The 115,343-nt window shown below is 61.8% G+C and carries 102 protein-coding genes and 5 pseudogenes (2 of these 107 cut by a window edge); 40 read left to right on the forward strand and 67 right to left on the reverse strand.

The window, feature by feature from the left end; all coding sequences use genetic code 11:
- The 4 genes from OW521_RS00815 to OW521_RS00830 all read right to left on the reverse strand — a co-directional run.
- On the reverse strand, positions 1-648 hold the beginning of the coding sequence (locus OW521_RS00815; RefSeq protein WP_268022107.1) for a hydantoinase B/oxoprolinase family protein. 1,677 nt of this gene lie to the left of the window's left edge; the window shows 648 of its 2,325 coding nt (coding positions 1-648); the start codon lies at positions 646-648; the stop codon falls past the left edge of the window.
- 62 nt (positions 649-710) lie between these two features.
- Positions 711-2,837 (reverse strand): hydantoinase/oxoprolinase family protein, encoded by a 2,127-nt coding sequence (locus OW521_RS00820; protein ID WP_268022109.1) that lies wholly within the window; start codon positions 2,835-2,837, stop codon positions 711-713.
- 14 nt (positions 2,838-2,851) lie between these two features.
- Positions 2,852-3,295: an acetone carboxylase subunit gamma gene (locus OW521_RS00825; RefSeq protein WP_268022111.1), complete on the reverse strand. Its 444-nt coding sequence runs from the start codon at positions 3,293-3,295 to the stop codon at positions 2,852-2,854.
- Between the two features lie 53 nt (positions 3,296-3,348).
- Positions 3,349-5,277, reverse strand: coding sequence for a hydantoinase/oxoprolinase family protein (locus OW521_RS00830; RefSeq protein WP_268022113.1), 1,929 nt, complete (start codon positions 5,275-5,277; stop codon positions 3,349-3,351).
- A 615-nt stretch (positions 5,278-5,892) separates the two neighbouring features.
- Here OW521_RS00830 and OW521_RS00835 point away from each other — a divergent pair.
- From OW521_RS00835 to OW521_RS00845, 3 genes are all read left to right on the forward strand, one after another.
- Positions 5,893-6,294: a hypothetical protein gene (locus OW521_RS00835; protein WP_268022115.1), complete on the forward strand. Its 402-nt coding sequence runs from the start codon at positions 5,893-5,895 to the stop codon at positions 6,292-6,294.
- A gap of 30 nt (positions 6,295-6,324) precedes the next feature.
- On the forward strand, positions 6,325-7,371 hold the full coding sequence (gene mgrA, locus OW521_RS00840; protein WP_268022116.1) for an L-glyceraldehyde 3-phosphate reductase: 1,047 nt from the start codon (positions 6,325-6,327) through the stop codon (positions 7,369-7,371).
- Between the two features lie 352 nt (positions 7,372-7,723).
- Positions 7,724-8,644 carry a hypothetical protein gene (locus OW521_RS00845; protein ID WP_268022118.1) on the forward strand — a complete coding sequence of 307 codons (921 nt, stop codon included), beginning with the start codon at positions 7,724-7,726 and terminating at the stop codon, positions 8,642-8,644.
- A 368-nt stretch (positions 8,645-9,012) separates the two neighbouring features.
- Here the strand turns inward: OW521_RS00845 and OW521_RS00850 are convergent.
- The 8 genes and pseudogenes from OW521_RS00850 to OW521_RS00890 all read right to left on the reverse strand — a co-directional run.
- A pseudogene (locus tag OW521_RS00850) lies at positions 9,013-9,102 on the reverse strand (NAD(P)-dependent oxidoreductase); the annotation flags it as partial.
- Positions 9,103-9,829: 727 nt separating this feature from the next.
- Positions 9,830-10,048, reverse strand: coding sequence for a hypothetical protein (locus OW521_RS00855; protein ID WP_268022119.1), 219 nt, complete (start codon positions 10,046-10,048; stop codon positions 9,830-9,832).
- A gap of 599 nt (positions 10,049-10,647) precedes the next feature.
- A complete protein-coding gene (locus tag OW521_RS00860; RefSeq protein ID WP_268022120.1) occupies positions 10,648-11,364 on the reverse strand; it encodes an SDR family NAD(P)-dependent oxidoreductase in 717 nt (238 codons plus the stop codon).
- 16 nt (positions 11,365-11,380) lie between these two features.
- Entirely contained in the window at positions 11,381-12,148 is a 768-nt protein-coding gene (locus tag OW521_RS00865) for an SDR family NAD(P)-dependent oxidoreductase (protein WP_268022122.1), read from the reverse strand.
- Entirely contained in the window at positions 12,138-13,526 is a 1,389-nt protein-coding gene (locus OW521_RS00870) for an MFS transporter (RefSeq protein WP_268022124.1), read from the reverse strand. Before OW521_RS00870 ends, OW521_RS00865 begins: the two co-directional genes overlap by 11 nt.
- Positions 13,526-14,413, reverse strand: coding sequence for a polysaccharide deacetylase family protein (locus OW521_RS00875; protein WP_268022126.1), 888 nt, complete (start codon positions 14,411-14,413; stop codon positions 13,526-13,528). Before OW521_RS00875 ends, OW521_RS00870 begins: the two co-directional genes overlap by 1 nt.
- A 60-nt stretch (positions 14,414-14,473) precedes the next feature.
- A complete protein-coding gene (locus tag OW521_RS00880; RefSeq protein WP_268026094.1) occupies positions 14,474-14,929 on the reverse strand; it encodes a hypothetical protein in 456 nt (151 codons plus the stop codon).
- A gap of 30 nt (positions 14,930-14,959) precedes the next feature.
- Positions 14,960-15,528, reverse strand: a pseudogene (locus OW521_RS00890) (asparaginase domain-containing protein); the annotation flags it as partial.
- Between the two features lie 248 nt (positions 15,529-15,776).
- Here OW521_RS00890 and OW521_RS00895 point away from each other — a divergent pair.
- Both OW521_RS00895 and OW521_RS24110 read left to right on the forward strand, forming a co-directional pair.
- Positions 15,777-16,508 carry a LacI family DNA-binding transcriptional regulator gene (locus OW521_RS00895; protein ID WP_326493996.1) on the forward strand — a complete coding sequence of 244 codons (732 nt, stop codon included), beginning with the start codon at positions 15,777-15,779 and terminating at the stop codon, positions 16,506-16,508.
- Positions 16,451-16,801, forward strand: coding sequence for a substrate-binding domain-containing protein (locus OW521_RS24110; RefSeq protein WP_326493997.1), 351 nt, complete (start codon positions 16,451-16,453; stop codon positions 16,799-16,801). The genes OW521_RS00895 and OW521_RS24110 overlap by 58 nt, the downstream gene beginning before the upstream one ends.
- Positions 16,802-17,246: 445 nt before the next feature.
- Here the strand turns inward: OW521_RS24110 and OW521_RS00900 are convergent, their stop codons facing one another.
- Positions 17,247-17,498 (reverse strand): hypothetical protein, encoded by a 252-nt coding sequence (locus OW521_RS00900; RefSeq protein WP_268022128.1) that lies wholly within the window; start codon positions 17,496-17,498, stop codon positions 17,247-17,249.
- A 290-nt stretch (positions 17,499-17,788) separates the two neighbouring features.
- On the opposite strand from OW521_RS00900, the gene OW521_RS00905 reads away from it, so the two are divergent.
- The 3 genes from OW521_RS00905 to OW521_RS00910 all read left to right on the forward strand — a co-directional run bounded on the left by OW521_RS00905 (position 17,789) and on the right by OW521_RS00910 (position 19,141).
- Positions 17,789-18,061, forward strand: a complete 273-nt coding sequence (locus tag OW521_RS00905; RefSeq protein WP_442781291.1) for an MmyB family transcriptional regulator — start codon at positions 17,789-17,791, stop codon at positions 18,059-18,061.
- On the forward strand, positions 17,991-18,377 hold the full coding sequence (locus OW521_RS24285) for an MmyB family transcriptional regulator (protein ID WP_442781200.1): 387 nt from the start codon (positions 17,991-17,993) through the stop codon (positions 18,375-18,377). Before OW521_RS00905 ends, OW521_RS24285 begins: the two co-directional genes overlap by 71 nt.
- Positions 18,378-18,994: 617 nt before the next feature.
- Positions 18,995-19,141, forward strand: coding sequence for a hypothetical protein (locus OW521_RS00910; RefSeq protein WP_268022130.1), 147 nt, complete (start codon positions 18,995-18,997; stop codon positions 19,139-19,141).
- A gap of 534 nt (positions 19,142-19,675) precedes the next feature.
- Here the strand turns inward: OW521_RS00910 and OW521_RS00915 are convergent.
- Both OW521_RS00915 and OW521_RS00920 read right to left on the reverse strand, forming a co-directional pair.
- Entirely contained in the window at positions 19,676-20,476 is an 801-nt protein-coding gene (locus OW521_RS00915; RefSeq protein WP_268022132.1) for a YoaK family protein, read from the reverse strand.
- A 207-nt stretch (positions 20,477-20,683) separates the two neighbouring features.
- Positions 20,684-20,992 carry an aldehyde dehydrogenase family protein gene (locus OW521_RS00920; protein WP_268022134.1) on the reverse strand — a complete coding sequence of 103 codons (309 nt, stop codon included), beginning with the start codon at positions 20,990-20,992 and terminating at the stop codon, positions 20,684-20,686.
- 14 nt (positions 20,993-21,006) lie between these two features.
- On the opposite strand from OW521_RS00920, the pseudogene OW521_RS00925 reads away from it, so the two are divergent.
- A pseudogene (locus tag OW521_RS00925) lies at positions 21,007-21,333 on the forward strand (TIM barrel protein); the annotation flags it as partial.
- A 28-nt stretch (positions 21,334-21,361) separates the two neighbouring features.
- Positions 21,362-22,257: pseudogene (locus tag OW521_RS00930) on the forward strand (2-hydroxy-3-oxopropionate reductase).
- 254 nt (positions 22,258-22,511) lie between these two features.
- On the opposite strand, the gene OW521_RS00935 reads toward OW521_RS00930, so the two are convergent.
- The 5 genes from OW521_RS00935 to OW521_RS00955 all read right to left on the reverse strand — a co-directional run bounded on the left by OW521_RS00935 (position 22,512) and on the right by OW521_RS00955 (position 28,113).
- Entirely contained in the window at positions 22,512-23,882 is a 1,371-nt protein-coding gene (locus tag OW521_RS00935; protein ID WP_268022136.1) for an alpha-L-fucosidase, read from the reverse strand.
- 72 nt (positions 23,883-23,954) lie between these two features.
- The gene (locus OW521_RS00940) at positions 23,955-24,833 is read right to left on the reverse strand and encodes a carbohydrate ABC transporter permease (RefSeq protein WP_268022138.1); all 879 of its coding nucleotides are present in this window, start codon (positions 24,831-24,833) and stop codon (positions 23,955-23,957) included.
- Entirely contained in the window at positions 24,823-25,764 is a 942-nt protein-coding gene (locus tag OW521_RS00945) for a carbohydrate ABC transporter permease (RefSeq protein ID WP_268022139.1), read from the reverse strand. Before OW521_RS00945 ends, OW521_RS00940 begins: the two co-directional genes overlap by 11 nt.
- A gap of 81 nt (positions 25,765-25,845) precedes the next feature.
- On the reverse strand, positions 25,846-27,105 hold the full coding sequence (locus OW521_RS00950; protein ID WP_268022140.1) for an ABC transporter substrate-binding protein: 1,260 nt from the start codon (positions 27,103-27,105) through the stop codon (positions 25,846-25,848).
- A 243-nt stretch (positions 27,106-27,348) separates the two neighbouring features.
- Positions 27,349-28,113, reverse strand: coding sequence for a FadR/GntR family transcriptional regulator (locus OW521_RS00955; RefSeq protein ID WP_268022142.1), 765 nt, complete (start codon positions 28,111-28,113; stop codon positions 27,349-27,351).
- 212 nt (positions 28,114-28,325) lie between these two features.
- On the opposite strand from OW521_RS00955, the gene OW521_RS00960 reads away from it, so the two are divergent.
- The 10 genes from OW521_RS00960 to OW521_RS01005 all read left to right on the forward strand — a co-directional run bounded on the left by OW521_RS00960 (position 28,326) and on the right by OW521_RS01005 (position 36,470).
- On the forward strand, positions 28,326-29,711 hold the full coding sequence (locus OW521_RS00960; RefSeq protein WP_268022144.1) for an L-fuconate dehydratase: 1,386 nt from the start codon (positions 28,326-28,328) through the stop codon (positions 29,709-29,711).
- Positions 29,708-30,133, forward strand: a complete 426-nt coding sequence (locus tag OW521_RS00965) for an RbsD/FucU family protein (RefSeq protein WP_268022146.1) — start codon at positions 29,708-29,710, stop codon at positions 30,131-30,133. Before OW521_RS00960 ends, OW521_RS00965 begins: the two co-directional genes overlap by 4 nt.
- 8 nt (positions 30,134-30,141) lie before the next feature.
- The gene (locus tag OW521_RS00970; protein ID WP_268022148.1) at positions 30,142-31,005 is read left to right on the forward strand and encodes an amidohydrolase family protein; all 864 of its coding nucleotides are present in this window, start codon (positions 30,142-30,144) and stop codon (positions 31,003-31,005) included.
- A 14-nt stretch (positions 31,006-31,019) separates the two neighbouring features.
- A complete protein-coding gene (locus OW521_RS00975) occupies positions 31,020-31,985 on the forward strand; it encodes an aldo/keto reductase (RefSeq protein ID WP_268022150.1) in 966 nt (321 codons plus the stop codon).
- Positions 31,986-32,022: 37 nt separating this feature from the next.
- A complete protein-coding gene (locus OW521_RS00980; protein ID WP_268022152.1) occupies positions 32,023-32,925 on the forward strand; it encodes an NAD-dependent epimerase/dehydratase family protein in 903 nt (300 codons plus the stop codon).
- Positions 32,922-33,767, forward strand: coding sequence for a fumarylacetoacetate hydrolase family protein (locus OW521_RS00985; protein ID WP_268022154.1), 846 nt, complete (start codon positions 32,922-32,924; stop codon positions 33,765-33,767). Before OW521_RS00980 ends, OW521_RS00985 begins: the two co-directional genes overlap by 4 nt.
- Positions 33,768-33,785: 18 nt before the next feature.
- Positions 33,786-34,532 (forward strand): SDR family NAD(P)-dependent oxidoreductase, encoded by a 747-nt coding sequence (locus OW521_RS00990; protein WP_268022156.1) that lies wholly within the window; start codon positions 33,786-33,788, stop codon positions 34,530-34,532.
- A 90-nt stretch (positions 34,533-34,622) separates the two neighbouring features.
- Positions 34,623-34,937, forward strand: coding sequence for an NIPSNAP family protein (locus OW521_RS00995; protein WP_268022158.1), 315 nt, complete (start codon positions 34,623-34,625; stop codon positions 34,935-34,937).
- Between the two features lie 478 nt (positions 34,938-35,415).
- On the forward strand, positions 35,416-36,048 hold the full coding sequence (locus tag OW521_RS01000) for an SDR family oxidoreductase (RefSeq protein ID WP_268022160.1): 633 nt from the start codon (positions 35,416-35,418) through the stop codon (positions 36,046-36,048).
- A complete protein-coding gene (locus OW521_RS01005; protein WP_268022162.1) occupies positions 36,045-36,470 on the forward strand; it encodes an RbsD/FucU domain-containing protein in 426 nt (141 codons plus the stop codon). The genes OW521_RS01000 and OW521_RS01005 overlap by 4 nt, the downstream gene beginning before the upstream one ends.
- Before the next feature lie 528 nt (positions 36,471-36,998).
- On the opposite strand, the gene OW521_RS01010 is transcribed toward OW521_RS01005, so the two are convergent.
- Positions 36,999-37,256, reverse strand: coding sequence for a metal-sensitive transcriptional regulator (locus tag OW521_RS01010; protein WP_268022164.1), 258 nt, complete (start codon positions 37,254-37,256; stop codon positions 36,999-37,001).
- A 119-nt stretch (positions 37,257-37,375) separates the two neighbouring features.
- Between OW521_RS01010 and OW521_RS01015 the strand changes: the two genes are divergently transcribed.
- The 6 genes from OW521_RS01015 to OW521_RS01040 all read left to right on the forward strand — a co-directional run bounded on the left by OW521_RS01015 (position 37,376) and on the right by OW521_RS01040 (position 41,436).
- Entirely contained in the window at positions 37,376-38,002 is a 627-nt protein-coding gene (locus OW521_RS01015) for a rhodanese-like domain-containing protein (RefSeq protein ID WP_268022166.1), read from the forward strand.
- Positions 37,999-38,757 (forward strand): sulfite exporter TauE/SafE family protein, encoded by a 759-nt coding sequence (locus OW521_RS01020; RefSeq protein WP_268022168.1) that lies wholly within the window; start codon positions 37,999-38,001, stop codon positions 38,755-38,757. The genes OW521_RS01015 and OW521_RS01020 overlap by 4 nt, the downstream gene beginning before the upstream one ends.
- Before the next feature lie 32 nt (positions 38,758-38,789).
- A complete protein-coding gene (locus OW521_RS01025; protein WP_268022170.1) occupies positions 38,790-39,134 on the forward strand; it encodes a rhodanese-like domain-containing protein in 345 nt (114 codons plus the stop codon).
- Positions 39,135-39,186: 52 nt separating this feature from the next.
- Positions 39,187-39,474 carry a rhodanese-like domain-containing protein gene (locus tag OW521_RS01030; RefSeq protein WP_268026096.1) on the forward strand — a complete coding sequence of 96 codons (288 nt, stop codon included), beginning with the start codon at positions 39,187-39,189 and terminating at the stop codon, positions 39,472-39,474.
- Positions 39,475-39,547: 73 nt separating this feature from the next.
- On the forward strand, positions 39,548-39,907 hold the full coding sequence (gene trxA, locus OW521_RS01035) for a thioredoxin (RefSeq protein ID WP_268022172.1): 360 nt from the start codon (positions 39,548-39,550) through the stop codon (positions 39,905-39,907).
- Positions 39,908-40,023: 116 nt separating this feature from the next.
- Positions 40,024-41,436: an MBL fold metallo-hydrolase gene (locus tag OW521_RS01040; protein WP_268022174.1), complete on the forward strand. Its 1,413-nt coding sequence runs from the start codon at positions 40,024-40,026 to the stop codon at positions 41,434-41,436.
- A 1,178-nt stretch (positions 41,437-42,614) separates the two neighbouring features.
- On the opposite strand, the gene OW521_RS01045 is transcribed toward OW521_RS01040, so the two are convergent.
- The 3 genes from OW521_RS01045 to OW521_RS01055 all read right to left on the reverse strand — a co-directional run bounded on the left by OW521_RS01045 (position 42,615) and on the right by OW521_RS01055 (position 47,042).
- Positions 42,615-43,265: an HIRAN domain-containing protein gene (locus OW521_RS01045; protein WP_268022176.1), complete on the reverse strand. Its 651-nt coding sequence runs from the start codon at positions 43,263-43,265 to the stop codon at positions 42,615-42,617.
- 98 nt (positions 43,266-43,363) lie between these two features.
- Complete coding sequence (locus OW521_RS01050) at positions 43,364-44,266, reverse strand: HipA domain-containing protein (RefSeq protein ID WP_268022178.1); 903 nt, start codon at positions 44,264-44,266, stop codon at positions 43,364-43,366.
- Positions 44,267-44,510: 244 nt separating this feature from the next.
- A complete protein-coding gene (locus OW521_RS01055; RefSeq protein ID WP_268022180.1) occupies positions 44,511-47,042 on the reverse strand; it encodes a DUF4268 domain-containing protein in 2,532 nt (843 codons plus the stop codon).
- 214 nt (positions 47,043-47,256) lie between these two features.
- On the opposite strand from OW521_RS01055, the gene OW521_RS01060 reads away from it, so the two are divergent.
- Positions 47,257-47,907, forward strand: coding sequence for a hypothetical protein (locus OW521_RS01060; RefSeq protein ID WP_268022182.1), 651 nt, complete (start codon positions 47,257-47,259; stop codon positions 47,905-47,907).
- 70 nt (positions 47,908-47,977) lie between these two features.
- Here OW521_RS01060 and OW521_RS01065 read toward each other — a convergent pair whose 3' ends face one another.
- A complete protein-coding gene (locus OW521_RS01065) occupies positions 47,978-48,226 on the reverse strand; it encodes a hypothetical protein (RefSeq protein ID WP_268022184.1) in 249 nt (82 codons plus the stop codon).
- Positions 48,227-48,241: 15 nt separating this feature from the next.
- A complete protein-coding gene (locus tag OW521_RS01070) occupies positions 48,242-48,610 on the reverse strand; it encodes a hypothetical protein (protein WP_268022186.1) in 369 nt (122 codons plus the stop codon).
- 638 nt (positions 48,611-49,248) lie between these two features.
- Between OW521_RS01070 and OW521_RS01075 the strand changes: the two genes are divergently transcribed.
- The 5 genes from OW521_RS01075 (at position 49,249) to OW521_RS01095 (ending at position 65,303) form a co-directional block, all read left to right on the forward strand.
- The gene (locus OW521_RS01075) at positions 49,249-54,654 is read left to right on the forward strand and encodes a DUF3320 domain-containing protein (protein WP_268022188.1); all 5,406 of its coding nucleotides are present in this window, start codon (positions 49,249-49,251) and stop codon (positions 54,652-54,654) included.
- Between the two features lie 1,433 nt (positions 54,655-56,087).
- Positions 56,088-59,126 carry a DEAD/DEAH box helicase gene (locus OW521_RS01080; protein WP_268022190.1) on the forward strand — a complete coding sequence of 1,013 codons (3,039 nt, stop codon included), beginning with the start codon at positions 56,088-56,090 and terminating at the stop codon, positions 59,124-59,126.
- 1,356 nt (positions 59,127-60,482) lie between these two features.
- Positions 60,483-64,091, forward strand: a complete 3,609-nt coding sequence (locus OW521_RS01085; RefSeq protein ID WP_268022192.1) for a helix-turn-helix domain-containing protein — start codon at positions 60,483-60,485, stop codon at positions 64,089-64,091.
- Complete coding sequence (locus OW521_RS01090) at positions 64,088-64,564, forward strand: hypothetical protein (RefSeq protein ID WP_268022194.1); 477 nt, start codon at positions 64,088-64,090, stop codon at positions 64,562-64,564. Before OW521_RS01085 ends, OW521_RS01090 begins: the two co-directional genes overlap by 4 nt.
- Positions 64,565-64,763: 199 nt before the next feature.
- Positions 64,764-65,303 (forward strand): hypothetical protein, encoded by a 540-nt coding sequence (locus tag OW521_RS01095; protein ID WP_268022196.1) that lies wholly within the window; start codon positions 64,764-64,766, stop codon positions 65,301-65,303.
- A 107-nt stretch (positions 65,304-65,410) separates the two neighbouring features.
- Here OW521_RS01095 and OW521_RS01100 read toward each other — a convergent pair whose 3' ends face one another.
- A complete protein-coding gene (locus tag OW521_RS01100; RefSeq protein WP_268022199.1) occupies positions 65,411-65,551 on the reverse strand; it encodes a hypothetical protein in 141 nt (46 codons plus the stop codon).
- A gap of 692 nt (positions 65,552-66,243) precedes the next feature.
- On the opposite strand from OW521_RS01100, the gene OW521_RS01105 reads away from it, so the two are divergent.
- Complete coding sequence (locus tag OW521_RS01105) at positions 66,244-67,845, forward strand: DUF6119 family protein (protein ID WP_268022201.1); 1,602 nt, start codon at positions 66,244-66,246, stop codon at positions 67,843-67,845.
- Between the two features lie 271 nt (positions 67,846-68,116).
- Here OW521_RS01105 and OW521_RS01110 read toward each other — a convergent pair whose 3' ends face one another.
- From OW521_RS01110 to OW521_RS01155, 10 genes and pseudogenes are all read right to left on the reverse strand, one after another.
- Positions 68,117-68,524 carry a GNAT family N-acetyltransferase gene (locus OW521_RS01110; protein ID WP_268022203.1) on the reverse strand — a complete coding sequence of 136 codons (408 nt, stop codon included), beginning with the start codon at positions 68,522-68,524 and terminating at the stop codon, positions 68,117-68,119.
- A 52-nt stretch (positions 68,525-68,576) separates the two neighbouring features.
- Positions 68,577-68,786, reverse strand: a complete 210-nt coding sequence (locus OW521_RS01115; protein WP_268026132.1) for a hypothetical protein — start codon at positions 68,784-68,786, stop codon at positions 68,577-68,579.
- Positions 68,787-68,798: 12 nt separating this feature from the next.
- A pseudogene (locus tag OW521_RS01120) lies at positions 68,799-69,002 on the reverse strand (LysR family transcriptional regulator); the annotation flags it as partial.
- A gap of 225 nt (positions 69,003-69,227) precedes the next feature.
- Positions 69,228-69,761, reverse strand: coding sequence for an HIRAN domain-containing protein (locus OW521_RS01125; RefSeq protein WP_268022206.1), 534 nt, complete (start codon positions 69,759-69,761; stop codon positions 69,228-69,230).
- 928 nt (positions 69,762-70,689) lie between these two features.
- Positions 70,690-70,995, reverse strand: coding sequence for a helix-turn-helix domain-containing protein (locus OW521_RS01130; RefSeq protein ID WP_268022208.1), 306 nt, complete (start codon positions 70,993-70,995; stop codon positions 70,690-70,692).
- A complete protein-coding gene (locus tag OW521_RS01135) occupies positions 70,995-71,324 on the reverse strand; it encodes a type II toxin-antitoxin system RelE/ParE family toxin (protein ID WP_268022210.1) in 330 nt (109 codons plus the stop codon). The genes OW521_RS01130 and OW521_RS01135 overlap by 1 nt, the downstream gene beginning before the upstream one ends.
- A gap of 91 nt (positions 71,325-71,415) precedes the next feature.
- The gene (locus tag OW521_RS01140; protein WP_268022212.1) at positions 71,416-71,616 is read right to left on the reverse strand and encodes a hypothetical protein; all 201 of its coding nucleotides are present in this window, start codon (positions 71,614-71,616) and stop codon (positions 71,416-71,418) included.
- Between the two features lie 136 nt (positions 71,617-71,752).
- Positions 71,753-71,881, reverse strand: coding sequence for a hypothetical protein (locus OW521_RS01145; protein ID WP_268022214.1), 129 nt, complete (start codon positions 71,879-71,881; stop codon positions 71,753-71,755).
- Positions 71,882-72,267: 386 nt separating this feature from the next.
- Positions 72,268-73,674 carry a tetratricopeptide repeat protein gene (locus OW521_RS01150; protein ID WP_268022216.1) on the reverse strand — a complete coding sequence of 469 codons (1,407 nt, stop codon included), beginning with the start codon at positions 73,672-73,674 and terminating at the stop codon, positions 72,268-72,270.
- Between the two features lies 1 nt (position 73,675).
- Positions 73,676-74,953: an ATP-binding protein gene (locus tag OW521_RS01155; protein WP_268022218.1), complete on the reverse strand. Its 1,278-nt coding sequence runs from the start codon at positions 74,951-74,953 to the stop codon at positions 73,676-73,678.
- A gap of 614 nt (positions 74,954-75,567) precedes the next feature.
- On the opposite strand from OW521_RS01155, the gene OW521_RS01160 reads away from it, so the two are divergent.
- Together OW521_RS01160 and OW521_RS01165 are read left to right on the forward strand one after the other, a co-directional pair.
- Entirely contained in the window at positions 75,568-77,412 is a 1,845-nt protein-coding gene (locus OW521_RS01160; protein WP_268022220.1) for a helix-turn-helix domain-containing protein, read from the forward strand.
- A gap of 505 nt (positions 77,413-77,917) precedes the next feature.
- Positions 77,918-78,268 (forward strand): hypothetical protein, encoded by a 351-nt coding sequence (locus OW521_RS01165; protein WP_268022222.1) that lies wholly within the window; start codon positions 77,918-77,920, stop codon positions 78,266-78,268.
- 688 nt (positions 78,269-78,956) lie between these two features.
- On the opposite strand, the gene OW521_RS01170 is transcribed toward OW521_RS01165, so the two are convergent.
- The 7 genes from OW521_RS01170 to hisD form a co-directional block, all read right to left on the reverse strand.
- Positions 78,957-79,931, reverse strand: a complete 975-nt coding sequence (locus tag OW521_RS01170) for a cytochrome b/b6 domain-containing protein (protein ID WP_268022224.1) — start codon at positions 79,929-79,931, stop codon at positions 78,957-78,959.
- 25 nt (positions 79,932-79,956) lie between these two features.
- The gene (locus OW521_RS01175; RefSeq protein ID WP_268022225.1) at positions 79,957-80,940 is read right to left on the reverse strand and encodes an electron transfer flavoprotein subunit alpha/FixB family protein; all 984 of its coding nucleotides are present in this window, start codon (positions 80,938-80,940) and stop codon (positions 79,957-79,959) included.
- Between the two features lie 31 nt (positions 80,941-80,971).
- Positions 80,972-81,742 carry an electron transfer flavoprotein subunit beta/FixA family protein gene (locus tag OW521_RS01180; protein ID WP_268022227.1) on the reverse strand — a complete coding sequence of 257 codons (771 nt, stop codon included), beginning with the start codon at positions 81,740-81,742 and terminating at the stop codon, positions 80,972-80,974.
- Between the two features lie 108 nt (positions 81,743-81,850).
- Positions 81,851-82,702: an alpha/beta fold hydrolase gene (locus OW521_RS01185; protein WP_268022229.1), complete on the reverse strand. Its 852-nt coding sequence runs from the start codon at positions 82,700-82,702 to the stop codon at positions 81,851-81,853.
- A gap of 908 nt (positions 82,703-83,610) precedes the next feature.
- Complete coding sequence (locus OW521_RS01190) at positions 83,611-84,384, reverse strand: FadR/GntR family transcriptional regulator (RefSeq protein WP_268022231.1); 774 nt, start codon at positions 84,382-84,384, stop codon at positions 83,611-83,613.
- A 175-nt stretch (positions 84,385-84,559) separates the two neighbouring features.
- Entirely contained in the window at positions 84,560-85,306 is a 747-nt protein-coding gene (locus tag OW521_RS01195) for an SDR family NAD(P)-dependent oxidoreductase (RefSeq protein ID WP_268022233.1), read from the reverse strand.
- A gap of 34 nt (positions 85,307-85,340) precedes the next feature.
- On the reverse strand, positions 85,341-86,681 hold the full coding sequence (gene hisD, locus OW521_RS01200; protein WP_268022235.1) for a histidinol dehydrogenase: 1,341 nt from the start codon (positions 86,679-86,681) through the stop codon (positions 85,341-85,343).
- A 132-nt stretch (positions 86,682-86,813) separates the two neighbouring features.
- Here hisD and OW521_RS01205 point away from each other — a divergent pair, with 132 nt between their 5' ends.
- Positions 86,814-87,815: a LacI family DNA-binding transcriptional regulator gene (locus OW521_RS01205; RefSeq protein ID WP_268022237.1), complete on the forward strand. Its 1,002-nt coding sequence runs from the start codon at positions 86,814-86,816 to the stop codon at positions 87,813-87,815.
- 300 nt (positions 87,816-88,115) lie between these two features.
- Positions 88,116-89,369: an MFS transporter gene (locus OW521_RS01210; protein WP_268022239.1), complete on the forward strand. Its 1,254-nt coding sequence runs from the start codon at positions 88,116-88,118 to the stop codon at positions 89,367-89,369.
- 55 nt (positions 89,370-89,424) lie between these two features.
- Here the strand turns inward: OW521_RS01210 and OW521_RS01215 are convergent, their stop codons facing one another.
- Positions 89,425-90,717: an acetyl-CoA hydrolase/transferase C-terminal domain-containing protein gene (locus tag OW521_RS01215; protein WP_268022241.1), complete on the reverse strand. Its 1,293-nt coding sequence runs from the start codon at positions 90,715-90,717 to the stop codon at positions 89,425-89,427.
- A gap of 114 nt (positions 90,718-90,831) precedes the next feature.
- Here OW521_RS01215 and OW521_RS01220 point away from each other — a divergent pair, with 114 nt between their 5' ends.
- Positions 90,832-91,998: an acyl-CoA dehydrogenase family protein gene (locus OW521_RS01220; protein WP_234754920.1), complete on the forward strand. Its 1,167-nt coding sequence runs from the start codon at positions 90,832-90,834 to the stop codon at positions 91,996-91,998.
- 29 nt (positions 91,999-92,027) lie between these two features.
- Positions 92,028-93,023, forward strand: a complete 996-nt coding sequence (locus tag OW521_RS01225) for a PDR/VanB family oxidoreductase (RefSeq protein WP_268022246.1) — start codon at positions 92,028-92,030, stop codon at positions 93,021-93,023.
- Positions 93,024-93,198: 175 nt separating this feature from the next.
- Here OW521_RS01225 and OW521_RS01230 read toward each other — a convergent pair whose 3' ends face one another.
- The 16 genes from OW521_RS01230 to OW521_RS01305 form a co-directional block, all read right to left on the reverse strand.
- Complete coding sequence (locus OW521_RS01230; RefSeq protein ID WP_268022248.1) at positions 93,199-94,137, reverse strand: zinc-binding dehydrogenase; 939 nt, start codon at positions 94,135-94,137, stop codon at positions 93,199-93,201.
- A gap of 85 nt (positions 94,138-94,222) precedes the next feature.
- Positions 94,223-94,684, reverse strand: coding sequence for a VOC family protein (locus OW521_RS01235; protein ID WP_268022249.1), 462 nt, complete (start codon positions 94,682-94,684; stop codon positions 94,223-94,225).
- 13 nt (positions 94,685-94,697) lie between these two features.
- Positions 94,698-95,903 (reverse strand): MFS transporter, encoded by a 1,206-nt coding sequence (locus tag OW521_RS01240; protein WP_268022250.1) that lies wholly within the window; start codon positions 95,901-95,903, stop codon positions 94,698-94,700.
- Positions 95,904-95,921: 18 nt separating this feature from the next.
- Positions 95,922-96,464 (reverse strand): HtaA domain-containing protein, encoded by a 543-nt coding sequence (locus OW521_RS01245; RefSeq protein ID WP_268022251.1) that lies wholly within the window; start codon positions 96,462-96,464, stop codon positions 95,922-95,924.
- Position 96,465: 1 nt separating this feature from the next.
- Positions 96,466-96,678, reverse strand: a complete 213-nt coding sequence (locus tag OW521_RS01250) for a ferredoxin (RefSeq protein WP_234754914.1) — start codon at positions 96,676-96,678, stop codon at positions 96,466-96,468.
- Positions 96,679-96,734: 56 nt separating this feature from the next.
- Positions 96,735-97,943, reverse strand: a complete 1,209-nt coding sequence (locus OW521_RS01255; RefSeq protein ID WP_268022254.1) for a cytochrome P450 — start codon at positions 97,941-97,943, stop codon at positions 96,735-96,737.
- 22 nt (positions 97,944-97,965) lie between these two features.
- Positions 97,966-98,745: an SDR family NAD(P)-dependent oxidoreductase gene (locus tag OW521_RS01260; protein WP_268022256.1), complete on the reverse strand. Its 780-nt coding sequence runs from the start codon at positions 98,743-98,745 to the stop codon at positions 97,966-97,968.
- On the reverse strand, positions 98,742-99,956 hold the full coding sequence (locus OW521_RS01265) for an NAD(P)/FAD-dependent oxidoreductase (RefSeq protein WP_268022258.1): 1,215 nt from the start codon (positions 99,954-99,956) through the stop codon (positions 98,742-98,744). Before OW521_RS01265 ends, OW521_RS01260 begins: the two co-directional genes overlap by 4 nt.
- 3 nt (positions 99,957-99,959) lie before the next feature.
- Positions 99,960-101,051, reverse strand: coding sequence for an ABC transporter permease (locus tag OW521_RS01270; protein ID WP_268022260.1), 1,092 nt, complete (start codon positions 101,049-101,051; stop codon positions 99,960-99,962).
- Positions 101,048-102,598 carry a sugar ABC transporter ATP-binding protein gene (locus tag OW521_RS01275; RefSeq protein WP_268022262.1) on the reverse strand — a complete coding sequence of 517 codons (1,551 nt, stop codon included), beginning with the start codon at positions 102,596-102,598 and terminating at the stop codon, positions 101,048-101,050. Before OW521_RS01275 ends, OW521_RS01270 begins: the two co-directional genes overlap by 4 nt.
- Before the next feature lie 58 nt (positions 102,599-102,656).
- A complete protein-coding gene (locus tag OW521_RS01280; protein ID WP_268022264.1) occupies positions 102,657-103,838 on the reverse strand; it encodes a sugar ABC transporter substrate-binding protein in 1,182 nt (393 codons plus the stop codon).
- Between the two features lie 364 nt (positions 103,839-104,202).
- Entirely contained in the window at positions 104,203-105,036 is an 834-nt protein-coding gene (locus OW521_RS01285) for an SDR family NAD(P)-dependent oxidoreductase (protein WP_268022266.1), read from the reverse strand.
- 15 nt (positions 105,037-105,051) lie between these two features.
- Positions 105,052-105,954 (reverse strand): HpcH/HpaI aldolase/citrate lyase family protein, encoded by a 903-nt coding sequence (locus OW521_RS01290; protein ID WP_268022268.1) that lies wholly within the window; start codon positions 105,952-105,954, stop codon positions 105,052-105,054.
- Positions 105,951-106,802 carry an alpha/beta fold hydrolase gene (locus tag OW521_RS01295; protein ID WP_268022229.1) on the reverse strand — a complete coding sequence of 284 codons (852 nt, stop codon included), beginning with the start codon at positions 106,800-106,802 and terminating at the stop codon, positions 105,951-105,953. The genes OW521_RS01290 and OW521_RS01295 overlap by 4 nt, the downstream gene beginning before the upstream one ends.
- A 94-nt stretch (positions 106,803-106,896) precedes the next feature.
- Positions 106,897-108,000 (reverse strand): Gfo/Idh/MocA family protein, encoded by a 1,104-nt coding sequence (locus OW521_RS01300; protein ID WP_268022270.1) that lies wholly within the window; start codon positions 107,998-108,000, stop codon positions 106,897-106,899.
- A complete protein-coding gene (locus OW521_RS01305) occupies positions 107,997-108,773 on the reverse strand; it encodes an enoyl-CoA hydratase/isomerase family protein (RefSeq protein ID WP_268022272.1) in 777 nt (258 codons plus the stop codon). Before OW521_RS01305 ends, OW521_RS01300 begins: the two co-directional genes overlap by 4 nt.
- 289 nt (positions 108,774-109,062) lie before the next feature.
- On the opposite strand from OW521_RS01305, the gene OW521_RS01310 reads away from it, so the two are divergent.
- Positions 109,063-110,427, forward strand: a complete 1,365-nt coding sequence (locus OW521_RS01310) for an MmgE/PrpD family protein (RefSeq protein WP_268022274.1) — start codon at positions 109,063-109,065, stop codon at positions 110,425-110,427.
- A gap of 294 nt (positions 110,428-110,721) precedes the next feature.
- Here OW521_RS01310 and OW521_RS01315 read toward each other — a convergent pair whose 3' ends face one another.
- From OW521_RS01315 to OW521_RS01340, 6 genes are all read right to left on the reverse strand, one after another.
- Positions 110,722-111,591, reverse strand: coding sequence for an SDR family NAD(P)-dependent oxidoreductase (locus tag OW521_RS01315; RefSeq protein WP_268022276.1), 870 nt, complete (start codon positions 111,589-111,591; stop codon positions 110,722-110,724).
- Positions 111,592-111,682: 91 nt separating this feature from the next.
- Positions 111,683-112,885: a CaiB/BaiF CoA transferase family protein gene (locus OW521_RS01320; protein WP_268022278.1), complete on the reverse strand. Its 1,203-nt coding sequence runs from the start codon at positions 112,883-112,885 to the stop codon at positions 111,683-111,685.
- A gap of 62 nt (positions 112,886-112,947) precedes the next feature.
- Complete coding sequence (locus tag OW521_RS01325) at positions 112,948-113,478, reverse strand: MaoC family dehydratase (RefSeq protein WP_268022280.1); 531 nt, start codon at positions 113,476-113,478, stop codon at positions 112,948-112,950.
- Complete coding sequence (locus OW521_RS01330; protein ID WP_268022282.1) at positions 113,475-114,272, reverse strand: HpcH/HpaI aldolase/citrate lyase family protein; 798 nt, start codon at positions 114,270-114,272, stop codon at positions 113,475-113,477. The genes OW521_RS01325 and OW521_RS01330 overlap by 4 nt, the downstream gene beginning before the upstream one ends.
- 57 nt (positions 114,273-114,329) lie before the next feature.
- Entirely contained in the window at positions 114,330-114,812 is a 483-nt protein-coding gene (locus OW521_RS01335; RefSeq protein ID WP_268022284.1) for a Rieske (2Fe-2S) protein, read from the reverse strand.
- Positions 114,809-115,343, reverse strand: the 3' portion of a protein-coding gene (locus tag OW521_RS01340; RefSeq protein ID WP_268022286.1) for an amidohydrolase family protein. The gene runs 479 nt beyond the window's last position; 535 of the gene's 1,014 nt are visible here — the last part of the coding sequence; its start codon lies beyond the right edge, outside the window — the gene reads right to left on this strand; it ends in the stop codon at positions 114,809-114,811. Before OW521_RS01340 ends, OW521_RS01335 begins: the two co-directional genes overlap by 4 nt.

The raw sequence follows: 115,343 nt of genomic DNA on the forward strand, positions 1-115,343 counted from the left end.
GGACATCCGCAGTCCGTCATCGAACGGGGTCTCTGAGCCCGAAGGCATTCCGCCTGGCTCGCAGGCGCCGTTCTCACCTTCATGGATCGTTGCCGCGACCCACGCGATGATCTGGCCGTCGCGCATGATCGGTGTGATCATCGATTGGTCCGTGTTGTGGACGTTTCCGTACCGGGCATCATTGTGGATGAATCCGTCGCCGGGATTGATCCCAACGGTCGGCTCGTCCTTCCAATACTTCATGATGTAGCGGATCGGGTGATGCAAGATCGCGGAGAACGCGATAACTCCGTGGCAGGACAGGTAGGTGACGTCCCCTTCGGCCGTGTAAATGGCTGTCGTCAGGTCCCCCCATTTGGCACCGGGAGCGGCACCCATGGCCTCGCACATTTCGTAGCCTTCGTCGAGGGCACCGGCAAGCCGTTTGCGGATGCGGTCGACCTGGATGGGGTCCACGCCCTTGGCAATGCACTCCTCTTCGTAGGCCGAGCGGGAGGTGATCTGGTGGCTGCGCATGATGGCCGGGTCCGGGCCGAGGAAGAGGGTGGTTTCGTCCATGAACTGGTCCACCCACTGCTGTTCCTGGGCGGTCAGCGGCTGGGCGGCGGCTCCACCGGTAGTGCTGTTTTCATTTGCTGTAAGCGTCATTGCTATTTAGCTCCTTCAATGGGAGTAGCGGGAAGGTAGGTGGAGGATCCGCAGGGCACGGATCAGTCCTTGAGGAACCACACGGCGCCTTGGGATGTCGGCTCCAGGCGCCAGGTCGGTTCGACGAGATAGGTGGTGTTTTCGGTCGTTACGATTGCCGGGCCGTGGATGACGTGCTGATGGTGCAGCGCTTCGGCATCATAGACGGGCGTATCGACGGCTCCGTCGATCTTCACGAAGTGAACCTGCCTTGTGCCGATTGCGGACGGCATGGTTCTGTCATGTCCGGAGTCGATCGAGTCAAACTTGACCACGTCACCCTCCACGTAGGACGAGACCCGCACGGTCTGTGCCCTGATCCCGGCCTCGGGAGCCTGGCTGCCAGCACCGTAGCGCTGACCGTAGATGTCGGAGAAGGTACGGATCAGGTGGAGCACATCGGCCACGCCATTCACGCGGTTGATGTCGAAGACGACGGCTGTGGTCACCAGCTGGTTACCGTAACGCAGGTCCATCTCCAGGCTGTGGCGGATGTCGACGGGGTTGTAACCCTGACGAACGAGGTCTTCCCTGCCCTTTGCTTCGAGTTCCTGGATGACACGGTTCAGTTCGCCATAGTTCTTGTAGAGGCTACGGTCCGTTGGGTTGTACAGGACGACATGTGAGCCCCGCTCGTGGATATGGAGGGGTTTCATGTTGCCGGCTCCGCAGGCTGAGAAGACCGAGGAGAACGGCGGGGCGAGAATCTTGCGTATACCTGCGTGGTCGGCGATGCCGCACGCATGCAGCGGACCGTTACCGCCATAGGCCAGCATGGTGAAGTCCTCCGGAAGATAGCCCCGGACGCGCAACTCCTTCGACATGCCGATGGCCATCTGCTCGTCGACGGCGTTCTTGACGATCTTGGCGACCTCAACAGTGTCCATGTTCAGTTCATCGGAGAGGACCTCATCAATGGCGTAGATGGAGCGCTTCTTGTTCAGCTTGATGTAGCCGTTGGCGTAGTTGTCCGGATCAAGGTATCCGAGGACCAGGTCCGCGTCGGTGACCGTCGGGCGGAGGCCGCCACGGTCGTAGCATGCCGGACCGGGGTCCGAGCCAGCTGATTCCGGCCCGATCTGCACTGAGTGGTGAATGCGGTCGTAGCTTGCTATCGATCCACCTCCTGCACCCAGGGTCAACAGGTGGATCATCGGAACGGAGACAAGCCAGCGTCCGATGGTCGGCTGGAAGTCGTAGTGCTTGACTCCTCCCTCGGGGACGAGCCCGATGTCGAAGGAGGTACCGCCCATGTCTGTGGAGATGACATTTCCCAGCCCCGTGCTGTCAGCCAGGTGCTGGGCAGCGCCTACTCCGGCGATGGGTCCGGAGTGGATGGTCTGCAGTGCGTCGGTGGAATTCGACTGTGCCATGCCGCCTGAGTTGTGGATGACAAGCATGGGTTTGTCATACCCGGAACCCCGGAGGTTGTTGGACAACTGCCCGAGTGCGTGGAACATGATTTCGTGCAGAAAGGCGTCGACAATAGTGGACGTTGCCCGCACATATTCGCCCTTTCGGCCGGACACCTGGCTTCCCAATAGAACGGGAATAGCCCCGAGTTCGTGGGCCGGATACTCGTCCAGGATGATGTCGAGGATCTGCTGCTCGTGGACGGGATTTTCTGTCGAATTGACCAAGGAGACGACGATCGCTTCTGCCCCGTTGTCCACAAGTTCGCGAACCTGCGTGCGGACGTCGTCTTCCAACAGGGACACGACAACCTTGCCGGCCGCGTTGATTCGTTCCTTGACCGAGCGGATCAGGCTGCGGGGCACGAGCGGATCCGGGCGGGTGGCATCCGGCATATTTTGCTGCTTGGAAGGGTCCAGCCCTTCGCCGTAGCCACGGCCCCGGGAGAGCGGGATGGTGTCCTCGAAACCGTGGGTCACGAGTGCGCCTACCCTCGGGCCCTTCCCTTCAATAAGTGCATTGGTGCCGAGGGTTGTTGCATAGCGGACTGAATCGACTTCCGCCAGAACGAGATCGCGGTCGAGTCCAGCGCGCGAGCAGGCGAGGTCGAGTGCTTCATTGAAGCCTTGAGCCAGGTTGTGGTGTGTTGTCAGCGCCTTCGCTTCAACGTACAGGCCGTCCCAAGCGAAAAAACAGTCGGTAAATGTACCGCCGATGTCAACGGAAATTCGTTTCATGACCAGTGGTTTCCTTAGCTGTGCGAGTGACGGGCGAACGGGGACAGACTGTTGCACGAACCAAGGGCCGGGCTGAAGTCTGCAATGGCATCTTCGCCGGGTCCGTAGTTGATGACGGTCTCCGGGTTGGTTCCACGTTTCGTCCACTGTTCGCGGAGCGAGTCGATATCCCAGAGCATGTCCACGGTCGGCGGGTGTCCCGGCGGTACATACTCCGTTTCGAGCTGCGTCCCGCAACCCGGGCAGTAAAACTCGAGAATCCTGCAGAAAGCGGGGTCCGGAGCGAAGGTGAACTCGTACCTTTCCGGATCAAGAATCGACTGATGGATTTCTCTCGGGTCCCGGTCGTAAACCAGGGTTCCCTCCTTGTAATTGCCCCGGGCGTCGCCGAGGTCATGGCTGCAGACCCGGCAGGTCCACCGCTCCGTGTCGAGATCGATGATCAGATATTCCGTCATTGGAATCCGCATGACTTGTCTCACCTGTTTTCTTAATGATGGTTGTGTGGGGGTCACTTCTGGATGGTGTCTGTAAGCAAGAGGTCACCGGAGACCGTCACGTCGAAGGTCCAGCCGTGCGGCACGCGGGCCGTGAAATAGGGGCCCTCCACGATTGCCGGACCCTCGGCCGACGCACCGGCTGTTTGGCGTTTCAGCTCGAATACCGGGACCTCATCGACCTGGTCCACGGCGGAGCGGACGTTTCGGGTAGAAGTGGCGACGGCGGGCCTCTTCGCGATTGATTCGGCTCGTCTGATCGACGCGTGCGGCAGTTCGTAGCGGGCGGTCAGGGTCAGCAAGGTGTTGTGTTCGCGGGTGCCGGGCTGGGGATCGGAATCCAAGTATGGGAACTCCGAAATCAGCTGTCCTTCGGCGTCTTCAAGCACCACGTTCCATTCGAGCCGACATTCGTCGATTTCATGGCCCTCCTGGAACATGTCCCGGGTCGCCCGGGCCAGCAGCGCCGCTTTGCTTGCCCCGAATTCTTCGGCGTCCATTCCGGCCACGTTGGCCTCGTAGGTCTGCGCAATGTCGGAGAAGCCGATTCCGAAGGCCGAGAAGACGGCAGCCATTTCGGGCACGAGCACTCGGCGGACGCCGGCGATCCGTGCCGAGCCGCAGGCGCTCATCGGGCCTGCACCTCCGAACGCGGCAACCGTTGTAGCGTCCGCATCCTCGACGTCGTTGGCAAAGGACTGCGACATGCGTTCGAAGTAGGCGGCCTCCATGCGAATCAGCGCCTCATTCAGGGTTATCCCGAGAGGGTCTGCAATGACTTCGGTGATGACCGCACGCGATCGCTCGGCGTCGAGGATGAATCCTCCGTCGAGGTAGGTGTCCGGATCCAGGACCCCCAGCAGCAGATTTACGTCCGTGATGGTGGCTTGCTTGCCGCCGAAGCCGAAACAAGCCGGGCCCGGTGCAGCCCCGACGCTCTCGGGGCCGACGGTGATGACGCCGTCGCGGAGTCCGATGACAGAACTGCCGCCGACGCCGCTCGAGTGGACGTTGCTCATCTCAAAGGAAACCGGAATGCCCTGAATGGATCCCCGGCGGTCCGTCGAGATGGTTGAGTTCTTCACCGAGCCGACATCAGTGGTTGTACCGCCGACGTCGATCATCAGCACATGCGCAAGTCCATAGGCCTCAGAGAGCGCCTTTGTTCCTTCAAGTCCACCGCGAGGCCCGGAAGAGTAGGTCTTCAACGCCACAGATTTAGCCACACGCGAAGAAGCTCCGTCATTGCGGTAGATCAGGAGCGGGTTCTTGACCTTATGGTCGCGCAACCGGTGCTCAGCGCTGTACAGGAACCGCTCCATGGTGGGGTGCAGGAAGGAATTGATGATTCCGGACCATACGCGGCGCCCCTGGACGGCGTCGGGCGTGAATTCCCAAGAGAAAAGAATGGGTACCGAACCCAGCAAGTGGCGAGGGAACTTCCGCAGCAGAATGCCCTTAACGGCCCTTTCCTTCTCCCTGTCCGCCATTGCGATGACAAGCCTGGCCGCACCGTCAGTCGTCAGCCGGTTGACCTGCTTGACGATCTCCTGCGATAGCTCCTCCATCTCCCGTTCGGCGTTGACAACTGCTATGCGTGTACCGACAAGGTCGTCGAACAGCTCCGCTGCTGCGTCGCCCTTGCGAAGTTCTTCGGCCAGGGCGAGGCTGTCTGTGAGGATGCCGATCCGTGGCCCCTTGCGCTCTACAAGTGCGTTGGTGCCTTGGGTGGTGGAATACCGGATGTGGCGCGTGGAGTGCAAAAGTCCCGGAAGATCTTCTTCACCGAAGATGTCCTTGGAAGCCTTGGCTATGCCGTCGAAGAGACACTGGGAGAGGTCGAAAGGTGTGGTGAGCGTCTTGGTGAACGAAAAATTCTCACCGTCCCAGACACAAATATCGGTCAGCGTTCCACCGTTGTCGATGTTAATGAGCCGTTCCATTGATACTCCTTTGTATATTGAGGCGCGGTGACACCAGCGGCGTATTCCTCAACAGGTGTTTGTGATCCATGACACATTGAGGCCTGACCTCAGTTTCGTTCCTGATGCGGTGTGGCTGGCTACTACCCGGCCGGGTGGACTATTCGGGAGGAGGGCTGGCCACCCGGGTGGGCGGTGGAATGGTTTCGAATTCGCTTCCGAGTCTTGCGGCTACACCTCGACCACATCGCCAAACCCGAACACATCCACCCTGTCCATGCCCTTTAACGCAGGCCGCTGCAGCACCGTCACCTTTGGCGTCGCGCGAACGCCACGGACCGCCGTCGAAGTTCCTTCTTCTTGACGAGACGTGTGAAGTGAACAGTTTCACCGGGTTTGGGCTAAAGCGCTTCGGTGGGGCTGGCGATCCTAGGTTCGAGAGGGCCACGATCATCGCATTCCGGGTGATCGCAGGGGACTTAAGCTGTTGAGGGCGGCCAGCTCGCGCCGACCAATCGGCATGGAAGCAAGGCCATCGAGTCCATCGGCTCAACACGTCCGTCAATGACGTCCAAGCTGTTTGTCCGCCCTGGAACTCCCCCATTTCCCACGCGAAGCTAAATCTAGGAACCAAGGATGATGATGTCTGGCACGAGCGACGTCGCCGCCGTAGCGGGCGACTCGGTCAGTACCGTTTCGAATGCCCGGAACAGCACCAGGAAAGTCAAAAACGAAACCCGAGAGCGCGGCGATTGGGGGGAACGTCATGTCCGGGTATTTGGCGGGATCGAGGTCCTAGGCTCCTCGCTGCTGGTGCAGCTGTTGGTGGGCAACTACGTTGGCCTCATCAGCCGGGACCGCACGATTGCCAGAGGCTGGCTGGACATGGTCTCGGCAGATGGGACTACCGCCTGGGTGTGGCTCGACGGGGGCCGCGGGCGTCGGATGGTACACGCTGGGGACGGGATCGGTCTCATGGTTCTGGAAGAAGCCTCCGACGTTGCTTGCACCCACGAAACGACAAACAAGAACCGCTAGAACAAGACAGCAACCGAAGGAAACTGAACCATGATCTACGCCTCCGCGCAGGACCGTTATGATTCCATGCCCTACCGAAGGGTCGGGCGGAGCGGTCTGAAACTTCCGGCGGTCTCACTGGGCCTCTGGCACAACTTCGGCGACGACAAGCCCTTTGAGACGCAACGGGCCATCCTTCGCCGCGCTTTCGACCTCGGCGTCACGCACTTCGATCTGGCCAATAACTACGGTCCGCCCAGCGGCAGTGCCGAAACCAATTTCGGCCGGCACCTCAAAGACGACTTCAAGCCGTACCGCGACGAGCTCGTCATCTCCACCAAAGCCGGATACCGCATGTGGCCTGGCCCGTACGGGGAATGGGGGTCCAGGAAATACCTGCTCTCGAGCCTGGACCAGTCCCTTGAACGCATGGGCCTGGACTATGTGGACATCTTCTACAGCCACCGCCCGGACCCGGATACTCCCCTTGAGGAGACCATGGGAGCGCTCGACACAGCGGTCCGATCGGGCAGGGCGCTGTACGCGGGCATTTCCTCCTACTCCCCGGAAAAGACACTCGAGGCGGTTGCCATCCTCGAGGACCTTGGAACCCCGTTGCTGATCCACCAGCCCTCGTACTCAATGCTCAACCGTTGGACCGAACGCGGCATCCCCAACTTGTTCCAGAGTCTTGAGCAGGTGGGCGCAGGCGCCATCGCGTTCTCGCCCCTTGCGCAAGGATTGCTGACCACCCGGTACCTGCACGGCGTCCCGGAGGACTCCCGCGCGGCCGCAGGCAAGTCGCTGGTGGACACCCAACTCTCCGAGGAGAACCTGACGCGGATCCGGGGCCTCAATGAGATCGCAGCCCAGCGCGGGCAGACCCTCGCCCAGATGGCCATCGCCTGGGTGCTGCGCCCACAGAACAAGGGAATACCGGTCACGTCGGCCCTGATCGGTGCCAGCAGCGTCCGGCAACTGGAAGACAATCTGGCGGCAGTATCGGGCCCGGACTTCACCAGCGATGAGCTCGAAAGGATCGACGAATTCGCCGTCGAATCCGACATCAACCTCTGGGCCAAAGCCCTGCAGGCCTAAGACCATTCGGGTGCGCTGAGAGCAGGGGTTCCTCCACGCGGAGAGCAATTATTGAGCCACCGTTGGGGAATCCCAACGAAGTTACCCCGGCCCCCTCCGCGGGACGCGCGCAGTCTTGCGCCAGCACCTGATCCGGTCAGTGCACTTACCGAAAGGAAACTCGCGACAGCGTCTAGTGCTGTAGGCACGTCCGCGCCGGCAGCCGAGCGCCAGTCCCCTGCACCCAGACTAAAGAGCCGCTTTAGAAGCTGGCTACCACCGATGGCGGGCTGGCCGTGCTGCTCGTGGGTTGAGGACTCATCGCGCGAACCATCTCGGCATTAAGCATGTGATGCCGGGCGTAGCTAGCACCATGGCCGCCGACGGCTTCTACGTCCTGGCAGCATCCGCTGAATTATTGTCACCGTCCAGGATAGAAAGGATTCAAATGAACAGGCATTCCGACGTGGTCTGCGAGGACGATCTCGAAGAGGTGGGCTGGAAGCACCCAACCCCAATCACTGCTGAGCTCGCGTCCACCTGGGTTAACAAGGGTCGGCGTCTCTCGCTCCCTCTGCTTGAACTGGCTGGGCCGCTGGCGGACCCGGCGACCGTTATTCCCCGAGTTGTCGAAAAGGAGAGTGGCCGGCTATACGGGAACTTCATGCTGGCTTGGCTCGATAGCAGCGGCGACCCGCGAGTAGTGAATCACCTTCCCGACGCAACGCTTTTTCTGCAATTGCTGGACCTCGCCTATGGGCCTGTCTTCGAATTGCGTCCCGAGCTCCGGAGCCTGTTGAGTGGTATGAGTCGGGCCGAAATGGCTTTGACTAACGACGTCCTCCAGATTCAGCTGGGCACGGTCCAGGGGAACTACAGCATGATCCGACACCACGCCCTCATGCTGTTCTACGCGGCCTTGTGGCTGGATGAGCCCGAACGATCCGGATGGTTGGACTTGTACGACCAATTGGTGACCCACGTTGACGAGCGACCGGAAGGGCGACCGAGCCTGGAACAGATCGGCCTCACGGAAAGCGGCGCCTTTGAGGACTTCGCGGCACTCTCAGGGCGAACATTGACGGATCCGGAGGCTCGGCAGCTGTTGAATGATCCTGATGCACTGCAACGGATCATTGACTATCAACTGTATGCCGCTGTGGCGATTGGTCTGTTATGGCGAGAGTATCGCGCCCTCCCTGAGGAACTGCGGGATGCATGGCACCGTGAACAGCTGTCCAAGGGCTACGTCAGCCCGGATTTTCTGGAGGACAACTGGCTGAACGAGAAATGACCCTTCACCGCCCCCGAATATCAAGAGCCTCGACAGAGAGAACAGAGCATCACCGAACTTCAGCTCATCATCAAGAATGCAAGGCTTCACACTGACGATCAAGTACTTAGGGACGGCTCCTTCCCCAACGAATATTTTCGCGGAGAAATTACTAACAATCGCTTCCGGAGAGCGACAGCTGGAGCTCAAGAGGCCGAAGCCTCTCTTTAGTCGAGCGCATTAGTTAATCGAGCAATTGAGAGGGTGCTCTGTGCTGGAAAAATCGAGTTTGCCAAAGCCAAAATTTTCCGGTCGCACGGAGCACCCTTTCGGTATCGGTTCCGTCCTGGTTATGCGAAATTCATTCTGGCCCCAGTGATGGACCGCCGTATCCCCTTGATGCCGGCCCGGCGGGCCGCCTGGAACACGTTGTACGTGGAGAGCATGTTGTTCTCAAACGTCGCAGCGTCCGGGACGATGTTTTCCGCTTCCACCCGCCACTGCAATTCTCATCGGTACTCCCTCGATATGGCTCGGCGGTTCCGACCGGACGCCCTGATCAAGGCCCCCTTTAGGTCAGGCCTCTTGCCAAGCCTGATCCGGGCCGGCGGTGTCGAATCCAGAGTGGAGCTGGGTCCAGCTCTGGCGCGTGGCCCTCCCAGTCCTAAGACAGCCAGACACCCCAACTGTCGTCCATCAGAGCCGAGGCCCCGCAGCCAGGCCCTCGGGAATTTTCTTGCCGGGGTATCAGAACAGTCAGCGGGTCAGGCTCAGCTGCCCACCCGGCATCGTGTAAAGGGCTCTCTTTCACGGTCCGGATGGCGGTCCGATGAGGCGCAGTCCATATCGGTCTTCTAAACATCCGCTGTCGTTTGCCGACAACGGCGTCAGCGGTTCCACGAGGCATCATCCCTGCTGAAGTCCATACAATCCGGTTGAACCCAAGGGGCCGCGGCGCTGGACCAGATCATAAGCTCGGTGCGTATAGTCTCTTTGGTCACTTCTCCGGTTGGCTAGTTCAGTGGCTCCGAGTTGAACAGGCGACAAGAGCGGGGCGAAATTCGGCACAAAATGGGTCCAGGCTCATAATCCGATACCCAGCCACTCGGCGGGCAAATCATCAACCTCAATGACTGAGGAAACTTGCCACAGGATTAATTCCGGGTGCTTTGGCCGTTGCCACTATTCGCTTGTCGCAGACTCAGTTCACCAATCGTCGCGTTCCCTGGTCAGGCCAAAGGGCACGGTGTCACTGAGTGCGACTGTGAAGGAATCGTGTCCGTGACGTGTCACGAGAATCCCCCGGCGTCGTTCTCGCATTGCCCGGGCTCGGGCGACAGTTACCGCGTTGTCGAGCTGGCGGTCCATGCTGGCACGGTCCGTGGCAGACACCTTCAGCGTCAGTTCGGGATCGCTTGTTCCCACTTGTCTATCCTTCGGTTCTCTGTGTTGTATGGCCTGGCCCTTGGGCGGTGCCGTTGTTGGTAGCCGGTCGCGAGGTCAGTGAAGCGGTGCCGAGGCTCCGAGGCTTCCGGGACTGCGAGGGCTGACCATTTACGGGAATATCACTGACTGCTTTTCTGCAGGTCAAGGGGAATCTTCTCGTGTGGGAGGAATGCGCGAGGTGTGGCACCGAGGAGTCCTTGCCGTGGTTGATATTGCTAGCGCGGTAAGTCCGCTGCCAGCACGGGCCGTGCGCGCCGGCAGTCCGGCGTTCTCCGGGTCAGCTGCATAGGCCTGCTGCTCCTTGAGCAAGCCCTGCAGAGGGGACCCATCGTTGAAACACCCGATCACACCGGCCCACAGCTCTTCGACGGTATGGAACAGCCGCGCCGCCCCCGACGGTCCGGAAACTACCCAGCCGTCGGGGAGCGCGCTGACTTTGGGGGCTCCGGGTCGTCCGCTGCACAGCTCGTTGACCGTACCGGCAACGATGAGGTGCATTCGCTTGGTCCGCACCGGTCCGAGGACCGGGTCAGGTACGGTGGTTGTTCCGCAGGCACCGCACATGCGGTCCCCCTTTCTTAGGGCATCACGTCGCCGGAGTTGGGGCCGAGGGTCTGTCCGACGAACAGGTTCCCGCCGGGGTCGCTGGCAAGCAGTAACGCAGCGGGTGCTACCTCGGCCGGTGTGCCGAAGCGTCCCAGCGGAAGTTCCGCACGTTTGGCCGCTTTCCAGCTTTCCGAGATGCCCTCCACGAGGGGCGTTTCAATCGGGCCGGGGGCGATGCAGTTGACCAGAACGTTGTCGGGTGCCAATTCCAGAGCGAGTGCCTTGGATAGCCCTACGACTCCGGCCTTGGCGGCACTGTAGTGGCTCAGTCCCACACCGCCCTTGAGTGCCAGCTGGGAGGCGATGTTGATGATGCGTCCCCATTTTCGCTGACGCATCTCCCCCACTACCTCCCGGCAGCAAAGGAATACCCCTGTCAGGTCCACGGCAATGGTTTCATTCCATTTGTCCAGTGACATGTTTTCCAGCGGGGATTCTGTGCGAAGTCCAGCACTGTTGACAAGTATGTCGATCGGGCCGAGCCGTTGACGGGCCTCCGCAAAGGCCGCCTTGACACTGGGTTCGGCGGCGACATCAACGTGGATGACTCCGTTCCCGGCAGCCCTGTCCAGGACCGCCACGCTGTCACCGTTTTCCCTGAATGCGTCGGCGATCGCTCGGCCTATACCGCTGGAGCCGCCGGTGACGACTACCGCCCGGCCTGCGCCTTCAATAGTCTGTGTGCTCATGGTGTCCATTTCGTCGTTAGGCTCTCATTTTGACGGTGAGTCCACCATCAACGATTAGGGACTGTCCGGTGATGTAGCGGGAATCGTCGGAGGTGAGGAAGCCGATGACGCTTGCGACTTCCTCCGGCGTCCCCACACGCCCCCAGGGAATGTCTTTTCCGGCCCGCAGAAGTCCTTCAGGACCCAACGAGTTGATGGAGTCCAGCGACTGCGGGGTCTCAATGAGGCCAGGTATAACAGCGTTCGCGCGGATCTGGCGCGGCCCAAGTTCCACGGCGACGCTGCGGACAAGGCCAAGGACCCCGGCCTTGGCTGCCGCGTAGTGTGCGTGTTCCTCCCAGCCATAGACGCCGCCGGCGATGGAGGAGATTGCAACCAAGGCGCCGCCTTCCGTCATTCTCGCCGCACCGGCACGCAAGGTCCGCAGCACCCCGGTGAGGTCCACGTTGAGCATGTCGTGCCACCGTTCATCGGACATCTCGGCCAGCGGGGAGTTGCGCAGAATTCCCGCATTCGCGATCGCGGAGTCCAACCGGCCATATTCGTCCAAAGCCCGTTGGGCGAGCCCGTCGACCGAGACGGTGGTCCGGACATCCACTTCCTGGATGACCGCCTCACCGTTGGCATCCTTCACCAAGCGGAGGGTTTCTTCCGGATCATGGGGATCTCCTGGAAACGTGCCGATGACGGAGCGCACTCCGCGTTTTGCGTAGTGGACCGCTAGGGCTCGTCCGATGCCGCTGGCCGCCCCGGTGATGATGGCTACCTTGTTGTCAGATGTCATGGGGGTGGTCCTCAAGCAGGGCTTCAACCGGCGGCTTGGCGGCGATCATGAGGAGCCCGGAGAACAGTGTTCCCACGGCTCCGACCCAGAGTGCGGCGGGGCCAGTTCCCGCTCCGGCGGCTGCTGCCGTGAAGAGGGCCCCGCCCAGGATCACGCCGGGCTGGCTCATGGCGCCGATGAATGCGGTGCCCGTGGCGCGGCAGCTCACCGGGTAACACTCGGCCATGAAGTACTGGATCGCCGCGTAGGGTCCGACCAGGAAGAACAGTCCGGCACCGTAGGTGAGGATGATCATGAACGGGCTCGTGGCGAGGGGGCTGAGCATGATCGTGAAGGAAATCCCGGACAGGATCCAGCCGCCGATGATGGTCCGCTTCCGGCCGATCTTGTCGCCAAGCCAGCCGTGGAAGACATAGCCGAAGTAGGCGAGCATGTTGATCACGATGAGCATCCAGAAGGCGTCCGAGAGTTCCACGCCCTTGGCGTTTTTCAGGACTGAGCTGCCGAGGATGCTGAAGATCATGATGCCGAAGAAGTTGAAGATCCAGGCCAGGGAGAAGATGATCGTGTTCCGGCGCAGGTGGGGTTCCCAGATGCGCTTGAGCGGGGCCGCGGAGGAGTGCTCGACGCCGTAGGCATGCGCGAGGGAGTGGGCTTCCGCGGACTTGCCGCCCTTCTCAAGCTGGGTCAGCTTGTGGTGCAGTTCAAACTGCGGGGTCTCCTTCAGTTTCTTTGAGATGACCCAGACGATGATCGCTGCCGGAATGGTCGCCATCAGATACAGGGCACGCCATCCAAGCGAGGGAAGGAAGACCAAGGCGAGTGCACTGGCCAGCAGGAAGCCCAGCGGCCAGCCCCCTTGGATGAACGAGTAGTGGAAGCCGGGACGCTTGCGCTTGTCGGCCACTTCGGTGACCTGGTAAACCTCGTTCATGTAGGTGGCGTTGACGGCCTGTTCGGAGAATCCGAGCCCGCCGAAAGAACGGATCAGGACCAGCAGGCCGTTGCTGAGGAGCGGGATCCCGGTCGGGATCAGCGCGGTCAGCCCGGAGATAACCGCGGTTCCCCCGATAGTGGTCATCATGCCCTTGCGGCGGCCCAGCCGGTCGATGACCGGGCCGATGCCGAAGCAGACGACGGCGGTACCTACAGCGATCCAGGTGTTGATCGCATAAGCTTCCGTTGCTGTCCACCCAAACTCCTCCTGCATGGCTGGCAGGAGGGTGCCGAACAGTCCGTAGTCGAAGACGGCGACGGTCCAGGCGAGCAGGGCAAGGACGGTGGCGATGCTGGTGTTGCGCTTGGAGAAAACCGGGAAGCGGCGTTTCTCGTTCCGTGCCGGTTGCGTCAGGTCGACGGCGGCCTGCTGGGTAGTCATCAGTTGCTTTCCTTTCGGGGGCTACGGGCGAGGAAGGAGTCCGCGATCTGGTCGAAAGTGAGCCAGCTGACGCCTTCATGGGAGTTGATGTGTTCGATGAGCCGTTCGAGCATGAGCAGCACCTGGGGGCGACCGGAGACGTCCGGGTGGATGGTCATGGTGAAGACTGCCTGGTCCATTTCCCGGTACACCCAGTCAAATTGGTCGCGCCACATCTGTTCGATATCCCGGGGGCTGACAAATCCGTGTGAGTTCGGAGCGGCCTTGATGAACATCATGGGTGGCAGGTCGTCGAGGTACCAGTTGGCGGGGATCTCGACTAAGTCGGTTTCCTTACCCCGGACCAGGGGCTCCATCCAAGTCTCGGCGGCCTTTGTATAGTCGATCTTTTTCCAGCTGTCGCCGACCCGGACGTAGTAGGGCTCGAAATCGCGGTGCATCAGTGAGTGGTCGTACTTGATTCCGCGTTCGAGCAGGATTTCGTTGGTGACAGGTGAGAATTCCCACCACGGTGCGACGTAGCCGGTGGGACGGCGGCCTGAGACCTTTTCGATCAGTTCGATCGACCGGTCCAAAATGGCCGTCTCCTGCTCACGAGTCATGGCGATCGGGTTCTCGTGCGAGTACCCGTGAACGCCGATCTCATGCCCGGCATCGACGATCATCCGGGTCAGGTCCGGGAAGGTCTCGATTGAGTGGCCCGGTACGAACCAGGTAGCGGGCAGTCCGTACTTTTCAAAGAGCCGGATAAGGCGCGGGCCGCCGACTTCTCCGCTGAACAGCCCGCGGGAGATGTCACACGGGGAATCTTCGCCCCCGTAAGAGCCAAGCATTCCGGCAACGGCGTCCACGTCGACGCCGAACGCGACTTGGATGTCCTTAGTCATGAGATCAACCTTTCACTGCGTTTGTTTTGTTTACGTTGTGTTTGTGTTTAGGGGAAACGATCAGGGGAGCTTGCCTCGGCGGGCAAAGATCTCCGCGATGCGGGCCTTCGGAGTGTTGAGTCTGAGCAGAAGACTGAGAAGGATCAGCGACTGGGATGGCCGGAGCAGCCCGGACGGTATGGCGCCGGCCGCGCGCAGGTCCTCACCGCCGCCGTCGCCGTAGCGCGGGACCACGGCACCGGCGTCGACCCGTGTGCTTGTGACGACGACGACACCAGCCGCCGTAGCGTCAGCGATCTCCGGGCACAGTTCGCGGTTGGCGTTGCCGGTTCCCGTCCCCTGGAGAACAATTCCCGCGGCCCCGCCATGGAGGGAGGCCCGCAGGAGTGTGGAATCCGCTCCAGGGTAGGCGGCAATCAGGTCCACGCGCGGCGACCCGGCTGCTGCGCACGGCAGAGGCAGCGGCTCGATTCCAGAGGCTACTTTCTGCATCCGGACTTCGCCAGTGTCAGACACCCATCCCGCTGTTCCGAAATCCGGGTTGGAGAAAGCATTGAGCCTCGTTGTGTGACTCTTGCGTACCCCGGCAGCAGGGAAGATCGTCCCGGCAAACGCCAACAGCACGCCCTTGTCCCGGGCCTGGGGGAGCCTGCGACAGCGATAGCACGGTTGAGATTGTCTGGACCGTCCGGGGACGCGGAGTCGGCGGACTCCTGCGCTCCGGTGAACACCACCGGGCGGGGATCATCGTGGGTGAGAGCGACAAGGTAAGCCGTCTCCTCCATCGTGTCGGTACCGTGAGTGACCACTACCCCAAGCACCTGGGGGTCAGCCAGGGCCTCCTTGATCTTGGCGCAGATGGCGATCATGTCATCGACGGTCAGCAGGTATGAACCCTTTCGGAAGACATCGCCCACTCGGACCGGATGAGGGGCCGGGACCCCCATACTGGCGAACACCTGCGCCCCCGTGTCCGAGGCCACGGCGGCTCCCCCGTCCCCTGACGCACGCGAAGAGATTGTTCCGCCCGTGGCCAGCAGCACCACATGGGCTCCACTCAAATCTGTGACAGTCATTTCCGCTCCGTAATGTCTTGCACCTGCTGCCAGGCTCATACCCAATCGATTGGGTTGGTGAGTAAAAAAATATCCTTGTAATACTTCATGGGGTGACACCCGGGGTCCCGAAGATGTAAATACGCCGTCCGGATGCCGGTACCGCAACTACCCAATCGATTGGGTATTTGCTGAAATGACTATAGAATGTGAAGTGCGGCACGTCAAGGGTTCAGAAACCAGAGATCCGCAGGTCATCAGGCACGCTGGGTGCTGAAGACTTTTTTGCGCTGAGGCAGGGGAATGAATTGGACGACAGCACGGCCGACGGCCGCACAGTCACGCTGAAGGACCTGGCAAACGAGCTTGGTATACACCCGTCGACTGTGTCCAGGATCCTGCATTCCGGCTCCGAAGTGGCGCGAGGGGCAGCCTCCGTTGCGACTGCCCAACGCGTGCGTGATCTGGCACGGAAACGCGGCTACTCTCCGGACCCCCAGGCCACCGGCCTGCGGACACGGCGCACCCACCTGCTGGGTGTGATTGTGCCGCGGCTTTCGGACCTCGTACTGGCCATCATGTACGAGGGCATTGAAGAGGCCGCGGCTGAGCACGGCTATTCCACTTTTGTCATGAACTCCCGGGACGACCCGGAGGAACAACGCAGGAAAACGGACACCATGCTGGCTCGCCGGGTGGACGGGCTGATCATCGGAGACGCACACCTGGACGGCAGCCTGTTGCGGGAGTTGACCGCCCGCAAGGTTCCTTTCGTGCTCATGAACCGCCGCGTGCCTGGCTACCCATCGGCCACCTGCGACGATGTCATCGGCGGCCAGCTTGTGGCCGACCATCTGTGGAGCAAGGGGCATCGGAACGTCGCCGTGATCGCCGGTGAACCCTATGCGAGCACCGCGGTTGACCGGACGGCCGGTTTCGTGGATCGATGGCATGCCCTGGGGGCAAAATTCCCCAGGAAGCCGTGGTGTGGTCCCGGTTCGACACCGCCGGAGGGCGGGAAGCTGCCGAGACCATCCTGACCGACTGCTACCCTCACCCCACTGCCCTGTTCGCCGTCAATGACTTTGCCGCGATCGGCGCCATGGGGGCAATACGATCCCACGGCCTCACCGTCGGCCGGGACGTGGCCGTCGTGGGCTTCAATGACACCTCCCTGGCCTCGGAGCTCCCAATCCCCCTCACCTCTGTCCGCTCGCCCATGCTCGATATCGGGCGGACGGCGGTGCAGCTCCTGAAACGGCTTCTGGACGGTGAACGCGTCGAATCCGTCCGGTTGAAACCAACCCTGCGCGTCCGCGAAAGCAGCGCATAAGGCAACGGCCCCTCGCCCGCGCTGGACATTTGCCTTACTGATGCAGGCGTCACGACTCCGAGTGAGCCTACAGGCAGCCCGGACTTCGCCGCCGGAAAGATGCATCTGTCGGAGCACCGCATCCGCCCATTACGGCAGGGCCAGCGCTTCAGCCGTCTGCCAATCGGGAGGGAGATGGCTGCCGTGGTTCTTCGTCCGAGCCGTCAGCTTCCCGAATCGGATCTGTTGTGTCGTAGGGATTCGTCAACGATTTCCCGTACGCCCAGTCTTCACCCGGCCGCGCTGGGCCGGGCCCAGGGATCGAAGAGACGCTGCTTCGCGGAGCCGACACAGCTCCGGACTGCTTTCCTCCACCGGCTCCGCCTGCTAGCCGCCAGGTGATCGCGTCAGCCCGCGGTGCGAAAAACTATCTCTTGCCTCCGACCCTGCTCCTTGATCGCATGTTTCAGACCCGCCGTGTGTGGCTGCTGTCTCCTTGATTGAGCATCGGACTCCCCTGGTATTTGGCAAAGTGAGGTTCAATGGCCCACGCGGCCCGGTGCAGAAGACGGGCCAGCAATGCCTGCAGGCGGACCAGCCGTCTGCGGGTGCGTCCGGCGGGTCGTGGAGCGATAACCGGGGCATTTGGCAACGCGCTGCGTGCTTCGTGGTTGATGGACTTGATGACTGCGCAAGCCATCATGAGTGAAAAATCCATAGTTCTCTTCTGTCGTTTAGTGCGCACCGAAATACGCCCTTTTGCCCGGGCATCCTTCGGGCGGGGATCAGTGGGGTTTCTGCGACGACTCATCCGGAAACCGGTTCGGTCGAGTCTCTCCAAACGACACTATCCGGCCAGGGGCAACATGTCAGCAGCCGTGACTCTCCCTGGTTTTCCTAGGACTGAGCGACCTACCTTCCCTGTGGAAGCCCGAATCCGGCAGCGGAGAATTGAAGGCATGGGGCGCCGGGCGCTCCACATGGACGCCGGGCGAGCATGCCCACATGATGGCCCTTCTGGAGAACTGTGCGATATCCCAGCGCCCGCCCGTTTCCGGGCAGCAAGTACGGCCGGCCCTGCACCAGCTTGCCGTGGGATCTCTTCGCGTGGACATCGGGCGTCACCCCAACGACGCACAGGCCAGTCAACTCGTCGGCGAACTCGCGGCGTCCAGCGAGCACTTCCGCAAGCGGTGGGGCAGCGCACCGGGTGGCAAAAGCATCGGCGGGAATTGCGCGGCTGCACGATCCCGTCGTCGGGAACTTGGAACTGAATGTTGAAGACCTGGTACTGCCCGGCGATCCGGATCAGACGCTAAGGGTGGACTCCGCCCCGCCAGGTTCGTCCTCGGCGGATTCACTCACGTTGCTTGGCAGCTTCGGCGCCGGAACCGGCACCCCTGAAGCTGCACAAGCATCCAAAGAAGGGACGGGTCCGACGCTACCAAGACCCCTGATTCCCGAACCCCTACCTGACCAAACGGTTGCACAAGGCCATCAACAGGCTGGCGGCAGCCGATCGGCCGACGAAACAAATCGGAGGGGACCGGCTCGTCAGCGACGGATGGTGCCCCAGCCGTTTGACCTTTTGCTTTGATACCGGGGTTCACCTTGTAGAACGCTGGAATCCTGCCATCCTCTTGTGCCTGGGCGGGTGTCAGTGCTGGAAGGCGATGCCTTCCAGCATCTACGGGCCATTGCGACTGAGTGGGGAGCTATGTTCGTTTACGGCGGAGCCCTTACCGAAGCCGAGTCCGAGTTCCCACTCCCCCAATCTGCGTGCTCTGACGCTGGGGTGTGCTCTCGCGGTGCCAAAATTCCCTGTCACCGGGTTCGGTCACCGCCGATGAGGTCGAGAGGATCGACGAATTTGCCGTCGAATCCGACATCAATCTCTGGGCCAAGGCCCTGCAGGCCTAAACCATGCGGGTGCGTTGAGCGCAGGGTTCCTCCAGGCGGAGGAACAATTATTGAGCCACAGTTGGGGATCCCCACGAAGTCACTCCGGCACCCTCCGCGGGACGCGCGCAGTCTTGCGCCAACCCCAGTCCACCCCACCCGGGTGGCCAACCGCTGTCCCGGATAGTCCACCCGGCAAGGTAGTAGCCAGCCACACCACGTCTGGAGCGAAACTGAGGTCAGTCCTCGATGTGGCCTGGCTCATGCAGTCACATGTCGAGGCCAACAATCAAGAAAGATGAGAAGGATCGAACGATGAGAACCGCCGTAGGCCTCACCGTGGTGATCACCTCGGGAACGCTGCGGTTCGACAGTTTGACGAAGGCGAGCCACCGTCCCGAGGTCCATCGGCCCCAGTTGCCAACAACTATTGATGGGCTATTGATCGGCGCAGCTTCGTGATTTCCACTCGCCCACAGCCCGGGCCGCGAAGGACCGGCAATGCCTGCGTCTTCCCTCTTGTCCCAGAGGGTTCGGGCAATGTGGCGTACAAGTTCAATGCACGTTAGATGATTAGAAGAGGATTATGGATTATTCGCTGATGATGGCCGCATACGCCATCAGCACAATGAAGCACGAGGGCCGCAGTGCGTTGCCGGATGCGCCTGTTGTCGTGGAACAGCGCGTCGGGCACGCCCACAGAAGGCTGGCTCGACTGCGGGGTTGGCTGGCGAGCGTTCTACACCAAGTCGCGTGGGCAATTGAGCCTGACCCGGCTGTAGCTGAGCCCCGGCAGTAAGGCAGCGCTGCCGTCGCCGTGGACGCCGGGTCTGATGGGTTGTTAGTCATCGACACGAGTTCAACCTTTGGCTTGCTCACGGGTCTATCAGGTGGCTCGAGCGGCGAGAACCCGTTGCTCCGGTGTCAACAGCAACCTGGAACTGCCCGGTGGCGGCAGGGTGGTTTCAACCTGGCGCGAATTCTAGGGGACGCCGTTCAATGGAGGCGTCCGCGGTATCGCAGGTGCAGCGCCGCGGGTGGCGCTGGCGGTTCCCACTCGGTCCATGCCCCGGTGGACCGAAAGGTTGTGGCTGCGGCTGCGGCTACGGCGGCCGCAAGGCACGCGGAGAGCGCAAGATCCAAGGGGCCGAGGCCGCTGACCACAAGAGCTGCACCCGCCGCGCCGCCGAGGAACATCGTCAGCACCGGAACGGAGCGCCGCCCCCACCGGCTGCCGACCCGCGCGGCGGTGTCTGCGGCGATTCCGATGATCGTCAGGGTCAGGACGCTAGTCGCCAGATCCGGCACCTGCAGTGACCGCGCCGTCGCGTTCTGCAGTCCCAGTGCCACGCCAAGAATTGCGATAAGCACCGCAAGATGAACGCCTACATACGGCTGCGGCGCGATGAGGCTTGCAAGCCAGGCACCCGCGAGCACCGCGGATTCGATAGCGGAAGCGACACTGAGCAGACGGCCTCGGTGGCTATGGCGAGCAATCAGGTTGCCGCCAATCCAAGCTCCGATCATGACCGCACCCGCAGAGAGCAGCAGCGCCCACCAGGTGAATCCAGGGGCGCCTCCGAGCGCGAAACCCCCGAAGACAATATTGCCCGTCATGTTCGCAACCAGCACCCTCCCTAGGCACAGGTAGCTGAACGCGTCGACGAGCCCTGTCACGATCGTCAGGACCAGAAGGAGCGGGGACAGGGGGCCGTGACGGTCTCCGCGCCGCGGGACAATCAGGCGTCCCGCCTCGGACAGCTGGCTGTCGTGGGTATCGGCTTCGCACCTAGTCATGCGGTCCCTCCCCGCCCGGCTGCATCCTGAAACGCGCGGATGAATTACGTGTCCGTCCCGTGCCCGCGATTCCGAGCATGGCCGGGCCGCGCGCCGAGTCCTTGCCCGGCACTGTTGCCGAGCGGGCTCTGCCCTGCCGGCCCGCCAAGAACTCGTCTGGGCCTGGCAGATAGGAACCCATGCGGGCGGCCCTCGGCCTCCTGGATGTCATGCCACCCAGACGGTCTTCAGGTTGCAGAACTCCCGGATTCCCTCCATGGACAGCTCACGGCCATAGCCGGAGCGCTTGATCCCGCCGAACGGAAGCTCCGGATAGGAGATCGTCATACCGTTGACGAACACGGCGCCAGCCTGGAGCTCGCGCACGGCATGGTCGATCTCGGCGTCGTCGTTGCTCCAGAACGCCGAGCCCAGGCCGAAATCGAGACCGTTTGCGATCCGCAGGGCTTCGTCGAGGTCCGCCGCTCGGTAGACGGAGGCAACCGGGCCGAAGGCTTCCTCGGCCCAGAGCCGCATCTCCGGGGTGAGGCCTGGATATCATCGCCAAGGTGCGCGCAACGGGCGCGAAGAACATTAGACTACTCGCAGACTTTTACCATCTGGCGGTCAACGGTGACGACGTAGCCGACGTCATCGAAAACCACGCTTCGGACTTCGGTCACATCCAGATTGCGGACGCCCCCGGGCGCAGCGAACCCGGCACGGGAAACCTGCCTCTGGATGCATGGATCGGCCTGAGCATCGAACTCGGTTATACCGGGCATATCGGCCTCGAATACAAGGCCACCGCTGCGGAACCATTCGGCTGGCTGCGGGAAGCCAAGGCAATCCGATCTGCGCACATTCGTACGTACTAACAAACGCTTCAGGAAATGGACATGAACAATGAATGCTGTTCCCCGGAGAGTCGCCGTAATCGGGCTGGGAATCATGGGTCTGCCGATGGCCGTCAACCTGCTCAAGGCCGGCCATCCAGTCACGGGTTTCAACCGCAGCCAGGGCAAGATCGACCAGTTGGTCAGTGCCGGGGGCGCGGGCGCCTCCGGCACCGCCGAAGCCGTCAAGGACGCCGACGTCATCATCACGATGGTGCCGGACTCCCAGGACGTCGAGGCGGTCGTCAGTGGCCCGGACGGTGTCTTGCCAACGCCCAAAAGGGTGCCTACTGGGTTGACTGCAGCACCATCCGACCCGATGTCAGCGTCCAGTTGGCCGCGGCGGCGCAGAAAGCCGCCATCAAGGCTCTGGATGCTCCTGTTTCCGGCGGCGAGACAGGCGCCATTGAGGGCAATCTCTCCATCATGGTCGGCGGCGAAACCGCCGATGTCGAGGCCGTTCGGCCGGTCCTTGAGGCCATTGGCAGCACCGTGGTTCACGTTGGTCCGTCCGGCTCCGGGCAGACGGTGAAGGCGACCAACCAGCTCATCGTTGCGGGCACCATTGAGCTTCTGGCCGAGGCGCTGGTCTTCCTTGAGGCACATTCGGTGGACACTCGGGCCGCCATCAAGGTTCTCGCCGGTGGTCTGGCCGGCAGCCGGGTCCTGGACCGCAAGGCCGCCTCGATGATCGCCCGCAAGTTCGAGCCGCGCTTCCTCGTGGATCTGCATCACAAGGACCTGGGCATTGTCACCGCCGCCGCCCGCGAGGCCGGCGTCGCCATCCCGCTGGGTGCGATGGCGGCGCAGTTGATGGGGGCGGTGCGCGCCCAGGGGCACGGCTCCTTGGATCATTCGGCGCTTATGCTCCTAGTCGAGCGACTTTCCGCCCGGTCCGCGAGTTGAAGACTCGACCGATCAATCTTTCCTGCCAGTCGGCCGCATCAGAGAACTGAGCTTGTTGCCTCCGAGAAAAACAGATGCGATCGGATGCAGTACCGCCTTCCCAGCCAAAGCAGGTTCATGTAGCTCTTACCTGGCCAGCCATAAATGATTGAGAAGCCAGGAACGTCAAGACGTGCGAAATGGAGAAAAGTGCCGCTCCAGGATCAATCCTGGAGCGGCACTCCGTTAGCGAGGTTGCCGGAATCAGGGGAGTTTTATGTCCGTGGAATCCGGATGACGGCCGGACCCACGCGGTCGGCCAAGAGCTGTACATTAAGCTTGCCGCCGTCGTAGGTGATGGTAGCGCCGCAGCCTTCAACGGTGGCATCTTCCAGGCGCACTCCAGTGGGTGCCAAATCGGTTGCCGTCGTGCTTTCATCGAGGGAATCGACGAAGGCCACGATTTCGGTTCCGCGGTCGATCCACCGGATCCAGGGTTCGTCCGCGGGCACGGCAACGGCGGGATCCAACGGAGTGGCTCCAACCAGGTACTGTTTTCCGGCGGACATCCAGGCACCCAGCTCCGTGAGGGACTGACGTTGGATTGCCGGGATGGTGCCGTCCGCCTTCGGCCCCACATTGAGCAGGAAACGTCCGCCGCGCGAAACAACGTCGACGAGCTGGCGGGCAAGCTGTTTGCCGGAAAGCGACTGTTCCGTTCCTTCGACCTGGTTGTAGCCGAACGAGAAGCCTATGCCGCGGCAGTTCTCCCATGCGTCAAACGACTCTGCATCCTTATGTGCTTCGTATTCACTGGTGCCGTAGTCCTGGTGCGTGGTACTGCCCCACCTGTCGTTGACTACGCCCGTCGGACAGGCGGCATAAAACTCCTTGAACAGTGTGCCCAGACCGCCCGGTCCAAAATGCTTTCCGGCGTCGGGCCATTCGATGTCATTCCAAAGAATTTCCGGCCGGTACCGTTCAATCAGGTCGGCCACGTGGTCGTAGGCATATTGGGCGTACCCGGGGTCCCTGGGCCGGTCGGTGTCGTGTACGCTGTCCGTGCTCATGTGCGGTGGGAAGGGGCGGACGTGCCAGTCCAGTCCTCCGGAGTAGTAGAGGCCCAAGTGCATGCCCTGTTCTTTGACCGCGCCGGCAATGGCGCCAATCAGGTCCTGCTTCGGGCCGCGGTGAACCACGTTGCGTCCGTTCGTTCCCGGCGCATCCCACAGGCCGATACCATCATGGTGTTTGGTGGTTGGTATTACGTAGTCGGCGCCGGCTTCCTTGAACAATTCGGCCCAGCTGGCAGGGTCAAAATTTTCGGCGTGCCATTGGTCGAGCAACTCGTCGTAGGGAATGCCGCCGTGTACTTCCTGATGGTGCTTCTGTGCCGGGCTTCCGTCGATTCGGATGGTGTTCATGTACCACTCGGCGTAGGCATTGTGCGTGAACCACTCGCGTGGGTCCTTTATGGTTCCCAGGGCCCCAATGGGTTCGGCCCAAGCCGGGACTGAGTAGGCTCCCCAGTGGATGAAGATGCCGAAGGGTGCATTGCGGAACCATTCGGGCAGGTCCCGTTTTAGCTGGGCCCATTCTTCCGGGGCAGCTGGCTGGGTTTCTGTGGACGTGCTGGGCTGAGACATCAGACTCCGATTCATTGTTGGTGATACAGTGCGCTAACTTTTCTTTAGGTCTTGGGGCGGATCCGGGTGGGTTCAGCGGCCGCCCAAGCCGCCCATACTGATGCCCTTGACCAGTTGTTTCTGTAAGACGATGACGATGACCAGGCTAGGCAGCACGGCCAATGTCGAAGCTGCCATGAGCGGGCCCCAATCGGTTCCTCGTTCGCCGGAGAACATGGACAGGCCGAGCGGGATAGTGCCCTGGGTATTGTCGTTGATTACGATCAGGGGCCACAGGAAGCTGCCCCAGTAGTCAATGAAACTGAAGACACCGACGACGGCGAGCGGGGCCTGCACTAGTGGCAGGATGATGCTCCACAGGATGCGGAAGGAACCTGCGCCGTCGATGCGGGCGGCTTCCTCGTAGTCCAGTGGCAGGGTCAGGAGGAATTGGCGGATCAGGAAGGCGCCGAAGGCGCCGAAGGCGAACGGCACGATCAAGGCAACGAGTGAGTTCACCAGGCCCAGCTTGTTCATCATGATGTACAGGGGGATCACGAGTACCTCATGCGGCAGTACGAGAGTGCCCAGGAATAGCAGGAACAGCCTGTCCCGAAAGCGGAACCGGAACCGTGCGAAGGCATAAGCCGAGAGCAGTGAAACGGTCGTGGTCAGCAGGGCCCCGCCCAGGGCCACAATGAAGCTGTTCACGATGATCCGGGCGAAGGGGATGACCGTCCATGCCGTGTTGTAGTTCGACCACTCCAGGTGTGATCCCAGGAAATTGGCACCGGTGGAAAAGACTTCCTCGGTGGATTTCAAAGATGTTGCCAGCATCCAAATGAACGGGAAAATGAATCCCAGGCCCACGACGATCATCGCGGTTCGGCTGATGATCCGCCCTCTGCGGCCTCGGCTACGATCGCGCTTTCCTGTCTGGGGGTCAGTTCGTGTCAGGATGTCAGTTGTCATAGTTGACCCACCTCTTTTGCTGGGAAAATTGCAGGGCCGTGATCAGCATGACGATCACGAACAGGATCCAGGCCAGCGACGAAGCATAGCCCATCTTGTCGAAGGAGAAACCGTTGCGGTACAGGTAGAGCACGATGGTGTTCGTCGACTCCCCTGGGCCACCAAGGGTAAGCAGGTACGGCTGGGTGAAGACCTTGAAGGAGCCGATGATCGTCATGACGGTGCAGAAGAACAGCGTCGGTGACAGCATGGGAAAGACAATCCGGTAGAAACGCTGCCATGGTCCTGCACCATCAATCGTCGCGGCTTCGAGCAGGCCGGGAGAGATGTTACTCAACCCCGCTCCCAGGACGAAGATGTTGTAGCCGATCCCCTGCCATAGCGACATAGCGATCAGGGACGCCATGGCAAGGTTGCTGTCACTGAGCCAGGACGGTCCGTGTATGCCGATTCCGGCCAGTCCCGAGTTCACGACACCGTTGTCACTGAGCATCAACCGCCAAACCAACGCATTGGCCGTCATCGGCGTAACAACGGGAATGAAGAACAACACCCGGAAGAAAGGCCCCCATTTGCCAATGTGATGCAGCCAGGTGGCAAGACCGAGGGAAATTCCGAGGTTTAAAACCGTGTAGCAGACGGCGAAGATGAGCGTGTTCCCCAGCACGGTCCAAAAGACCGGATCCGAACTGAAAAGCGAGGCGTAGTTGTCAAAACCCACAAACTCCGGGTCCCCGAACAGGGGCCACTTGTACAAGCTGATAACCAACGATGCGACCAACGGGATGATGATGAAAATGAGGAAGCCGAGCATCCCCGGGGCGAGATACAGAGCTGCCAGCCGACCCTGAACGCGGCCTTGGATTCGTTCGGGCGCAGCGGCTGGGGCTGCGGGCATGGCTTCGCTGTTTACTTCAGGCAGAACAATCATGAAATGGACCTAACGCATCATGGATGGACCAGGGTGGTTGACTCCGCCGGCCCGCGGTAACCCGCAGGGCCGGCATGTCACCTATTTCGCGGAACTCGCAACGCTATTCAGGATGGTTTCGGCGGATTTCGTGCCGCGGAATCCCTCAACCGAGTACTGGGTGAACAGGGTTTCGACCTGGTTCCAGTTCTTCGTTGTCTGCAGCGGCTTGCCGTTCTTGAGTAGTGTTTCGATGGTGGAGACATCAGCGGCGGGTTTAGTTCCAGCCCAAGCCGTCATCGCAGCCTGAAGCGTGGGTACGTTTCCGTGGCCTGCACCCACGGCCCCAATAACGTCGGCGGTGGTGATCTTCATAATGTTCGCGAATGCGGCTTCCTTATCCTGGCAAGAGGCAGCAATGCCGAAGCCTGAACCTTGGATCATGGAAATCGGGTTCCCGGACGTGGACGGAATAACGGCAACTCCGACCGTGCCCTTGGTTTTGGTAGTGAATGTCTGGTACATCCAGGGGCCGCCGAAGGTCATTGCCGCTTGACCGCTCATGAACTGCTGCTGCGAGACATCCACAACGTCGGACGCCTGCGGGGCTTGCGCAACGTGTTCCTTGTTGACCAGGTCGAAGGTGAACTGCACGTCTTTGACGAAGTCGGGGTTGGTGATATCCAGATTGCCGTCCTTGACGGGGTAGTGTCCGTCCGCGAATGCCAATGCCGGAGCCGGGCCGTTGACGAACTGCGGCGGGAGCGAAAGTCCGTAAACGCCGTTCTTGGTCAGTGCCTTCGCATCGGAGATGAACTGCGCTCGGGTGTAGTTCTCCGTCGGATACTTCAGCCCGGCAGCTTGGAACAGGTCCTTGTTGTAGTAGAGAACAAAAGGCGCTGCATCGTAAGGTATCGCCCGGAGTTTACCGTCGACGGTCATGCCCTGAATCATCGCCTGGTTGTACTTGGAGGGGTCGATATTGTTCTTCTTCGCCAGATCATCCAGGGGCGCCAGCAGGTCTTTTAGCTCCTGTGCCCGGGCCCCCTGGGTGGTAATGATGCAGGGCGCGCCAGGGCTGGCCTCACGGGTTTTGACCTTGGTCCAGTAGTCAGGGAAGCTGGGTCCCTCCAGGGTGAGGTTGAAGCCGGGATCGGTCTTCTTCGCTGCGTCAATGAATGACTGCCATTGTGAGCGGTCATTCTCATTAGAGATCCAGGTATATATGGCCGAGGCGGCAGAACTTGCGCCGGGGCCGCTGACTGCAGCTCCGCTTGAGCCGCAGCCACCCAAGGTTAGAGCCGCAACAGCCGAGAAGGCGATAGCGCTGACAACGCGGCCAGCGGGGAGGTTTCGCGACACTGGGAAAACCTTTCAGTAGAAAACAGAGAAGGGTCGTCGCACAGCGCTCCATTCGAAAACGTCTTCACCAAACATCTTCTGCGTTGCGTGACGGGGGTCTCATCAGAATGCAATGCAGATCACGGGAAGTCAAGGTTGTTTTGCGATATTCATCCGATCTTTACTGAACTTGTAAGCCTAGATGGAGCGCGTCAGTGGCATAATCGGAAAAAATGAGCCTAAACATCGGATGTATCATCAGATTCAGCTGCGCGCAGTTGCCGTCGTCGCGGTCGTGCCGCCCGTTCGGATTTCAGGCGTGTCAGTATCGGTCAGGGCGCCAGGCGGGATATCCCGCACGTAGTCTTCAACGGCATACAGATGGCTTGCCATGCGGACTCGGGCACGCTCGGGATCTTGCAGCCGCAGGGCACGGAGTATTTCCAGATGTTCCCGGTGGGTGTCTCTCAGGCCGACTTTGTCGTGGGTAGAGCGCCACATTCGGCCGCGGAGAGTCCGCCCCGACAACGCCTCAATCAGAGCCGACAGGACCCGGTTTCCGGAGGCCTCGGCGATGAGACGATGGAACTCCATATCGGCTTTCAGAGCCGTCTCGTGGTCGGTTGGATCCGCATTGATCGCGGTATCGGCCACCATGAGAAGTGCTTCCGCCCGTTCCAGTTCCTCTTGCGAGATCCTCCGCGCAGCAGCACCGGCGGCCTCCGTCTCCAGGGACCGTCGGACGGCGTGGACCTCTCCCGCTTGTTCACCTTCCTGCAGACTGACCCAGAACTCCATGGCGGACAAGAGTTCTGCGGGCTCCAGTTGAGTGACGAAAGTACCCGCCCCCTGGCGGGTTTCAATTATTCCCATAGTGGACAGGGCGCGGATGCCCTCACGCAGCGAGCCGCGGGAGACTTCCAGTGAAGCCGCCAGGTCCTTCTCAATCGGTAGCCGCTCACCGGGAACCAGCCGCCCGCTCGAAAGCATCTGCTTGATCCTGCTGATGACCACCTCGGTCTGGGACATCGGCGCAGTTGTCATCTCGGTGAACTCACTTCCTAGAGGCGCTACCTTCAGTAAACCGGGGATTACCAGATAATCATCGGATGTATCTATGGACATTGCACCCAGATCCTGTATATTTCTCATACCAGTCCATTATTCATCAGATCTATCTGTTCTGTACAGGATCAAGGCTACAAGACTGTGGTCGACAAGACTGCGATCTAAGGGGAACCATGACAACCATTACCGGATTCGACGTTTACGACGTTAGATTCCCCACCTCGTCGTCCGCCGACGGCTCCGATGCCATGAACAAGGATGCCGACTATTCGGCCGCCTACATCGTGCTGCACACGGATGATCCGGACACCTTCGGGTGCGGGTTCACCTTCACTATTGGTCGGGGTAATGATATCTGTGCAGCGGCCATCGAGCAGCGGGCCCTGCCGCTGTTAGGAGGCGAAGCCGCACAGCTTTGTGATACTCCCGGTACGACATACCGGATGTTGAAGCAGGATTCCCAGCTCCGCTGGCTGGGCCCGGACAAGGGCGTGGAACATCTGGCTCTTGGCGCGGTCATGAACGCGGTCTGGGACATGGCAGCGCGAAGGGCCGGATTACCGCTGTGGAAACTCCTTGCCGGAATGACGCCGGAACAGTTGGTGGACGCAACCGATCTCAGCTACCTGTCCGATGTCCTGACCCGTGATGAAGCCATTGACATGCTGGCCAAGCTGGAGCTGACCAAGCAAGAACGCATCGACCAGCTGGAGTGGACCGGGTATCCCTGCTACACAACGTCCGCCGGCTGGCTCGGCTACTCTGACGATAAGCTGCGACGGTTGTGCCAGGAGGCCGTCGATGAGGGCTACCGGCACATCAAACTGAAAGTCGGTGCCAATCTTGAGGACGACATTCGCCGACTTGGCATCGCCCGGGAAGTTATTGGTCCCGACGCCAACCTCATGATCGACGCCAACCAGGTTTGGGACGTCCCGGAGGCGATCGCCTGGGTCCGCGAACTGGCCCAGTTCAAACCATTGTGGATCGAAGAACCCACCAGTCCCGACGATATTCTTGGGCATGCGGCGGTCCGGGAGGCGGTCGCTCCGGTCGGGGTTGCCACCGGAGAACACGGAATGAACCGGGTGCTCTTCAAGCAGCTCTTTCAGGCCGGCGCCATCGATTACTGTCAGCTGGATGCCTGCCGGCTGGGCAGCGTAAATGAAATCCTCGCTGTGCAGCTTATGGCTGCCAAGTTCGGGATTCCGGTCAACCCGCACGCAGGTGGGGTTGGATTGTGCGAACTCGTACAGCACTTGTCCATTTTTGACTACATCGCGGTGTCCGGGGATCTGACGGGTCGGGTCACCGAATTCGTCGACCACCTCCACGAACACTTCACTGACCCGTGCCTGGTCTCCGACGGAGCATACGTTCTACCCTCCAAGCCCGGCTATTCGGCACAAATGTTCCAGGCTTCACTGGACCGTTTTGCCTACCCGAACGGCTCGTTCTGGGCCGCTACGCCCCGGGGATCAACGGAACGGAGCAGGCGAGCGAGGCGCGTAACCGAGGGAACCGCCTTCGCCTCAGTCAGATCAGGGGAAATATCGTGATCAACTACGAACTCATTCATCCGACCCTCCTGATGGCCCTGGCGCAATCGGGTCATGGCACACAGATTCTCATCGCGGATGGAAACTACCCCCACAACACCGGAGGCCCGACGGGCGCTGTTCGTGTGCCGCTGAACCTCCGGCCCGGGCTCCTGAACGTGGACCAGATCCTCGAAGTGCTTGTTACGGCCATACCCATCGAGGCTGCGGCAGTGATGAGCCCGCCGGACGGCAACGATTCCCCGGCAGTTCGTGGCTATAGGGAACTTCTCGGCCCTTCGGTGGTCGTGACGTCCTACCCGCGGTTCGATTTCTATGACGCCGCACGCAGTCCGAGCGTGGCCGTCATTGTCGCCAGCGGGGACATCCGCCAGTATGCAAACCTGCTCCTGACTATAGGTGTGAAAACAAGTGCAGGCTGAGGATCGCGATGAACATTGTTGATTCCCATCTGCACTTTTGGGATCCATCGGTACTGAACTACCCCTGGTTGGAGGGCGCGCCACGACTTAATAGGGCGTACGTGCCTACCGACCTGGACACCGGGAGCGTGGGTGTCGGCCGGATTGTTTTTGTAGAAGGCGACTGCTCACCCCAGCAGAGCATCGCGGAAGTTGACTGGGTCAGCGGAATGGCCGACGTCGTACGCCGGGTCGGCGGCATCGTTGCTTTTGCGCCCATCGAATCCGGCCTCAGGCTCGCCACGCACCTCGGGTCGCTGCGGCAACGGCCACTTGTGAAGGGTGTGCGCAGGCTCTTTCAACAAGAATCGCCCTCGTTCATCACCGATCAGGCTACGGTCGCAGGTGGACGGGTGGTGGCCGAATCAGGGCTGACCTTTGACGCCTGTGTTCGGCACGATCAGCTGCCGGCTTTGGCAGCCTTCGCTCGAGTTCTTCCGGAGTTGCCGATCGTTCTCGATCACATGGGTAAACCGCCCATTTCTTCCGGCGAACTTTCGCCCTGGCGTGCCAATCTCAAGCGGCTGGGCGCACTACCCAATGTCTTCCTTAAGCTCTCAGGCGCCGCCCCGGAAGCCGATCCGGACAGGGACCTCCGCAGTCAGGTCATGCCGTTCCTAATGACGGCGCTGGAGACCTTCGGGGCAGAGAGATGCATGTTCGGCAGCGATTGGCCCGTCTCCCGCGCCGCGCGGTCCTCGGATAACGGCTATGACAGCTACGGCGAATGGGCCGACATCGTCCTGCATCAGGCTCTCGAAGGCGCCACCGAGGCAGAACTGGCCGCCATCGCACACGACACGGCCACAAGGTTTTACCAACTCGATCAGTGAAAGAGAGCGGCGAAGTGAATACGCGTACCATTCCGGGAACGAGCGTTGAGATACCGACTCTGGGCTTCGGCGCAGCCCCCATTGGAAACCTTTACCGGGAGGTCTCCCATCGGGAGGCGGTCGATGCGGTAGTCGCTGCGTGGGACCGAGACATCCGCTACTTTGACACGGCGCCTCACTATGGGCTCGGACTTTCCGAACGCCGAGTCGGCGAAGCGCTGGGAGGGCGTCCCCGGAACGAATACATCCTTTCAACCAAAGTGGGCCGATTACTGCGCTCGAACCCGGCACCGACAGGGCGTGACACCGAGGGCTTCGACGTGCCCGATGATTTGACCCGGGTTCGGGACTACTCCCGCGACGGCGTGATGCGCTCCATTGAAGAAAGCCTCGACCGTCTGGATACCGATCGGATCGATATCGTCTACATCCATGACCCCGACGACTACTGGGCTGAAGCCCTGAACGGTGCCGTTCCGGCACTGGCCTCGCTCCGGGACCAGGGCGTAATCGGCGCGTACGGCGTTGGTATGAACCAGGTCGAAATGCTGCACCGGTTCGTTACCGAAAGCGACATCAATGTCATCATGCTCGCCGGACGATACACCCTGCTGGAGCAAGGCGCCGCCGCTGAGCTTATCCCAGCCTGTATCGAACGACACGTAAGTATCGTCAACGTCGGCGTCTTCAACTCGGGATTGCTCTCCAAGAACAGAGTCTCACCCGATGCCACCTTCAACTATGAGCGGGCACCGAAGGATCTCGTTCGCCGGGCGAGCGAACTGGCCGAAATCTGTGAGGCCCACGGCACAACGCTGCCCGCCGCCGCCATCGCCTTCTCGTTCCAGAATCCAGCGGTCACCAGTGTTGTCTTGGGCATGCGCACCCCCGAACAGGTGAAACGGAACCTGGACCTCACGGAGGTACCGGTACCGGACGCCCTCTGGGACGAACTGCGCCATCGCGGCCTCATCCTCTGATTCGTGGTCTCGACTTGTTTCAAAAGGAGGATATTTCGTGAGCACAGTGCTTGTCACCGGGGCGACAGGGTTTATCGGATCCAGGCTCGTCCGTCAGCTGCGTGAAAATCATGACGTTATCGCCTTTGCCAGGGGGGAAGTCACAGAAGCTTCGGTGAGCCTTCGCGGCGACTTCTCCGCTGCCGAGGATCTCGCCCAGCTCGATGGATACGACATCGACGCCGTTGTGCATCTGGCGGGCGTTACCGGGGGCAGCTCAGAGGAAGACGCCTTCCGTGTCAATGTGGCCGGGTCCCGCCGGTTTTTCCGGTACGCGATCGACCACGGGATAAATCACTTCGTGGTGGCAAGTTCGATCGCCGCCGCTGGTTGTCTCTCGGATGAATTCCTTCCCTCGGACCTGCCCATCCCGGATGACCATCCTGGCCGTGCCTTCGATGCGTATGGTCTCTCGAAGTCCCTGATGGAGTCCACCATCAGGTATTTCGGACGAACTGACCCCGGCCTCGAGTTCACGGTTTTCCGCATCGGCGTCGTACTGCCGGAGGAGGCGGAACCTGCAAAACCGGAGGCTCTGCAGACAATGAACCGGCCGTTTTGCCAGATGGGGACCATCGCCGCATCCGATGTTGTCGACGCCATTGCCCTGGCAGCCACGCACCCCATCGGCCCCGGAGTGCGGCAAATGAACCTCGTCGCACCGTTGGCCGGAGCCCCCATCCCAACAGCCGAAGCCCTGCGCGCTGTGCTCGGTGCCAAAGCCGATGCCTTGGACCTTTCGTTCTATGAAAGCCCCGGCAACTCCGATGGCCCGTTGTACGCCGTCGACCGGCTATACCACGTTTATGGTTTCCGCCCACAGGTCAACGTGCGGACAATGCGTAACTTTACCGACGACCAGTATCCATATCTTCCCCCAGCAAGGAGCACAAGCCGATGAAGTTCGCCCGTATTGGTCTGCCCGGCGCCGAAGTGCCTGCCCTCTTTCACGAAGGCAAGTACTACTCTCTGGCAGGCGTTACCACCGATATCGATGCCGAGTTCTGGGAGTCGGGAGGTCCGGCCGAGTCAGCCGCGGCCTTGGCCTCGGGGTCGCTGCCTGAGTTGAGTGCGGATGACACTCGTCTCGGTGCTCCGATCACGCGGCCTTCCTCAGTGATCTGCGTTGGAATGAACTACGCCGCGCATGCCGCTGAGTCCGGGTCCGAACCGCCGGCGGTTCCGATCATTTTCCACAAGGCACCGAATACTGTGGTCGGGCCTTACGACGACGTCGCCATCCCACGCGGCTCGTCCAAGACGGACTGGGAAGTCGAACTCGGCGTCGTGATCGGCAAGCGTGCCTCGTACCTTGGTTCGCCGGCCGAAGCCGATGAATACATTGCGGGTTTCGTCAACGTCAATGACCTTTCCGAGCGTGAATTCCAGCTCGAAATTTCGGGCGGTCAATGGTCGAAGGGTAAGAGTTGCGCGGGTTTCTGCCCCACCGGGCCGTTGCTGGTCACCCCCGGCGAGCTTGACCACGGCAATCTGCGGCTGCGCAGCTGGGTGAATGGCGAGCCCCGCCAGGACTCATCCACATCCGATCTGATATTTGACGTCAACACAATCATTTACCAGCTCAGCCAGTACTTGGTTCTCGAGCCTGGAGACCTGATTTGCACCGGCACGCCGGAAGGCGTCGCGCTGTCGGGGCGTTTTCCTTACCTGAAAGCCGGCGATGTCGTTGAAATCGAGGTGGCCGGTCTGGGGCGCCAGCGCCAGGAATTCACAGAAGCTTAGCCAATGAAGGAGCAGCAAATGGAATTTGAAGGACTTAAGGCAATAGTTACCGGCGGGGCGTCTGGTATCGGCGCCGCAACGGTGGAATACCTGCAGGACCGTGCGTGTAAAGTCGCAGTTCTGGACCTGAACCCCGAAAGTGCCCCCGGAGGATCTTTGGGGATTCACTGCGACATATCGAACACTGAGTCAGTCAATGCCGCCGTGGACCAGGCGGCACAGCACCTGGGCGGTATCGACATCGTGATTAACAACGCCGGAATCGGGGCTCAGGGCGATATCACAGCCAACGACGACACAGAATGGGCGCGGGTACTGAACACCAACGTTGTTGGAATCGCGCGCGTGACGCGAGCTGCCTTGCCGCACCTGCGGGAGTCCCGGAATGCCGCGATCGTCAACACGTCTTCCATCGCTGCCACGGCAGGGTTGCAACAGCGGGCGTTGTACTCCGCATGCAAGGGTGCCGTGCACTCACTCACCTTGGCGATGGCGGCCGACCACGTCGGGGAAGGTATCAGGGTGAACTGTGTCAGTCCCGGCACTGCCGACACCCCGTGGGTCGGCCGGCTGCTTGACTCCGCGCCTGACGCGCAAGCGGAGCGCGCCGCGCTGAATGCCCGTCAGCCTCACGGACGGCTGGTCGCGGCAAAGGAAGTAGCCGCAGCAATCGGATACCTGGCAAGCCCGCTCAACGGCTCCGCCGTCGGCGTCTCGCTTGCTGTCGACGGCGGCATGGGCGGCCTGCGGCTGCGTTCAAAGTAATCCGAGCTCGCATGATTATTTCTTTCAGGGACGCCGTTTCCGCAGGGGCGTTTCCCAGCTTTCCACCGACCATCGAGAGGAAGATCCTTCGTGACCTTTGAAATGCGTACCTACACATCTACCGAGGGTCGGATGGAGGACCTGCTGACCCGCTTCCGGGATCACACCCTCCAGCTCTTCACCGACCACGGGATTCAGAGCCTTGGCTACTGGCATCCTGTGGATCAGGACGACGTTCTGGTCTACCTTGTGCAGCACGAGGGCGACCCCGAGGCCAATTGGGAAGCCTTCAGAACAGATCCCCGTTGGCTAAAGGCCCGTGCTGCCTCCACGGAAAACGGTGAGATCGTCGCAGGCGTTGAATCCGTTTACCTGAAGTCGACAGATTTCTCCCCCCTGAGCTGAACAGTGCGGCGTGAAGGTTCCAACCGCGTGTGGGCTCAAGGGCGAGCGGCTCCCGCTGGTTTCTAAGCGCGACGGCGGCCGTCCGGCTTGGACGGCCGCCGCTGCGGTCTTCGAACAGTCAGAGCTCCGGATGCCCCATGCATGCAGGTGCCGCTTGACACCAGGCAAATCAGGCCCGGAGAAATCAATGAAGCCATCTCATCTAGGATCTAGATGGGGCTAGGGGAACTGTCCAATACTGTCGGTTGGATCCCACTAACTCGTCGAGGTCGTCGCCGTAGACCATGTAGTCACCATCCGCGGGGATGAACTCAAAGTCTTTCCAGTATTTGGCCAGAGACACCTTGGCTACGTCGTTCTCCCGAGTGCTTTCCTTGGCGCCATCATTGGTAGGAAGCGGTGCTGCGCGGAGGACGACAAGGGTGGCGGCCCTCCCGATGGTCCGGAGTGCTGCACGTAGTATTTCGTGCCCTAGCTTGTGGCCGCGGAATTCCGGGACCACCTCAATCGACGAGACCCACATCAGGTCGCCGCCGATCCCAAGCCCGAAATCAACCAGGTCCGGCCGCGGAGGACAGTCGAGGTCCTAGGCCGCGACTTCGGACGGCTGGACATTCTTGTAAACAACGTCGGCGGCCTCATCCAACGTTCCGCCATTGGCGACATGGACTTCAGACTCTGGAGGCAGGTTCTGGCCGTCAACTTGGACAGCACATTCCTGATGACTCACTTTGCCCTTCCGCTAATCAATAGAGGCGGCCGCATCATCAACATCGCCTCTCTGGCAGGGCGTAACGGCGGACACGCCGGGGCAACAGCGTACGCAACATCCAAGGCTGCCATCTTTGGCTTTACTCGCGGGCTGTCAAAGGAACTGGCTGCATCCGGAATCACCGTCAATGCCCTGGCCCCGGGCTTCATTGAAGCGACACCCTTCCACGACACCTTCACGACCGCGGAATCCAAGTCCGCCACGGTCGAGACGATCCCGCTCGGAAGGGCCGGAGTTCCTGAAGACGTAGCCGGTGCGGCGTTGTGGCTCGCTTCGGAGCACGCGCACTTCGTCACGGGCACAGTTGTTGACATCAACGGAGGACAGTACTTCGCATGATCACCGGACAACTGACGCATCCGCGCATCATCTCCGCGCTGGCCGCAGCCGGCCACGGCGCCACCGTCCTCATCACAGATGGGCATTATTCAGCAGCCACCGCCGTTGGCCCAAACGCAGAGACCGCACACCTGAACCTGCAGGCCGACTTTCCAACCGTGCCACAGGTCCTGGCCGTCGTTCTGGGCTCAGTGCCCATCGAGAAACTCACTCGGATCACTCCCTCCGCCGATGCAACTCCGTGTCCTGTTCATTCAGAAATCGATGAGCTAATGCCCGAAGGCATCGAGACGGAATTCGTCGACCGATTCGGATTTTATGCCCTGGCCAGGTCCGAGAATCTTGCCCTGTGCATTGTGACGGGCGATTCACGGCGGTTCGCGAACGCTCTACTGACTGTGGGCGTCCTCCAGACGAGCTAACACCCAGGAGCCGGAAGCCCGGCTCCAAACCCGACGACAGGCTCAACAAGTGCCTGAGGAAACACACCCAAGCCGCTCCGCCCGGTTGGCTGAGCGGCTTGGGTCTCCCCTGCGAGCCCGTCGCAGTCGAGCACCCGAGCTATACCTTTCGGTTCCCGACCTTGACCTCTGTCTCATCGCTGGTTTAGGTCGCGAGATTCAAAGTGACGCAGGAGCATTTCGCCCGACTGATTCGCCGGAACGCCGCTAAGAAGGGTGCTAACCCGTAGTCCCGCAGCTTCTACCAGGCTCTGTCTCTACGCCGTCCCTGGGAACGGGCACCCATTCTGGAGGATGGGGCCGCTCCTAGGGGCTGCCCGGCCGCATTCTTCCAAGTGGGCCGTGCCGTGGTTGGTCAGGCGCAAAATTGCTCGGCGAGGGCCTCGCAGCTTCGTCGAACTGTGTCGTCCCATGCCACGGGGTGCGGCGTGCGCATGCAAATAACTCATACGGGCCCGTTGTGCTCAGGTGCGGCCAGGGCCGACTCGGTTACGCGAGGGATAGAAAGAGCTTTTCCAGCTCTTTCCGGTCCAGGCTGGTGTCCTCGCGGGAGATGCATTGCTCCAGGCCGCTGGCGATGATGGCGAAGCCTGCCCGGTCCAGGGCCTTGGAGACGGCGGCGAGCTGGGTGACGATGTCCTTGCAGTCCCGGCCCTCCTCGATCATCCGTGTGACAGCGGCCAGTTGGCCCTGCGCGCGTTTGAGCCGGTTGATCACCGGGGTCAGTTCTGTTGCATCAAGCTGCATCGGGCATCTCCTATCGAGGTCATGACCTCCATCATATACCCCCAGGGGTGTCTTGCATACCCGGAGGGGTATCTGTAATACTCGGTGGGGTATCCAGCCTGTGTCTTGAAAGGACATCCGTGACTTCCCCCTCCCCTTCAGCCAGCCCCACCTTCACCGCACTGGCCCCGGAAACCCTCGAAATCTGGTTCCGTGAACACCAGGACCTCGTGGTGCTCGATGTACGGTCCGCGGCCGAGTTCGAATCGATGCACATCCGCGGCTCCTACAACGTCCCCCTGCCGCTGCTGTCCGAACACACCGAGGAACTCGCCGCCCGGCTGGGCAGCCGCGTTGTGCTTGTCTGCCAGTCCGGGGCACGGGCCGAACAGGCCCGGCAGCGCCTGGATGGGGCCGGCCTCGGCACCCCCTATGTCCTCACCGGAGGGGTTCCCGGGTTCGCCGCGGCAGGCGGCGACGTGCTCCGCGGCAAGGACCGCTGGGACCTGGAACGCCAGGTCCGCCTCGCCGCGGGCTCCCTCGTGGTGCTGGGCCTGGCCGGCGGCAGGTTCGTCTCCCCCAGGATCCGGATGCTTGCCGGCGCGATCGGTGCGGGCCTGACCTTCTCGGCCGCGACCAACACCTGCGCCATGGGCCGGGCCCTGTCGGCCATGCCGTGGAACAAGGCCGCCGCCATAGAGCCCACCCGCGAAACGGCGATCCTGCGACTGCCACGGGCTTCGGCCCGGCAAAGCCCGGCGGCATGATCGCCGCGCTGGCGCTCGGATTGTTGGTCGGCGTCGTGCTCGGCGTCGTGGGCGGCGGCGGGTCGATCATTGCCGTCCCCGCCTTGGTCTATGGCGTGGGTCTGAGCCCTGCGCAGGCCATTCCCACGTCCCTGCTGGTGGTAGGCGTCTCATCGCTGGCAGCCTTGATCCCGCGGTTCCGCGAGGGCATTAACTGGCCCGTGGTCCTGATGGTCGGCGCCGCCGGCATCCCGGCAGCCTGGGGCGGCACGGCCATAGGAAGGCTGCTGGATCCGAACATCCTGATGCTCGCGTTCGCAGCCCTGATGGTGATAGCCGGGATCCGCATGCTGACCCGCACCCGCGAAACCGACGGTTCCTGCAGCACCGGGCCCAACCGGGCCTTCCGCACCTGCGCCCCCAAAGCCGTCGGCGTGGGACTCCTGGTGGGGTTCCTGACCGGACTCCTAGGCGTGGGCGGCGGATTCCTCATCACGCCAGCCCTCACGCTGTTCCTCGGACTGCGCATGAAACAGGCCGTCGGATCATCCCTGGCCATCATCGTGATCAACTCCGTGGCAGGCTTCAGCGCCCACGCGGCCGGATTCACCATCGAGTGGCCGACCGTCCTGGCCTTCGGCATCCCGGCGATCCTCGGCTCACTCGTTGCCGCCCGGCTCGCCCGCCGGCTCAAGGAGAACCATGTCCGCGTCTCGTTCGCGGTGCTGATCTTCGCCGTCGCGGCCTGGGTCACGGCCAGCACCGTCACGGCCTGACACACCATCCACACCCAGCAAGGAGAACACGCATGGGCCTGATCAATTCCCTGAAAAAAGTCTTCAACAAGCCCTACAAAACAATCACCGTGGCCGAAGCCAAGGAACTCATGGCATCCGGCGCCACCCTGATCGATGTCCGCTCCACCCAGGAATGGCGCACCGGCCGCGCACCCCAAGCCAAACACGTTCCCCTGGACCGACTGCAGTCCAGCACGGCGGGGATCCAGAAAACCAGGCCCGTGATCGCCATATGCCACTCCGGTGTCCGCTCCGGGTCCGCAGCCCGGCTCCTCACCGGGCAAGGCTACGAGGCCTACTCCCTCCGCGGCGGCATGGCAGCCTGGCGCCACGCCGGCGAACCCATCCGCCAATAACAGCCGAACCTTGCAACCGGCCGAAACTTAGAAGGAGAACCCCACGGCTGAAATCAGCGTCACCGAAACCGAGCAGCGCCGGGACACCGCCCGGATCCTGGATGTCCGCGAGGACTTCGAAGTCTCCGAAGGCATCATCCCCGGCGCCCTGCACATCCCCATGGACCAGCTGCAGGGACGACTCTCCGAACTGGACCCTGCCGTCCCTGTCATTGCGGTCTGCCGCAGCGGCAACCGTTCCGCCCGCGTCGCCGACGCCCTCAACGGCGCAGGCTTCAGCGCCGACACCATGACCGGGGGCATGACCGCCTGGACCCGGGCCGGCCTCCCCACCACCTGACCCTCCTGCCCTCATGCCCGAGGCCATGGATCGTTCAACCGCATTTCACCTTTGGAAGGACTCGAACCTGGTTATGGCAACCATCGAAATCACCGAACAGAGCTTCACCGAGACCCTGGAGAGCAACAGCATCGTTTTCGTTGACTTCTGGGCAGCATGGTGCGGCCCGTGCCGCATGTTCGCCCCCATCTACGGCGCTGCCTCCGAACGGCACCCTGAAATCACCTTCGCCAAGGTCGACACCGAGGCCGAACAAGGCCTGGCCGCGGCGGCCGGGATCACCGCGATCCCGACCCTGATGGCCTTCAAGGACAAGACGCTGGTCTTCTCCCAGCCCGGAGCCCTCAACGCCACCGGTCTGGAAGAGGTCATCCAGGCCGTAAAGAACCTGGACATGAACAAACTCCGGGCTGATGAAGCCCAGCCGGCCTAATGCATGCGCGGATTGCCAGGCGCATACCCCTTTGCGCTAATACCCCCAAGGGTATTACGCCTGATGACATGGCACGCCGAAGAATTCCCCTCCCCCTACCCCAAGGAGAGCACCAGATGCTTATCGAGCGCATTTACGACGAAGACCTCGCCCAGGCCAGCTACCTGATCGGCTGCCAGGCCAAGGGCGAAGCCATCGTTGTCGACGGCCGCCGCGACATCGCGGTGTACCAGGATCTCGCCGCAAAGAACGGCATGAAGATCGTGGCCGTCACCGAAACCCACATCCACGCCGACTACCTTTCCGGCACCCGTGAACTTGCCGCCGCCACCGGCGCCACCATCTACGTCTCCGGTGAGGGCGGCCCGGACTGGCAGTACGAATTCGACGGCGAACGCCTGTACGACGGCGACACGATCGCCCTGGGCAATATCAGCATCCAGGCCGTGCACACCCCGGGCCACACCCCCGAGCACCTGTCCTTCCTGGTCACGGACGGCGCCTTCAGCGACCAGCCCGGCTACCTGCTCTCGGGTGACTTCGTCTTCTCCGGCGACCTGGGCCGCCCGGACCTGCTGGACGAGGCGGCCGGCGGCATCGACACCCGCTTCGCCGGGGCCAAGCAGCTCTTCGCCAGCCTGCGCGACAAGTTCCTGACCCTGCCGGACTACGTCCAGGTCCACCCGGCCCATGGCGCCGGCAGCGCCTGCGGCAAGGCCCTGGGCGCCATTCCCTCCTCCACGGTCGGGTACGAGCGGCTCTACGCCTGGTGGGGCCCGTACCTGGCCGCGAATGACGAGCAGGGCTTCATCGACGAACTCCTCGACGGCCAGCCCGACGCGCACGCCTACTTCGGGCGGATGAAGCGCGAAAACCGCGATGGTCCTGCCGTCATGGGTCAGCGTACGCCCCTCACTGAGCTGGACACCGCCGACGTCGCCAAGGACCTGGCGGCGGAGAAGGTCACGTTCATCGACACCCGCCCCAACAACGAAGTCCATCAGGGAACGGTAGCCCGTTCCCTGAACGTCCCCGCGGGCAAGTCAGTTGCCAGCTACGGGGCCTGGGTGGTGAACCCTGAGACGGATAAGAACCCGCTGGTGCTGCTGGCGCCGGACCAGGAGCAGGCCCAGGACATGTGGGACCACCTGGTACGTGTCGGCATCGACAACGTCGCCGGCTACCTCACCAGCATTGACGGGCTGCCCACGAGCACTCCGAAGCTGATCCAGCCCGAGGAACTCGACGGCTTCGACGCCGCCATGGTGCTGGATGTCCGCAACAAGACCGAGCACACCGCCGGCCATGTCCCCGGCTCCCACCAGCTCAGCGCCGGGCGCGTCATGTGGCACCTTGACGAACTACCCACCCAAGGCGCCATCGTGAGCTACTGCCAGTCCGGTGTCCGGAACTCCGTGGCCGCCAGCGCCCTGCGCCGCGCCGGGTACGACATCGTCGAACTCGACGGCAGCTACGCAGCCTGGACGATGCGGCAACAGACACGGCAGAACTCCACCGCAGCACTGTAGCCATAAACCGTCCGGGCAGGTCCCCCCTCCCGCCCGGGCACCCAGCCCGGGCGCAAGCGGCTCAACACCGTCCTGGATGACTTCTTTGACCGCGTATCCGCCGCCGGCGTCGAGCACGATCCGGTCAGCACCTGGCCGCGGGACCTTCGGCACCAGATTGAAGCGAGCTGGGAAACGATCCCTGACCCAAGCAACTACCCCGGACGTCCTACTGGCAGGCCACGGTTCATGAATTGCGTGCCGAAGAGGTGACGGAGGCGGTGCGCTTCGTGGCCTGACCGAGCGACGCGCGCCTGCACGTTGCCGGACGTGTTTCACCGGGCGCCATCGCACACGAGGACTCCTCCGGTTCAAACGGGACGGTGTACAGCTGTGTCGTACCCTGACCGATACAGGCTTCGGGTTGTCCTGATGCTTCATTGTCGCTGGGCGGGCCCTCCGCGCAACCAGGGCGCTGCGCTCCGCTCGCAATCCAAAAGTTCGCCCGGCGCTCCTCCGTCGCCTGCCTCCCCGCGAACTTTTGGATTGTTCCCGGTACCCCAAGTTGCACTCCGGCCCCTCAACCCAGCGAAGGCTCCGCTAACAGAACGACGCCGAAACATACCGACACGCCGGGACCCGGCGCGGCCGCCAAAGCCCCAACCAACCCAATGCCACCAATTCAGCAGGGAGTCATGTAGAACGGCCCCCCACGCCACCATGAAGAAGCAAGACCGCAAACCACTCCCCAACCAAGAAGCGAGGCTGAAGACCAACAGAAATGCCCCCGAAGGGGCCTACAAAAAAGCTGATTTGTGCACAGTCAGAGGGCCAAAGGCCCCCTGACCTGCGACAACATTGTGCCCGAGGTGGGACTCGAACCGCATTCCAGGCCTTGCAAACAGTGGGAAGTCCAGAAAATATACCGAATCCGAGCCAGTCCGGCACCGGTAAGGCCCAGTCCGAAGCCAAAAGTGTGACAGTATTGTCAACACCCCCTACCTGCTCCCTCTGGCTCCCGCCAACGTCGCGAATAACAAGGCCGCCTCTTGGTATGGTGAGGGCCGCATGCTGATGGTAGCTACGGCGGGCCGGTCAACGGACGCCGGCGGCAAGCCAAGGACAGCTCAGCTGCCCTTCGGAATCAACAACTGCCGCGGACAATTCCAGCCAGGATCTCCAGACGCTCGGCCACAATGTCACACCGGCAACTGCGCTGAATTCTGCGGATCCAGTTGCAAAGTCCTCCACTCCAGCCACATGAGAACGCGGAGATGCAAGCCGTCCGAGGAGGGATTTACAGCAGCAACCACGGCATCAAACAATCCGGATTGATTTAGTAACTTAACATAGTCCAAAACGGGCGCTGGCACGTAGCCGATTCGTTCGCCCGTCTCAGTTTGGATCGCCTGAGCCCTTGGATCCGCAACGTTGTCTGGCTCTGCAACAACTCGAAGGCCCGCCCCCTCCTTGAGTCGCCCGGAGTCGACCAGCTCCTGAGCTGCCGCGCTTTGATACTTGAGTCCGTGAACAGGCACTAAGAAGCGCAATGAGTCTTCAGCCAGGTCAACCTCCGGCTCGGCAAACATCTCATACGTATCGGCAACTCGTTTTCCAAATGACCGAGCCAAAATCTCAAAGGGGGCGGCGTCAGCAGGGAGTCCGAGCTTCTGCAACCACTCAACTCGATCGGGCCGCCGATGGCTCATGATTCGCCCCGAAAAGAATGGAAAGAGAACGGTTGACTCATAGGTGCGCGAGACGTCACGGAAACCAGGAATTGGTCGGAAGTTGGGGTTGTTCTCAACGCCTGGGAAGTAGCGAAAAGTGTATGTCCCATGGTGTTCCATGGCCCGTCCCAGCAACACGTAGGCTCGCGTCTCAGGATTCTGCCAAGAAACGAGGAGTGAGTTGGTCCTCGGGAGGGTTTCTGGCGTCGAGGGCCGATTCAGCAGCCGAGACATGAAACCAACCTTTCCTTGTTAATGCTGACAATCTTTGCAGCCAGCCTAGTGGCCTCCGCTGACATTTTACTTTGTTCAATGATCCGATTCGCTACCCCAACCTCGAATTGAAGCACAGACTCCCGCCAGTACCGCTGCGCGTCCGGGCCGCACCCTTCCAGGAAGTGCGCTGCGAAATCAACCAGCGAAGTCTTCGTATGTCCCTCGAACCGATACGCTGTGGCTTTCATCGCAAACTGCTTCAGAAGCGCCTCCGACGAGAGCACCCTCGCCAAACGGGGCCCTCTCGTGGTGACGCCAAGAGATGTTGCGTGATCATAGGACGGCGCCAAGTGCATCGTTCCTTTGGGAGTGATTTCGATCGCCCAATTTTCGCTGTGTCGATCGGTGTTCCCAATGAGGGCGTCAAAAATCAGGTATCCAGCGAACCAGTCAACAGCCCTCAGTCCTTCAACTGGGGCCGCGATGGGCGGCTCCAACTGCTCTAAGATCGTTCTGATCCAGTGCTCACTGTGTCCCGTCGAGCCCTTGGCACGCGGGTCGAAGTTCTCTACGAACTCGGACAGATACAGTGATGCGTGTTCGAGCTCGTTGTCCTCGTTGCTGACTATGTTCCGAGAGAGACACCCTCGAGAGCCTTTGAGGTATCCGAGTCGCACGTCGGCTGAAGGGATGCCGAACTGCTGTGCGAGGATGCTAGCCACCAGCTCTGAGCGATCCTCATGCTCGCTGCGGTTCTCTCGGTTCGGCTTATAGATCCAACGGCGGTCCGGCGACTCCGGGTCTCTGAACCAGGTCTTCTCGTTTTCGCCCGATGGTTCATCCCGATCCAACAGCCAGCCCGTTAGGTCCACGGCTTCGAACCGGGGGTCTGATGAGCCCGACAAGCTTCTCCTTTTCGACGTTGAGTAGCCCGAGCTGTGTGGGCTACAGGACCAGCAGTAGCAGTCCAAGAACAGACGGATGACACCGCTACCATCCGATATTCTTCGCCCTCACGTCCGAAGATGCTACGTGCAAGCCTGCCATAGCCCTCCTCAAGCGAGGCTTATCCGTGGTTTGGGGGGTCCAAGTAGCGTAGTTACTGGGGTGGGGAAGCTCGATGTTTCTTCCCGGGAGTGAGCGGACCGGTCACAGGTACTTCGACAGAACCCGCGCGAACCTATCTCCCATAGTCACGAGCCATTCGACGAGTTCCTGCGACTGAGTCTCGTCCAGGAAGTCGCCGGGACGGCTGATGATGAGTTTTGATGCCTTTCGTTCGGGCTTGTCGTCCCACTCGAGGACGAAGCCGAGGCCGGCTTCGATGGCCTCGCGCTGGGCCAGTAACTTCGAGTAGAGCTCCTTGTCGTTGCTGATCCAGAAAAGCGTTGTGGCGAGCTTTTTTTGGGAGTTGACCTGGAGCGAGATCTGCCCACGGGAATCTCCGATGCTGACGTCGTACCAATTTTGCGGAAAGGGCTTGCGCCAAGTGTCGATGTTTGGCGCATTCAATAGGCCGTAGTCCCGTACCCGCTCGAAGAATTCGAGCTGGGCATCCTTCACGGACACCTCCCTTCCGGCCCTGGCCTGAGGCTTGTTCTTCTTGCGGCGTGCAGCGACTGCGTCCCCGTCGACGTCAAGTCCGGCAGCTTCCGCGAGTTCTTCTGCTCCGATGAACTGCCCGGGATCCGCGTGGCCTTGTGCATCGAACCGGAGCCCCTCTTCCGTGAGCACTACGCGCGGGTCATCGACTCGGCCGGGCTCGGTCCAACGGAAACCAGGCGAGATCGTCCCGCCACTCTGCAAAACTCGCCAAGCGTTGGCCATCGGGAAGTTCGCGATTATCGCAGCCAACGGCTGGGCCCAGGTGCCGGCCACGATCGCGACGTCACCATACGAGGTCCAGCGTCCTGCCGGGATTTCGGCGACGATCGAAGCAACTTGGCTGCGCAGCGCTGACGGCTCGTCGCCCACGGCGATGATGCTCTCGTCCGGGCCTGGCCACAGCTCAATAATCTTCTCTGCCAATTCAGCGCTTCGTGCGCTGATCTCGTCGACGCCCCACGTTACGTGCGCGGCGATCGCCTGGTTCATCGAGACACCGCTCTTGGCCAGCATCTCGCGCTTTTCGTCGAACGGCTTGTTGCTGAGCTCGCTGTTGTACCCACTCAGGGTGAGGTTGCCGAGCGTATGCACGACCCGTTCGTGTTCGTAATCGATGTCCGTGCCGGTGCTGAAACCGGCCGCGAACGTATCGCGCACGGAATCAGTCATTGTCTGGGGTAAGACATGTTCTATCGTCAGATGCCTGGGGTCGAGCTCGACGATCTCCTTCGGCCGGCACGCCTCTTCGAGCCACTGCAGGATGAGCTTTTTCTGCGGCCCGCGCCCCTGCCAGTAGAACGCGATCGTCGTGACGGCCTCCCGAACCTGGGGGTCGGTCGCGAAGTACTTGCGGCCGCGGGACAAGTATTCGCGCAGCGCGACATCGATATGGTCCGCATCACTGATCGCACCCACAGCCTGGAGCAGCGTCCGGTTCAGGTTTGCGGTGGCGCGCCCGATCACGATCCGACGCACGAAGTACGACTCCAGATACGTCAGCGCGCGCACAACTTCATGCTCAGCAGCAGTTCCGGCAGCGCGCCGGGCGAGGATCTGCATCACCAATGGATATGCTGTCGTCGAGCCCCAGGCCCGGATCCTGGTGAGGCGACGACGGATCTCAGGGTGCTTCTCCCCCGCAGGCTTAAGAATCGTCGCGAGCACATCACCCAGATTGGCGATACGGATCACCTCTGCCTCGACCTCGTCGATGGTCTTGAGACTCTCGAGCCGATGTTGCTGTCCGACGTAGGTGTCCGACTGCTTCGCCCGTTCGTCGCGCTGAGCGAGATCGAGCCAGAACAACAGCTCGAGATTCTCGGGCTCAAGATTCTTCTCCAGTGGAAGCCAAATATTCTCGTAGACCATCTCTGCCCGGTCTCCGAGCCGCATGAACAAATAGTTCTTGAGCAGGTCACTTTGCGTCAGCCGGAGGCCGGTGTTGTTCAGCGACTCAAAGATACGGTGTGCGTTGTCGGACGGCTCCGCCGTGACGACGACGAGCGCGAGACCGCGCACGACGGCGGCTTCGAGGAGCTCCAGGTCGTAGGGATCGTCCGGGTCGTCCGCCGCGGCGATCTTCGAGCGGAAGAACCGGTAGGCGTCACCAACGGCATCCTCCCCGCCAGCCTGCGGCGCACGATTGAGAACCGCCATGTAAGCGGGCCGATCGGTCTGGGTCGGCATCACCTTGAGCGGCTTGCCGTTGTCGAAGACATTTATCAGGTACTGCGCGTCAATGCCGCTTGCGCGATCGGCATGCCCGGTCTCGATCAGGTGGTCGCGGAGCGCAGCCAGAAGGAGTGTGAGCGTGGTGAGGCGCTGCTGGCCGTCGACGACAAGGAATTTGTTGACGCCGATGGCGCCGAAGTCAGGACTGCTCGCCAGTACCAGAGAGCCGATGAAGTGCGAGGCTTTCGGGTCCTCGCCAAGAGTGCGCCCCAACTCGACGACATCCGACCACAATTGGTCGAGTTGCTTCTTGCCCCACGAGTAGACGCGCTGGTAAAGCGGAACCTGGTACTGCTTCTTGCCTTCCAGGACGCCCGCGAGCGTTCCGTTCTCCGCTCGAACCACACATGCCTCCCTAGGGTTTTGATAATGGAACGAGACTACATGGAGAAGTTTTCGTGGGCCCCGACGTCGGCCCCCGGGCCAGCGTGCCTAAGCCCGCGCATGCAATCGAGCAACAGCCACCCGTGGCAGCGTCAAGACCTGCGACCCGGAGCATCTCGTGTAAAACTCGAAGGGACCGCCGAACTGCGGCCGACGACGACCCCCGGGGGATCCCATGACCGACACCGCTGCACAAGTCTTTGACCGAGACTTGAAGGGTCTTCTGGACGGAATAGACTCCCGGTTGCCGAAGCCGTTCCCGGAATGGCCAGGCGGGTACCCGGACCAGGTCGAAGCGGCGCTTATCGACGCCGTCCTGTCCATCCGGGCGCGATATGGCAAAGCCGACACAGGCGTCCGTGCCGCCGTGAGCCGCTACAAGGACGCCGTAGGCGATCAAGCCCCGAATTCCCTGCCACGTCTCGCCGATTTTGACGCGGTAAAGCTTGCCAAAGTCCTTCACAACCACCAGATGACGGGCAACGAAACAAAAGCTGCCGCGATCGTGCAGGCCGCCCGCGCCCTCTCCGGCATCGGCGTCGAAACAGCCGCCGACACCGATCCCCAGGATCCCGGCCACAGAGCCGCCTACGTGAACGTGCCGGGACTCGGCCCGGTGACCTGGTACTACTTCACCATGCTGATCGGCGCCCATGACATAAAGCCTGACACCTGGGTAAAACGCTTCGTAAAGCTCGCCCTCGAAGCCCCCGAGCTGGACGCTGACGAATACGTGCGCCGGCTGGTAAACGCCGCCGCTGCGGAGCTGGACGTCGATCCGCGAGTCCTGGACCACGCCATCTGGCTGTACATGCGCAGTCGCTAGGCCTAGCCCGGCTCGATCAGATAACCCACTGTTTGCCAGTGGGTCAAAGGACCGTTCGGCGGGAATGGAACTATTGGGTCCACCACGGTGAGTCGTCATCCCGCCGCTGATCCGCGGCCGCAGCCGTAACCCGTGACGCCAGGTCGGCCCACTGGGTCGGTCCACCGGAGAGTTCGCGAACTTTGGCGATTCCCAGGCTTTTCAGCCCGGTCGCGGATAAAACGCTGCGGGGTACGACGTGGAACTCCCATTGGAGAACGTCCAGCTGGTCATACTTGGCGTGGTCGGTCTCAGTGTGTGCGCAGAAAACGTAGACCATCGCGTTGAAGCGTCTTCATGCAGGATCCATGCCGTCTCCCGGCGCGCGGGGGTGGTAGCGCGTTCCTTGCAAACCTGAGAACGACAGGGCGCTGATTTTCTTCTGCTCCCAGGACTGCAGATAGGCCGATGACTTGATTTCGATGGTGATGTCACCGAAGAGTAAATCGTAGGAGTCCCACTCGACCCGCTTCAGATCTTTGATCCCGAGGGCTTTGCCGACGAGGAACTCGGCAAGATATCCGCGCGCGTTGTTCATCCGCAGATCACCGAGAGCGAACTGCCAAAAGTCCCGGACAGTCGTTCCTGGCATCCCGGTAAACTGCTCATCACCCGAAAGACTAAGCGACGCAGGCGGAACCAGCCACTGAATCTCGTCTGTCATGCACGGAGCATACAGTTTGAACTGTCCCAGCGGGAGGACTGACTGTCCAGGAATCCGGCCTCTCAGCCGGACGCCCGACGGCACAACACCGTCCCCCCTTCGCGGCGTCGGCACACTCTTCCCGTCAGACTCCGGCCTATTGGTCCATCGACGTGGATAGCAGCAGGACTGATCTCCGCTCCGCAGTAACACACACGCCGGGTGGTGGTGACCTCCCCCTGACGATCCCATGCTTGATTCTCCTCTTCGTCATTCTGCGCAAAACGGGCAAATAAGAGATAGGTCGGGGAAAAGTGAGGGTGCAACGGTGCGTTTGTTGCCGTCCAAGAGCGGATGAAACCTGGCCACCAAGTCAAGGAGTGCACGCGCCTACATGGCCAGCTCCGGAAAGGGTTCGGCGCCAATAACCGTTGTCATCGGTCGAGCAATTGCAAGAACGGCAGAGCTTTGTCCGGGATGCTGATGCTAACACGCACCGACAACCCACACGGCGTCTGGATAAGGAGAGTCGGACCTGAGCGCTATAGTTCCCGCAATGGATGATTTGATCGTTCTTGGACAAGACGGTACAGCTATAAGCATTCTGTTCCCCAGTGTTCGTGCAAGCGATCAGTGAGGAAAATTCGAGAAGAGGGACAATGACACAGTGGGGGGAGCACCAGGCGGCGCTCAAAGTATGGCGTGACGGGCTGGTTGGGCTGACCCGACAGAGCGCGCTCATCAAATTCCGTGCCCCGAAGGCTTCATCGCTTCTAATCGACTCACCACCCGCGGACGAAGTCTTGGCTCGCCTCCAGTCTGGAAAAACTCACGCATTCCGGGGCGAACTCGGCCTGGGCGATCCGGACGCGCCGAAGCCACCGCCGCTGGGCAACTTCTTCCACTCCTCCCGGCCCGATAGCGAGGTCGGTCCGGTCGTTCGCAACCTCATGCGCAAGGCGTCAGCAGAGTTCCTTGACCGGGGGCTCTCGGTGTTGTACATAGCATTCGGCCTACTCGACTGGCGCGACGTCGACGATAGCTCAATGGTCTCGCCGATCCTGTTAGTACCTGTCCAGCTGCTGCCCGAGGGCCCGAAGGGCACACCGCGGATCACCGAGGGGGAAGACGACCCGGTGCTCAACCCGGCGCTAACCCTCCGCCTCAAAGAATTCGGCATCGACCTGCCGACTGCCGAGGACATCGAGGGGCTCTCTGTCTCCGAGACGCTTGCAGCGATCCGGCGAGCGTTAGGGAAGACCAAAACCTTCACCGGCTGGACTCTGCGCGACGCCACCTACTTGGCAACGTTCTCGTTCGCGAAGGAGGCCATGTTCAAAGACCTTCTGGACAACGAGTCGAGGATTCTCGAGCACCCCATCGTGCGGGCGATCGCAACTTCAGACCCGACCCAGCAGTCGCCGGAGTTCCAGTTCGAGCCAATCGACCCCTCCGAGATCGACAGACTCTGCCCGCCAGAGCTGACACCTCTCGTGCTCGACGCCGATTCCTCGCAGCGGGCGGCGGTCGCTGCCGCTTTGGCAGGCAAGACATTCGTCATGGACGGTCCTCCGGGAACCGGCAAGTCGCAGACCATCGCAAACATGATCGGTGCACTGCTCCACACCGGCAAGACAGTCCTCTTTGTATCAGAGAAGATAGCGGCACTCGACGTGGTGCGCAACCGTCTCGCTGCCGCCGGACTCGGCTCTTACCTTCTCGAGCTCCACTCGCACAAGGCGAGCCGTAAGGAAGTGGCGGCCGAGCTGCTCAAGACGCTGGACAGCGTCCCCAAGCCTCCGACGGCAATGCCGACCCTGGCCCGACAGGGCGTGAAGGAGCGTAGAGAGCAGCTCAACGACTACGCGGCCGCCATGAACGAAGTCCGGAAGCCGCTCAACATGTCCCTGCACCAGGTGCTGGGTACGTACGCAAACCTCTCGACCGCACCGATCGCACCTGTCCCTGAGAAAGCCCCGACAGACCTCACCGAGGCCGAATACTTCGAGATCCAGGAGACGCTCTCGAAGCTGGTTCGTGCATGGCGACCCGCCGCGCACGGCGGTTCGTTCCTGTGGCGCGAGGTCATCGACGATCAGTCACTCGAAGTTCGGCTCTACCAGGTCGAATCCGCGCTGGAGGAGCTGAGCGGCACGGTCGCGCTTAGTAACAAACTCGTCGACGCGTTCAACCTGAGGAAGCCGTCCGACATACCGCGCCTGATCAAGCTCATCGAGCACCAGCACCTGCCACACCCCAGCGGCATGATGGAGCGATGGCTCACCGCCGACTCCACGCAACCGTTGCTGTCGACTCGCGCCGACCTCGGTCGTCAGATGGCCCAGCTCAAGGACGCTGAAGAGAAGGTCATGCAAGCCGCCGGCGTTCCGTGGACCGAGCTGCCGCAACCGGAGGCCGCACCGCCAAGCCCCACCCCGGTCTCCGTATCGCCATTCCCTGTGGACCTCCAGACTGTTTCGGCTTCTGATCTGACCCGGACCGCCGACCGCTTCGAGGCGCAGGCGAACCTGCTGGGCGAACGGACCTTATCCCTGTCGTCGCTCGCCATCACCCATGGGCTCCCGCCGGTCTCGATGTTCGCCGACATGGATCGTTTGACCCGCATCATCGATCTGCACACCCAGAACACTCGACCCGACCGACGTTGGTTTACCCCAACGGGATTGGCTGCGGCGCGTGCGGCCGCAACCACGCTTCGTGAACATGTCACCGCTCTAAACGATGCTGAGGCCAAGGCATCCTCGTTATTCACCCCCGAAGCCCTGAAGGCACCGCTGGCTGAGCTGCAGGACCGGTTCACGAATCTGCACAAAGGCCTGAAGAAGCTGAGCGGCAACTACCGGACGGACAAGAGGACTGTCGCCGGACTGTTAACCAATGCCGCCGACGTGAAGAACGGCATCGGTCACCTCTCCGATGCCATCGCGTGGGGTGAGACGAGCAAGGCCTTCGACACTTTCGCCGCCGCACACGGCAAGACCCTCGGGGCACATTGGGCAGGGCGAGAAACCAACTTCGAGTCACTCGATGCCGCCTTCAACATCGTCGAGGAAGTTCTCACTCTCACCGCCAACACCGTGCCCGCACCGCTTGTCACCTACCTGACCGCCAGCGAGTCCAACCACGCCCGCCAGACAGTGGCCGATACCGCTCGTGCCGACATCGACGAGTGGATGCGGGGACTCCAGCCCAGTCCGGCGTTGGCCGGCCGCCCTGAACTCATCCTCGAACCCATCGGCCAAGCAATGGACTGGCTCACTGCGCACGTCGAGCCCATGCGGCGCGCCGCGGCCCGCATCAATGCCGTGGGAAGCATCACGGGCGAAAACCACTCGCTCGCCGAGGCCAACAATCTCCTCACGCTCGCCGGGAACGCCAGGCACGCGAGCGAAGAACTGAGCGCAGCCGAGTCGGTCTACCGGACCATGCTCGGCGACTACTTCAACTTCGGAGACACCGACATCGAAACCCTCGACGAGGCCATCGCCTGGGCAGTCGAGCTCCGATCGATCGCCAACGGACCCCTGACTTCCGGGCAGGTGAAGGCCCTCGCTGATTCCACACCTGTAGACGCGATGCGTCCTGCCTACGAAAAGTGGACGCAGGCCCGGGACCGCGTGATCCAGGCCTTCGCCCCAACCCGTCACCCCGAGCTGGCCCAGGAGTTCGACGACTTCCACGATGCGGTGGAGCTTATTAACGACTTCCGGGCCGATACCGTCGGCCAACAGGAATGGTTCGATTACCAGCGGGCGTACGGGGACCTCGCCAAGCGGGATCTCGATACCGCCGTCAACTTCTGCATCGAACAGCGTCTCAGGGAGCACGACGTCCCCAACGTGATCACGCGCGCTCTCCTGCGCGGCTGGTGCGACGCTGTCATCCAAGGCGACGCGCGTATCCGTCCAATGTTGGCAACCGATCGCGAGGCGCTCGTCGAGGAGTACCGCACCCTCGATCGCGACCTGATCAAGGCGTCAACCGCCGACATCATTCTCGCCGCCAACACGCGCCGCCCCGCGAACACAAGCATGGGCGAGTCGGCCGTCATTCGCCGCGAAGGCGGAAAGCAGAAGAAGCACAAGCCGGTGCGCGAGCTCATGGCTCTGACACGCAACGTCACGCCCAGCATCAAGCCGGTCTTCATGATGTCGCCGCTGGCGGTTTCGCAGTACCTGCCCTCAGATATGGAGTTCGACGTCGTCATCTTCGATGAGGCCTCGCAGGTCACCCCCGGCGACGCCATCAACTGCATCTACCGAGGCCGGTCCCTCATTCTCGCCGGTGACGACAAACAGCTGCCGCCCACCTCGTTCTTCGAGCGCAATGCTGACGATGACGACGAGGAGGAAACCGACGTCAAGGATTTCCAGTCCATTCTCGAACTCACCAAAGCCTCCGGCGCGTTCAACAACCTCGGCCTGCGCTGGCACTACCGCTCACGCCATGAAGACCTGATCGCCTTCTCTAACTACAAGTTCTACGAAGGCAAGCTCGTCACTTTCCCCTCGGCCCACGCCGAAGGCGAGGACGTCGGCGTGGAGTTCTTCCACGCACATGGCATATACCGCCGCGGCGGCGGAGCCTACAACTCCATCGAAGCCGCCAAGGTCGCCGAACGCGTCATCGAACACTTCACCAAGCGCCCCGACCTCACTCTCGGCGTCGTAACCTTCTCCGTCGCGCAAGCTGACGCAGTCCAGGACGCCATAGACGAGGCACGTGTCCGCCGACGTGACCTCGACCGGTTCTTCGACACGGAAGACCGTCTCAACGGCTTCTTCATCCGGGCCCTGGAACAGGTCCAAGGCGACGAGCGCGACGTGATCATCTTCTCAGTCGGCTACGGACCCGACGAAGCAGGTAAGATCTCGACCAACTTCGGCGCGCTGAACAAAAACAAAGGTTGGCGACGCCTCAACGTCGGAATCACCCGCGCCCGGCAACGCGTCGAGGTCGTCGCTTCCATGCACGCGGGACAGATACCGCCCTCGACCAACGAGAACGTCGAGTACTTCCGCGCCTACCTCGACTACGCCGAGAAGGGGCCACAAACCCTCGCCGTCCCGTACTCATCCACAGGTCTCGACCCAGACTCACCATTCGAGGAATCTGTCATCGCCGCCATGCAGGCCTGGGGCTACACCGTCGAACCGCAGGTCGGAGCCGCCGGCTTCCGCATCGACATCGGGGTACGCCACCCCGGTTACCCCGGCATGTTCGCCATGGGCATCGAATGCGACGGCTACCAGTACCACTCAGCTCCCGCCGCCCGCGATCGCGACCGGCTCCGCGACCAGATCCTCACCGGCCTCGGCTGGCGACTTCACCGAATCTGGGGCACAGCCTGGTACCGCGACCGCGCCACCGAGGAACACCGCCTGCGCGCCGCTGTCCAGGACGCCATCAACGCTCCCCTCCGGGGCCGGACCAAGAAGGCGGCGGCGATTGAACGACCCGTCGTCGAGACAGAGCAGGCCGACATGGGCGCGTCGCCGACCTGGGCAACCCCGTACCAGGTTGCGCCAGCGCGACCCTTGCCACACTGGGTCGACCCCGGTGAGGCCGGCAGCCACCTCCACATGGTCGACGCCATCCAGACTCTGGTCGACCACGAAGCGCCGCTCCACCTCGACGTCGCCTACGAACGTCTCCGGGACTGGTGGAACGTCGGCCGCATTGGCTCCAACATCCGCGGCAACATCAACCTCGCCGTTCAACGGGCACAGGTCGTCCGCGACGGTGACTTCCTCATGATCCCCGGCAGCGACATCACATCCGTCCGTACCCCCACACGGAAGGCCGCTCGCAAGGTTGAGCAAGTGCACTCGGAGGAACTCGCCATCGCGACAATCCTGACCATCCGCGATGTTGGAGCGGCCAACCGCTCGGAGGTCGTGCAAGGCGTAGCCCGCGTGTTCGGCTGGACCAGAACTGGACCCTCTGTCGATCGGCAAATCAACGGGGCCATCGACCGGCTCATCGCCGAAGGTGACATCGCTTGCTCAGGAGACGACACCTTGACTCTGGTGAGGTCGCTCTAAGCCTGCGCGTATGGCATGGGGGATCCGCTTTGTGCGCACGCGGCCTGGTGCCGCGATGACATCTCTGTGGCGGACAGAGTTCAAGCAAAGACGACCCCGAGAGGCTGGAGCTCTCGGGGTGGTCCGTTTTCCAGACAGAGGCTCATGGTCCAGAAAGGGCTGGACTGACACCAACTAGATCGATCTGAATCAGGGGCTTTGGCGTATGGCTCCGCGGTCAGCACATGGACAAACAACTCAGGGGAAGGCAGACCGAAAACGTTCTTGGTCCGATCGCACGTCAGGCTTCCCCGTCAGCCGTGAAGCTTCTGCGTTGATTGCGTCGACGACAACCGCCAAGCGCCGATCTCCATCTTCCGCGGAGAGTTCGGTCCAGAGGCCGTGAACTCAGGTAGCGTAATCAACTTCCCCCTTCATGAGAGATGCACAGGTGAGGGTCGAAAAATGAGCCATTCTGGCGGTGTGAAACTGAGCCACCCGTTTCGAATTATGGCGGGGTGAGCACAGTGGAGGATTGGGCTATTTAGAAGTTGCATCTTGCCGACGGTGAATCGATGAGGCCGATAGCGGCGCGGCTGGAGATTTCGAGGAACACGGTGCGGAGGCCGTGGGCTCGGAGGCTCCGCCCAGGTACGCGAGGACGCCGCGCGAATCAGGGATAAAAGGCGGCGGGGCCTACCGTCCGGGCGGCGCTGTGGGAGTTTCTGAGGATGCCAGCGACGGTGCTGACCGAGCGGGTGGGCTGGTCCGAATCGTTCGCGGCCGCCATCGCCAGGCACTCCCCACCACCGAATTCATCAAGTACGGCCTCCAACCCGGCGAGCTCCCACCCTCAGCACGACCCTCCTGGACTTCGCCAAGACAATCCACGACACCTGCCGCAACCCCGGCGCAACTCAGACAGACTCAGCCAACCCCACCGGCCCGGCAACCCCCGGACCCGGCCACGAACTGCTCTAACATGAAGAACTCAACGGGGCGCTAGCCAACTAATGTTGGGACCTCACGCCCACAGCTGATCCATCGCAGCCAGCTGAAACTCGAGCCTAAAGCGGTCGGCACACCGAGCCGCCCTCGTCCGCAGGCAGGCAGCAATCCCTTTCCGAGCGGAATGGGGCTGCTCTGGAGATTTCGGACAGTGGTACCCCATGAAATGCCTGGGACCGCATACTTCACAACGGAGCCACGGTAGCGGCGGTTACCGCGTCCGCCTAGGCCTGGATAAGACCCGGCGAGCCCGGTGGCCTAGAATCCGGGGCTGCTCGGTGAGGGTCTGCGGGTTCCGCGAGCGGCCGCACTGGGCCCGGTTGTCTTCGAGTGAGTCATTTCCAGGCCCACCTCGACATCAGGTATTGGGGCGGACCGCCACCGATTAGTCTTTCAGTATCTAGGCGCGGGCGCGCCGAACAATGCAAGTAGGGGGTATGCGCGCAATGGACGAAACCGATGAGCGGCGGTCATCTGCAGGGTGGCGAAATCCAAAAGTCTGGGCGACGCCGGAAGCCTTCGACGGTAACTTCGTAAAGCAACTGCTGATACCCGCAGGGCTCTTCACGCAAGTCCATGGCGTTGAGGGCGATCTTCGCGTTCAGAACAACTACGGAACCTGGCCAGCAGCAACTAGCCAGGGACTTGAGGAACCGCCGACGATTTGGGCCAGACTCCCCGTTGGCTCCAAGCCTGGCGATTCCATAGCCACGAGCGCGTGGATCAAGTCGGCTACGCTCCGTCGGAACGATCCCGTGAAGGTCCTTGCAAGCTACGAAGGCGCAATCACCTTTGCTGAAGGCACGGACCAAGCACCCGGACTTCGACGACCTCAACTGGGTGCAATGCACGCAGTACTCGGATACTGGACAACCAATAGCGCAACGCCGGCAACTGTGGTGATGCCCACAGGTACTGGCAAGACTGAAACCATGCTTGCGCTCCTCGTGGCGGCACGCCCAAAGCGCGTTCTGGTAGTCGTTCCATCCGACGCATTGCGTACACAGCTTGCCACCAAATTTGAGTCACTTGGAGTCCTTCAGGAACTGGGCATCGTAACCCCCTCCGCCATCCGACCCGCAGTGGGACAGATTCAACACGGATTCGCTACACCTGCCGTCGCCGAAGCGTTTGCGCGATCATGCAACGTCATCGTCACCACCCCTCAAGCATTCGATGCTTGCCACGACGATGCGCGCAAAGCAATCCTCGACTCCTGCACACACCTATTCGTCGATGAAGCCCACCACGTCGCAGCCAAAACCTGGGCTTCGATTCGCGAGCAATTCGCTGACAAACGCGTGGTTCAGTTCACTGCAACCCCGTTCCGCGAAGACGGAAAACATCTCCAGGGGCGAGTCCTCTACTCTTTCCCTCTACGAGAGGCACAAGCCCAGGGTTACTTCTCCAAGATCGACTACACGAGCGTCATCGATTTCGGAGACATCGATAGCGCCCTAGCTGTGCGGAGCATAGAGAGGTTGCGTACAGACCTGAAGGCAGGTTCAGACCACGTTCTGATGGCCCGCGTTGGCAGCATAGCTCGGGCAAAGGCCGTCAAACCCTACTACGACAAAATCGCCCCGGACCTTCACCCCGTCATCATCAACAGCCAGATGCCGAAGAAGCACCAGACGGAGGCCCTTACCGAACTGAAAACGCGCAAGTCGCGGGTCATCATCTGCGTAAACATGCTCGGCGAAGGATTCGACCTCACAGCTCTGAAAGTGGCCGCGGTTCACGATCCCCAGAAAAGCCTTGGTGTAACGCTGCAGTTTATCGGCCGCTTCGCTCGTACTTCGACGAACGAGGCCCATGGGGAGGCATCAATCTTCGTGGCTCGGAAGGACTTCGAAGTAGACAAAAGGCTGCGTAGCCTTTATTCCGAAGACTCTGACTGGAACGTTGTGCTTCGCAATCTCACCGAGGAGGCGGTGGGAGAGCAACAACAAGTTAGCGACTTTGAGGACGGGTTCACAAGCCTGCCGCAGGAAGTCACGCTTCGAAGCCTGCTTCCAAAGATGAGCACTGTGGTATATCGGACTGCGCACGGACTCTGGGAGCCCGAGAACATCGTTGATTTTTTTGGAGAAGCCAATCTGTTGACTTCCCCGATAGGGCTCAACAAAGAGGCGGGAATAGCTTGGTGCGTCGTCGAGAACCGCACCGATGTTCGGTGGGGAGTTCTGCAAACCATCGAGGAGGTCACCTATGACCTCTACATCCTGTATTTCGACCACGATCGCCGGCTGCTCTACATAAACAACTCCGCCAACGACGGAGTATTCGAAGACCTTGCGTGTGCGGTCGCAGGCGAGGATGCGTCGCGATTCACCGGGTCGACTGTTTACCGCGTTATGGCGGATATTGAGCGCCTAATACCTACCAATGTCGGTGTGTTGGACGCTCACGATCGCTTTCGGCGATTCTCCATGCATGCGGGCTCCGACGTAACCGCTAGCTTCTCTCAAGCGGAAGCTGGAACGAAGACTCAGACAAACATCTCCGGAGGTGGTTTCCGCAATGGTGAACGCGTCAGCATTAGCGCCTCACTCAAAGGCCGTATTTGGTCTCACACAACAGCCAAGAGCCTGAAACATTGGCGTGACTGGTGCGACGACATCGGCTCGAAACTGCTCGACGATAGCATCAACATAGACCGGGTCATCGGCCAGTTCATCCTTCCAATTCCCTTAAAAGAACGACCAGAAGGGGTCCTCATTGCCTTGGACTGGCCCTGGCAAATCTACGCGCTCCGGGCTGATAACCTTCATCTGTCGTACGGGGGCAAATCCCACGAACTTGCGTACACGGATCTCGTTCCAGACACGGCTTCTCAAGAAGGTCCGTTCCGCTTCGCCGTCAAGACAGGGGCATGGGAAGTCGCTTACGAGGCGACAGTGGAAAAGGGTCGACTGATTTACAGCACCGACTCAACCGAAGAAGTCATGGTCGTCCGCCCACGCTCGGAAACGCGGCTCAGCGATTGGCTCAACGACACCGGGCTAATTCTCACGCTTGACGATGACCGAATCATCGAAGGCGACATGATTCTCCGGCCGACCTGGGATAAGGAACCGTTCGATCCATCAACCCTCATCGCCCTCGATTGGAAGGGTACGAAGCTCAACCGTGAATCCCAGACTAAGGAACGGCGCACCGACTCGATCCAGTTCAAAGCAATAGCGAAACTCAAGGCGGATATCGAGCCTTGGGACGTCGTAATAGACGACGACGGCTCCGGCGAAATAGCCGACGTAGTGGCAATGCGAATCGATGAGCACGGACTACTTGTCCGCCTGATCCACTGCAAGTACGCGCACAGTGGCGTACCTGGCGCGCGCGTTTCGGATTTGTACGAGGTCTGCGGGCAGGCTCAAAAATCGGTCATGTGGCGACGTAGCGACCTTGCCCCCTTCTTTACGACACTTCTCGATCGTGCAAGAAAGAAAGAAAAAGGGAGGGCATTAGTCCATTTGAGGTAGGTGATATCAGGAGGCTATACCAACTTCAGGACAAGGCCATGGCGTTGCACCGGCGGATGGAGATCGTGATCGTCCAGCCTGGATTGTCCGCGTCCAAAGCATCATCCCAGCAACTCGACTTGCTGGCATCCACACAGGCATATCTCAAAACTACGATCAAAGCACCGCTTATCGTGTGGTGCAGCAATTAGTAGTTCAGGGCGGTATTTCTACCTGAAACACGGCGCGAGGATCCGCTACTTGACGAAAGACTGCATGCCTGCGGCACCGGCCTTACTGCGGTGAGCTTCTGCACCTCGATGTCAATTCAACAAACAGCTGGTCCGCGACGACTTTCGGAAAAGCAAACCGACCCTCACAATGCAACAGGGTTACGCCGAGATTCCTTGCATTCAGGCGTGGTTGGTCCCAGATTTGGCGCCTCGTCGGGCGCCTCGTCGGGGAACCGAACGCCCAATTAGTCAGCGAGGAAGCCCTCGCTCCGAAACCTTTGAATGATGGCTGGACCAGTGCAACGGATGATTGCCGGCAACGACTATGGCCACCGTGTCGTCAGAAACGTGAAACGACGAGGCGCAGGCCTACTTCCAATGAGCCAAGCGACACCGATTGCAGCGCTGCTAGTTACACCCAACGACTTCAAAAAGTCAAGCTTTGTCAACAGTCAGGGGCCAAATAGGCCCCTGACCTGCGACAACATTGTGCCCGAGGTGGGACTCGAACCGCATTCCAACCCTTGCAAACACTGGGAACTCCAGAAAAAATAGACAATCCGAGCCAGTCCGGCCGATGTACGACCGAGTCCGAAGCCAAATCTGTTGACACTGTCAACACCCCCCTGATCCGAAACCGCAAGCTTCCCCATCGGTCGCTGGACAATTTACCTGAAACCTTCTGGCCCAGTCGCCCGAAACTCACGACCCCTTCTACGCAGCGATCGCGATTCGACGCCGCGTCAGCAGGGAGGGCCAAACCGTGCCCCATGCATCCTGCCAATAATCCAATAACTAGATGGGGAATGATGTGGTGACGGACGTTATGTCGAGCAAATTAGTCGAAAGTTTCACCTAATTGCTGACCACGGCTTACCCCCGCCAGCACTTCCCCGCTTGCCGGACTCGAGCTGTCCATTGCTGAAGGCGTGTTCTGACCGTTCGTTCTTACGCAAGCCCGACCGCCGATCTACCCTCACGGGTCGGCCGGGCTGCCATGACATTTATTGCCGACCAACCCGTCGGAGCCGTGAGAGCAATCCAGAGCCAGGGTGCGCGTCAATTCTCCACTCAGCAAATTGACACACTTTTAAAGGTGTACCAAAGCTTGACACGCCTTTAGCTGAGTGCCACGCTGGACTGCATGGAAAAGCCCTCTTCCCTCGGCGAGTTCATCCGGGAGCGTCGCCTGGCCCTTGGCTGGGAGCAGCACGAGTTGGCCGGAAAACTGTCCGTCTCCCAACAGACACTTAGTCGATGGGAGAACGGCTCAGCCGTGCCGCGGAACGCGAAGCTGCCAAGCATCGCCGCTGCCTTGGAAGTCTCGATCGCGGAGCTGGAAGCTTTGCAGACTAGGATTCCGCGGGAGGTCATTCAAGAAGTCGCACCCCTCCGCGCAACCCTGCCGTTCAATCAGCTGAACGAGACCCAATTCGAGCAGTTCACGGTCGCACTCTTGCAGGAGAAATTCCCGGAGTCGGAGGTTTACCGTAACGGGGACCGAGGCCACAAGCAACAAGGCATCGACGTGTTCGTCAAACACCCGGACGGGAAACTCGACGGCGTGCAATGTAAGAAGGTCGCACAGTTCGGCCGCGCGAACGTCCTGAAGGCCATTAAGGAGTTCGATCCTACTGTCGATGTGGCGGCCCCTCAGATCTACTTGAGCCGAACGGTTTCGCCAGGTGCACGCAAAGCCGCAGACGACACACCACCATGGACCATCAAAGGATCCGAGGAACTCTCCAACGAGGTGATCGCTCTAGACCCTGACAGGCAGCTTCATCTGGTGCGGCGCTTCTTCCCCGCTTACCGAGAAGCGTTCCTCGGGGCGCCGAACCCGTCGCCGTGGCTTAGCCCCGACATCTTCCGGCTCCCCCTAGACCGCGCAGACGGGTTCTTCCGCCAGTCATGGAACCTGGTTGGGCGACAGGAGGAGCTGGAAAGGATCGAGGCGGCTTTCGGGCTTGGCGGGAATGTCGTAGTTGTGGAAGCGCCAGCCGGTCGGGGCAAGACCCGCCTTATGCTGGCCCTCGCCGATCATCACGAGGAAGAGGTTGGACACTTCGTCAGGTTCCTGTTGGCCGACGGCGAAGTGCGGCCGGACGACCTCAGCTTCCTTCCGAGCGGCCCTCTCACCTTGATCATCGACGACGCCCACATGCGTGATGATCTCGGACGAATAGTTCGAGAGGTACTTGCCGTTCAATCGAAAGCGCGGATTGTCCTCGCGATCCGCAGCAACTTCCGCCAGGAGGTCGGAGATCAGCTCCGAGTGATCGGGAAATCCTTGCGCCCGGGAGAGAACCTGTTCACCCTGAAAGACCTGAGCTTCCAACAATCCCGTCAGCTGGCTATTCAAGTGGCGTCGCCGCAGGTGAACAATCCTCAGGTCTTAGACGCCTTGGCTGAGCTTGGCGTGGACTCGCCGTTCTTCGTTGTCGTGGGCGGCGAACTGTTGAAGCAGGGCCGTATTAAGACTCCTACCTTGGAAAGTTCCCCCGAGTTTCGTCGGGAAATCCTGATCGCATTCCGCACAGTTTTGGCTGGAGATGACGAGACACGGATGGAGGTCCTTCGTGCCGTCGCCGCCATGCAGCCGTTCCGGTCCGACTGGCCGGAGTTCCAGGAGTCACTGGCGACGCTCGTCGACAAGAAGTACCGGCTGCTAGCCCCAGTCCTGCGCAACCTCGAGGACATCGGGTTACTGCTTCGCCGGGGGGCGAGCTATCGGGTAGTCCCCGACCTCCTCGGCGATATCGTCCTCTCGCAGGCGCTTATCAATGAGGACACCGGGACGCCGACCTCCTACGCTTCGGAACTCGTCACCGCACTGAGCGATGAGGCGCTCAAGCACGCACTTGTCAACGTGGGACGGGTCGACGCCCAGATTCAGATGTCCGGGTTCACTAGGACAGCCGTCGTGGAGTCCTTGTGGGGGCCATTCCAAAGCGAGTTCAAGGCCGCCGACGCCGGACGACGCTTCGAACTCGCCAACCTCCTCAAGGAGCTCGCGTACTACCAGCCCGACCGCTCACTCGAAATCGCTCAATGGCTGCTTGATCATCCGGTGATCGGCCCATTCCGCAAAGAAGAACTCCGTCTGGTCTTTCCAGTTCCCCCTGTTGATAACAGGCGAGCCGAACGCATCCTGATCGATGTACTCGAGAGGGTGGCCTATCACGAAAGGCTCGTCGTTAAGGCGATGGAGCTGCTGAGGCGCCTGATCGCAGGTCCGCTCGGACAAGTCGGCAAACCCGACGACCCGGCTGCGGCTGCTCTGAGGAAGCTGATGAATTTCCGGTATCCCTTGGAGTTCGTGCAGACCGCCCTCCTAGAAGTTCTCCGGTGGCTTGCGAACGCCGAGATGGCCGACGCCGAGCGGCTAGTCCTCATGGAGGTGATCCGACCAATTCTTGCAACAGAGGGTATGGAGGACCGTTCTGACGGAGCCGCGATCTACCTGAGCCCGACCCTCGTGCGGGCAGAAGTCGTACGTCCCCTCCGCCGCCTAGTCATCGCACACGTGCTACACGAGCTCTCCAGGCCGCATCGAGGACTCGTCATTCAACAAGCGGCACGTCTACTCACCGACGCACTGCGGCATCCGATCGGCCTACTCGGCCTTCCTGTGACCGACGACGACCGTCGTCAATGGGAGCCCGATCATCTCGAGCTGCTGGCGGCGCTGCGGGACCGTCTCGCCATTGGCGTGTCGCGGGCAGAAGCTGGTGCGTTCCGCGAGGCTGTCCACTGGCACGCAAAGTACGGCCATGGGCCAGTCCAAGCCAAAGCACGCGAGGTATGGATGAGCCTGCCCACGGACCTCCATTCGAAAATCGCGGAAGCGCTGCTCAACAGAAGCCCGGTCCTGGACTCGGCAGATATCGAAGATGAGATGCAGCAGTCCCACGCATGGCAGCAGGAGGTCGCACGGGAGCTTCTAGGTTCCTGCGACGATCAAGAAACCCTTGACGTGGTCGAGGAACAGCTCAGGAATAATTCTGAACTCGGCTGGTCCGGAGAACCACATCAGTTCGCCGAAATCCTATTCCATTCGCGGCCAGAACTGGCCTCACGACTCCTCGATCGGATCTCCGCTCACTACGATCCCGTAATCTCACCGCTGACCGTGCTAGCCATGACAGTCGAATTCGAAAAGGAGCCTCAGCGGGCTGCGGCAAGGATGGACGGAATTCTGAGGGGCACGGATGCCGAATACCGACGACACGCAGCCCGCGCACTCGCATGGTCGGCCGGTCAAGGCCTCGATAAGGTCCCTGGGGGACGAACACGGCTTCGACAACTTCTGGGCGACGAAGATGATCTGGTAGTGCGACAAGGCCTATGGGCGATTCGGCTCGTCGCACAAACCGATCCTTCGGCTGCCTTTGGCCTTGTCGATGCTGTCGATATCACGCGGTCGAACGATTGCCTTGGCGAGTTCGTATCATTGTTCGGTCCCTACGGCCCACTCAACTGGGCTGACCTCAACCTCGAAATGTCAACCAGGGTCTTGCATGCCCTAGTCAACTTGCCCGTCATCGACGACTTTCAGATCCAGCAGCTGCTAAAGGATGCAGCAAAGCCCGATCCCCGCCCCGTGCTTGAACTCCTAGAACAACGAGTCGAACGCGAAATCACCCTGAAAAGTCACAACTACCGCGCCCTCCCAGTCGACGAGTTCCCCCGCTCGATCTGCCCGGCGGCCCGACCAAGGCCGCCCTACTTGAGCAGGTATGGAAGTGGATGACAGTCGACACCTCGTCGTGGCTTCGCCAGCATGATGGCGCAAAGATCTGGTGGAGCACAGCGAAGCCTCTGGGTGATGACACACAGGAATTCCTCCTCGAGAAAGCCCAGGACAGCAGAACGAACCACATCGTCTTGGGCGCTATTCTGAGTGAGCTCCCGCAAAACTTCGTTGCAACGCATACCGACTTCGTAGCCCAGATCCTCTACGCGGGCCAGCGACACGGCGACGAAATGTTTAGGCGAATCGCGAGCGGATTACAAGCTTCGATTACATCGGGCGTCCGATCTCGCGCCATCGGCATACCCGATCCACAAGACGTTCAGTTCCGCGACCAGTTCGCACGAAACGCCGCTGCACAACCTCCTGGCCCAGTCCGCGACTTCTTCTCCTCGATGGCAGCAGACATGGAAAACGAGATCCAGTATCACGCAGCGGACGACGCAACCCTACTTGACCGACGTAGGTGGTAGATGTGGACGGCGTGAGTCCAGAAACGAGAAACAGCTCAAGGGGCTCATCTTGCCCTCGAGCGCAAGAGTTCACTTCATGTGGCTCTCGGCCAACTGCGCAGACGCGGGTTGAAGCAAGACCACTTGGAAGTCGTCCACAGGATTCGCAAAAGAAAAGCCACACGAAAGACGCCCGGAAGATGGCGTCCGTGGGAGCGTTGTGAACGCCCACATCTACGTCGACGAGACCAAGGCCAAGGGTTACCTCGTCGCCGCCGCGACCGGACTGCAACCTGATCTGGCCGTTTTTCGTAAGGAACTCGGAGCGCTAATCCTTCCGGGCCAGCGGGGCTTCCACATGAAAGCAGAGAGCGACTCCCGCAAGCGTGAGATCGCCGACACGATCGTAAGGATAGGCGATACGCTCGGAATCCAGGCAGTGATCTACGACGCCGGCCGAACCGGAACAGAGAAGCAGCGTCGTGCCCGATGTCTCGGGGCGCTCGTCGAAGACGCCGCGAAGCATGAGCGGGCCAAGGTCGTTTTCGACCTTGACGAGTCGCTGCGCAGCTGGGACCGCCAACAAATGATCGAGCTCCTACGCGCAGCCGGACTGAGGGAGCGAATCGCCTATGAGCACCTCGCCCGGAATGCAGAAACACTTCTTGCGATCCCTGACGCGATCGCATGGTGCTGGGCGCGCGGAGGCGGATGGCGTACGCGCGTCCGGCCGATCATTAGCGAAATCCGCGATGTGTAGCTACACAAACACGCGCGAAGCCCGAGCGCCACGGTCGTCCGGCCGGGTCTCGGGCTCACTTCCTGGAGCTCAACACTCCAGACACCATAAGTATGCATAACACGCCGTTAGTGTTCAACTCCGGGCCTGGGCATGCGGATGCTCGAGACACCGCCGAGCTCATCGAACTTCTGCGCATCAATCGAAAGTTCTCTACTGGTATCGACTCCGACGAAGTCTTCGAAGGACTCAGTATTGAATGCACCCAAGCGCTCCACCATCAGCGAACTTGACGATAACCGCGGCCACGCTCGAAGACGCGCTGAACGATGCCGAGCCGAATCGGCCATACCCTGTGCAAGACGACAGGTACCAGTCTCCTCTTGGCGGACCGTTCCCTGAATTTTGCTCCGAACAGAACAAGGTCAAGTCGCCCGCGCCCTGGCCGATCGAAACAAACCGTTGAGCGACTCGATAATGGGTCATGGCCTCGCGTTGAAAGACTCGTAGCAAGCTTCCGGCACGCAAAAGGGTCGACCCTAACGAACCACTTTGCATGCCCGGCATTCGAACCATCCAACGGCGGCTTAAACTGCAAAAAATCCTGATTCTGAAATTGCAGACCGGACACCAAATTTCCGCCTGAAAGGATCGATTCATGGTCTCGAACGACTGTGGGCCACGTCCTGAACGAAAGGGCGGCCACGGATTAGGCGGACAATTTCTCGTGAAATCGTTGCAGGCAAACAGGCAACAGTGTCAGACCCGGCTACTCTCATAGGGAACGCCTAAACGCAACCGGTGTGTTTAGAAGACGTTTGCGATTTCTGCGCGTTTGAGCGGAGAGCACCGGAACCTGGGAGTCTCAATCTCCCGTGTGTCGCCTTTCGCTGACGCTGGCAATAGACTGAAAACTACTGTCGAAATCACCGCCCGCAAGGTGCGTATGTCAGGGGGAATTATGGCGCTCAATAGGTTGACGGTGTTTCTTTTGAAGGACGTCGAGGAATTTTCGGATGCACTCGCTGATGAGAAAGATCCGGATCGCGTGGAGCTTGATCAGGAATCGGGGCTTGAAGGCGAGTTTTGGTGGTCTGCCCGCGCTCCATCTGCCCCACCTTGGGTAGAGTTCATCGGAGAAGTCCTGTCCGAGACTCCGGACGGGCTCCGGTCGTCGTCAGCATCAGGCTTGCTCATCGTTCGAGTTGCCGGTTCGGTCTTCGCGTTGACGTTTGGTTACGGTCGTAGCTTTCTTCGGCCGGAGACCATCGTTCGAGGTTTCGGGCTCAAGGTCGCACTTAACCGTATCGACTCCCAACAGATGCGGAGTATCGATACGAAGGCTTATGAGGACTTGGTCGTCGCAAAGACTACGCAGGCGAGCAAGAGCACTGAAGTGCGGACATTCGGGATAGAGCCCATGCGAGACATCCTGAGGGCCGTCACGGGTGAGCCACGTACGCAGGAACTAGGCAATCGTCTTTCAGGCGCAGACGCTTTGGTCCTAAACATCGCAGTCGAACCCAGCGACCTACCTGTCCTTCTCGAAAAGGCGCTAGAGGCTTATCACGATGATGAGTACAAGAAGGACTTCGAATGGGTTGATCATTTGGCGCTTGTAACTGATCCGGCCATCATTGAAGTATTGGACGGCAAACTTGTCACGGCGTTGAAGGTCAAAGATACAAGCGTGACTCACCTTGCCATTCCAGATGCAATTGAGTGGGAGGATATCCACGCATTCAAGATCCGGGGTGCGCGCAATAATGAGTACGATGATCTCGATCTTGATGATTACCTCGACGACCTAAAGACCACGGATGACTTCACGATTGAGCTGCTGAAAAGTCGTGGCGTGCTTATCTCGTTCGCACGGTCGAGCGAGGATTGGGACCAAAAGTGGACTCTATATCATTGCTTGGTTAGTGAGCAGCGGTATAATGGTGGCCTTTTTGCCCTTATTGAGGGCCGCTGGTTCTCGATTTCTAAGAGCCTGGTTGACGATGTCGATGCGGCAGTAGGTCAGATCGGGGCGTCCGGGCTATCGCTTCCGGCGGCGATGGCAGGCGAGAAGGAAGGAGAATACAACGAGCGTGTCTCTGCGAGCATGGGATTTGTTTCTCTCGACACAAAGCTCGTCCGGCCAGCAGGTGCGACGAGCGGCATAGAATTTTGCGACATGTTGGCCCCAAACCGTACTTTCGTACACGTCAAGCGCAAATCGCGGTCATCCACGTTGAGTCACCTCTTTGCCCAAGGTCTGGTATCGATCAATGCCATGATCGGAGACGGTGCATTTCGCGAAAAGGTCCGAGGGATCATCGGAGAACAGTCGAAGGGGCTTGAGTCATCCATTATTGACGATTGGGTTTCAGCTGTTCCTGGTAGCGCGGAGGCCATTTCGGGGTCGGACTATTCCGTGGCGTACGTAGTGATAGCTAAGTCGACGAAGCCTGGCAATGACTGGTTGCCATTCTTTAGCAAGCTCAACCTCATGCAAACCGTGCGCTCTCTCGCACCTCTTGGAGTGAAGGTGTCGTTGGATCGTGTTGACGTCAAATAGCACATAGGGATTGCGACTCGCCTCACTCTTGGGCCGGCGCTGAAGGCTGTGCGAAGGATTCAGATGTCCGATGTAAGCGGCAACTTTAAACTGACCGGAGACGGCAAAACTGATTGACCGTTCCTTGAATTCCACCGGTCAATTCTAAGTTGCCGTTGACAGTCGGAAAATTCTTTATAGTTTTTGGACGGCGCTTGTCGGCCCGTCAGCTGTATCAGTCGGCCAAGCCGGACTGTCACGATTCATAGGGAATGGAGGCCTGAGATGAGTGTCATGCCGCCGGCCGGACGGCACTCGTTGGCCCCCCGTTAGCAGTCCAGCGTCTGAACAGCATTTCCCGGAGCGCGGCGACGGCCAGACCGCGGCCTCTGGCGGACGGCCGGATCCCGTAGCCCACGTTCACCACCACGTCCACATCCTGCGCGGATTCATGGCGCAGAGCGATTCCTCCGAGGACCTCGCCGTCCTCGACGATCCACCGAAAGGTGCCTCCGTCGTCGCCAGGCGACGCCTCCACGGCGAGCCGCCGATCTACGAACATGCGGAATCCTTCTGACGATCGGACATCGTCGGTCTCCAGGCGACCGAAGCCATCCTCGTGGAGGCCGTCGCCCCATTCCTCGTGCGCCAGTAGCCACGCCGGATGCAGGGCAACTGAGGGACGGACGAGCGGAGACATAGTACAACGCGACCGTCCACGAGCGGCACGGTGAGGGATCCTCTACCGGGCGTTAGATTTGATCTGCCGCCGCGATTAGACGTTCAACCTCATCCGTCAGCTCTGGGACCGGTCGACGACCATCGAGTTCGAGGGTCGCCCCGTTTCGAAGAAGCGGTTCGGCGTCGACCGACGACGTGGAGTCCGCGCAGGCGCGGGCATGCTCGTTGAAGGTTGCAATCCGCCAGGCTGGAGCCACACCCATCTCATGGGAGGTTGCCAACAGCCGGTCATGTCCGAGGGGGAATTGCTCCCTGGAATGAATCAGCACTGGTTGGTCATGAACATCGGCCAGCCGGCAGCTTGCCTCGTCGCCAACCGCCGGCAGGCCGGGACGGCAGGCGAGGCCGAAGAACTCCTTCCTGACGTGGCCCCCAACCAAGTCCTGTGAAGGCTCCTGATGCACCAGACCAATATCGAGGCGTCCTTCCCGGACCATTCTTAACTGGCTTGTGGTGTCTCCATCGGTCAGCTCCAGCTCAGCCAGGGGTACTTGTGTTGCGCCTGAACCAGCCGGGCGGGCAAAACGAACCGTGAGATTGTTTGAAGAGCAGCAACCTTACTTGTGTCCCTCGTCATTTTGTTTTCTGTCAGCCTCTCTTGATCCCGCCGCAGCAACCTGGGCGGTGGACGCCCCTATAGTCTCCCGGCCGTCGTCCGCGTTTCAGTCGCGTTGAAGGTACGCCATCATCTCAGGAGTAGTCAGGAGGACACGTGGCGATACCGCCTTGCTCTGGATGATGATGCCGTCCAGTTCCTGGCCGGCATCCAGTAGTTTTGCGACCCACGCGGCCCGTTGCTTGTTCACATAGCCGATCTTCTTCACGGGCCGCCCGGCGTGGATAGCGACGGCGTTGCCGTCGTGTTCGTTGTCGGGTTCGCGGATAGCCTGGACGCGCTGGCCGTTTCGGAACTTGAAGGGCTCGTTTGGGTCTTCGTGGAAGCCCATGCCCACCACGCGGAACGCGAATATCTGAAAGTGCCGCAGGGCGAGGATCTTGTAATCAATCAACTCCCCGTCCGGCAGGGCAAGATCGAGGCCGTTGCTGGAAGGTACCAACCTAAGGGGCGGCATGCCGTTGGGGCCGGCCACCAGCTCGGTCTTGGCAGCTGCCGGTGGAACGTAGCCTGCGCGATAGCTCTTGACGCTTTGGCCTGCGGCCGCCGCCTTGGCCTTCTCTGCTTCGTAGTTTCGCACTGCCGGCGGCCGCTGAGGCTGCCCCGCGGGTTTCTCAGGCTCTAGTTCCACAGTCACCCCGGGCGCGCGTGCCGGTTCCGGCATTACCGCTGACAGATTTGCCTCTGAAACCGTAGACGGTTCCGCTCGCCAGCCAAAAGCTGTCTTCAACTTGTCCCAAATCCCCATAGGCTGACTGTATCGACAACGGCAGGCGGAGGGTGTCCAAACCGCTGGAAGCGATCCTGTTTGCCGGAAACGAACCGACTCCCCCAGCCCTATTGAGCAAGATCCACGGCGGACCGACTGCATAGCTACGGCGTCACAGCTGCTGTTCAGGCCCTGCCCGACATGGCGCGCGCACCCTAACGCACCCTAGCAAGAGGCTCCTGATCCCCGGCGGTCTGCCCGTCAGCGGCGCTTTTCATCGGCCGGAGGCGGAACATGTCAGCGAATACGGCCACGGGGTTCTGGAGCGTCGGCAGGTCATCGAGCTGGTCCACGGGCCGGAAGCGGGAGCCGGCCGCACCAGGCAGCCGAGCGATCATCCACGCAGAAAACACATTACGTAAAATCTCTAGCGCCAAGGCCTGATCAAAGAGGCAGTACCGGTTCATGCAAGAGCCCATCCCTGAGCTGGAAGCCCGGGCATAAGGGGGCGCCGCGATAACACCTTGGAAGGCGGAAAGTCAAACTCTGTCAACAGTAAAAAACCAAAAAGCCCCTGACCTGCGGAAACACTGTGCCCGAGGTGGGACTCGAACCGCATTCCGGGCCGCGGAAACACTGGGAAGTCCCGAAAACATCGCGAGTACGAGCCAGTCCGGCCGATGTACGACCCAGTCCGAAGGCAATAGTGTTGACAGTGTCAACACTTCCTTTTTGCCCCTATTGGACCCGCTCCCCGGCGAAACCAAGGGGTGCATGAGTAATGGTCCGGGTTGGCGGATCAGGCGATCTGGATCCGTTCGTCGCCGAGTTCAACCTCGACACGAAGCCGGCCACCGACCGCTTCGACGTATTTCCGCAAGGTATCGACCTGGGCTCGGTCGATGTCGCCGTGCTCGATGCGGGAGACCCTGTTCTGGCTGACGTGCAGACGTGCAGCCAGCTCGACCTGCGTCAACTCCGATGCCTCGCGGAGCTCCCGAAGCCGGTAGGCCCGGACCTCATCGAGCAGGAGCTTCTTATGGGCATCCACAGCAACCCGGTCAACAGTCCGCTCGGCCAGCATCTCCTCAATAGTCTTTGCCATTACGATCCTCCTTTCAGAATCCTCAGATGATCATCGAACAGGTCATCCGCAATCGGGATATTCGTTTTGTACCACTTGCTCCAGTTGCCGGCCTTGTCGCCTGCGACAAGCAGGATCGCATGCCGTTCCGGGTCGAAGGCAAACAAGATCCGCAGCTCCGAGCGGCCGCTCGACCCCGGCCTCAGCTCCTTCATGTTCCTGTGCCGCGAACGAACCACCGTGTCGACCAGCGGACGGCCAAGCTGCGGACCACGCTCGGCAAGAAGCTCCAACGCGGCGATCACCTGCTCATACGAGTCCTGATCGAGCCCGAGCAGCCACGACTCCACCAACTCAACGTCAACATTCCACACCGACTCCATGATACACCCCACAGGTTCTACAACTCAAGGGCTATATCCATGAGGAGCAGACACTCGCCTAATCCGTCTTCAGCTTGCTGAGAAGAGCTGACCGCACCGCCGGATTGTCCTGCCAGAGTCCGAGCGATCCCGCGATCGCGTCCCCGATCCGTTCCATGGCGTCCCGGGCGGCAAGCATGTGCACCCCGTGGGACGAAATGCTGGACGGCCCTATGGAGGTGTTGCGCCCGTGGATCATCACCAGGGGGATCACTTCCACCTCAGGCCCAAGCAGGGAACGGTACCCGGCGGCGGCCGAGTGAATCCAGTTCGCCTTCCCGCGCCCAAACCCGTCCGAACGGACAATCAGCTCTCTCCCCCGACGCTCTCCATTCGTACTGGCCCCAGCGATAGAGCTAGGAATCCAGCAGATAGACAACGTTCCCGAGGGCAACCGCGTGGTCCACGTCAGCGTCCTGGTGCCCGGGGAACCGCAGCCCGTGGTACACAGCGGTCCCGGGGATCCGCAGCAGAAGTTCCAACAAAAGCGCGGTGCTGTCCTCTCCCCGTGCTCCCGCCTCAGCTCTGCCCTGACCGAACTTTCCGGCCGCAGCCAGGGCGCCTTGCCGCGTTCCATGGGTTTCGTAGTCTCATCGAACATTACTGTTCCTGGCCCCCATACTCACTTGAAATTTTGATTCCAACACCTTCTCAAGTCGCTGGACCGGAACGCCACACTTGCCTGTAATCGAATCCGCCCCGAGCGCCGCACGACAGCGGACCCCCAGCCCGAGCTTGTTCTACAGACGACGGTCACGGAACGACGACCCCGGTTCCCGAGATGTCGCAGCTGCAGATCGCAATCCACCTATGGTCTACCTGGGCGCGGAGGGCGGCGACTGCGTTGTGCCGGCAAGTGAAGCCAACACACCTAACGGCGCGAAGGGTCGGGGACCAGCACAAAGTCGTTGCTTGCGAGGATGCCAATCCCGGCCACGATCATTCCCAGGACCAGCAGGCTGAGCGCCGCGCTATGCCACGCCCTGCGGGTGCCGCTGTTGGTTTCGCGCGCCAGCTTGTGCGGGGGCATCACCGAGTTCCAAGCAATCCACCACCAAACGTAGCCGAGGCTTGCCGTCAGCAACAACACCCCGGTGGCCGCCGGTTGCGCGCCATGAAAGCCAAGCCTCGTGAGCCCTAATGCAATGAACAGTACGAAGGTTGCAGCACGGGTCCCCTCCGCCTGCGCCAACAGGTTCCTCAAGTCGTTCGGATCGCGTTCCGGGGACAACGACTTGTGCCGGATCCGGATCACCAGCCATCGGTAGGCGGCATAGGCCGCGGAAGAGACCACCAACAGGGTGGAAGCGGCGATGTTTCCGGCAACCGTGCCGTGATCGCCGTAGAGTGCGAACACCACGAAGGGAACACTCACCGACACCGCTATCGAGAACCAGCCGGTCCATGTCGCGGCAGCGTATTTGCGATCCATGCGGCGCGCGAAGCCCCGGGGCATGGCTTTCCTGGCGTCCCTGTTGATATACGCGACGATGAAGAGACTGGTCCACAGGACAAGCACGCACAATACATAGACAGCCTGCGGAATCCACAGCAACAGGGCAGCGTCTGCAACAGCCATCAGCCACCACCACATCTGGCGCCTTACCCGGATCTGGAAGTATTCGCTTTCGAGTCTCGCCCGGGCCCGCGCTTCATGGGGGTTGAGGCGGAGAACGCCCAGCAGCGATGTGACGCGACCGCCGGCGGGCCTGGACGGGTTGGTGGCCCGCATGAGGAGCAGCTTGGTGTGGAACGGGTCGATGGCCAGCCCCGCCTTGATCTGCTGCTCCGCGTCGACGCGTTTTCCACGTACGGTGAAGGTGCTGGCCAGCATGTAGCGGAAGTTGGCGTTATCGGGCGACAACTCCACCGCTTTGCGGAACAGCTGTTCTGCCTCGGCGAGGTGCTGCGGCTCTGCTTGGTCGTACAGGGTGCAACCCAGCATGTAGAGCCCTGGAGCCCATTCGCCTCCGGCTAGCGTCAGCCCCCGACGCATCGCGGACTCGGCAGTCCGCAGGTCTTCGACACCGGCGAATCCTGCGCTCAGCCGCAGCCACCACCACGGTTCATCAGGTTCCAGGTCCACAGCACGCTGCGCGGAATCCAAGGCGGCCTTCCAGTCCTTGGACAAGGCGAAGACGCGGGAAAGCTGGCCGTGCAAAGCGGCGCTGTCCGGTTCGGAGGCAAGTGCATCGCTCAGTACAGCCAAGGCCCGGTCGTGCCTGCCGGTCAGCAGGAAGGCCTCGGACCGGTCGATGACCATCCCCACACCGGCCATTTCAGAGCATCTTCCGGGCGCGCAAGTACCGGTCCAACTCGTCGTAGGACCCGTTGGCGTTGCCGAATTCCACTACGTTCCTGGCCGTTTGGAGCCATGACTGCGTTGAAGGCCGGATGTCTTTGAGGGCCTCATTGACGTGCGCCATGGAGATTGCCTGGACCGAGCCCTTCCGAAGGGACTCCATCATCGCCTTCTCGGCTGCGGACGTGACAACGTGTTCAAGGTCGGCGCCGGAGAAGTCTTCCGTTCGGGCAGCGATCTTCTTCACGTCGATGCCGGCGATCGGTCGGGAGGAGAAGTGGTGTTTGAGGATCGCCTCGCGGGCGGGCCGGTCCGGCGGCAGGACCAGAAGCATGCGGTCAAGACGGCCGGGCCGCAACAGTGCTGTGTCGATGTCCCACGGGTGGTTGGTGGCCGCCAGGACAAACAGGCCGTCGTTCCGGGCGTCCATGGAATCCAGCTCGAGCAGCATCTGGTTCACGGTCTGCCGCATCCACGCGGCTCCCCCGGACAGTGTCGACCGCTTGGTGGCCACTGCATCAATCTCGTCCAGGAGAAGGACCGCCGGTGCCGCGCGGCGCGCGGCCTGGAAGATCCCATGGAGGTTCTTCTCGGTTTCACCGATGTACTTGTCAAAAATGTCCGTCATGGTGGCGGTCATGAACGAAGCTCCGAGCTCGCCCGCCACGGCCCGGGCCATGAAGGTCTTGCCGCAGCCTGGCGGCCCATAAAGCAGCAGGCCGCCGCGAAGTGATTTACCGAAAGCCCTGGCCACTTCGGGATTCCGCATCGGCTCCAGGAAGGACTCGTTCAAGCGGGTCTTGACATCCTCCAATCCTCCGACATCCGCCAGAGTCACAACGGGACGGTCGATATCGAACAAAGCCCCGCCCGCACCCTCGCCGTTGACAGAGATCGCCTGCGGGTCACCGTCAGGGGCGTCCTCAACAAAGGGCGCCGGAAGCGAATGGCCCAGTTCCTTCTCAGCCCGATGCCAGTCGAAATCCCCTGCCGGCTGTGCGCTCGGACCATCTGTCGATTCGAGGTTGCTTTCCCCGACCTGACCCTGCATGGAAAGGGCCGCCGAAGCATCAATGAGGAGCGTTATGGTTTCAACGTTGTTCGCATCGATCGCCAGGACCAGGTTCAGGTGGTCGATGGCTTCAGCATGGCGCCCTGCCTGGACCAAGAGCTTGGCCACGTTGATACGCAAGGGAACGTTGTCCGGCAGCCTCTCAAGTGCGGCGAGCAACCCATCGATGGCAGCTGCGTTCATTGCTCCCCCAATAATTACGGCGACGACGGCGGGCCGCCTGTCAGGTCCGCCAGGAACCGCCGCCCCCAAGAACCCCACGGCGACCCGCTGCCGTCATGAATTCAGCTGGCCGCAATCGCGGCCACAGCAGTACCTTAGCCGTTGATGGGCTCGTGCACCCACGGCGAGCTCATCGGCACTGCTTATCGTCATTCAGCCCCGACATAGCTCGGCAGCCTCACGTCGGCAAGAGTAGATCTGAGGTGCTGACGATTCGAAAATCCACAGAATGCGGAAAATGTCAAGCTTTGTCAACAGTCAGGGGCTAAAAAGCCCCTGACCTGCGATAACACTGTGCCCGAGGTGGGACTCGAACCGCTTTCCGGGCCTTGAAAACACTGTGAAGTCCTGAAAACATGCCGAGTACGGGCCAGTCCGGCCGATGTACGACCCGATCCGAAGCCCGAAGTGTTGACACTGTCAACACACCCTCTGTTCCCACTTTCGAATTCGCTCCCGAACACGACCAAGTTTGTTCAAACGTACCGGAACGGGTTGCCTGGTCAGCCGGTTAGTCTCTCGCTCGTCCAGGGAAACCGTGAAAAACTCTAAGTGTGAAAATGGGACCTGATCGTATGGCCCAGCATCTCCAAGGATGGTTGCAGGCGCTGGCCCATATCGGTGCCGCAGTCAACCGTGGCGTTTCACTGAGCGAACTGTTGGACCTGATCGCCGCGACTGCCTGCAAATTGATGTCCTACGACTTTTGCGCGATCTTCATCCCGGACGCGGCGTCGCAAGTCCTGATGATCCAAGGCTCCTACGGCCTCTCGGCCGACTACATCCGAGACATAAACGCAGCGCACCCGGTCCGACTTCACGGCCTTCACACCCCCACGCCGGCGGGTCAGGCGTTCGCGATGGGCGTTCCCGTGCAGATCGAAAACTTCGGAAGTAATCCGACGATGCTCGCCTGGAGAGCCGCTGCGAGAGACCAAGGATATAGCTCCGTAATCTCCGTGCCTTTGAACTCCGCCGATGAGACACTCGGGACCCTCAACTGCTACACCCGATCGAACCATCACTTCACCAAAGAAGAAGAATCGCGCCTTTTGATGTTGGCAGACCAAGCAGCAATAGCCATCACCACCAGTCGTCTGCGCTCCGAACAGGCGAACAAGATCACGGTCCTCAACCAGCTGAATGAGTCGCTTGAGGAGCAGTATGAACTGCAAAGGCAAGCCGAAGCAATCCATGACCGGTTGACGGGCCTGACGCTTGCAGGGGGCGGAATTAGGGCCCTTGGCGGCGCCCTAGCAGAGATCCTGGATCGTCCCGTCGCCATTTGCGAGACCAACGGGACCATCCTCTACCAAGAGGAACACGACGGCGTTTCGCTCCCGGCGGCCCAACTCGCGAACGCCGCTGGCCTCCCCCTCCCTGATGTCGCGTCCGCGGCCAATGCCGGATTGCTGTCCGAAGTTCATCTTCCGGATCCAACAGGCACGCTGACCGTTGTTCGGGTTCCGGTGATGATCAAGGAGAAGATAGTCGCGTGGATCTGGACGAGCGGGAAGGTCTCCGAGCTGCGCCCGCTGGATCGCCAGGCGATGGAACGAGCCGCGGCGCCCCTGGCCTTGGAACTCCTCCGGACCCGGACAGCGACCGAGGCAGAGTGGCGGGACACTGGCGAGATTCTCTCCGAACTCCTGTCAGGCAGAGGTCGCGGCTCCACAACGCTCTTGGGCCAAGCCGCACGGCTCGGCCACGATCTGTCGCTTCCCCACGCAGTCATCGCGGTCCGATTCGAATCCCGTATCGAGAGCGCTTTACCGTACTGGCTTGCCGCCACCTTCGAACGGATGGCGCGACAAGTCTCACCAAAGCCGCTGCTCGGATCCCACGAGGAGCACATCGTTGCTCTTTGGCCGCTGGGACCAACGACGCCGATCAACGAAGTGCGAGGCATCGGCGAAGAGGTCAGGCAGATTCCTTCAGAACGCAATCAAGGCACGGATCGCGCGCACGCTGCCATCACGGGGCCGGTCACAAGCATCGCTGGCTATCCTGCGGCGTTTGCAACGGCCCGTGGAGCCATTGAGCTGGCGGCCCTACGCCAGGGTCCCCCCGGAACTCTGGTGTTGAGCGATCTAGGATTGACTGCGCTTCTACTGCAGCTCCCGGATGTATCCGCGCTGAGCCACTATGTGGACGACGTGCTTGGCCCGTTACGTGCCAACGGCTTAGCCCAAGATCCATCGCTCTTGCCGACCTTGTCAGCCCTCATTCACAATAATCTCAACGCGAGAAAGACAGCTGAGCAGCTGCATGTCAATGAGGATATCGTCATCGAAGCCCGCCGACGGATCCAGGATCTGCTCGCACTTGACCTTTCGCGCATCTCCGATCTCACGCGCATCTCAACGGCCATCGAAGTCGACGACGTCGTCGAGGCCAGGCAGAGCATCATTGACGTCTGATCCCCGCGCGCGGGCGCATTCCACAAATGCGCCGGTGGGCGACGCGCGGGTCACACCCGGCGCCTCGGGTATCCGCGTGACGGTAAATGGATTGAATAGAGGGGTGGTGTTCCACCGAGGCCCCGAGCAGATCTCTCGGAGGCTGACCGGTCGCGCCTCGGCGAGTAACTGATGCGTCAGACTCCCACGCCCGAAAGTTCCAACGAACCCTTTCCTACTATTCATGCGTATGATACTAATTGTTTGTATGGGAGATAAATCATGAATTTTGGCACGCAACCGCAGGGCTGGATCTGGATGACCGGGGCTGACCCTATGCCAGCCGGCTGAATGAGCGTGCAACAGCGGAGGGACGCGACGAATCTGCACTCGCCTCTACCTGCTACCAACGTTGCGATGGGGCGATTTAGATGGCGGAGAATGGCCGACTCGGCGGCCCCTTCTTGCATTTGATGTCGCTTCAAACGCAGCCGCACAATTCCTCAACACTGACGAAAGGGATCCCGTGGGACTCAATACACCTCCACTGGCAGGCCGGAAGGCTGGGGTTTCCAGTCAGCTCGAACCGCAGCACGGACACAGCCTGCCGCTTAGCCGGAGGCAGCCTCTCTTGGTGAAGCAGTGGAAGTACCTGTGGCGCAAGGAATTCGTCGAGCTACGCAACGGTCTCAACGTATCGACCACCGGATGGGTTGACGACTTCACCCCAGATGGCATGACTATATGGATCTATCTGAGCGGGGGAATGGGCCGGATGATGATTCATCAATGCGACGGGATCGACGTCTGGCGCGTCGACTCCCGGATCTGCCAGAACCGCAGCGATCCCACAGCGGAAAAAGCCCACCCAGCCTAGGCGTCAAAGGCCTCTATGGGCATCGCCCATCCACAAGCCGCGGCGGGGCTGCAAAAGACGATCACCCGGATCGTCGCCTATCGCAACAACTGCCGCCCCGCCGCTCACTACGCGTTGCCATCCGCAGCCGGGATGACCCGAGGAGTATGTTCTCAGGCCAAAGTCCTGGGAACTGAGTCGGTTCGTGCCGCTCTATAGTTCGCACCCAAACCAGCAGGAGATGCCAGTGCCTATTTCGCAAACTACAAGTACCGATTGTCACGGAGAGCCTCCGCGGGATCCGACGGCAGAAGACGTAGCGTCGCCGTCGCAACAATCTCTGGACGATGAACTCACCGCAGCACCCTGGATTGGACTCCACTACAGGAGCGAAACCCGCTAAGGACCCCAGCGGGGGGGCCTCGCCCCTCTGGTCACAGGCGGTGCTATTCGTGGCGAAGGTCACCGACCCCGCTCAGGGACCCAGTCTTTCTCCACGTACGCCCGTCGATTTTGTCGCCGGATACGACCGGGTGAAGCTGATCCGACCCGCATCACAGTTGGCTCACAGAGCCCAGTGTGCTTCTCGTGGCTTCGTTGTCCGATGCCTACCCGCGATTTCGGCTACCCGTGACCCGCTTCCAGGTTAGACCAGGGGCCGCTTATGAAGCGCCAGAACGAGTGATTCTTGGCCCGAGCGGTGCGGCGTTTATCGCGTCACCTTGCCGGTAAGGGTTGCGATGGGCCGCAGGAAGAGCGGGCGTGCCAGGAACCAGGACGCGCTCATCAGCGCCACCGAACCAGCGAACATCAAGAAGCCGAGCCAGCCGGCGTCGTCCCGTGCAGCGTACATGTGGTTCAGGTTTCGGAGTGCCCCTGTGGTGAATACCAGGACCACGTGGACGACGATGAACAGCACGAAGAACAGCATCGTCGGGTAATGCAGGGCACGGGCCATCTCGATCGGGTACGCCCTGTTCAGCCGGGCGGTGTGCTGGGGCCATGCGTTGGACATCCGCAGCCCGGTAGCGATCGCCAACGGCGCTGCGATGAACGCGACCGCGAAATATGAAAGCAACTGCAGCGCGTTGTAGTTGGTCCAGCCACTCTCCAGCGGCCAGTCCAGGGACGCATACTGCAACGCCGCCGACAGCGCGTTCGGGATGACGTCCCAGCCAGTCGGCACAATCCGCAGCCATTGGCCCGTGGCGAAGAGCATGATGAAGAAAACGATCCCGTTGAGCACCCACAATGCGTCCAGGCTCAGGTGGAACCAGAGGTCCAGGCTGACCTTTTTCGGCGGGTTCTTCGTTTTGATCAGGCCCTTGTTGTTCCGGGTCCAGTTCGCCTTGGGCCTGGCGGTCGTGCGCACCAGCCAGCCGGAACGGACGATCAGCAGAATCAGGAACGCGTTGAGGAAGTGCTGCCACCCCAGCCAGGCCGGCAAGCCGAGCGGGGCCGACGCGGGCAGTTCGGCCTGCCCCGGATACGTCGTCAGGAAATCCTGCACAGGTCCGAGGGTGCGCAGCCACCGGGCCAGCAGCACAACCAGCGCCAAAACTACGACGGCGGCCGCACCCGCCAGCACCGCCCGCACCCACCCGGGCCGGGCCGGCTTCCTTGGCTTCCCGGACTTAGGCGTCGACGGCGCGGACGTCGGGGGCATGCTTGTTGGCGTGGGCATCTCGGTTGTCTCCTAGCTTGAGGGGTCAGCGGCTGGCGGAGAGCTGGCGGGCCTCGACGGCCGCGATCAACTGGGGAACCACGGTGAATACGTCACCGACAATGCCGAAGTCTGCGACGTCGAAGATCGGGGCGTCCTCATCCTTGTTGATCGCCACGATGGTCTTGGATGTCTGCATCCCGGCCCGGTGCTGGATCGCCCCGGAAATACCCAGCGCGATATACAGTTGCGGGGATACCGCGACGCCCGTCTGCCCCACTTGGTGCGACTGCGGTACGTAGCCGGCATCGACCGCGGCGCGGGAAGCGCCCACTGCCGCGCCCAGCGCATCTGCAAGCTGCTCGACAAGGACGAAGTTCTCCTTCGAACCAAGACCGCGCCCACCGGAAACCACTACCGCTGCCCCACGCAGGGCCGGGCGTCCGGAATCCACGGTCGTCGCAGTTGAGGACTCGATTGTCGCGAAACGCCCGGGACCATTCTCCGCCGCCACGCTGACGGCGTCAGCATTCACTGCCGCTGCTCGGTCGTCGATAGCCCCCAGGCGCACTGTGATGATCGGCAGTCCCCCGTCGACTGCCGACTCGGTGGTGTACGCGCCGCCGAACACCGAATGCGTGGCAATGACGCGATCCCCTTCGGCACGCACGCCTACTGCATCGATCAGCAGCCCTGCGCCCGTTCGCACTGCCAAGCGTGCGGCGACCTCACGGCTTTCGACCGTGTTGGCCACCAGCACCGCTGCAGGTGAAAGCACGCGTACGGCATCCGACAACGCGTCCAGGTCCGGGGCAGCCAGCAACTGGCCGGCCCGGTCGGATTCATAGATACGCACGCTGGCCGCGCCTAGGGCACCGAGTTCGGCGGCCAGATCGCGGCCCGCCCCGTGCACGACGGCGGCAACCGCCACCGGGGTGCCCAGTAACGAGGCCGCGCCGAGCAAGGAGGCTGCGGTGGATTTGGCGCCGCCCGTGTTCGTGGTTTCGATCAAAACAATGACATTGGCCATCGGAAAAGTCCCTTCGAGTTCTTGTAGAGGTTCAGATCAGCCGGCCGGCAACAAGGAAATCGGCTAGTTCGGCGGCGGCATTGCCCTCGTCGACGACTTTCCGGCCCATGGCCCGAGGCGGGCGCCCATTCGCGGACACCATGACGCTGCGAGCGGGGCCGAAGCTTCCTACGCCGAGATCCGATAGCCCGAGGGTCTGCAGTGATTTCTTCTTCGCCTTCAGGATTCCCTTGAAATTCGGGAACCTAGCCTCGGCCGCACGCTCTGTCACCGAAATCACCGCCGGCAAGTCTGCGCTCACCGAGAGTGTGCCGCCTTCGACCCCGACCACGCCGCTCACGGAACTCGACGTGATCGTCGCCGTGCCCAAGGAGGGCAGCAAGGGCAAGCCCAGCCGCTCGGCAACCATCGCCGGCACGACCCCGCCGCGCCCGTCAGTGGACTCGTTGCCGGCCACCACCAGGTCATATCCGGTCCAGGACAACGCCGCCGCCAAAGCCGCGGAAGTCGCGGAGGCGTCAGCCCCGGCCAACCCGTCATCTGCGACATGGATCGCCGAGTCCGCGCCCATCGACAACAGTTTGCGCAGGGACTTCGTGCTCTGCGCCGGACCGACGCAGAGCACGACGACCTCGGCATCCTTGTTCTCATCTTTGAACCGCAGGGCCACCTCCAGGGCACGCTCGTTGATCTCGTCCGGTATCCGGTCCGAAGCCACCCGGTCCAGCAGGCCCGTCTGAAGGTCCAATACCCGCTCCTCTTCCGTATCCGGAACTTCCTTCGCCAAAACAACGATCTTCATGTTGTTCTCCTCGGTCCTTCTCTCATTGCAAATGTGGTGGATGTGCGGATGGCGCCGGTACGCAAAAGTGGTCCATATACGTGAGCATCTCAATGATGCCGAGCTGGATCATGGTTGGTCGCCTTCCGCGAAGAAGTCCAGGAGGGAGTCGGTGAACTGTTTGGGCTGTTCGCGGGGGATGTAATGGCCGGTCTCGAACCATTCGACCCGCACGTCGGGCATGACCTGCTGAAGACGGTCGATGATGGGCTGGTCCAGGACGTTGCTGGTGCGCCCGATCATGTACAGGGTCGGCATGGCCGCCTTCGCCGACATCTCCCACAGGTACTCGCCGTCGGGCAGGCTCACCGAGCCGGTGATCCACTGCAGGTCCGGGTCGGCCCTGGGCACCAGCTTGCCCGCCCAGTTCCGACGCACCTGGTACTTCACATGCAGGTCGATGAACTCCTCGACCCACTCCGGGTGCTGCCCCACGTAGAACTCGCGCACCTCGTTCTCGTCACGGAAACCGCGCAGGTTCGTGTTGCGCTGGATGAAGTCCCGCATGAACCGCGCACCCTCCACGCTGGTCGCCGGCCCCGCATCCGATAACGCCATCCGCCGCACCTGCCCGGGGTTCTCCCCCGCGATCGCGATCGAGACGCGCACCCCGTTGGAGTGCCCGACAAGGTAATAGGGTCCGATGCCCATCTGCTCAAGCAGGCCGGTGACATCGCCGGCGAACGCCCGCACCGCGTAGCCCTGCGGGGACCAGCTGCTCTCCCCGTGACCGCGCAGGTCCGGGGCAATGACGTGGTACTTCTCGGCAAGACGGCGCGCGATCGGATCCCAGGTGTGGGCGGTGACGTTCAAACCATGCACCATCACCAGCGGCTGGTTGCCGCGCTTGCCCCACTCCAGGTAATGGATGTCCAGGCCGTTGACCCTGGCCCGGCCCTCTTGATACTCGTGCGCAGTCACAATGCTCCTCTTTGAGTTGGTCCGGGCTCAACACGCCCGGCAGACCAGCAATTCCATCCTAACTATATGTATGAATCGGATATTTGTCACCCCTTCAAGCCACACCCTGCCAACACCCCGAAGCTCATGTCGAACACGTATAACCCTTGAACCAGCCTGTAAATCAAACGGTGTTTCCAGCCTGACGGGGCACAACGGGGTTCGGGGAAAGTAGCTTTTGGATATGGCGCATGGAACCCTTGGAACCACTAAAGCGAGCAGGCCACCCCTGATGCGTCTGCCAGGCGCCGTGTGACCAGGTGGTTGAAATTGTCCGCGCAATTGTTGCGCTCGTTTGCGCAGGCGCCGTTAGAACCGCATGTTGGGGTTCGCCGAGGAATTGCGTCGACCCGGGGTACTCGCCCTCCTCGGCCGAGCAGCGCTTCTGTCTTAGGGTTCGCTGCTGGGCCGGCACATAAGGCATCGGATCAAGGGCATGCAGGCTGATGGTGAAGCCGCGCACCACCGAAAGGGCCGGCTCTGGAGGAGCTCGCGAAACTCTGTGAGAAATTACAGGCGGTCGCTCGGTCATGGAACAATGCGTGGGAGGAATTCAGCCGTTCCTGGACTTCGACGCGGAAAGCCGGCCCGCGGTCTGCGGCACCATCCCGATTGAGTTGTTGAACGCCCGCAACCGCGCGCGGTCAGAGGCCGCAGCCTCCCGACGGAGTTGGAGCACTGAGGTGCCCGTATTTGGCGACCCGATCCCTGGACCGACAGGAACCCCGCAAACCCGAGTGGCCGCGCGTCGGAAAGCTGCCTAGAAGGCTTTCGCCGTCACCATCGCGGGCCGCTAGCCGGACACGGAAAACTCACTGAACAAAACCGCCGAAAAGCACGCAAATGAAACTGATCCGGGGGAATTACACCTAGGCCCAGGTGATCCGCGACGCGACAAAGCCCGGGGATGCGGCCTTTATTTGCTCGAAGTGGGTGCGGAAGTGTTCGCGTGCGAGTCGTTCAGCGAGGTCGGCATCTCCGGCTATGACCGCCTCGCCGATGGCGGCGTGTTCATGGCGAATCGTACTGTCGGTCGTCTTTTCGGCTAGGCCGATATTCACCAGTCGTGACGTGTACATCTCCTTCAGCGCCGTGGCGAGTAGATTCAGCACAGTGTTTCCGGTGCTCAGCGCCAGAGTGTAGTGAAAGTCATTGGCGCGTTCCACGATGATGCTGGGCTCAACACCATCCCCTGCTTCACGGTCCAGCACTCGGCGAATCTGCTCCGCGGATTCCGGCGTGAGTGATTCAGCGGCTTTGCGCGCGACAAGAGGCTCGAGAAGGAGGCGCGCCTCGGCCAGTTCTTCGAGCGTCGCCCCGCCCAGATTGAGATAAAGGGAGAAACTGCGGCTGACGTCGCGCGGGTTGACGCGCAGAAGAACGGGCCCGCCACCGGGGCCCGAGCGCAGGACGATCAGGCCAAAGGTCTCGAGGATGCGCAGCGCCTCACGCAGGGAGCCGCGCCCCACATCGAAATGCTCGATCATTTCAGCCTCGTTCGGCAACCTGTCCCCGGCCTGAAGTTCCCGCTCGATGATTAGTTCCAGGATCGCCGAAGCGACGCGTTCCGACGTCTTGACCTGGCGACCCAGAGCGGTCGGAGATGCATCCGCCGTCCAAAGGCTCGACGTTGAGGTTTTCATGCGATTCAACCTATCGATAAGGGGGTATTCCTACCATAATATTCCCGATCGACGATTGCTTGACCATTTCCTCGTCGGCGAAGTGTCATCCGCCGGTCCGGCGGTGGACGCAGCGCTCTCGGCATGTTGTTATACACCCCTGGCAGGCCGGGCGTAGCACGGACGCGGCAGGAACTCAGTGGATCGTATACCCGCCGTCGACGAGGATCGTCTGGCCTGTGATCAGAGCGGCGGCGTCGCCGAGTAGGAAGGCGACGGCTCCCACGACGTCGTCTGGCTCACCGAAGCGGCCCAGCGGAATGCGAGCGAGCAGGGTAGCGGCGAACTCCGGCCGGGAGAGCGTCGATTCAGTTAACTCCGTACGCACGAAGGTGGGTGCCACTGTGTTAACGCGGATACCCAGGTGCCCCCACTCGAATGCCATGCTTCTAGTTAGCTGAACGACGGCTGCCTTGCTGGAGCTGTATGAAACGCGGTCTTCGATGGCGACGATGCCAGCTTGGGAACCAATGTTTACGATCGACCCTTTGATTCCCTCGGCAGCCCATTGTTTCGCGATGGTTTGCGATAGAAAGAACAGACCTTTCGCGTTCAGCTGATGAACCTGGTCCCATGCCTCTGGGGTGACCTCGAAGGCTGGTTGCGGCACATTCACTCCAGCGTTATTGACGAGCAGGCTGATTCCTACGCCCTCGGCGTGCAGCCGCTGGATGACAGCGGCAGCCCCGTCGATATCTGTCACATCCAGCACCACCGGCGACGTGCCGTAGCGCTCAGCGATCTGCTCGGCCTCGGCAGGTACCCGGGAAGTGCCATAGACGGTGGCTCCCAGTTCGTTCAAGCCGTCGGCGACTGCCCGGCCGAGCCCGCGGCCGGCCCCGGTGACGAGAACGGCGCGGCCATCGAGTCGAAAGGAGAACATGGAAACCTCCGGTGCATGGGTGGGTGCCAAGGGTTTAGTCTTTCCGCGCGGCGGACTGCGGCATCCATTCGAACGCGTCGCCCCGGTACTTGGCCACCCGAACGTCACCTGAGCGCGCGTGACCTTCAAAGCGCTCGACGCGGGCAGCGCGGCCTGTGATCTCCCCCAGCATGGCACTGGATTCTTCGTTGCGCACCTCCTGGTAGGTGACGGTGCGAAGAAACTTGCCGGCCCAGAGCCCGCCGGTGTAGCGGGCTGCACCTCGGGTGGGAAGCACATGGTTCGTGCCAATGGTCTTGTCACCGTACGACACACACGTCCCTTCGCCGAGGAAGAGGGCACCGTAGTGGCGCATCTTCTCCAGCGCCTCCCGAGGCTGTGCAGTCATGATTTGCACGTGCTCGAACGCGTAGCCGTCGGCCAGCGCGTACGCCTCGTTGAGGGTATCGACGACGTGCACCTCGCCGTAGTCCCGCCACGCCGCTTCCGCGAAGTCGCGGGTGGGCATGCCGGGCAAGAGCCGATCGACGTGATCGATCACAGCACGGCCGAGATCCTCCGAGGTGGTGATGAGCACGGCCGGGGAATCGGGTCCGTGTTCGGCTTGCGAAAGTAAGTCGACGGCGACGACGAAGGGATCCGCGTGCTCATCGGCGACGATGAGCACTTCGGTCGGCCCGGCGAACAGGTCGATGCCGACTTCGCCGAATAGCTGGCGCTTCGCTTCGGCAACAAAGGCGTTACCAGGTCCCGCCAGCATGTGCACGGGGTCGATGGTTTCGGTGCCCACGGCCAGGGCCGCTATCGCCTGGACGCCACCAAGGATGTAGATTTCGTCGGCGCCGGCGAGGTGCAGGGCGGCAACAGTGGCGTCCGGGATGCCACCGTCGATGGGAGGCGTAGCGGCGGCGACGCGCTCGACGCCGGCGACCTTGGCGGTGACCACGGTCATGTGCGCCGAGGCGAGCAGTGGGTAGCGGCCGCCCGGAACGTATGCGCCGATGGTGGTGACAGGCACATTCTTCTGACCCAGAAAGACGCCGGGGAACGTTTCAACCTCGAATTCTTGGAGCGAGGCAAGCTGATGCTCGGCCATGGTGCGCACCTGGGTCTGCACGAAGCGGATGTCGGCGAGCACCTGTTCGGGCACGCGGGCCATCACGTCTGCGATCTCCTCAGCACCGAGGAGGAACGATTCCGGTGCCCACGCGTCGAACTTCTGTGAGTATTCGCGCACGGCGACGTCGCCGCGGTCGCGGATATCGGCGATCACCTCCTCGACGGTGTTCTTTACCTTGGGATCAGAGCCGGCCACGCGGTCCCCGGCGGCGCGGGGCTTGAGGGCTAGGGAGATTGATGTGAATAGGGCGCTCATGGATGTCCTTTACACGTTCATGTTCGGAGAGTTTGAATATGTATACGTATACATCATGAAATGGCAGTGCGGCAAGACTGTAAGTTGATGAAGACAGGACCGTAGGTTGATCAGGAGAGGACGAACGAAACGATGGCAGCGACCAGCCGTGACGTGGCCCGCGAGGCCGGCGTCTCGCAGGCGACCGTGTCGCGCGTGCTCACCGCCGGGACCCCCGTGAGCGAAAAAACGCGTGCCCGTGTCATGGACGCCATGACGCGCATTGGCTATGTCCCGAATCGTGCCGCGCGCACCATGAAGACCGGTCGCACGGGGACCATCGGCGTCGTCGTGGCCGACCTTGGCAACCCGTTCTACCCACAGCTTCTCGAGGCGCTTAGCCGCAGTCTCGACGCCTCCGACCACCGCATGACTGTATGGGTCTCGGACGGGGGCAAGAATCAGGCCGCCCTTGATGCGATTCGGGAGGGGACCGTGGACGGAGTGATATTCACCACCGTCACCGAACACTCCCATGAGCTGGCACGGGCGCTCGAACAGCGAAGCCCCCTCGTGCTGGTCAACCGGACCGTCGAGGGCGCCGATTGCGATCAAGTCTCAAGCGCCAACCGGCAAGGCGCAGGCCTGATCGCCAACTACCTGGTCTCCCACGGGCGCACCCGTGTCGCATTCATCGGCGGAACTCCTTTGGCCAGCACCACGGCGCAGCGCCTTGGCGGCTTCTCGGACCGCCTGGCCCGACTCGGTTACCCCCTCCCCGACGAACTCGTTGCACACGGCGCGTACACGCACGAAAGTGGATGCCGCACCGCCGCGCGGCTCCTCAACCTGAACCCGGGCATCAACGCCCTCGTGTGCAGCAACGACCTCCTCGCCTTCGCCGCCCTCGACACAGCCAAGGCTGCCGGCATCCGCGTTCCCGACGACTTGTGGGTGATCGGCTACGACGACATCCAACAAGCGTCCTGGCAGTCGCTGAACCTCACAACAGTGCGGCAGGACGTGGCGCAATTAGCGGCGGAGGCTACCCGCCTGCTCTTGGCCCGGCTCGACGACCCTGACCGCCCGGCGATCCGCGTCGAGCTCGAGCCGACCCTCGTGGTGCGCGCCTCAAGCGCGTTCGCACCCGCCTGACTCGTCGCGTTACTCACGGCCGCAGCCGAGGCCGCCCAGGAACAGATTGAACACTCTATTGTGCACGGGTGAGGACCCATAAACTTGATCGGTGCGCATCAAAATATCTATACTCATAAATTAGGCCGGATCCGCCAGCTGGCTCCTTGCCAGCCCCACGCCAACGCGTGGCGGACCGACACGAACCTGGAATCAGGCATCACCGACAGGAAATCCCATGACGCATTTCTCGCTCGGCGCGGCCGGGGCCACATCAGAGTCCGATCAGCGGTGGCGACGTGTTGTGGAATTGAGGTAGCAGTGCCGCGCTCTACCAACCGTGCCGTCGTCACCGTCGGTGAGGTGCGGGCCGCCTCCGCGGGCGTGATTGCGCTTGCGGCGGTGTCAGGCGTCCGGTTCAGCTACGGCGTGATTCTGCCCGGCCTGTCCGCTCAGTTGAATTCGACCGTACTTGTGCTGGCGATGCCTTTCACCGTGCACTGGCTGGTGTTCACGTTGACGGCGCCACTGGCCTGGCGGGTGTTTGCACTCTATGGAACCCGGTTCATGTTCATAGCCGGCGGGGTGTTGTGCGGGCTGGGGATGGCAGCGCTTCCTCTCGTGGCGTCTCCGATCGAAGCTACCCTGACGTACGGCATCCTGGTTGGCTTGGGGACGCACGGCCTGGGACAGATGGCCGCCAACCATCCCGTACTCATGATCTCGGATCAGAGCCGGCGGGACCGCCTCTTCGGCGTGGTGGCCTGTGGTGCCCCTGTCGGCACGGCCGCATACCCAGCGATCAGTGCGCTCGTCACCGACGCCACCGGCTGGCGAGTGGCTGCCGTCGTCGTCGGCGCGACGGTGGTGGGCACCAGCTTGTTCGCGGCAAGGCTCCTCCCCTCCCGCTACCCCCGCCGTGGACTGGTGCCCGGCGTGCATACCGTGACCCGGGCTCGGGCTCGGGCGACGGCGCCGTGGCGCGAAGCGTCCTTCCTGCTGCTGTGCGCCGCATTCTTCACTTCACTGCTTGTCCAGACGGCCGTACCGGTCCTCCTGCCCGTCTGGGGAGCAGGCCAGGGCTTCAGCGCGGCACAGCTCGCCATAGCGTTCACCATCATGGGCTCTGCTGGACTGGTTGGACGCTTCGTGATGACGGGAACCGGATGTGTTTTCGGTCGCCAGCTGTGGGCGGTCGTGCCCGTAGGGCTGCTGGGAGTCTCCGGCTTCGTCGTCGCTGTCTTCGCCTCCAACGAGTGGTGGTTGTATATCGCCGTCCTCCTGCTCGGATTCAGCACGCCCGTCTTCGGCGCCCTCTTCGCCGTAGCCACTCTGGCCTGTTTCCCGCCGGAACGTTATGCGCAGATCAGCGGGGCACTTCTCGTGCCCGTCGGGATCGGCGCCGCAATATCTGGACTGATCCCAGGCCTTGCCGTCGACCATACCGTCCCGTTTGCCCTGATCTGGCTGGTGCTTGCGGGCATGCTCGCCAGCGGCTCCGTGCTCTTCCTCGTCGCTGAGCGGATATCCCCCGTGTACCGCGCTCAATTGGTGGTGTCGACAAGTTCCCGCTAGGGCGCGGACAGGAGACGGGCACCGCAAAACAGCACCCCACCGGCGGTTTACGGCCTCAGTTGTCCGCTGACGCGCGCAATCCGACACGATCCTCCGGGTGCGCGATCGCAATCAGGGCCCGGGCACGCTCCGCCAGGCTCCGCCCACCTAGCTCCGCAATCCCCCACTCGGTGACGACGAAGTCAACGTCGCTAGCCGAGGTAGTTACCGGGGTCACCCTTGCGAGCGACTTGACAATGCGGCCAAGTCCGCCCCCGCTGCGGGACGGGAGCGCGATGACGGATTCCCCGCCCACACTCTGGTGGGCAGCTCTCGTGAAATCATGCTGCCCTCCCCCCACTGCCACTTTGACGCCGCCCACCCATTCGGCATTGACCTGCCCCGAGAGGTCCACGCTAAACCCCGAGTTCACGCCCCAGAGCTTGTGTTGTTGCGCGAGCCGGAAAGGGTCATGCGTCACGCTCACGGGGTGCAAACGTACCGTTTCCGGCCAGGCAGCGGCACCAGCGTCCACCGCCAGACCGGTGGCGACGTTCAGCCCGGGATCAACCGTCTTCGAAACGGCAGAATAAGACCGCCCTACAAGGTATTCTCGCAAGGCCCTGGGAAGAATTCCCGAGTGTATGCCGATGCCCGGGCGAGTGGCCAAGGCGCCGATAAGCGCGTCAGCCACGCCACCCAAACCCACCTCGAGAGTGGCATCGCCGGGGATCAAGCCCGCCACAAGTTCGGCAATCCGATCACGCACCGGTTCCGCGGCAGCTGTCGTGGCGACAGGGCTGACGGCGGCACTGTCGTCGGAGACGGTGACAGCATCGGCCCACCACTCCGGCGGGGTCGGAAACAATCCGCCCACATACTCCCCCGCCGGTGCAACCTCGGCGGCGAGGCGAACCTCGGGCATAGCCGCGAGGGTAGGTGTGAAGCCCACGGCGTTGCCGAGTTCAAAGCCCCTGACGCCCCGTGCGACGCGAACCGCGTAAACATCGCAGGGAATGACTCCGGAGGACAGTAGACGATCAGTCTCCCATAGCGACAAAGGCAGGCTGTCGACGAGGTGGGCAAGCGCCCGCGGTGCCCCACCCGCGAGCATCGTGATACGCAGTCTTCCAGATCGCAGGTCATCCTCGGCGTTGTCGTCAAGAAAGGCAAAGCGCGCGGTCAAGTCCGATACATAGAGACTGACCCGGATTTCCCGGCGCCGCGCCTCACTCAGCAAAGTCGCGATCAGGCGTGTCGGCAGTTGAGGCGACATCGCCGATACCAGGTTCAGATGATCCTTGCCGTCAAGGATCTCGGCTGCCGCCCTCACATAGGCCCGGCTTTCACGTGCAACGTGTCGCGTCATTGCCACAATCTCCCGTCCGTGTACTTCCTCTTGCACAATCTCATGATGTTCATCATAATTATATGCATCAATAGTCGTGGGGCATAGGTGCCCCGAACCCGAGGAGCCAAAGGCATGACCCAACTCACTGAAGAGCAGGAAGACCTCGTCGGACTCATCCGAACCTTTGTGGACAAGCAGGTCCTGCCGGTCGCATCGGACTTTGATCACAAAGATGAGTTCCCCGAAGAGCTCGTTGAGGCCATGAAGGAAATGGGGCTGTTCGGCATCACGATCCCGGAAGAGTACGGCGGCCTGGGACTGGACGTCTTCACCTATGCCTTGGTCATCAAGGAGCTCTCTCGCGGATGGATCTCGCTTTCGGGTGTCATCAATACCCATTTCATGGCGGCATGGATGATTCAGACCTTCGGTACCGAAGAGCAGAAGCGGCGCTATCTCCCGCGCATGGCCACCGGCGAGCTGCGCAGCGCCTACTCGATGACCGAACCGCATGCAGGTTCCGATGTCCAGGCGATAAGCACCCGGGCACGCCGCAACGGGGACGACTACATCATCGATGGCCAGAAGATGTGGGCCACGAACGGATTGCGCGCCGGAATGGTGATGATCCTCGCGGTGACTGACCCCAAGGCCGAGCCGCGGCACCGCGGGATGACTGCTTTCATTATCGAGAAAGATCCGGGTGTGCAGGAACAGCCGGGCATCACGGTACCCGGGCAGCTCAAGAAACTGGGGTACAAGGGCGTAGAATCCACCGAGATCGTCTTCGACGGCTTCCACACTCCGGTCAGCAGCGTTCTCGGCGGCGAAGCCGCGGTAGGCAAAGGCTTCAAGCAGTTCATGGCAGCTGTCGAACTGGGCCGCGTCAACGTTGCCGCGCGGGCCGTGGGCCTGGCAACGTGCGCCCTCGAACAGTCCATCAAGTACGCCAACGAACGCGAAACGTTCGGCAAGCCGATCGCAAAGCATCAAGCCATCCAGCTGAAGATCGCCCAGATGGGCACGAAAATCAAGGCCGCGGAACTGCTGATGCTTGAGGCTGCAAGGCTCAAGACCACCGGTGCCCGATCCGACCTCGAAGCAGGCATGGCCAAGTTCTTCGCGACCGAGACCGCAGCCGAGGTCGCCCTTGAGGCGATGCGTATCCATGGCGGTTACGGCTACTCGCAAGAGTTCATGGTCGAGCGGCTTTACCGCGATGCACCTCTCCTGATCCTTGGCGAGGGAACCAATGAGATCCAGCAACTCGTCATCGCCCGCCGCCTTCTCGAAGGCTGAGATTCACTTCACACCAAGGAAGTCGCACAATGACCACCACGCATGCCGAGACCCGCGACCGCGGTGCGGGAAGCACCGCCCACGAGATCCTTACACTCAGGGTCGTCGAGCGCTATAACCAGTCCGACGGCGTGATCGCGCTGACTCTTGAACGCCCCGATGGACAGCCGCTGCCCGAGTGGACCCCAGGGGCACACATTGACGTCCACCTGGGTCAAGATGCGGTCAGGCAGTACTCGCTGTGTTCTGACCCCGCCGACAATACCCATTGGCGGGTGGGCGTCCTGAACGTCGCCGACGGGCGGGGCGGCTCACGACTCCTTCACGAGACGGTGCATGAGGGCAGCACGATTCAGATCGGCACGCCCCGGAACAACTTCGGGCTCGCCCCGTCCCCGCGCTACCGGTTCGTTGCAGGTGGCATAGGCATCACTCCGATTCTGCCCATGCTGCGGCAGGCAACACGGGACGGCGCCGACTGGACCCTCGTGTACGGTGGCCGGTCACGTTCCTCAATGGCCTTCCTCGACGAACTTGCCCCATACGGTGCCCGGGTGCAGTTCGTGCCGGAAGACACCGACGGACGCGTCGATTTTGCATCGTACTTCGCCGAGGTGCAGGCTGACACGCTCGTTTACGCGTGCGGGCCCGAACCACTGCTGCGTGTGGTCGAGGGCGCGACGGAACACTGGCCGGAAGGTTCCCTGCACCTGGAGCGCTTCGCCCCGAAGGTTGTCGAGCATCAGGCGGATACGGCCTTCGAGGTCACTTTCGAGCTCAGCGGCGTCACCGCCACCATCCCCGCCGGCAAGTCCATATTGGAGATCGCAGAGGTTAGCGGCATTTCCATCGACTCCTCCTGCCGTGAAGGAACCTGCGGGACCTGCGAAACCTATCTCCTCGAGGGCGACGTTGACCACCGGGACTCCATCCTCACCTCTGCCGAACGCGCCGACAGCGAAAGCCTGTTCATCTGCGTCTCACGCGCCAAGAGGGACTGCCCGCGGCTCGTCCTCGAACTCTGACTGGGCAGCCGTGGGTCGATTGCGAGGTGGGATCATCGAAACTGCACTACCCGCGACCGGGCGGAACCCTCGGAGGATCAGCAACACACTTTTCCTGACCGATTTCGAGTACCACAGAGCGACTGCCGCGCTCCCCAGCCAAGGGGCGCGGCAGTCGCGTTCTCTGTGGGCGGTGTCAGTCGCGGACGGCCACGAGGCGGCCAACGACCTCGCCGCGCTCGAGTTTCTGGACGCCTTCGCCGATCTCGTCGAACGAGATGGTGGTGATGTTGGCCTTGAGCTTGCCCTCGCTGATGAGCTTAAGCACCGCAGCGCAGTCCTCCTGGGTACCGGCTTGGGACCCGACCAGGGTGAGTCGGGAGAGTGTCAGACGCTGCAGGTTAAGTGTGCCCTCCGGGCGGCCCAGCCCGACCTGGACGACCTTGCCGTCGGGACGGACCGCCTCTATGGCGCCTGCGGTCGTCGTTCCGAAGCCGGCGTAGTCGATGATGACGTCAAGGTCCTTGTCGGCGAATTCGCGGATGTCCTTGGCGACGGCGGTCACGCCGAGTTCCCTGCCCAGGTCCCAGACCTTTTCGTTGACCTCGGCCGCGTAGACCTGGGCGCCGGCACCAACACAGACCTGCACCGCGAGGGATCCAAGGCCGCCCAGCCCGATGATGCCGACCTTGTCGCCGGCCTTCACGCCGCCGACCGTCATGGCGGCGTGGTACGCCGTCATTCCGGCGTCGGTCGCCGCGGCGGCCTGGTCGAAGGAAACCCCGTCCGGCACCGGGATGACGAACCTGGCTGGGGTGAGGACCTTCTCGGCGAATCCGCCGTCCATGCTGGTTCCAGGCGTGGGGATATCGCAAGGGATGGCGACACGCTGACCCGTCGCAAACCCGGTGACGTCGGGTCCGACCGCCGAGACCACGCCGGCAATTTCGTGCCCGAGCGTGATCGGCCGCTTGGGCAGGAGCCCGGACAACGTTCCGTCGAGGAATCCGACGTCGCTGTGGCAGATGCCGGCGCCCTTGACGTCCAGCACCAGCTCCCCCGGCCCGGGAACCGGGGCCGGAACATCATGCAGCTCCAGCGGGTGGTTCTCGGTAACGAACTGCCAAGCCTTCATGACCGTCTCCTTTGCAGTGAACGTCCGTGGCTCAGGTTATCCCCGCGTCGGGGCATCCTCAATGGGTCGCGCACGATCTCAACGCTCAGGAGACGAGTTCCTGGTAACTGGTGCTCACGAGTTCCACCGGAGTTCCCCATGGGTCTTCGCAGTAACGTACCCTGGTGCCCGACGCAGTGATGTGTATCTGGCTTCGGGTGCGGCCGCCCAGTGCAACGAGTTTCTCGACTGAAGCGTCAAGGTCCTCCACGGTGAAGGCAAGGTGGTGGATTCCTGCTTTCCAGTATTCAAAGTGCTCGTCCCGATATTCGACGGCGGGTTCGACGAATTCGAAGAGCTCGATGCCGACGCCGGACCCGTCGCTTAAGTGGGCGAGCCGCATGTGCTTCCACTTTTCGCCGAACACGTCCTTGCGACGATCAGCTGCCGCCGTTTGGATGCTGGCTTCGTGGGGCGCAACGAGTAGCGTCAGGTTGAACAGTTCGCTGTAGAACTCGACGCCGGCGTCGATGTCGCCGACCGTGATTCCTATGTGATTGACCAGCACTGCGGTGTTCCTTTCAGTCGATTTGCCCGGCGTACAAAGAGGCACGCCGAGGTTGGGTCTTTATGCGTTGCAGCCCCGCACCAAAACACAGAACTGCGGCTGGGACGACGAGGGCACTAAGGACTGTCCACATTCCGGTGATATTGCCCAGCGATCTCACAACAAGTCCGGACCCGAACACGAGAATGGCGCACGCTCCATACGCGACGCAGGAGTACACGGATGTCCCCACCCCCTGCTGTCTGGGGGTCAATCCCGCCATCACGATCCTCATCCCGGTCCGATAGCCGAGTCCCTGTCCGATGCCCGCTATCCCACACCCCGCAATCACAAGGGGAAGGGACACCACTGTGAGTCCCAGCACCGCCACAAGGCCTCCTGCAGCGATCGACAGCGCGGAGATGACCGTCGCCCACCTCATGGAGGCTCGGGCCAGCGAGTACTGCCCGATGTTGGCGAGAACGAGCATGCTGATGGAGGCCGAGTTCGCCAGAACCAGCGATGTCGACTCAAAGGCGATCGTGGCCGAGAGTGGGACTAGTGCGACGACCAGGCCGCCAACGGTGAAGGCCATTGATCCGAGCAAGTAACCGATCCACAGGGGTGGGCCGGGCGCTTCCGCGGTCTCTGACACTCTGCCGGCATCCACGGGTAGGGATCGAGTCCGGGACGGCCTCAGGCCCACGCCCACCATCGCAACGGCCGCGGCGGCGAGGACGAGATGGACGCCGAAGCCGGTGATTAGCGGGTCGGGAGCGAATTCGGCTACCAGGACGGCACCGCCGGTGCCGCTCAGGGCTCCGACAATGGTGACGGTTGCGACCATGGTGCGTCCGCGCTCACCTATAAGGGCCAGGGTGAGGGTGGCCGCGGCGCCGGCACCGAAGCCGAGGCTGATTCCGCTCAAGGCGCGTCCTACCAGTAGCCCGGGAAGACTGACCGTCAGATAGGCCACGTCCGCGGCCATCGTGGCCATCAGGCCAAGGAACAAGAGCAGTACCGGATGGGACTGAATCCGGTGAATGGTCATAACCAGGAGCACCGGAACGAGGGCGATCAGGAAGACGCTATATACCGCCGAAAGGTCGGCGACCCCCAGTCCGAGCTGCCGTCCATAGCTCGGAAGCAAAGGTGTGGCGAGCTGGGTACCGATTCCGACCGTGAGGAACGCGAGCCCAACGATGCGGGCGAGGGATGATGCATCGCCGCGCGACTTCACAGGGGTCGTGGTTTCTTTTTAGGGGCCATTGACGGGGTCCTTGGCCATCAGGACCAGAGGGTCAAAAGCGGTGCCTTCCGCATATACGTCCCCGAAGAGTCCCACGCCCGACCAGGCGAGCAGTGGAGTGAACGTGGACGAGCCGGCAGGGAGCTTCCCGGGGGAATTCGCCGGCACCAAACGGGCGATCCGACGACGCCGGGACTCGTCCGTTATGTCGGCGGTATCGGCTATCGTCAGCCACAGTCCCTCTGAGCTGGCCTCGATCGCCGGTTCAGCCAGGATGACAGTCATCATGCCGCCGTGGGCGCTGAAAGCCACCCCGCCGGCGAACCGGACCGTATCCGGCGAATGGTCGCCGGCGGCTCGAGGAAACGTGAACGCCTCACCCGTGACACCGGCCGGGACGACGATCGCCGTCTTGCCACCGGAGTTCTTCACGTAACTCAGGAAACTGGCTTTGACGCCCCAGTGCATTGCGCCGGCAGACGCGGGCACGAGGGGGTGGGCGCGGACCATCCCGTCCTGCTTGCCGGTGCCCGCATCTGCAGTGTTGTTCATGTTAGCTCGCGGCAGAATGAAGGATGATTGCCGCAACAGGGCACACGTTGGCTGCCTTCTCGACAACCGCTTCGTCGCCGGGCGCAACCTGTGGGTGGAGCAGGATGACCGTACCGTCCATGGGGTCTTGGTCAAAGAAGTCCGGCGCTACTTCGACGCAGTTTCCTGCGCCCATGCAGCGCTCGTGGAGCACCTCAATTGTCTTGTTTGCCATGATTTGCGTCCTCTCTGAATGTGTTGGATGTCCGTATGACATCTATGTGGCTTCGGTTACCAGTCCACGAGGACTGACTCGACGCCGTAAATGATGGAGTTGTGGAATTCTAGGTTTTCGACCTTTTCGACTAGTCGAAGGTTCGGGAACCGGTCGAAGATCTTGGCGAATACGGCCTGCAACTCGACACGGGCCAGTGGCTGACCCAGGCACTGGTGCACGCCGTAACCGAAGGCGAGATGCCCGCGTGCATCGCGGGTGATGTCGAACTTTTCAGGGTCCGGGAAGGCCTCCGGGTCATGATTGGCCGCCATAATGGGGGCGATCACTCCCTCACCCGCACGGATGTCGAAGCCTCCGATGGATGTGTCCTCCGCAGCCTGACGGTACGCGACGTGGTGGGCGACGCTCAGGTAACGCAGCAGCTCTTCGACGGCGGCCGGCACCAGATCGGGGTTCTCCCGCAACTTCTTGATCTGGTCCGGGTTCTCCAGGAAGAGCAGGGTGCCGAGCGCGATCATGTTGGCGGTAGTGTCGAACCCACCTACGAGAATGAGGTGCAACATGTGCTGCAGTTCCTCCGGGGTGAGCTCACCCGTGCGCACTCTGCCGCGCACCAGCCGGCTGATCAGGTCATCGGCGTCGCTGTCCCAACGCTCTTCAATGACCCGGGCGAAGTAGGCCAGAGTGTCGGCACCCGCCTGCTGCGACTCTTCCGGGGTGCTGTCCAGGCTCATCGCCTTCTGCACGCGGTCGAGGAAGAAATCACTGTCTTCGGGCGGCAGATCAAGCAATTTTGTGATCACGCGGGACGGAACAGGCAGTGCCAAGGTCTGAACCAGGTCGACGGGACCGCCCGATTTTTCCATGCCGTCAAATACTTCGTCGATCATGGCGTCCAGGTAGGGGCGATACCCCCGCACGCGCCGAATCATGAAGTCCGCGGTCAGCATCAGGCGGTGTACGTCATGTTGCGGTGGGTCCATGCGCGCAAATACGCGTTGGCCCTTTCGAAATGAAGCAGCCGTTTCGCTCGATTGCGGAAATCCGGGGCGCAAGGTGTCCGAGGACAGTGCCCGGTCATTGAGCAGTTGTTTGATGTCGGCGTATCGCGTCGCCAGCCACGCCGTTGAACCATCCCAAAGCTGCACTTTGCTGATGGGCTCGATCTTGCGGACTTCGGCCATTTCGGGGGGCTGGCTCAGCGGCCAGTCCCTCTGGAACGGGAACTTCCGCAGCGTCGATGTCTCGTTGGTTGATGCCATGACGGCTCCTTTCGTGAATGGGTCAGTAGCCCTTGCCTGCGGTCCAGCCGCCGTCGGCATTGATGATCGTTCCATTGATGAAGCGGGCCGCGGGCGTACAGAGGAAGACGACCGCAGCTGCCACGTCCTCCGGTTGTCCCCAGCTTCCGGTTGGCGTTCCCGCGATGATCGCCGCAGATTCGGGTCCGGTGCGCAGGTATTCGGCGTTAATAGGTGTTTCGACAATCCCCGGCGCGACGCCGTTGCATCGGATGCCGCGTCCCCCCAGTTCGACGGCTATCGACTTCGTGAGCATCACGAGGCCCGCTTTGGATGCGTTGTAGGCGGAACGGTTCTTGAAGGCGAGGTCGGCCGCCACCGAGGTGACGTTCACGATCGAGCCGCCGCGACCGCTGCTCAGCATGGTGCGCACCGCTCCCTGGGCGATGAGAAACGGGGCGGTCAGGTTGAGGTCGAGCGTGCGCTGCCAATCGTCGAGCGGGTAGTCCTCGAAGGAGTGCACTCCCCTGCGTCCGGCGTTGTTGACGACGATGTCAAGCGAGCCGAAGTCCGCGGCGACCCTGTCGGGCAGCGCCGCGGCCTGCTTCAGGTCGCCCAGATCGACGGCGTAGGGGCGTACATCCTGGCTTTCCCCGCCAAGGCTCGCGACGGCGTCTGCCAACAGCTCGTCTTGGATGTCTATGAGGGCAACACGCGCCCCTTGTGCGCGCAGACCGGCTGCAATGCTCAAGCCGATGCCTTGGGCTGCGCCGGTGACCAGCGCGACGGTGCCTTCGAGGGCAGGATGAGGCGCCATCATCATGAGGCCGGCTGACGGAGCGAAGCGAAATGAGCCGTCACATCATGGATGGGCGCTCGTTCAAGCACGAGATTCCGGAACTGGAATATCGACGCTCCAGCGGCCATTCCCGCAACGCTCAGAAGCCTGCCCTCCTTCAGATACGCAACGAAAAGGCGCTCTGGATCACCGTCAAGGACGACGGCCTGGTCATGCCCAAGGTTGGATCCGATGCTCTGGATACGGCTCCCGTACTGTTCAGACCAGAAGTAGGGTGCGCTGACGAAACCGCCGGCGTCATGGGTGCCAAGCAACCGCTTGGCCGCATAGGTGCCCTGTTCGACGGCGTTCGTCCAATGCTCGACGCGCATGAGGCGTTCGTAGAGCGGGTTATGCCATAGCGCGATATCACCGGCGGCAACGACATCTTCCGTGCCGGCTACCGAGCACGTCGTATCGCAAACCAAACCGCGTTCGACGTCGAGATTGCTGTCAAGAAGCCAGTCAACAGCGGGAACAGATCCGATGGCAACGAGCACAACATCGGCGTCCAGTGAATCGCCGTTTGAGAGGTGAACCCGCCGGATCGATCCCGACGCGTGCCCTTCCAGCTCGCGGACGGTCTGTCCGAGAACGAAACGAACGCCCTCATTCTCATGCTTCGCCTGTAGCGCGGCGCTGAAGGTCTGCCCAAGAATGTGAACAAGGGGTGCCTGCATTGGTTCAATGACGGTGACCTCCTTCCCCAGCTTGCGTGCCACGGAGGCAACCTCAAGTCCGATGAATCCGCCGCCCACGATGACGACACGCTGGGCCTCGGCCAGGTCCCCACGCATGTTGTGGGAGTCCGCCCAGGTGCGCAGGGAGTGGACACCGCCGAGCTGGGCGAACGGTGACGGGCGCGCCATTGTGCCTGTTGCAATCACGAGGCCATCGTACTGCTCGGCGAAGGGCCGGCCGTCGGCATGTATGCCGCGAACGGTTCGCCGCTCCAGGTCGAGGCCCTCCAACCCCCCGCTGATGCGTTCGGCGCGCAGTTCGTCCGCCCACCCCATGGCGACTTTCCCGGCGGGCAGCGCCCCGGAGAGAAGTCCCTTCGAGACCTCGGGGCGGCGGTACGGCACGTGGGGATCGCGGTCAACCGTGAGGAGGCGTCCGCCGAAACCTCCCTGACGGAGCTCGCGGGCAGCGCTCAGGCCCGCAACTGACGATCCGGCTATGACGATTGTTTTCATGTCTTAGACCTCAACCCTTTTCTCGGAGACTTGCCCGGCCGGCGGGGCAGATGGGGAGCCCTGCGTGCCGGCTGGTTGCGTTGATGCCGAGAGGGAACCGCCGCCTTGGTTCTTGCCCTTCGACTTCTCCTTTTTCGGCCGTGACAGCTTCTTGCGGCGGACGACAGCCAGGCCAACGGCCGCGATCAGTGCAACTCCGTTGAACATCGAGGCGACCCATTGCGCTCCCGAAACCAGCTGCAGGCCCTGTACGCCGGTGGCCAGCACGAAGATGGCGAGCACTGTCCCCCAGACGTTGTGCCGGCCCGGTACCAGCTGGGTGGATCCGAGGAACACGGCCGCGAAGGCGGGGAGCAGCAGGGAGGGCCCGAAACCGAGGGAGGGACCGGTCAGCGATACGAAAAGCACGCCGGCGAACCCGCAAATCGTCCCCGAGATCGTCAGCGAGAGGAATGACCACTTGTCGACCTGGACACCCGACAGCCGGGCCGCCTCACGGTCAAAGCCGGTCGCACGCATGTAGCGTCCCGCCGGGGTGCGCTCAAGGAGCCACCAGACAATGAGTGCGATGACGATCATGTAGAAGAACACCGCTTGGAACCCGAAGATGCTCGTTTGGGTCAGACCGGTAAAGAATTCATTGTCAACCGGCAGCGGCTCCCGGTTATTGGTCACGATCACCAGGAATGCCTCCAGAATCGATCCCATGGCCAAGGTGGCAATGAACGAGTCGATCTTCAGCTTCACCACTATCAGACCGTTCAGCATGCCGATCGCGGTTCCCACCGCAGTCCCCAGGAGGATTGCCCCGACCGGGTCGAGCAGACCGTTTGTCTGCACAATGACGGCGAGGATGCCGGAGAAGTTCGCAATGGCCCCGATGGACAGATCGAACTGGCCGGTGACCATGGGCACCAGCAATGCCAGCGCCACGATGGCCGCGATTGCCTCTGTGGAGGCCAGAAGATGGACCGTGTTCATGGTGGGGAACGTGCGCGGCGCCATGAACGAGAACAGCACGACGAACAGACCCCAAAGGTAGAGGCCGCTGAACCTGTCCAAGCCGGGCGAGAACTTTCTTCCTGTCACTTTCATGAGGTTTCAACCTTTGATTCATTGGAACGGAGAACTCTGCGATCGAGTTCGGCCACCGAAATGTCACTTCCGGTGAGCTGTTCGGTGATCACCCCTGACCGGATAATGAGGACGCGATCGCACACGGTGGCAATCTCTTCTGCGTCCGTGGAACTGATGACAACGGCGGCGCCGGCATCGCTGGCATCGATGATGTGACGGTGCAGTTGAGCCTTCGCGCCCACATCCACTCCCTGCGTCGGTTCGTCCAGGAGCATGACGCGCGGTGAGATGCGCATCCACTTGCCGATCAGGATCTTCTGCTGGTTACCACCGCTGAAGCTTGCCAGCGGAGCCTTCACGGCTCCCGCCGGCCGGACCGCGAGCCGGTCCATCCACTGACTGGATTCGGCGAGTTCGGCCTTGATCCGCAGATGACCGCCCCGGAAAAACTTCTTCATGGCCGGCAGGGTGAGGTTCTCGCACGCCGTCATTTCCATCAGGCCGCCACCGCGCTTGCGATCGGGAGCGAGATAGGCAACTCCTTTCTTGATCGCCGACGAGGGCCGGGCGGCAAGCAGGACCCCATCGACGCGAACGTCACCGCCCTCGCGTTCCCTCGCCCCGAAGATGGTGCCAAGAAGCGATTCCCTGCCCGAACCGGTCAAGCCGTAAACGCCGACGATCTCGCCCGGCCGCACCTCGAAATCCACCCCTTCGAGTGCATCCCCGCGTAGCCCCGATACCTTCAGAACAGGCTGGCCGCCTCCCGAAGGAACGTCGATGCTCTCGCGCCGTACGGGCTCGACAGTTCCACCGACGAGTGCGTGGATGATGTCCTCACGCGGGGCTTCCGCCACGTCCCTGGTGAACACCACATGACCGTCGCGCAGCACGCTCACCCGATCGGCGAGGCGGAAGACCTCGTCAAGGTGGTGGGTCACATAGAGTATGGCCACACCTTGCGAGGCCGCCTTCTTGACCATCTCATGAAGGTGGGCCACCTCTCGTGCCGGAAGCGTGGCCGTGGGTTCGTCGAGAATGAGGACAGTCACCTTACCGCCGTGCCGGCTCAGGGCGCGAGCGACGGCGACGCCCGTTCGCTGAGCGGCAGAGAGCTCTGCGACCCGCTTGGCCGGGCTGATGTCCAGCCCGACCGCTGCGAGGGCCTCAATCGCTTCCCGACGCGACTGCGCACGACGAATCGTGCCGAACCTCGTCGGAAAGCCCGCCCCGATGGCCAGGTTGTCAAGCACAGTGCTTTCAGCGACGAGCCCGAGGTCCTGGTGGACGATTCGGAGCCCGAGTTCATGCGCGCTCTTCGTGGAACCAAAGTCCAGGGGCTTTCCGGCGATCAAGACCTCCCCGCGACCCGGGTCCGGGGCGTGATAGCCACCGAGGACCTTGATGAGCGTCGATTTGCCCGAACCGTTCTGACCCAGCAGCGCGTGGATCTCTCCGGGGACCAGGTTCAGTTCGAGCGGGTGGAGCACCGTCCTTGGTCCGAAAGTCTTCGACACACGCGCGATCGAGATCGCAGGAGGCATCACCGCTGTTGGCGCTGTCATGGAGAGTCCCTTCTTTTCCTTCGGTCAAATGTTCTGGGCTTGGCTTGCGTGCCGGGTGCTACTTGACGCCCCACAGTTTCAGGTATTGCTCCAGGGCGCCCGTCGGGTAGTTGTAGGGAACGCTGGTGCCTTTGACGCTTTCCTGGGTGACCAGCTGGAAGGGCAGGACGGAGACCTTGTCGAGACCGTCGCTGTGGGTGATGGCGCGCAGGGCGGCATCAACCTGGGAGTAGCCCGCAACAGGGTAGGAAAAGGCGGTCCAGGCGACCTGGGAACCGTCCATGAGTCCGCCCTGGGCGCCCTGATCCATTGAACGGCCCCCGATCTTGACCTGTCCGTTCAGGCCGGCCGCCTTGAGCGCGGCTGTGATCCCCTTGGAGAACTGTGCGTTGTCGAAGAAGACGTAGTTGATGTCGGGCTTTGACCGAAGGGTATTCACGACCGTCGGGACGACCTGGTTTTGGCTGACCTGCGTCAGCGTGGATTCGAGAATCTGCACGCCGCACGCGGCGCACTTGTCAGTGACCTCCTGCTTGAAGGCCTTCACGAAAGCCTCAAGGGAGGGGATGGCTGGGATGTTCTCGAACAGCACCTGGCCCACGCCCTTGGAGTCAGCGATGAACCAGTCGGCCAGCGTCTTCCCGGCGGCTGCTTCTGCGTCACAGCCGACCGCGCCTTGAACGATGCTGCCAAGGGGCTGGAGCGGGCACACTGAACCGACGATGAGGGGGATGCCGGCGTCCTTGTACTGCTGAATGACGTCTTCACCGTACGCGGAGACGGGATCGCCGCTTATCAGGACGGCCTTGGGGCCCTTCGCGAGGGCGGTCAGCAACGCGGAGCGTAGGGTAGCGGGGTTCGAGCCCTGGTAGGCGAGCTCTTCGAAGGTCCAGCCGATGGCATCGATGGCCTTGTGTGCGGCATCAACCATAAGCGTCGTCGCCGGAAGGCCGCTGTTCAGGTAGATGATCTTCCCGTGTGCAGGCAAAGTCCCTTTGAGCGGAATGCTCTGGTTCAGGGTCGTGGGCGCTGCCACGTGTGCGTCGGCGATCGTCTTGGCTGCGGCCAGGTCTGCGGTGGTGGCACCCTTTGCGTCTGGGGCACCGCCAGCCGTTGCACATCCAGCCATAAGCAGTGCCGAGGCGGCAACCGCAATGCCCAACGTGAGCTTGCGGAAGGGGCTGCTTCCCACCCGGGTATTGACTGGGAAGCCAGCTGCGCGTTTCAGTTCTTTGTCCATTGCGAACTCCGTCGTTCGGGCGTCAACAACTGCGTTGACCCTATGGTTGATTGGGCGGAGTGGTGGCCTCCTGAGACCATCACATTCATACCTACTGTGACAACTATACACATGAATATGAATTGCGTCACTGGTTTTATATGAGCTACGTCACGGACCTTTTGTGAGCAGATACAGGACCGGGAATGCGTGATACGGCGGTGCCGGCCAGCCCACCAAGCTGCGCCAGATCCGGGTCCCGCCTCGACTCGTCCCCGGTCTCGAATCGCCAGGATGCCTTGCAGCTCAGCTCCAAAGGGATCGGGGGCGGATGCTCTCGCACCCGCCCCCGATCCTCATACAAGGCAACGCGTCCCGCCCTCGGTCAGCGACCGCAAACGTAGTCATCAATCGGCGCGGTATCCCACGCTCCCGCTCCGCCGGTCCCCCGGACGCTGCAGACCTGGGACGCACCGCCGTCGACGTAAAGGAGCTGTCCCGTGATATAGCTGGACCGGTCGGAGAGCAGGAATGCTGCGGCGTCTGCGATTTCGCCGGGGTGGCCCGCGCGGCGCAGTGGCACGGTGCCACCACGGCGGAGCAGATTCTCTTGGACGGCATCGATGACGACGCCGTCAAAAGCCTGCTGTGTGGCGATGAGCCCAGGGGCAATCCCGTTGACACCCACGCCGATCGGCGCACCGTACATCGCCGAACCGCGCAGCAGAGACAGAACGGCTCCCTTGGACGCCTGGTAAGGGATGATGTCGTGACTACCGTGTGTCCCGCTAATGGAACAGGTAGCGAGGACCGTTCCGCCGCCGCCCTGCGACTCGAACTGGCGAAGCGCGGCGCGAATACCGAGGAAGGTGCTGACGACATTCACCTCCATCACGCGACGGAAGTCGTCCAGGCTGAGATCGACAAGGCGCGCCGGACTGCCGACGATGCCCACATTCAGGTGATGCATGTCGATGCGGTCGAAGGCATCCAGGCCCGCTGCGATGTAGCGCTCGACGCCCGCCTCTGTGGAGACATCCGCTTGCACGCTGATTGCCCGGCTGCCATAGCGCCCCGCGACCGCGGCGGCGTCGTCTCCTTCACGGTCCACGACGACGACCCGCGCACCCGCTCCGACCAAGCGGTCGACCACGGCTTCACCGAGTCCGCGGCCGGCACCGGTGACCACCGCCACACGGCTTTGGAAGTTCTCCGTCACGCTTCGCGCCCCGCTTTATGCGCGTTCGAGGACGAGCCTGGCCACCCTGTAATCGGGCAACGTGATGACCCGGCCGTTGAGCACAGCAGCCGGCTCACCCCTTGCCACGGTCTCTTCGTACACGTCGCACACCTGGCGCGCCCGATCCACCTCGGCGGCCGAGGGGCGCATGACTTCATTGATGATGGGCAGGTGGGCGGGCGAGACCGCAATGCAGGCGGTGAAGCCGAGATCGGACCACGTCTGGATAAATGCGCGGACCTTCTCGAGGTCCTTGTACTCGGGGATCAGCGAGCCTCCGGTTGCCCACAGCCCGTAGGCGGCAGCTGCGGTGGCGATCTTCGCGCGTGCATACCCGCTGGTCAGCGACGAGAGCATGCCGTCGGCATCGAAGGGCCGTGAGCCGATGTCGGCGGCGAGGTCGACGTATCCGAAGTGCAGGCCGACGACGGCCGGGTGCGCCGCGATGCGGTCGAGCTCAATAAGCGCGCGGGCGGTTTCGATCATCACATGAAGCGGGTGAACCCTGCCTGCGCCACGCATGATCGCAACGACCTCGTCGAGCTCCTCGACCGTTTCGACCTTCGGGTAGGAGATGACGATATCCGCGTCGACGGCGGCGAGTGCCTCCAGGTCGGCCCGCCCCCAGGGCGAGCCGATGTTGTTGCTGCGGACTATGATGCGGCGCCCGCCGAAGTAGTCGATGTCTGCGAGCACTTCGATGACCCGTTCGCGTACCCGCTCCTTGTTTTCGGGGGTAGCAGAGTCTTCGAGGTCGAGCATGATTCCGTCGGCCGCGACCTCCGGAACCTTGGACCAATACTTCTCGTTGAGCACTGGGACCTCGATGAGGCTGATCATGCTGGCATATTCCTGGCGCGGTGTGCGTGCGGTCAGGTCTGTGGAGGTTGTACTCATGGTTGGTCGCCTTCCGCGAAGAAGTCCAGGAGGGAGTCGGTGAACTGTTTGGGCTGCTCGCGGGGGATGTAATGGCCGGTCTCGAACCATTCGACCCGCACGTCGGGCATGACCTGCTGAAGACGGTCGATGATGGGCTGGTCCAGGACGTTGCTGGTGCGCCCGATCATGTACAGGGTCGGCATGGCCGCCTTCGCCGACATCTCCCACAGGTACTCGCCGTCGGGCAGGCTCACCGAGCCGGTGATCCACTGCAGGTCCGGGTCGGCCCTGGGCACCAGCTTGCCCGCCCAGTTCCGACGCACCTGGTACTTCACATGCAGGTCGATGAACTCCTCGACCCACTCCGGGTGCTGCCCCACGTAGAACTCGCGCACCTCGTTCTCGTCACGGAAACCGCGCAGGTTCGTGTTGCGCTGGATGAAGTCCCGCATGAACCGCGCACCCTCCACGCTGGTCGCCGGCCCCGCATCCGATAACGCCATCCGCCGCACCTGCCCGGGGTTCTCCCCCGCGATCGCGATCGAGACGCGCACCCCGTTGGAGTGCCCGACAAGGTAATAGGGTCCGATGCCCATCTGCTCAAGCAGGCCGGTGACATCGCCGGCGAACGCCCGCACCGCGTAGCCCTGCGGGGACCAGCTGCTCTCCCCGTGACCGCGCAGGTCCGGGGCAATGACGTGGTACTTCTCGGCAAGACGGCGCGCGATCGGATCCCAGGTGTGGGCGGTGACGTTCAAACCATGCACCATCACCAGCGGCTGGTTGCCGCGCTTGCCCCACTCCAGGTAATGGATGTCCAGGCCGTTGACCCTGGCCCGGCCCTCTTGATACTCGTGCGCAGTCACAATGCTCCTCTTTGAGTTGGTCCGGGCTCAACACGCCCGGCAGACCAGCAATTCCATCCTAACTATATGTATGAATCGGATATTTGTCACCCCTTCAAACCACACCCTGCCAACACCTCGTGGCGGCAGCACGCCGGATGACGTCAAGCAGCTCGTGCAACCGCACCGCGTCGTCGAAGTCGGGGACGTCACCATCTGAGGTCCCGGCCGCTATCGCCCGGTACATCCGCCGCACGCTGGCAGCGGGCCCGGCCAGCGGATCGCCGTCAGCGCCAGGCGGTTCCTCGGGGGCCGGCAGGACAGACCGCTCCCCCGAACTGCGCGTCTCGACCAGGCTCAACCGTGCCATCTGTATCTGGCCGTCGGGGCTATCCGGCACAATCTCCAGTGTGCCCTCCGAGCCATAGACCGTCATCAGGGGCATCCCGGTCGCATGCACACCCAGAACAAACAGTCCAGACAATGTCGCCCCGCCTGCGAGCGCTCCTTGGATGGCCACCTGGTCGGCCGCGGTCTTGGTTATCCAACGATTCTCGCCTTCGATCGCCACCTTCGGCGTGGCCACGCCAACCTTCGCCAATATCCCGGCGAGCCGCCCGACCGCGAACTCCACGGCATCAAGGGTGTGCGCGGCACGCACGGTCAGCGCCGACAGCCCGTTTCGCTCATCGGCAACCCACTCCTTGCCGGGCGCCAGCACCGGCGCGCCATGACCCATGCCGGCTGACAAGACATGCACGGCCAGCACGCGGCCGACTCGGCCCCCGTCGACCAACTCGCGAAGTAGCCGAACTGCGGGTTGCTGCCGCGCCTGCAGGCCGATGATGTGGCGGACGCCGGCCAGCACCGCGTGATCCCGCAGGATCTTGGCTTGCTGGGTATTCACCCCGAGAGGCCACTCGCAGTAGACGTCCTTCCGGGCTGCCAGGGCGGCCGTGACGGACTCAAAGTGCTTTGTGACTTTCACAGCGACAGTTACGAGGCCGACGTCGGTGTCAGCCGCGAGAGCGGCGGCACTTGTATGGGCGCGTCGTGCACCAAATCGTTGGGCCGAGGCGTCCGCAGTAGCTCGTCGCGTTGTTGACACCGCGCGAAGCGCCACTCCAGGTGTCGCCAGAACGGCTGGAATGTGCGATTCCAGGGCCCATCCGCCGCTGATGCTGGCACCGACAATTCCGACACCGAGGTCGCCAGTCACGGACGGGGCGTTTCGTGACCCGACAGCTGGCCGGCCTTCAGCCCACCCATATACCAGTGACCGCTGCCCTCAACACCGAGACCATGGCTGAGGCCCTCGTTGAAATTGCGCCGGAACCCGATCGAGGCCGCGGCCTTTGCGTAGCGCAGCATCGCCACGTCTCGGCGCGCCAGATCCCTGGCAATCTCCCAGGCACGGTCCATGAGCTTCTCTGCGGGCAGTACCTCGTTGATGAACCCGATCTGCTTTCCCTCCTCGGCGCCGATCACGGACCCGGTGAGCAGCCAGTACTTGACGCGGGTGGGCCCGAGCAGTTCACCCCACACCAGGTTCACCCCGTCGCCCGGGATGGTGTCACGCAGGGGAAAGTGTGCCTTGTCGGCAAACTCGGCGTGCTCGGCAGCGAGGACGATGTCGCCCATCACGGGGATCTCGGAATGGATGAGGGCCGGGCCGTTCACGGCCCCGATGATCGGGATTTCGACGTCGTTCAGGTTCCGCAACATCCGGCGCCCCTCCCACCAGATGTAGTCCCAGCTGTGGCGGGTAAAACTCGTCACATCCAGCTCAGTGCAGTACACATCGCCGGTGCCCGTCAGGATGAGCACCTTCGTGGCATGGTTCTTGCCGACCCAATCGAAAGCCTCGGTGAGCTCAGTGTGGGCCTGGGCATCCCAGACGAAGGATCCGCCGTTTGTGTGAAACCGCATTTCGGTGACGCCATTGTCGTGAGTGATGCTGATTCGTTCCCAGTGCGGGTGTTCGAAGGTCATCGACCCTTCCTTTCTATGAAAATGAGTGGCGCAACATCACTTCTCGCCATGAAGATGCCCTCGCGGTCGGGGCGTACCGACGGGGCGATTTGGCCTTCGACACAGCCCCGGGTATGCACGCGGACATCTGGGCCTGGCCGACTTGCCCCGAAAGCCCGGTCCATCAATCCCAATATAGGCATCAGCCACCCAAACTGCTACCCTTGATTATATTCATAGTCATCATTAGACGGTTTTGATTCCATATTCTCGACATCGATGCCGGCTGGCAAATGCATAGGAGCCGAATATGACCATGCCCCACTCTCTCACCCGTACCGGCCTGTCGGGCCAAGTCGCAGAGGCTGTCCTCGACGTCGCGGACAGCTCCCTCGACACCTCCCTGTCCACCGCCGTCAGTGACCGGCTTTTGCACGGTATCGGGGTGGCGCTGACCGGGACCGAGTTCGAGGCCTTTGCTGCGGGTTTACGAGCCGTCTCCTCCGAATCGGGCGCCTCCACGGTATTGGGTCGGCGCAACCGGCTCTCCCCCGCGGCAGCGGCCTTCGTCAACGCCATTGCCGCACACTCGTGCTTGCAGGAAGATTGCGGTCCCGGCGGTTACGTAGAGGGAAGCCACCCAGGCACCTACATCATTCCGGCTGCCTTGGCGGCCGTTGATGCGGCTGGCGTAAGCGGTGAGCGCTTCGCTCGCGGCGTGATCGCAGGCTACGAGGCCGTCAGTATCCTCGGGGAGATCGTTCCGGGCGGCTTGAGCGCCCGTAAGTACCGCCCCAGCGGGATCATGGGTCCATTCGGTGCAGCGACGGCCGCGGCGTACATTTTCGGCGCAGACGCCAATCAGCTTGCCACGGCTTTGAGCATCGCCAGCAACTCCGCGGCGGGCAGCAATCAGGGCTTTGTTAGCGGCACCATTGAGCCCCTTGCCCATGCCGGTCTTGGTGCGAGAAACGGCTTGCTTGCCGCTAAGCTCGCGATGGCCGGCGCCGCGGCAAGTCCGAATGCGCTGGAGGGTCCATACGGCTTCTTCGCAGTGTATGCGGGTGAACAGCCAACCGTCGCGGGTCTGGGCCTCCGCTCCGAGGAGCCGGCCATCACGCGCCTGGGCAGCAAGAAGTTTGCCGTCTGCTTGCAGAATCAGGAAACCCTTGAACTGGCCGGCGAATTGGCCCCGGCGCTAACGGGTGCGACGATCCGCGAGTTGGTGCTTTCCCGGCCTAACACCCCGGCCAACGGCACCGGTAGCGCTGGGGTAGGCGCAGAAGGACCCTTCGAAACCATGCTGCAACGTCAGATGTCCGCACGTTTCACGCTCGCCGCAGCGCTGCTTGGCCGACCGGTTACCGATCCCCGCTACTTCAACGAGGCAGGCGCGGATGCCCAGGCGGCCGACCTGGCAGCCTTGGTGAGCCTGCGTCAAAACGAAGCGGACGCCGTCGAAATCGTAGCCCTGCTCGACGACGGGCGGGAGCTGCGAATCGCGGGCCGGCGCCCCGAAATCCTCCAGCCAGGCTCGGGCCGCATTGATGAACTCTTCCTCGAACGAGCCGGAAAGGTTCTCAACGCCGAGTTGGCCGAACGCATACTGAGCGACATCCGCTCCATCTCTTCAGTCCCAGACGCCGCAGTTATCACAAACGCGTTGCGCGGCTGAGAAGTTCGGACCGTCGACGCCGGTTGGCTGGTGGAAACGCCTCTAGATCTGCAGCCATCAAAAGGCCCCGGAAGGTCTCTGACCTTCCGGGGCCTTCCATCTCAGGCATCGATTCAACCCCTGAATGTACTCCTCCGGAGGCATCAGGGGACGGTCGATATCGTCCCCTGACGACCGTCTGGCCAAGCTCAGTCCGTGTCAGGAATGAGGCCGATGGCGCTCACCGGGCACAGTGACAGGGCCGACTTTTGCTCGGCGGCAACTCATCAACGATTTCCTCACACTGTCGGTGACCTACGCGGACTCGATTTGCGCGGCCAACATAATCGGCATCGTCGCAGTCGTGCCGCCGTCGACCGGGATCGTGTGCCCTGTCACATACCGTGACTCGTCGCTGGCCAGATAGAGAACTGCGAAAGCGACGTCCCAGCCTGTGCCTTCTGTGCCGAGCATGGTGGCCTTCGCGCGTCGGGATCGCATGCGGTCCGTACCTCCTCCATCCCAGCCTTTGAACCCCAGACCCATGGGAATCGCGACATGCCCGGGTGCGACGGTGTTGACCCGTATCGCGCTTTGGCCGTACTCGAATGCCTGCGCCTTGGCCATGGCAATCAGACCGCCCTTCGCCGCCGAGTAGCCGATGCCGCCCCCGGCTCGAAAGCCGGCGATTGACGAAATGTGGATGATGGAGCCGCCGCCGGCCGCCTTCATGTGCGGAAGCACGGCGTCAGACATGAGCTTGGGGGCCTTCAGGTTGAGGGCGATGATGGCATCCCACATCGACTCGAGGTTCTCCTGCTCACCGGGCGCAATGGCTGCATTGTTGACCAGGATGTCGATTCCGCCGAACTCGTCGAGGGCACGGGCCGCCACCGCTTCGCAGTTCGCCTTGACGGTGATGTCTGCAGTATGGACGTAGGCGCGCCCACCGATTCGCTCGATGGCTTCGAGCGTGTGTCGTGCCCGGTCTTCCGAGACGTCCAGTACAACGACGTTCGCCCCCTGCGATGCCAACAACAGAGCGATGTCCGACCCGGTGCCGCCCATGGTTCCGGCCGAACCCGCTCCAGTGACGATCGCTGTTCGCCCCTCTAGTCGTCGGTCCCCCGGCAATTCGGGAATCTCGAGGCTATCGCTGTGCGGTGTCTGGCCGGTGGTGTTCATTCGGGCTCTCCTTTGAGTTCAATGCAATGAATGTAATCGGAAGATCCACTTCGCTACCGGTGACGCCGTCACCGGCAGCGCAGTGGATCTGTTAGATGGTGCCGGCCGCGCGCAGTTCTGCGATGCCGTCCGGGCTGATGCCGAGATCCTCGGCGTAGAAACTGTCGTTGTGCTCACCCAGCGAGGGTGCGGTCCGCCATACCTTGCCGGTGTGGTTGGTGAGGCGTGGGAAAACATTCTGCATTCGCACGGGGCCGAGGTCGGGGTCCTCGATCTCAATCACGTTCTCGCGTTCCCGGTAAGTTTCGTCCTTGAGGATGTCCTCGACCGTGTAGATCGGGGAGGCGACGACTTCGAGACGGTCCATCTCGGCAACACACTCGGCGAGGGTGTGCGCCTTGATCCACTGGCGCACCAACTCGTCGAGCCGCTCACGGTGCTGCACCTGCATAGCCGGGGTGGCGTAGTCCTCCAGGGGTTCGCCCACTAAGGTGGCCACGTTCTGCACCGACCGGGGCGTGCCCGAGGTGACCGTAATCCAGCGGTCGTCCTTTGTCATGTAGGTATTGATGACGGCGGCCGGGGCGGCCGCGAGCTGGTTGCCGGCCCGCGTCGGGTTCTCGCCGAGCTGGTCGTAGAAGATGACCTGCCATTCGACCAGGCGGAAGAGTCCGTCGTAGAGCGCGAGGTCGATCCACTCACCCTGGAAGTCCGGGTCGTTGTTCTTGCGGTAGGCAGCGGCCAGAATCGCGTAGGCGCCCATCAACCCGGTGACGGAGTCGCCGTGGGAGAAGCCCGTGTGCACCGGGGGTCCGTCGGGGAATCCGGTGATGTTGACCACCCCGCTCATCGCCTCGCCCACTTTGCCGAAACCGGGCGAGTTCCGCTTGGAAGACGAGTTTCCGAAGCCGGTGACCTGCAGCATGATCAGCTTGGGGTTGATCTTGTTAAGCGAGGTGAAGTCAAGCTCCCACTTCTCCAGGGTTTCCACGCGGAAGTTGCAGATGACGACGTCCGCCCATGCCGCCAGTTTGCGTGCGAGGTCCCGGCCTTCCTCGGTACGCAGGTTGAGGGTGACCGAGCGTTTGTTGCGGGCCGCCACCTTCCACCACAGGTGCACGCCGTCTTTGGCTGGTCCGGCGTTGCGCTGCGGGTCCCCGCGCCCCGGATCCTCGACGTGCACGATGTCCGCGCCCAGGTCGGCGAGAAGTGTTCCGGCGAGGGGGCCGGCGATGACGTGGGCGAACTCGACGACTTTCAGGCCGCTGAGCGCGCGCTTATCGATTTGAGACATAGTGAGTGCTGCTCCTTGTTGTTTGTGGCCGGTGCGTCGGTGCGCCGGCATTGGTGTCGTGGCTAGACGTTCCATTCCGAGGTCGGTTCGGGAAACTGCTCGACCGCCTGGGGGGCATGCTTGCGATACATCATGAAGGTGCGCTGGTATTCGACGACGGTCTGGCCGTGCTGGTTGATGCCCCGGGTGCGGATTCCGATGATGCCTTGATTCGGGCGCGACTTCGATTCGCGTTTGGAGGTCACTTCGCTTTCGGCCCACAGGGTGTCGCCGGCGAACACAGGATTGGGCATGGAGATCTTGTCCCAGGCGAGGTTCGCCATGGCGTTCTCGCTCGTGTCTGCCACCGAGAGCCCCACCACGATCGACAGGGTCAGGCACGAGTTGACGAGCGGGGCCTTGAACTCCGTCTTCGCGGCGAACTCATTGTTGAAGTGCACCTGGTTGGTGTTCATGGTGAGCAGGGTGAACCACGTGTTGTCTGTCTGCTCGATGGTGCGCCCCAGACGGCTCCGGTAGACGTCTCCCACCTCCATGTCTTCAAAGAAACGTCCGCGCCACTGTTTGGGTGCCATGACGGTGTCGGTGCTCATAGGTTCTCCTTAGTAAGTGGACGGGCGGGGATGCCCGAGATGGTCAGGGTGCGCTGAGCCCTGCGCAGTACTGGTAGGTCGACAAACTTCGTTCCCACCGTCGCGACACCACTGCCGTTTCTCTGGGCCTGCTCGTACGCCTCGACAACGGCGAGGGCGTGCACAATGTCCTCCTCACCCGGGGTGAAGGCGTCCTTGACGGCGCCGAGTTGCCGGGGGTGGATGCAGGCTTTCGCGGTGAAGCCCAGGCTGCGTGACCGCGTCGAGGCCGCAACAAGTCCGTCGTCGTCAGTCACGTCCAGATGCACGACGTCGATTGGCCCCTCAATCCCTGCGGCAGCCGAGGCCATCGCCACCCGCGACCGGGGGTAGAGCAGGTCGAGTTCGTCGGCGCGCAGCTCGCTCCCGACGTCGGCCGCAAGGTCGGCCGAACCGAGCATGAGGCGTACGACGCGAGGGTCGGCGGCGACACCGGGCGCCTCCTCCACACCCTCGGCAGTCTCGACCAGCCCGATGACCGGTGGGCACGCCCGAGGCAGGAGGCCCAGCATGCGCCGGGTCGCTTTCGGGACCATGATGGCGTCCAGGGCGGCGCCGCTGAGCACTTCCAGGTCGGAGACACCCCAGGCCGTGTCGGGTGCGTTGATCCGGACGATGATCGCCGGACCGCCTTTGGTGCGGGCGTCCAGGATCTCGCGGGTGCAACGACGGGCGTCACTTTTCGCTTGGGGTGCGATCGCGTCTTCGAGGTCGAGGACGACGGCGTCGGCGCCGCTCTCGAGTGCCTTGTTCACCTTTCGTCTGTCGTCGGCGGGGACGAATAGTAGCGTGCACAGACCCTCGCGCATGATTTACTCCCCGGCCCTTCGGGCTGGACGCTCCGGGCGCGCGGGCCTCTCCGGGCGGACACGGCGGGGACTGCAATACACTGAGCCGTCGCGGACATCAATCTGGTAGGCGCCGAGTCGGCCTTTGAGCGCACCGCCCACGCTGGCACCCGTTCGCAGGCTGAACTCGTATCCATGCCAGGGGCAGGTGACGACCTCGCCCTCCTGGGCGAAACGGTACTCGTTGCGCTCCGACGGCTCCATCGTGCCTTTGATGGCGCCATCACACATGTTGGCGGCCTGGTGCGGGCACTTCGAACCGATCGCGAAGACCCCGGCGAGGGTGCGCACCACGCACACCTCGCGGCCGCCGATCTCGACGCTCCGGAACTCATCCAGGACCATGTCGTCGTACTCGCACACGTACTCGAAGTCGTCTACCGGGGGGCCGGCGACCGGGTCCGTTCGACGCACGGCGTCGAGCGTGACGGGCTGGGATTCGCTCATGACGTCACCGCTTCAACGCGGTGGAGCAGGGCAGCCCCGTTGGCGAGAACGAGGGCGCCATCGTCCGGGCCTAGCTGCTTGATGACGTCCCCGGGAGCATCCCCGTCGAAAGGACTGTGCGAGCCGAACACGATGCGGCTCCGGAGCGCGTCGGTGGTGAAGTGGCGCTCCCAGTCGCGGTCCATAGTCGCTTCTTTCAGGGGCCAGGTGTTCAGCCAGACCTGCTCGAGGACATACTTGCTGGGTGCATGTTTCACCCATGGAACGTCGTAGCGGAACGTGCGCCATTCGCGGTCGATCCGCCACAGCAACGATGGCAGCCAGCCGAAACCGAAACCTGAGAAGAGGAACCGGACGGTGGGGAATTTCTCAAAGGTGCCCTCGAAAGCGAGACTGGTGATATTGGATTCAGCCAGCTGCGGCATGAGCACCTGACGGCTGAGGGCGCTGTAATGGACGCCTCCGCCAAGCGGCTGGGCACCGGCGTAAAGGCCCTCGACACCGCTGAAATGCACGATGATGGCGAGTCCG

The sequence above is a fragment of the Arthrobacter sp. MMS18-M83 genome, assembly GCF_026683955.1.
Classification (GTDB): domain Bacteria; phylum Actinomycetota; class Actinomycetes; order Actinomycetales; family Micrococcaceae; genus Arthrobacter.

Excerpts from the sequence above, each read along its gene's own strand:
- OW521_RS01005 (WP_268022162.1), top strand. The coding sequence starts at position 36,045 with ATGATCACCGGACAACTGACGCATCCGCGCATCATCTCCGCGCTGGCC.
- OW521_RS01110 (WP_268022203.1), bottom strand. The coding sequence starts at position 68,524 with ATGTCTCCGCTCGTCCGTCCCTCAGTTGCCCTGCATCCGGCGTGGCTA.
- OW521_RS01010 (WP_268022164.1), bottom strand. The coding sequence starts at position 37,256 with ATGCAGCTTGATGCAACAGAACTGACCCCGGTGATCAACCGGCTCAAA.
- OW521_RS01180 (WP_268022227.1), bottom strand. The coding sequence starts at position 81,742 with ATGAAGATCGTTGTTTTGGCGAAGGAAGTTCCGGATACGGAAGAGGAG.
- OW521_RS00960 (WP_268022144.1), top strand. The coding sequence starts at position 28,326 with ATGACAACCATTACCGGATTCGACGTTTACGACGTTAGATTCCCCACC.
- OW521_RS00940 (WP_268022138.1), bottom strand. The coding sequence starts at position 24,833 with ATGACAACTGACATCCTGACACGAACTGACCCCCAGACAGGAAAGCGC.
- OW521_RS00820 (WP_268022109.1), bottom strand. The coding sequence starts at position 2,837 with ATGAAACGAATTTCCGTTGACATCGGCGGTACATTTACCGACTGTTTT.
- OW521_RS01250 (WP_234754914.1), bottom strand. The coding sequence starts at position 96,678 with ATGGCAAACAAGACAATTGAGGTGCTCCACGAGCGCTGCATGGGCGCA.
- OW521_RS00900 (WP_268022128.1), bottom strand. The coding sequence starts at position 17,498 with ATGGATTTTTCACTCATGATGGCTTGCGCAGTCATCAAGTCCATCAAC.
- hisD (WP_268022235.1), bottom strand. The coding sequence starts at position 86,681 with ATGAGCGCCCTATTCACATCAATCTCCCTAGCCCTCAAGCCCCGCGCC.
- OW521_RS00870 (WP_268022124.1), bottom strand. The coding sequence starts at position 13,526 with ATGACTACCCAGCAGGCCGCCGTCGACCTGACGCAACCGGCACGGAAC.
- OW521_RS01290 (WP_268022268.1), bottom strand. The coding sequence starts at position 105,954 with ATGAGTACAACCTCCACAGACCTGACCGCACGCACACCGCGCCAGGAA.
- OW521_RS01190 (WP_268022231.1), bottom strand. The coding sequence starts at position 84,384 with ATGAAAACCTCAACGTCGAGCCTTTGGACGGCGGATGCATCTCCGACC.
- OW521_RS00910 (WP_268022130.1), top strand. The coding sequence starts at position 18,995 with ATGAGAACCGCCGTAGGCCTCACCGTGGTGATCACCTCGGGAACGCTG.
- OW521_RS01080 (WP_268022190.1), top strand. The coding sequence starts at position 56,088 with ATGGACGAAACCGATGAGCGGCGGTCATCTGCAGGGTGGCGAAATCCA.
- OW521_RS01020 (WP_268022168.1), top strand. The coding sequence starts at position 37,999 with ATGATCGCCGCGCTGGCGCTCGGATTGTTGGTCGGCGTCGTGCTCGGC.
- OW521_RS01270 (WP_268022260.1), bottom strand. The coding sequence starts at position 101,051 with ATGAAAGTGACAGGAAGAAAGTTCTCGCCCGGCTTGGACAGGTTCAGC.
- OW521_RS01085 (WP_268022192.1), top strand. The coding sequence starts at position 60,483 with ATGGAAAAGCCCTCTTCCCTCGGCGAGTTCATCCGGGAGCGTCGCCTG.
- OW521_RS01225 (WP_268022246.1), top strand. The coding sequence starts at position 92,028 with ATGACCACCACGCATGCCGAGACCCGCGACCGCGGTGCGGGAAGCACC.
- OW521_RS01230 (WP_268022248.1), bottom strand. The coding sequence starts at position 94,137 with ATGAAGGCTTGGCAGTTCGTTACCGAGAACCACCCGCTGGAGCTGCAT.
- OW521_RS01335 (WP_268022284.1), bottom strand. The coding sequence starts at position 114,812 with ATGAGCGAATCCCAGCCCGTCACGCTCGACGCCGTGCGTCGAACGGAC.
- OW521_RS00915 (WP_268022132.1), bottom strand. The coding sequence starts at position 20,476 with ATGACTAGGTGCGAAGCCGATACCCACGACAGCCAGCTGTCCGAGGCG.
- OW521_RS01175 (WP_268022225.1), bottom strand. The coding sequence starts at position 80,940 with ATGGCCAATGTCATTGTTTTGATCGAAACCACGAACACGGGCGGCGCC.
- OW521_RS00955 (WP_268022142.1), bottom strand. The coding sequence starts at position 28,113 with ATGTCCCAGACCGAGGTGGTCATCAGCAGGATCAAGCAGATGCTTTCG.
- OW521_RS01090 (WP_268022194.1), top strand. The coding sequence starts at position 64,088 with ATGACAGTCGACACCTCGTCGTGGCTTCGCCAGCATGATGGCGCAAAG.
- OW521_RS01130 (WP_268022208.1), bottom strand. The coding sequence starts at position 70,995 with ATGGCAAAGACTATTGAGGAGATGCTGGCCGAGCGGACTGTTGACCGG.
- OW521_RS00835 (WP_268022115.1), top strand. The coding sequence starts at position 5,893 with ATGATGATGTCTGGCACGAGCGACGTCGCCGCCGTAGCGGGCGACTCG.
- OW521_RS00970 (WP_268022148.1), top strand. The coding sequence starts at position 30,142 with ATGAACATTGTTGATTCCCATCTGCACTTTTGGGATCCATCGGTACTG.
- OW521_RS01045 (WP_268022176.1), bottom strand. The coding sequence starts at position 43,265 with ATGGAACACCATGGGACATACACTTTTCGCTACTTCCCAGGCGTTGAG.
- OW521_RS01170 (WP_268022224.1), bottom strand. The coding sequence starts at position 79,931 with ATGCCCACGCCAACAAGCATGCCCCCGACGTCCGCGCCGTCGACGCCT.
- OW521_RS01065 (WP_268022184.1), bottom strand. The coding sequence starts at position 48,226 with ATGGTCTACGTTTTCTGCGCACACACTGAGACCGACCACGCCAAGTAT.
- OW521_RS01075 (WP_268022188.1), top strand. The coding sequence starts at position 49,249 with ATGACACAGTGGGGGGAGCACCAGGCGGCGCTCAAAGTATGGCGTGAC.
- trxA (WP_268022172.1), top strand. The coding sequence starts at position 39,548 with ATGGCAACCATCGAAATCACCGAACAGAGCTTCACCGAGACCCTGGAG.
- OW521_RS00920 (WP_268022134.1), bottom strand. The coding sequence starts at position 20,992 with ATGCGGCTCTGGGCCGAGGAAGCCTTCGGCCCGGTTGCCTCCGTCTAC.
- OW521_RS01220 (WP_234754920.1), top strand. The coding sequence starts at position 90,832 with ATGACCCAACTCACTGAAGAGCAGGAAGACCTCGTCGGACTCATCCGA.
- OW521_RS01070 (WP_268022186.1), bottom strand. The coding sequence starts at position 48,610 with ATGACAGACGAGATTCAGTGGCTGGTTCCGCCTGCGTCGCTTAGTCTT.
- OW521_RS00875 (WP_268022126.1), bottom strand. The coding sequence starts at position 14,413 with ATGACTAAGGACATCCAAGTCGCGTTCGGCGTCGACGTGGACGCCGTT.
- OW521_RS01310 (WP_268022274.1), top strand. The coding sequence starts at position 109,063 with ATGACCATGCCCCACTCTCTCACCCGTACCGGCCTGTCGGGCCAAGTC.
- OW521_RS00985 (WP_268022154.1), top strand. The coding sequence starts at position 32,922 with ATGAAGTTCGCCCGTATTGGTCTGCCCGGCGCCGAAGTGCCTGCCCTC.
- OW521_RS01255 (WP_268022254.1), bottom strand. The coding sequence starts at position 97,943 with ATGGCATCAACCAACGAGACATCGACGCTGCGGAAGTTCCCGTTCCAG.
- OW521_RS01315 (WP_268022276.1), bottom strand. The coding sequence starts at position 111,591 with ATGAACACCACCGGCCAGACACCGCACAGCGATAGCCTCGAGATTCCC.
- OW521_RS01195 (WP_268022233.1), bottom strand. The coding sequence starts at position 85,306 with ATGTTCTCCTTTCGACTCGATGGCCGCGCCGTTCTCGTCACCGGGGCC.
- OW521_RS01245 (WP_268022251.1), bottom strand. The coding sequence starts at position 96,464 with ATGAACAACACTGCAGATGCGGGCACCGGCAAGCAGGACGGGATGGTC.
- OW521_RS01155 (WP_268022218.1), bottom strand. The coding sequence starts at position 74,953 with ATGAACGCAGCTGCCATCGATGGGTTGCTCGCCGCACTTGAGAGGCTG.
- OW521_RS01305 (WP_268022272.1), bottom strand. The coding sequence starts at position 108,773 with ATGACCTTCGAACACCCGCACTGGGAACGAATCAGCATCACTCACGAC.
- OW521_RS01325 (WP_268022280.1), bottom strand. The coding sequence starts at position 113,478 with ATGAGCACCGACACCGTCATGGCACCCAAACAGTGGCGCGGACGTTTC.
- OW521_RS01040 (WP_268022174.1), top strand. The coding sequence starts at position 40,024 with ATGCTTATCGAGCGCATTTACGACGAAGACCTCGCCCAGGCCAGCTAC.
- OW521_RS01025 (WP_268022170.1), top strand. The coding sequence starts at position 38,790 with ATGGGCCTGATCAATTCCCTGAAAAAAGTCTTCAACAAGCCCTACAAA.
- OW521_RS01060 (WP_268022182.1), top strand. The coding sequence starts at position 47,257 with ATGACCGACACCGCTGCACAAGTCTTTGACCGAGACTTGAAGGGTCTT.
- OW521_RS01205 (WP_268022237.1), top strand. The coding sequence starts at position 86,814 with ATGGCAGCGACCAGCCGTGACGTGGCCCGCGAGGCCGGCGTCTCGCAG.
- OW521_RS01265 (WP_268022258.1), bottom strand. The coding sequence starts at position 99,956 with ATGAAAACAATCGTCATAGCCGGATCGTCAGTTGCGGGCCTGAGCGCT.
- OW521_RS00825 (WP_268022111.1), bottom strand. The coding sequence starts at position 3,295 with ATGACGGAATATCTGATCATCGATCTCGACACGGAGCGGTGGACCTGC.
- OW521_RS00945 (WP_268022139.1), bottom strand. The coding sequence starts at position 25,764 with ATGATTGTTCTGCCTGAAGTAAACAGCGAAGCCATGCCCGCAGCCCCA.
- mgrA (WP_268022116.1), top strand. The coding sequence starts at position 6,325 with ATGATCTACGCCTCCGCGCAGGACCGTTATGATTCCATGCCCTACCGA.
- OW521_RS01150 (WP_268022216.1), bottom strand. The coding sequence starts at position 73,674 with ATGGCCGGTGTGGGGATGGTCATCGACCGGTCCGAGGCCTTCCTGCTG.
- OW521_RS01320 (WP_268022278.1), bottom strand. The coding sequence starts at position 112,885 with ATGTCTCAAATCGATAAGCGCGCGCTCAGCGGCCTGAAAGTCGTCGAG.
- OW521_RS00935 (WP_268022136.1), bottom strand. The coding sequence starts at position 23,882 with ATGTCTCAGCCCAGCACGTCCACAGAAACCCAGCCAGCTGCCCCGGAA.
- OW521_RS00830 (WP_268022113.1), bottom strand. The coding sequence starts at position 5,277 with ATGGAACGGCTCATTAACATCGACAACGGTGGAACGCTGACCGATATT.
- OW521_RS01280 (WP_268022264.1), bottom strand. The coding sequence starts at position 103,838 with ATGGACAAAGAACTGAAACGCGCAGCTGGCTTCCCAGTCAATACCCGG.
- OW521_RS01105 (WP_268022201.1), top strand. The coding sequence starts at position 66,244 with ATGGCGCTCAATAGGTTGACGGTGTTTCTTTTGAAGGACGTCGAGGAA.
- OW521_RS01160 (WP_268022220.1), top strand. The coding sequence starts at position 75,568 with ATGGCCCAGCATCTCCAAGGATGGTTGCAGGCGCTGGCCCATATCGGT.
- OW521_RS01275 (WP_268022262.1), bottom strand. The coding sequence starts at position 102,598 with ATGACAGCGCCAACAGCGGTGATGCCTCCTGCGATCTCGATCGCGCGT.
- OW521_RS00845 (WP_268022118.1), top strand. The coding sequence starts at position 7,724 with ATGGCCGCCGACGGCTTCTACGTCCTGGCAGCATCCGCTGAATTATTG.
- OW521_RS01215 (WP_268022241.1), bottom strand. The coding sequence starts at position 90,717 with ATGACGCGACACGTTGCACGTGAAAGCCGGGCCTATGTGAGGGCGGCA.
- OW521_RS00990 (WP_268022156.1), top strand. The coding sequence starts at position 33,786 with ATGGAATTTGAAGGACTTAAGGCAATAGTTACCGGCGGGGCGTCTGGT.
- OW521_RS01260 (WP_268022256.1), bottom strand. The coding sequence starts at position 98,745 with ATGATGATGGCGCCTCATCCTGCCCTCGAAGGCACCGTCGCGCTGGTC.
- OW521_RS00860 (WP_268022120.1), bottom strand. The coding sequence starts at position 11,364 with ATGAGCACACAGACTATTGAAGGCGCAGGCCGGGCGGTAGTCGTCACC.
- OW521_RS00865 (WP_268022122.1), bottom strand. The coding sequence starts at position 12,148 with ATGACATCTGACAACAAGGTAGCCATCATCACCGGGGCGGCCAGCGGC.
- OW521_RS00905 (WP_442781291.1), top strand. The coding sequence starts at position 17,789 with ATGGCCCTTCTGGAGAACTGTGCGATATCCCAGCGCCCGCCCGTTTCC.